We start from the raw sequence: 115,343 nt of genomic DNA on the forward strand, positions 1-115,343 counted from the left end.
TTTCTTCATCTTATAGCTTTTAATGGTATTTTTAGCATACTAGGTACTGAAGAACGGTAAATCTCATTGCTAATCAATTTTTCAATGCACCCTATATCAATTTTCTCATAAAATTTTGAACAACGAAATACATCATTAATTTTGTTACTAATTCTAGTAACAAAATTATGAAACGCATTCTTCTGATTTAATACATACGCACTACTAAATGGCGATCGCACTGTGCCAGTTGCGTAAGTCCTGTTAATGATAAATATAGTAATTCTAATTTTATCTAGCTATTTATACTAAGAATAAAATACTTGTACAGCCATTTTTTAGCTAAGTTATTGTTCAAAAATATGCGGATGATTCCTGTATGTTATTTATTTTTATTTTCCGTTTATTACAGATTAATTATCAATAATGAAATAATTCGTGTAAACCTCAAAAACAGAACAAATCTATCGCTTGTATGTACAACAGAGGAATTTTCTTTGTGGTGATTTGTTGTTTTTGAGGTTCTCCCGAGTCTTGAAATAGTTTCCGAGTCTTCCGGGAAAACAGATTACTTCTTCCTATCATAAAATTCTCTATCATGTAATTTGGCATACTACATAATAGCTATTCTTTTAGCGAGAAGGGAGTAATATGCTTCCATTGCAAACCTACAGCTTCAGATGGTCGGCAGCCTGTGATGAAAAGAAACTCAATGAACGGCGCGTAGTGAGTGTAATAGCGGCTATCTTTAAATGCTTGGATAATGCGTTCACGAAGTGACTCCGAAGGAGTATCGCGCTCCTCCACACTAAACGGATTAATATCCGTCTCCTCGGAATCACCATGTCGTACTTTAATATCGCTCGCCATATCCGCAAACGGATTATCCTCAATTATTTGAGATTTCACAGCCCAATTGCAACAAGCCGAAAACTGAGTCAGTATTTTTTTGGCAGATAACGGACTTCTATTGGCAATTAGCCAATCGCGAATCGCCACAGCTTTATCCAAAGTCTTCACTGGCAGATGCACGTTAATTAGGCGATAAATTTTTTTGTAATCCTTCGCCAAAGTACTCGGAGATAAACTTGAGCGCTTGTATTCGGTATAACTGTCCCACAAATCGACTAATAAAGAAGCGTAACCTTCTGAAGAAGTTTGCTCAGTAGCTTCTATTTCACTTTTTACCGATGATATAAAGATATCTTGCTGTGATTGCGGCTTGTACCGAACCAAAGTGATATCGAAATTGTTGGAGAGTATATCCAACTCAATTTGTTTGGCTTTCATTTCTGCGAGCTTGCGATTGGCTTTGGTATCGGTAAAACCCGTTGATAAATAATGACGTTTACCCCCAAAACTAAAAACGAGCTGTAAACGCTCATTTGAAATTTTGATTTGGACAGTACCCTTACTTGCTTTATGCCTGGATTTTTGGGAACCCACAGGTGACTCCTGGATTTACAAGTGAAGACAAAAAGAAAATGCGATCGCTGGTTTTCTCTATTGCCTTGCTGGACTTGGAATCAGCGCGCTCTGATTTACCCCAACAAATTGTCCAACCTCGCCCAAAAATATCCAACGTGGAGGTAATTTTACACCCAATTCACACCCCTCGAATCGCTGAAACGGGGTTTTTGCTGCATTAAAAAACCCCCAGAAGCGTTAGCTGCTAGGGGTTTGATGTTGTATGCCAGGAACGAGACTTGAACTCGTGACACGAGGATTTTCAGTCACAAGACACGAGGACGTGTAAGTCCTATGGCCTATAGATTGGTACTATAAGCTATCAAAAATTTGCCTAATTCTTGACTAAGGATTGAATTAAAACAGATGAATTTTCTCACTTTTAGCGACCGCTAGCTTTTATCGCTGGCGGTCGCTATTTTATTGATGTTGGTAATCTTTACCTAAAACTTGGTATAAACAGTAATTGAAGTATTATTAATTACCTTTCTTATAATGGCTGAACCAACTTTACAAGAAATATTCGGTACCGGAGCATCTCAAGATTTAGCTTCTCTAACAATTGATAAAACCGACTTAACGGCAGTTGGTTTAACGGCTGACGCTAACAACACGGGGGAGAGTTTGTTAATTGCCGTGTTGCTCAAAGCCCGCGAATACCTCACCCAAGCTAATTACGATGCCAACTTGGATCAAAGCGTACTTGTTGATGATGGTTTACCTAGTTTTTTAAATCGAGGCGTAGACAGTACTCCTTACCGAACCGACCAGCTAACGGTGACTTTGAGCAAGGTTGATACCAATCAAATTATTAATCCAGATGATTATTAAAAATGGGTTGTTTTACAGTTCGCGTATCAATTACTTACCGCCAGAAAGGACGTACAGGCAGCGGAACAACAATTGCTAGAACCAGTGGTTGCCGCGCATCTCCATTCTCTATTGGATTAGATCGCTCTCAAGACGCTTTTTATCTTTACTACAACGGCGGAAAAGAAAAATTAGAAGGTAACTGGCGTAATTATGATCTGCTAGCAAGCAGCATTGTTAGTCAAACTCCTTGTGAGGGATGCGTTGACCCGAACATTTATTACGACTGTATAAATGGGGCTTGTGTCAAAAAAGACAAGTACGGTACGCCAGGAATTTATCAAACAATTGAAGAATGCGAAGTTGTCTGTGGTGAAGGATGCAGCGGCAAGTGTATTGCCAATGCTGACTGGGCAAAGATTCAAGACTTTGCTAGTAAATTAAAAACAAAAAACTGTAATTGAGGACTTGATAATATGGCTTCTGGCACAATTAATAATCTTCAGCAAGCTTTAAATTGTGCTGGAAAGTGCGATTGTTGTGAAAAGTTGCAGCAGCAAATAAACGCCTTAAAAAGTCAAATTAATTCGGTTGATAGTAAAGTAGGGGGACTCGATAGAGATATTAAAAACATTATCCCGCAAGTTAATAATCATGAAAATAGAATTGCTAAAAACGAAAAAGAAATCTCTAAATTTAGCGGTTCTGTTCAAAATAATAAAAGCAATAATTTAAACCGAGATTTACAAAAAATCAAACAACAAGTATCTGCAATTGAACGCTATATTAACGCGCTTGATTTGGCAGGTAAATCTCTTAATAGCCTATTAAAGAATTTTTCTAAACTTTTTTCTGTCTTTAAATAGTATGCCAATTCCTGCAAGCCCCTCCCTCACTCAAACAGTAAATAGTGTTGGGGATATTTTACGAATCCAACGGAATTATTTTGCTAAGTTCAGTAACGGATTAACTAATCTAACCAAGGTAACTAACCTTACTGCAAAAAGGGTTAAGGACGTTGCCAAGGTTGCCGATACGGTCAAAAAAACAGCGGATAATGCTAGCAAGGTTACGGATGCCTTAAAAAAAGGCAATTACAAGCAAGTAAATCCAGGACTAGCGAATGCAATTGGATTTGCATTAAGTCTTGCTTCTATCGGGTTATCATTACTTACTATCAATCAAATTGGAAACCTACAAGAGACACAGTTAAAAATTGATGGCATTCAAAGTAGGGACTTAGGGGATGCCTTTACAAGGGCAATAAATAATACTTTATCTATCAGAAAAATTAGAGAAACATTTGATAAATTCATTCAAAAGTATGAAGAAGAAAAAGGCAGATTATTAAATCAAGTCCAAGACAGCTTTAAAAACTCGGTAGATGCAAGAGAACAATCCGACAAAGCAAAAAAACAAGCTAATGACGCGCTTTATGAGACTCGTGAAGGTAGAAGCAAATTAGATTCAAAGTTATCTAATCTTACTAGCGATTTTAGTCAATTACAAAATGAAATTATTTCTCAAAACGCAGAGTTAGCACGTAAAGTTAATCAAAGTTTCGATGATTCGCGAGAAGCTTATAAAATTGGAAACGACGCTTTATATGAAGTTAGAAATGGTAGAAGCATACTAGAAGGAAAAATATCAAGGCTGGATAATAAAATTGCATCTATCGATCCAAGGGCTAATCTTGCTAATCTATCTAACCAACTCTCTCAAATTAAATCTACAGCTACCAACGCACAAAACACCGCTAATAAAGCTTTGCAATTTAAAGCTCAGCCTGGGCCAGCGGGCAAACCGGGGATAGCGGGTAAACCAGGACTAAACGGACTGCCGGGGATAGCGGGTAAACCAGGAGCAAACGGACTGCCGGGGATAGCGGGTAAGCCAGGAGCAAACGGACTACCGGGGCCAGCGGGTAAGCCAGGAGCAAACGGACTACCAGGGATAGCGGGTAAGCCAGGACTAAACGGACTACCAGGCAAGGATGGTAAAGATGGTAAAGATGGTAAAGACGTGAATCAAGCTCAGTATAACGACTTGCTACAAAGGGTATCTCTAATTCCCCCGTTAATTGCAAGGGTGCCAGGAGACACGGTAAATAAAATGCCAAAACCGCTTACTGGCTCTCAAATTGAGGCGGCTGCAAGTGCGGGTGTATGCCGATCAACAAATCCTGGTGGATGCATGAGTAATGCTTTAGGAAATACCGCTAATACAATTAATCAAAATACTAACAATTGGGGACAAAGTATACTTGATAAATTTAATGCAGGTGCAAACGCCGCTCAGCTTGCACTACTTAAAAAAGTAGATTTAAAGTTAGGTAGTCAAATTACAGGTGGCTTGTCGGGTGCGGTCAAGAATATTTTTGAAAATAAATTAGTCGATCGAGCGCTAGCACTCGCTAACCTTGCCGGGACTTTCCACAACGGCTTGATGCTAAGTAATAACCTTGCTCAAACTCTATTTAGCGCCACTGATAACATACTTAATGCTGTTGGTATAAAAATAAAGGATGAAAAAGGAGCTGAAATTAGTACTAAAGGAGTAGTCGATTCCTTGCTGCTTGGGTTTGCAAATTCGTTGTTTGGAGCCGAGAACGTAACTGCATTAAACGCACAGTTTAAGCGCGCAAATCGCGTTTACCAAAGCGCTGCAAATATGGTTGATAGCGTCCGCTCGATGACAGATTCAGTACGTAATGTTGCTGAATTTACAGCTGAAAACACAGGTAAAATTGGTAACGCTTTAAAAACTTATCAGGTGATTGCTCCAGACGCTTACAAGTGGATGCCTGAACAGGTTAACGCCCAATCAGTTTGGATGCAGCGGTTGCAAAATTTAGAAGAAGCCGCGAGCGGAATTGAAATGGTTACATCTGAGGTTTTATCAATAACTCAAAATGCTAACGAGATAAAAACGCAACTCGACGAATTCAAAAAAGCTACTGAAGAATTGCCACCCAAGCCACGAATCGACAACAAGCCCGTCCTTGATGTCAAAGTAGCTCAAAAAACCGCTTCGACGTTTCCAGCGGTTCCCGAAATCAGTGGTGATGCAGACAAGGAGCCAGACGAATAATGGCTTTACCAGCAGATTTCAACGAGGTAGAAAATCTTACCGATATAGTCAGGCGAGAATTCAATAAAAAAATTCAAGCTTGGTTCAAGAATCAGGCGGATAACGATGTTAGTTCTCCCAAAGCGAGGCTCAAGCATAGCTGTTTAATCAAAGATGATGACCCCATACCCGTAATGACAATGAGAATGTGGTTGTTTGAATTTATTGTGGGACAGGCTCAAGCCTTGCAACCAAACGTAATAATCGCACCAGATTTTACGCGAGTTAGCTTGACTAAATACAGACCGCAAATACAAATGTTTTTCAAGGAATCGGTGACAGCCGCAACTTACGATCCAGATTATCGTCCGGTAACAGGTGAAATTAGTTTCAGGTTGATGGATGAAACGAGCGAATCAATTTCTCGAACCAAAGCCGAACAGTTAGCTTTAAAGATAAAAAACTTATTTACTAACCCATTATTGATTTGGGAGAAAGGGTGGTATTACTCAAGTTATACTGATGTTGATAAAGGATATCGGTTAAAATTACTGAGTAAAAATAACGCCGAATCAAAACGAATTGTGAATAAGATTCTCGATATTCAAGGACACTCATTTGATGAGAATAAATACGCTTTTAATGACCATGACCGAAATTTCCCTGCTGTACCTCCAACCCAAAGAGTGTACGGAAGACAGCGAAAAATGTCTCGCGACAGACCGAGGGCAGACGTAAAATTTCAGCACGCCAAATTATTTGTATTTGGTTTAGCAAATCCCATTAATCTAGTTGACGCTTCTGGATACTTAAGAAGTGTGATACATCGAGTTTAGGTGCAAAAAATATGTGCAGAAACCTTATAAGATTTCCCCCTATTTCTAAGTACTAAAATCTTGTGTTAGAAAAATAATAAGCAAGTTAAGATATTGCAATTAACCGCTTTATAAATTTGAAAAAATGCCCAAACGCTTTAACAATTTAGACGCTGCCCTAAAGTACCTCAACCCCAAAGGTACTGATACCGAATCAACTTCTGAAGCTCCTACCGGGTCGCAGCTGAGATTTTACCAGGATTGGAAATCGGGTAAGCGAGCCGTTGAGTATGGCGATCGTGACGCTGGATCTCGTCCGGGCGACCTTAAGCGAGTGACCGTTAAACCTTTTGCTTTTGCTTCCGCTGATACAACAGAGTATATTGTTGATCTTTCTGCTCGCGCAGAAACAAATATTTCTGCTGCTGGAATAACCGCAGCAGAATTGGGAATAAAAACGGATATCTCTTCCGGTACTAACGTATCTAACTTTCAACCCGCAAAAATAACGGTTGCAGTCGTTGGAACCACTACGACAGCAGGAGAGAGTAAGCTTACGGGTAGAAAATACAGAAAAAGAGCTGCTAGCTCCTACACGTTCCCCTTTGGTCGTACCACAGGTGAAGCGGTCTATTCAGAAGCAAAAGCTGCTCTTTTAGCAAGTGCTCAGGCTGCGAATAGAGTAGTCACCTACCAACCGGAACGTTTTAGATAATGTTTAATGATGCCTTGCGAGTAGGTATCTACATCCCTACTCGCAAACTTTCTTGTGATGAAATCAACTATCTAATCAAGCAAGAAGAAGTATCTAGCTTGGCGCTGGAGCGATTTCTCAGTGCTGAGATATCTTGGAATGACTACCTCGATATTTTAGAAGTTTGTAATGTTGATATAGATGATTATTTAGAAACAAGCGATCAAAACTTTGCTTCAATAATGTGAGCGATTATTTAGCTGACTTAAAAAACGATAACAATTGGCAACAAGTATATACAGATAGTAAAACCGTATTGTATGACGCGGCTGGTGGCTACCGTCCTTTGCCAGTTTTTGAGATACCAATAACTTTCGATAGCCCGCTTTTAATAATACGAACTTTATCTGATGGAGCTAAATTTACTTGGCGATTCAGCGGTGTTTTATCGCAGCGAATCTCAATGTCAAACGTTGCCAGCCCTGTACCAACGGCTGCTTTGAACTATAATCGACTTAGAATAAATCGTAGTTCATTACTTCACTTCCCCCGGTATAATACTGATTACGAATTGATTTTTGAGCCTTACACTTGGATCAAGAATATTAATTTAGCTATCTGGTCATACAGCGGTGTTTTTACAAACGAATTATTCGCCCAAGTAGAAGAAGTACGCGATAACGAACTATCTAGGATTGAGTCAAAAATTGATACGATAATCAACGGTTAAAAATCCCTTTTTAAGATTTTGAGAAGTTTTAATATTGCCGATTTAATTGCGGCTGGTAGCTTGCTACTTACCACTATTAGTGGCATCGTTGCGACTGCCTTTTGGTATGCCAATACCGAAAAACGCAAGTATGGGCTAGAGCGTGACTTTGCACATCTTAGGCGTAATTACGAACAGATTCAGCAGTCATTGAATACAATTTTGGTCGAATTTGATCACCGATTCGATACCGCTGAAAGAGATATTTTAGAGGTCAAATCTGTTTTAAGTAATTTAAAAAAAGAAGGATAGAAAAAATGACTTCAATACTTCAGAAGCTAAGCGTTAGGAGCTTGGTTGTCCTATCTTTGGTTTTTGGTGGCGTAGGACTAGCCGTTATTGATCCAAATTTTCGCCCAAAGTTCGCCGACATAATTAGTTTTGGACTAGGAGGTTATTTTGGACAGTTAAATCCAGCCAGCAAGAACTCAAATAAATAATTTCAATTTTTAATCAATTTAACAAACAAAAGATAACTCATGAAATATGCAATTGACTTAGGTCACAATATTAGTCTTGACGGTGGCGCTGTTGGCATCAAGCGCGAAAATGATTTGATTATGGCAGTTGGGGAAAATGTTATTTACAGGTTACGTAAAGCGGGTCATCAAGTTGCAGAGTGCAAACCAACTTGGGCAAGCTCTGTAAATGATTCACTTCGACGACGGGTTAACACCGCTAATGAAAGTAGAGCGGATGTTGCTATCAGTATTCACTTTAATGCTTTTAACAGGCACGCTCACGGGACAGAAGTCTATGCAATAAGTAGCAGAGGTAAGTCGATCGCTCAAAAAGTAGTAAACGAAATATCTTCACTTGGATTTGCTAATCGCGGCGTAAAAAGTCGTGGGTTTTATTTTCTTCGATATACCTCGATGCCAGCAATTTTGATTGAAGGTTGCTTCTGCGATAGCCAACGAGATATGAATTTGTTTAATGCCGATAAGATGGCAGAAGCTATTGTAAAAGGTTTGTTACAATAGCTTCATGACTTGACGCTTGATATGAAGAATGCACCCACTTTTAGCGGTTACTATTATTAAAGTAATCGCTTTTTTAGTTCAAATTTCTATTGGGGCAATCTTCACACTTTGGATAGGTTCTCATATTATTTGAGCAGCTACCTTGGTCGTGAAATGGACAAAGTGCTGCAACCAATTCGTCATAATCTGGATCGTCTTTGTCATATGCCCAAGTGTTCTCGCACGCAGGGCATTTATGAAATCCAAAATCGTCATTACGAGTAGCTACGGTCAAACATTTAGGACAAAGTTTTTGGTCTAGATTATTTAGCATTTGAGATTTATCTTTTATGCAATTAGTATTACGTTTTAAGCTTGCTACACTGCTACCGCTACAAAGAGTAAGTCTAAAAAACATTGCTACAGAACGGTGCTACAGGGGTTGCAAGGTTTTGTTGCAGTAGCAGTAGCAGATATTTTACAGTAGTCTTATTCCTAAATCATCGTCGGAAATATCTATTTTTTCAAGTTCAAGCAATTCAGTAAAGACATCGTTCAGTTTATGCTCGTCAGTCAATAGACCGAGCCGGCTAAGCATTACATTAAAAGAAATATCCCGCTTATTGTCTTTATAATTTTTGTAATAAAGCCAGTCCTTGCTGTTCTTATTTATTAACCAATATAAAATCTTTTGAGCTTCTTCTGATAGTTTGAATTGCTGTTTTAAAGATTCAATCGATGTTTCATGATTACTATGTTCAGCCGACTTTATGTCTTGGAGGTGCGTCTGCGTGTCCCTATCGTAAGCCGAATAATTTTGTAATTTCTGCATTGAATACCACTGAGTAGTTCCCCCGTAATAAATAGCTCGATCTACTTCGGATTTTTCGATTAAATCAACTATTTCCTCTACATCAAAATTCTTAAATATTCTTGCTTGTTTCCAGTCCGAAATAACTCCTAAATTGGTTTTATGGACTAAAGCAATCTTAGTCAACTGAGATAGTGAAGTGAGATCGGAACCATTCCCACCTGCGTAGGGTGATTGAACCACAAACCAAATATTTTTACCTGTGCTGTCGCCACTTGAAGTAATGCCGACAATGCGGTCATTGAGTAAGTTTGAAGCTTTAGCTGTTTTCAGTTTGGCTCCGATAATCGTTCCTTCATCTACCACAAGTAAACCACCGCTGTTTTCAGCGACGAATGCATCATAATCGTTTAGCGCAGATTCGATAAAAGCAGCTACAGCAGAAGCGCTAGCTGCATCACAATCCAATCTTTTCTCAACAGCTACGACTCCATCAAAATACCCGTATTCCTTGGAGTCGTCTTTTCCGTTGATTAAAAATACTTTACGTTCGCGCCTTGATTGTTGTAACTGACGCAGAAGATTCGCTAAAAGCATTCCTTTCCCGCTACGACCCAAGCCAACGATAAAAAGGTTGGGAATGCGATCGCGAATAATATCTTTAATATCAAAACTTTGATCGCGCTCTTCCCACTTTTCTACTTGGGTGTTCGTGGAGGGATTAATAGGAGAATCAAAAATTACCGCCGGAGTTTCAAGGTCGGGTTTTGGTTCAAAAAGTTCGCCTAATTGTTCTTGGTCTAAAAGCGGCTGATTGCTAGTCCTCAGATAATTTTCAGCGAACGGGGATAACTCCGCTCCAGTACTCTTTACAAACTTTAACTCTTCCGATACAGTTTGCGATCCAAATTGCTTAAGGTAAATTCTAAAATTATCTTCATCTAGTACGAAAGCACTGCATCCGCATTCGCGAACCAATCGTAACCTTTTACCAATATTTTTTGAAGCATCCCAAGCCGACTTGAGACACCATGCAGCTACGACACCACCCAATAGCTCTACGCCGAAAGCAACCCCGACACCACCAATCAGTACTCCTGCAATTATCTTTGCGCTCATACCCGAATTCAACGCTTTGCTTTCGGCTATTAACTCCCAGGCTTCAACGTCTTTGAAGTCGCCTTCTGGATCAAAGTTTGTCATTATTAATTTAGAGTTAAAAAGTTTCTAGAAGCGGGTTGATCTGTTAGGCCTCAACCCGCTTTTTTGATTAGTTCAAATCGGAAATAACTTGAACGATAATTTTACGTAACTTCAGAAGGAATTGAACGGCTCCAACGGTTGTTACTGCTCGTAGAATATTCCCCCAATCAATTTGGGAGAATTGCTGATACTGGACTACATCGAATAATTTCCAAACATTCCCCCCGCCTTGCACCGGAGGAAACACAGTTAAGCAAGCGAAAAAATCTACAACGTAAACGCATACCCCTAGTAGAATCAAGAATCGCAATACTTCCGTACTAAGGCTGTTCCGAAGTTTTTTAGCAAACTTTACCTCCCACGAATCATCTTGAACAGAAGCATAGCTATTGCCAGCTTTTTCAATATTTTTATCTAGGAATCTTTCATGCCCAAGTAATTCCATTGGGATGATTTCTAATATTTGGATGAACGCCCAAAGCAAAAATCCTAAGCCAATATTGATGAATTTCAGCAGCAAGCCAAATATCGCACCTATCACCCAAATATTTAAAATAAAATTGGTAATTTCCGAGTAAGAAATTCCAGAGAAATACCTTGTAGCAATGATTTCATAGGGTTTTACATTGGTCAAAATTATTGAGACAATAATTCCTGTTATCACGAAAACTAGCAGCCGTAGCACTAGGGGTGATTTTTGCGAAGTATTCGGGCTTGGTGGATTCGGGTATTTTTGTACCATCTAATTACCTATGACTGGTTGACTGTATTGCGAACCACGAAAACGATTCAAGCGTTTTTGGACTACATCGCGATCGCCCGTAAACGCCAAATACGAAACCGCACCATTGCGATCGATAACAGCGGTGTTACCGTGAGCATCACAAACAATAGCTCCAGTTGGCAGATATTCGCGGGTAATTTTATCTTTTGGCTTGTCCCCATGCTTTATCCCTGCAAAGTAGTGAGTTTCATTTTTGTACTTGTCACCGACTACTGGAAGACATGATTTGTATCTTTGATTCGCAACAGCAGCTTGACGCTGTTCGTGACTAAGTTGACGTTCCAATTCTTCTGCAATATCTTGCTGTTGTTTTATTTCAGCACGAATTACACTAACTCTGGCTTGATGTTTTCCTAACGACGGGATACTCGCAACGAGTGATGCAAGAATCAAGCCCCCAAACATTACGTTTACAGGCTTTATCCCAACATCAGACAGCAAATTGCTAAACTGTTGGTGTTTTGGTAATTTCATAATTGCTATAGGTGCAACCGCTCGCTTTCATCCAAGCGGTTGCGTTTTTCAAAAGTTATCTACTAGTCCGGCGATTCGGCGTATCACCGGGTCATCTTCTCCGTCATGGTGGCTTGGCGGCTGTTCAAGCGATGGAATATTGAACCGTTCAAGCGGTTTTGGATGCTCAAAGCTAGTCACCTGCCACGTATGCCTTAAGTGGGTTCCGTAGCGAGTTAACATTAAGCCGAAAAGACTTGCAAGGTTACTGCACCCGGTTGTTCTGCATAAGTCATCTGCCAAAGCCTCTACTTCGGGTGATAAAGTTATTCGGGATTGACCCACGCTACAAACTCCTTACTTGATCGATTAGCGCTTGGATCATTCCTTCTTTGTCGCTAGGGTCAAGCTGTTTGATCAAATCGTACTGGAGCCAATGCATCTCAGCACGAATTTCTCCCCCAGAAGCTCTCAGTGATAAGTCTCTCGAAAGTTCTTGGATTAAGTAGAGTTTTTCGCGGACTGTTATCCCTTGAAGGTAGGAACCGTACCTCTCTTGTATGTCATGAAGAAGTCCCTTGTTATTTGGAATGTAATTGGTGTAATAACCAAGTGGTTTGTTCATTGGTAAAATAGTGGTGTTATACGTTTGTGGCTGCTATTGCGAGTAGCAGTCCTTACTCTCTAACTCCCAATGCCCAAGGCCCTACGACGCTACGATTTATGGATTACATTGGGCAAGTCATATTCAATTACTAAGTCTAGGAGTGGCGCGTACTCCTTTTTTTATTCTCAACACCCCACGACGCTACGATTTACGGGTGTTATATTGAATCCGTTGATTTTTTCATGATTACGATCCGAGTTGGGGGAGTGGCGCGTACTTCCCCAACTTTTTTTAGGTATTAACCATACAAGGACGGGCTACTGCTTACTTAGCGGTTTCGCCGTTATTCGGTCACTTGTGGGTGTTCGCTTGGATTGTCTGTATAAGCACTTAAAAACTTTGGAAGATCGTAGAAGTTGATCTTAAACAACTCACACAATTTCAACCATTCTTGGTGTGTTAAAGCCGGTTCATTACCACTTTCCCAACGGCGGATTGTAGATACATCTTTGTTTAGCCAATAGGCTACTTGAGATTGGGTTAATTCGGCAGCCTCCCTCAAAGATTTCAAGGCAGTTTTACGCTCCACTTGATTTGTTTCGTCTTTAGGCATAATATCATATAAGCGCTGAATTTTGCACGCTTAAAAATAAGCTTGCGAAATTCAGCGACTTGGTAAACAACAATTGAGTGGTTGTGCGACATCACAACCGCTCATACCTAAGTGTCTATCGATAAGCGCTTAGGCGAAACAGTACATACTTGTAAGACTGGAAGAATAGAGGTCTGAGGTTGTGGAGGCAAAAAAAAAGAAGCTCCAGGAGCTTCATAAAAAAAAAGTGAGTGTGAATAGTTTGGCTTATAAAGAATAGGAGAAGTTTGTTGAAAACACCTAAATATTGCAAAAGACAAAAATACGAAAACCCTCCGATTACAAAAATCAAAGGGTTAACGCATGGTAGTGGTAGATGTCACTACCAAAACCATGAACTTAATTTTAATCCTTACAGTACTAGGTTTCGCAGTAGGCGCTTGGCTTTTATTGCTAGCCTACGAGGAAACTTACGGACTTCCAGCTTTTCTGTTTTGGGATTTAACCCACATTCTTGCGATAAAACTTCCAAGTTACAACCGAAAGAGAACCAAGTCGTATCGTTCCAAACGTTCGAGTCAATTGGGTTATTGCAACTCCAAAGAATACCACAGATTGCTGGAGCTTGTGCGCTATGACCAAGCAACAGCAACGCGACTCGTTAAATACGCCAAAAACTGTAATCCAGAAAAGTCGGATAAGTGGTGTCTGGAGAAAGCTATTTGGGACCTGGAACGCGATCGGTCCTAAGCTCGGACAACTAACTTTACACTTGCGTTTGTGGAGATGGGCTGCGGTTCATCATCCCGATTTTAAGTGTTTTGAAGCTGGTTTCACCAAAATAGTTTTTATTTCGGTCAGTTATAACCCAGAATTTAGCTTGTTTCTCCAAATACAACTATCGCTAAACAAACCCTCATTTTACGTACTTACTCCTTATCTAGCGGTAGGAGAATTTTGTCGTGTTCATGGGTTGAAACATGAAGTTTTTGATGATGGAATACCTTTTTAAATATGACCAAGAACCCTAACGAATTACTCAAACAAACTTCCTATACCACGGGTGACTTATTAATTAAACTCGTTGATTACATAGAAAAAGAATTCCGAACTGACAGAGTAAGGGCAACCTTTGCAGCAGGAGTTTTAATCGCTTCTTTACCCACAATGATTGAAGAAACCGAAGGTGGGAAAGAAGGAGTGCAAGAGATAATCAATGACTTTGAAAATACTTACAAGAATTATGACAACTAAAATTGGAAAAAAAATAGGATGCGAAGAGGCACCCAAGAATAACACAAAATAGGTTTATTATTAACATGATTGTAGCACAAGATAGAACAGAAAGTGCGATTTGTAAGCCAGAATACATCTCTACAAAGCATTGGGAAGAGTGGGTAAATTCCGGGGTTAAACCATCAATAATTGCGGCTAATATTTATACTGAATTAGATGCAAGAGAACTTGATAAAGCTTTAAATCGAAATACTCATAGGAAATGGAAACACTCAGATAAGCTGGTACCAGCATGGTTGGTGCATGGTGTTAACCCGCTTACAGGAGAAAGAGAATGGCTTGGAATCCAAGCCAAGCCGGACAATCCAGAAATCAAGAATGGTAAAACTCAAAAATATATTGGTACTTGGGATTATGGAGCAGCGCCACTGTTTTTAAAAGTTGATGATTTCGATTATTGGTTAAAAGTAATACAAGATTTAGGAATACCAATAATAATTACAGAAGGTGCTAAAAAAGCTGCGTGCTTATTAAGTAATGGTTATGCTTGTATTAGTATTCCTGGAGTTAGTGCCTGTAGGAAGAAAGGTAAGTTACACAAACTAATAAATCAATTCTGTGGATTCGGCAGAACTTTTTACTTGTGTTTCGACAATGATGTTATTACCAAGCGTCCGGTACAATTAGCCCTTGAGGGATTAGCAAGGGACTTGAGCGCTACAGGTAGCAAAGTAATGGTAATTTCTCTTCCCGAAGGGGATGCTAAGGGAGTTGATGATTATATAGTCACTAACTCGGTAGAAGCATTTGAGAAATTAGTTACTCACGCTCAAACAATTGAGGAGTGGAAAGAAGACAACGATCTATCTTGGAGCGCCAAACAGGAGCAGATCAAAAATCGCAAGAAATCGAAATTAGCAAGAGCTGTAGAAACTATTCAAACTGCGTGGGGTGGGTTTTTAAGGTGGAATGAGCTATCCCAACTCCCCGAGCTTGGATTTGAACAATTAGAAGCCGATGAATTAAGAATCAAAATCGCGCTAGAACTCGATATGGATGTCAGCAAAGATGACTCGGTAACAGCCATCCGAGCATTATCAAAACAACATCGCTATCATCCCATAAGAGAATACTTGCAAGATGTAGCAGAAAGCTACCACGACGTAGACCTAACAATAATCGACAATTTAGCCACCGAACTATTCGGCAACGATTCGCAAATTTGCAACATATATATGAAGCGATTTCTGATCGGGTCGGTAGCGAGAATGATGAGACCCGGAACCAAGATGGACAACGCGGTAATTCTCCACGGTGCTGAAGGAATTAAAAAGTCAACATTTTGGAGTGCGTTATTCGGGGAGGATTGGTTTTCTGATTCGATCGACGACTCCAACGCTAAAGATGAAAAGATGTTGATTCACGAATACTGGTGTCTAGAATGGTCGGAATTTGCGACGGTCTACAAGCATAAAGATATTGAATCATTGAAGAAATTCCTGGCTCAAAGGAATGATTCCTTTCGTAAACCCTACGAACGAACCATCTCAAAACATAAGCGCGGCTGCGTGTTTGTCGGCACCACCAACAATCCCGAAATTTTGCAAGACCCTTCAGGGCGTAACCGTAGATTTTGGATTATCAACGTTAACCAAGAAATTAATATCGCCAAACTAGAAGCAATTCGAGATCAACTTTGGGCTGCTGCTTACTATTGCTGGAAGAAAGGAGATATCCACTACATTGCCGAATATTCGGATGAAGCCAAATTACAAGACAAAGAAAACGAGCAATTTAAAGCGGTTCATCCTTGGCAAGAATTTATTGAGTCATTCCTCATTAACAAAATTCAAACCTACAAAGAAGAAATTTTCGAGGCGTTGGGGATAGAGCCAGGAAGAAGAGAAGCTCGCCACGAACGAACGATCGATCAATGCTTAAAAATATTGGGATGGGAATCAACCAAGGAACGAGGATATGCAGCGAATGGATACCGACCTCGTTTATGGAAAAAAATAATCGCAGAAAAAAATATAAATTTTGAAGGGGGGGTGGATCGAAATGCCCAAGACAACGATATACCAAAGAAAACCTTCGATCCACCCTTCGATCCACCCCTTGATCTAAAAAATAATAATAACTACTCAAAGCCTGTAGTTACAGTCGATCCACCCAACGATCCACCCTTCGATCCACCAAAAACCGGGGTGGATCGAAAAAACGAAGGGCAAGTAACGAATTTCGATCCACCCTTCGATCCACCCCTCGATCCGGATCGAGGGGTGGATCGTTGGGTGGATCGAAAGATTTCGGGCAGGGGAAAAGGTTTCGGGCATTTCGATCCACCCCCCCCTAAAAAAGTTGAAAATAAAAAAGAAGAAAAAAAAGAATTAATTGAGCTTCATCCCAGTTTTGACCAGAATCAAAATAACCTATTAAAAATTTCAGGAATTACTGGTAAGTGGGAAGTGAGCTATCAGCGCGGTCAAACCCACATCCATATAAAATATTTGTCCCCCGATAAAAAGAAGGGGAGGCAATCCGAATTTATTCAGGTAAGGGAGCGGCTAACTTACACGCATTTTCGAGAGAAAGTAGAAGGTGCTATTTGGGAATTAGAAAGGGGGTTGGTAGGCGATCGCCTTTTCCGAGTTGAGGTGATGTCGAACGATATGAATGAACTTAAACCAAAGTTGATTGAGGGATGCACGCTAGTGTCAGTCCCGGACGTGCCAGATAGAACATACTTTACCTTCGCCTCTCCTACAGGAAGAGTTATTACCAAGTTTGGTCTAAATGAATTTGAGCTTATGGAGAGATAGAAACATGAAGGTCACTTGCCAATACTGCAAAAAAGCTCCGATGCAATACGAACAATGCAGAAGCTACGGGGGTAATTTAATTTTTATTTATAAATGCCCAAATTGCGGGGAAGGCTGTATTGCCAAAAAACTAGATTATTCGGGGGCACCGGAAATTAAATGGTTAGTCCCAAAAGCCGAAGACCCTACAACTGAAGATGATTTTGGAGGAGTAAAAGTTGATGGCTACGACATCATCGCGGCTAGTGATGCAACCGATCAAGATGGTAATTCGGTTTACTGGTCATGAGTGCTGAAGAACTTAACGCAATTAACAAACGCTTAGCCGAAGGACTTATGGGAGTAAGGGTTGAGCAATTAGGAAGTAAGCTATATTTACGTGCAACCTTACCCCCAAAGCCGAACTCTGACAAAAGTAGACCGTCCCAACAGCGTATAGCTTTGGGGATAAAAGCGAATAGCAGGGGAGTGAAGCGAGCAGAAGCAGAAGCGTATAAACTCGCGGGGCTGCTAGCTTGTAAAGATTTCGAGTGGGAAATTTATCTGCAAGGTTCCCCTGAATCTCCACTCGTGCGCTACATCAAAGATTTGATTGTAGACTTTGAAAACTTCTACTTTGAAACCCGTCAACGCAACCACAAAACAGTAACTACATGGACTGTGGAATATCTGCGAGTATTTCTCAAACTACCTCAAGATGAACTGCTGACCAAAGAAGCAATACTAAAAGTTGTAACCGCGACTCGACCGGACACTAGAACCCGTAAACGGGTCTGTATGGGGCTGCAATCGCTAGCTGATTTTGCGGGAATTAAAATCAACCTCAAGCCCTACAAAGGAAAATATTCCCCAAAGAAAGCGACACCGCGAGATTTACCGGATGACGCGACCATAGCCAAATATTTTTTTGAGATTGAAAATGAATCGTGGCGTTGGGTATATGGGATGCTGGCAACCTACGGTCTAAGAAACCACGAAGTATTTCGTTTGGATTTCAACGCGATCGAAAAAGGCGACTACATTGTCAACGTGGGGGAGAACTCCAAAACTGGCTCGCGGCGCGTGTGGCCTTGTTATCCAGAATGGTTTGAGCAGTTTGACTTGCAAAACGTAAAGCTACCAAGTGTAAACGTCGATCGCGCGAATGCCGATGTCGGACATGTGGTTACAGTATGGTTTAAACGCCACATTCCCTTTGCCCCATATAACTTGCGTCACTGTTGGGCGGTGCGTACCTTGGAATTTGGACTTGATATTTCCTTGGCTGCTCAACAAATGGGTCATTCCAACCAAGTACACAGCGAACTTTATCACCACTGGATTAGCGAACGCCATCACCAACGGGCATTTGAGTTAATGATGATGAGAGAAAGCCGACCACAGCCCCCTGTTGTTTTGGGACATAAACCAGTAAAATTTTTTCTTGACTAAACTTTGACTAAAGAAAAAGATTAGATGCAAGGAGCTGGTGTAGTCAAAACTAGGGTTATTTGGGGCTGTAAACAATGCCAGGAACGAGACTTGAACTCGTGACACGAGGATTTTCAGTCCTCTGCTCTACCAACTGAGCTATCCCGGCAAACTTATTTGACCTACGATTATGAAATATAGCAAACTTATATTACTTTTGCAATAGTTTCGCCAAAAAAACTATTTATATGGATTTAATTGACAAATTTACCTTCCGGAGAATCTAAAAAAACTACTAACTCTACGACAGCGATACTATTCATCCTAATTCTGGTTAAACTGTCTAATCACCATAAATGTAGTATTGCTAAGCTAAATAAACAATTTACATCACCCCTGCAAATTTGCTGGTAGGTAATTCACAAGAAGAAGGAAACAGCAAGTGAAATTAAAATAACTTTCCCTAAAGCGATATAGTTGTACTATATACTAATAAGACCTATGCTTATGATTGAGTTCAAAGCTAACCCGCATTTGTTGCCGTAGGGTTGATACTTAAAAATATGTTACTACTAAGGAACAAAATAAATGCTGTATAAGTAAATCAGAAAGTTGTATTGAGAGTATTTGTTTAACCGTTCATACTTAATCGCTGTTCTATATAACTAACAAAAGTGCAATCTATTGAAAAACAACCTATCAGTCACGAAAAAGCTCAAAGAATGGCAGCTTTTTTTAGCTTTTTAGGAGATGCTAATCGTTTAAGAATTTTGTCGCTTCTTGCAGAAAAAGAATTTTGTGTTAGTGATTTAGCTACTATCTTAGAAATGAGCGAATCTGCTGTTTCTCACCAACTCCGAAACTTACGAATTATGCGTTTAGTTAGTTATCGCAAGCAAGGTAGGCGAGTGTTTTATCAACTCCACGATAGTCATGTGTTGCATCTTTATCAATCTGTTGCAGAACACATAGATGAAAAAGATGAAATCTTTTAACCCTATTTTATCGAAAAATTATCTAGTTTATTTTTAAAATACGTGGGTTAAGAAAGATTAAAACATTAAAAATATGATTTTCAATATCACTTGATATCTGTTGAGCGCAAAGCCTTATAATCGGATATATTAATCAAATAAAATTTTTACATAAAAAGAAATGTTACTTATTTTCTGAGCGTGGATTAAATAAAAATTAGCGTTATTTTCACCAAGTAAATTTTATCGGTTTGTTAGCGGAGCGTGTCCGATAGGACATAGCCCCCGGATTTATCCGTGGATTATACGAGGTAGTTGCCCCTAGATTTATTTATGGGGAATTAATTACGTTTCTAACAGAAATTATTTCTTGAAATAATAAGTTTTGATGACTACTGGGGCTTTTCGCTAATTTAATCTTAGTCTCATCTGCTCAATGCCAAATTTTAACTGATTTTTTATAATTTGAAAATACTAACATTGCTTAATTATTGCTTTTTAACTATATACAAATATAGTTAGTTCGTGAGCATATTGTTCGATTGCTTTTTAATTTGGTGCAGTAAGTCTAAATAGTCAAGATTTCTAGATTTATTGTGAAAAAACTACTGAATCCTGATATATTATTGAAAATTCTTTTTGATAAAACTGCTTTGATAAAAGTAGGAGTTACCCCGAATAATTATTGTGAAGTGTGAGTGAACATAATGAACAAAGTATTGCAAGCTCTACTAACAAGCCCACTTGTTGGTACAATGATAGTTATCGGTAGCGATGCTATATCAGCACAAACTGTTGTTAGTGTAGAAAGTAAGGAAGAAAAAACAGTTGTAACACCGCTATTTCGAGATGATAATCCTAGTCAGAAAAAGACGATCGCACAAGTGACATCAGTGTCTCAGCTATCCGATGTACAGCCTACTGACTGGGCATTCCAGGCTCTGCAATCTTTGGTAGAACGTTATGGATGTATTGCTGGATATCCGAATCAAACTTATCGCGGTAATCGTGCATTAACTCGATATGAATTCGCTGCTGGTTTAAATGCTTGTTTGGATAGAGTCAACGAATTAATCGCAACAGCTACTGCCGATATTGTTACAAGAGAAGACTTAGCTACACTGCAAAAGCTCCAAGAAGAATTCGGAGCCGAACTTGCTACCTTACGTGGAAGAGTAGATGCGGTAGAAGCACAAACTGCTCAACTAGAAGCGAATCAATTTTCTACAACTTCTAAATTTGAAGGTGAAGTTGTAACGGCAGTGGTTGATGCTTTGGAAGGAGAGACAAACGAAGACAATACAACTTTTGGAGCTAGAGCGCGAATCAACTTTGCTACTAGTTTTACTGGAAAAGACACTTTATACACTCGTATTCAGACTAATAATATTGTAAGTCCTGATATAGGAACACCCGAAGGTAATCTTGCTTTTGGCGAAAGCAGCGATGATGCTAGTACTGATGCTGCTCTTGATGCATTATGGTATAGCTTCCCTCTTACTCCTAAAACTAACGTTATTGCGATCGCGAATGCAGGTGCTGCCGATGACGTTGTAGATACTGTGAACCAATTTGATGGTGATGGAACTTTTGGTGCAATATCCTCTTTTGGTACTCGTAACCCGATTTACTATCAAATGGGTGGTTCCGGATTAGGAATCACTCAAGAATTTGGCGGTAATTTGGCATTGAGTTTGGCTTATTTAGGAGGTTCACCCGCAGATCCTTCTCAAGATAATGGTATATTCAATGGTCCCTATGGTGCGCTTGCACAATTAACCTTTGAACCAAGCGAACGCTTTAAAATTGGTTTGACCTATATAAACGCTTACAATCAGCAACTAGGTACTGGTAGCCAACGTGCCAATCCCATATCTTTCCTTGCAAATGAAAATGTTCCCGATCCTAATAATCCAGGACAAACCGAGTCAGCAGAAGTGCCATTTTCTAACAATTCTTACGGTATACAAGCTTCTTTAGGCATTACCAACAATATCGTCTTAGGAGGTTGGGTTGGATACACAAATGCTAGTAATTTATCCACTCAAGGAGGAAGAATTGACCGTGGAAACCTTGATATATGGAATTGGGCGGTAACTTTAGGGTTTCCAGATTTGGGTAAAAAAGGAAACTTGGCAGGTATTATCGTAGGTATGGAACCGAAGGTAACGGATTCGAGTATTGATGAGATAAATGAAGATAACGATACTTCCTATCATATCGAAGCGTTTTACCAATTTAAGGTAAATGACAACATTGCTATTACCCCTGGAGTTATCTGGTTAACGGCACCAGATCATAACGATAATAACGAAGATGTTGTAATTGGTGCGCTTAGAACTAGTTTTACTTTTTAACGCTTTTCGTAATTGATTGGCGTGTGGGATTTTTTGTCTAAAAAACCGTAAGTAACTTCTTTAATATTTTGCAAAATAATCGATCCGCCTGACGGCGGAAAAAAGTAAAAAAGTAAAAAAGTAAAAGAGCAAAGCGCAAAAGACCAAAAGTATAAAGGGCTACTAAAGAGTCCTCCCAACCCCGCAGACAACACGAAAACCAATACCGTTGCTGCCGTCGTCGCGCGTAGGAGAGTAGCTACGATACGCGGAACGGCAGTAAGCAGGATTGTTGAGCCAGGAACCACCACGCAGGCTTTGAGAACGATTATCATTATCGACTTGATTTTCAGTATCTACCCACGCACTGCCATCTGTTGGCGCACCCTCATAGTTGTCATGCCAATCATCAAGACACCATTCCCAAGCATTCCCATGCATATCGTATAGCCCAAAGGCATTAGCTACATCAAAGCTACCCACGGGTGTTGTTTTCTCGCGATAAATCCCTTTAGGACCTTGACCATAGGAACCCGACCATTTATATTCTTCATTATCCGTACCTCGATAATTAGCTAAATCGGTGGTAATTGTCTCGCCAAAATGAAAAGGTGTGGTGGTTCCTGCTCTACAGGCATATTCCCACTCGGCTTCGCTGGGGAGATGATATTCTCGTCGGGTATGATTTGATAATCTGGCGCAAAATTCAACGGCATCGTACCAAGAAACTTGCTCTACAGGTAAGTTATCTCCTTTAAAGCGTGATGGCTCCGAGTTTAATTCTCTTTCTACTTGAGGTAATTTAGCTACTGCTCGCCACTGGGCTTGAGTTATGGGATATTTACCCATAAAGAAGAATGGAAGCGTTACTTGATGTTGGGGACGTTCTGAGTCACTGCTACCTTCTTCCGTTTCTGGTGCGCCCATTGTAAAAGTACCGTCGGGGATGTAAACCATTTCTAGTTCAATTCCCGAACCTAAGTCTTCGATATAATATTGCCCTGTTCCTTGTTTATATTGAATGACTGCTTTTGTCATTGCTGCCTGCTTTTGATATTTATATGGACATAATTGACATAATTTTAGATACGTTGCCTAAACCTCAATTTTGAAAAAAAATTTTTAACGCTCCGCTCCGCTAACAAACTGTAAAAAAAATAAGAGCAAAGCGCAAAAGAATAAAAGTATAAAGGGTTACTAAAGAATCCTCCCAACGGCACACACCACACGAAAACCAATAACGTCGTAGTAGTCATCGCGCGAAGGGTTGACGCGAGACGCGGAACGGCAATAAGTAGGAAGGCTGTGCCAGGAACCGCCCCGCAAATTTTGATAACGATTATCATTATCGTCTTGATTTTCAGTATCTACCCCCGCACTGCCATCTGTTGACGCACCTTCATAGTTGTCATGCAAATCATCAAGACACCATTCCCAGACATTCCCATGCATATCGTATAGCCCAAAGGCATTAGCTGCGTCAAAGCTACCGACGGGTGTTGTTTTCTCGCGATAAATCCCTTTGGAGTCAGCACCATAAGTAGAGCTAGCTCTATAGTTTGCTAAATCAGATGTAATTGTTTCGCCAAAATGAAAAGGTGTAGTAGTACCAGCGCGACAAGCATATTCCCACTCGGCTTCGCTGGGAAGACGATATTGTTTAACCGTGTCTTGGGAGAGATTATCTTCTACGATGCGGTTAAGGCGATCGCAAAATTCAACTGCATCGTACCAAGAAACTCGTTCTACTGGTAAGTTGTCTCCTTTGAATCTGGATGGTTCTGGTTCTAAGTCCCGATTCACCCGGAGATGCTGCATATTCGCCACTACTCGCCACTGCGCTTGAGTTATGGGATATTTGCCCATAAAGAAGGATGGGACTGTTACTTGGTGTTGTGGGCGTTCTGAGTCCCTGCTACCTTCTTCATCTTTTGGAGCGCCCATTGTAAAGGTACCACCAGGAATCTTTACCATCTCTAGTTCAATTCCATTACCCAAGTCTTCGGTAAAATATTGACTTTGTTGGCGACGGCGATTAATTATTAATTCTGTATTTTTTCTAGAGGTGCCAGATTTTTTCAGTTCAATGGTAGCGACTTCATATTCAAAAGGTTGTAGGTTGATATCAGCAGGTGTTTTAGTTTCTTCTTCTAAAGATATAGCTGCTATTCTAAAATCAAAGGTTTGTAGTGATGGAAATCCTTTGAGTAATTCTAAATGTTCTGTATTAGTTTGAGACTTTTGTTCTAATTGTTCAGCGGAAACAAGATCATTTTCCTTGGTAGTTTGAAAATTCTGCTCCAATTGTTCAGCGAAAGCCGCATAATCTCCACCCAAACGTTTCAAAATCTTTACCGCTACCTCTGCAAACGGTTTCACCTGTTGATTGTCAGCTTCTCCTGGTGCTTTCAACAGCGCTACAAAATCTTGCAAAGACTTACCTAACTGCGCTGCTACATACTGGGAAACTGCATTGAAAATATCTGCTGAATCTTTTACTGGTGAGGATTCAAGCAACATACCCCGTATTTGATCATCCATAAAATCATACTGCACCGTATCTGGTAAGGTATCTGCTGCAATTGGTGTTAAAGGTTTTAACAAGCCTCCCAAAAATACCTCTGCAACATGAACTTGGCGAGATGCGGGTATAATGGTTTCTTGAATTAACCGCACTACAGGTAAATTAATTACTGGTGCTGCTGAGAGTAATCCTGCTAATTTCCGCCCCATTGGTGAAGCTGTCATGCGAAACCGATGTACTCGCTCTGAGGCGTTTACTTTTTGAGGAGTAGTAGTTTGGGGTTGATTGCTGCGATTAGGTTTTTGTGATATTGCTGAAGATAAAACAAACCCGGAAGCTACTGCATCGCTTTTCCCCGTTAGCATCTGACTCCAAGGTAAAGCTGTATCTGGTTCTAATGTGAAAACAGGAATTTTGATGCCGGTATCTAAATTAATATCTTTCCACAATAATAGTTTTTTGATTAATAAATGTTTGTTGGCTACTCCTGGTGTTAAACTTGCCAAATTTACGGAAGCACCCAAACCCAAACCCGTTTTTAACCACAACCAATCGGGTAACATCTGAATAATTGCCATTGGTTGGGTGTTTGTCCAATCTTTTAATACTTGGGTAATAGCACCATTACGCCACATAGCCCCAACGCAATCACTTACGAGTAAAATTAACCGACGACGATTAGGATCTAATATTTCACGGTGGCTGGCAAGACGTTGTTGGGATGCATTTTGACCAATTCCGGGACGAATATAGATTTCTCCGTCTTCGTCGGTAACTAATCCCCAAGCCCGTACATCCCGAAACACGCCATAATGTTCTAGTAATCGTTTTAACTCCCAAATGGTATGTCGCCAAATCAGCATTGATTTACTTTCGTCAACTACCAAAGCCACATCTAACCAAGGCTCTGGTTCAGATTTGAGTATGGGAATACAAATTTTGGTTGCAGCAGTATGCTCTACTGTGGCTGTTTCATCTAATACGGTTTTTCTCCCAGATTCCACCCGACGCATTAAAGGTTTTAACACTTGAGCCAATGTTAAAGGCTCTCGTAGAGAAGGTGCATCTGGTATCCGCAAGGGAAGGGCTTGATTTTTAGATGAGGTTTGAAGTTTTTCTTCAGTTTGTGAAGAAATTTCTGCTGAAGCAGGTTTGGGAGAAGTTTGTTTATTTGTAGAAGTAGGATTTGATTTTTTGGGAGTCTTTGTAGAAGTAGGATTTAATTTTTCTGAAGTGTTTGATTGATTTCCCTGTTGTGGAATTATATCGTTTTGTATATTGCTAATTTCCTGACGTTTCTGAGAAAACCAAATAATATCGGCGATTTCTTCCCCGGTTAATTCTAAATCTGTTCCTAAAGCTGCAATCAGTTGATTAAATTGGTTGTTGGTTGCAGATGATTCATTAGTCATATCGTTTCCGTTAATATCGGAATTGTTTCTATTTTCTCTCTCTTCCTCTTCCTCCTCTGCGCTCTCTGCGTCTCTGCGGTTTTTTTTTAATCATTACTGGTTAAACTTTTTAATAAAATTTCTTTTACCGATTTTTGATCTGCTTCTGATTCTGGACAAACATCGCGAGTTAATAGATAAATTGTATTCAATAATTGGTCTGTTGCGCGTTCGGTATTTTTATCTTTATCTGACAAAAATTCTTTGATTAATTGATTAATTTTCGCTTCAGCATCTTGAAAAAGCTTTTTTTCATCTTGAAAATGAGCTTTGACAATCGCTTTGAGCGCTGATTCCTGGGGATTAGGCATTTTTACCCGTATGCATCGCCGTTTAAAAGCTGGAGGAAAATCTCTTTCTCCATTACTAGTCATTACAATAATTGGGAAAGAATAACACCGTACTCTTCCTTGTTTGATTTCAACATCAATATCTCTATCTTGAGTTTCAACTATAAATTCACCGTTGTCAGCAGAATTATTATTTTCTCCCGATTTAGCTCGTCTGACTAACTCTTGTATCGGGAATTCTCCCTCCTCAAAAATATTTAATAAATCGTTGGGAAGATTAATATCACTTTTATCAATTTCATCAATTAATAAAACCCTTGGTAACACAGAAGGTAAGAAAGCTGTTCCTAAAGCACCTAATGTAATATACTTGCCAATATCCTGCTTTTCGTTTTGCTGAACATCCTGCAATCGTGCTAGTGCATCGTAACGGTAAAGCCCTTCTTGCAAAGTAGAACGAGCAGTAATCGCCCAAGACAATACGGGACCTAAATTCAACTCGTGCGCGATCGCATAAGCCAAAGATGTCTTACCGGAACCAGGTTTACCCGTAACTAATAATGGTCTACGTAAATAAATCGCAGCATTGACAGCATTAATTATATCAATCGCATTATCAGAAATACGGAAATTTTCACCCCTTCTCCTATTGCGATCGTTTTCCTCTGCCAATTTCATTAGCTGATTCCAACGTACTTCCGAACGTTCATCGCTGGGAATATCTTCAATCTTACTAAAACGTCGCCAAGGTGGAGGTTCGAGTTTTTTAAATTTCTCTTCCACGCCTTTTAATTGTTTGCCATTTCCATGAAAAAAGTGCCAATCTGCCATAATTATCCAGTTTCTACATACCTGTTTCTGTCAAAGTTTGATTTTGTAGCATCAAATTAGAAGGTACTCGATGAGGATTATCGCATAAAAATCCTAAACCTAAATGATAATCTAAATAATTTTCTTTCTCTGGTTTTGCATGAGCTTTTCTACGGAATTTGAATACTGATTCAATAGAGGCTGATTCATCTTTAAAAAACTCAATATTTAATAATTCATCAAAATCATCATCTATATTAGGTAAATGACACCTTGTCCACAAACATATTGGCACTCCTCCGATTAAAATCGCATGAAATAATTTTATTTTATTGTTAGTTTCAGGCAAGCAACAAGTAACTTTTACTCCTAACTTTTTTTCATCTTCCAATATGATTTCTATTTCTTCCCAATTACAATCATCAATATTAGGGATATTATGAATTTTAGTTTGTATGTTTTCCTCACAGATCGTATTTTGTTTCCAGTTATCAAATTCCTCCCATCTCTCAATTAATTTATTAAAAGATTCACCATTATCAAAAGTATAACGTTCACGAAGACGTACTAAAAATCTATATTTGATACCAAATTCCTTTTCTTTCTGTTCTGTACCACCAATCGGTACTTTTTTTAAATTTATATTAGTATCTATAATTTCTAAAGGTAAAAATACTTCAACTTTTAGATTATATCTTTGTCGATTCAATAGATATTCTTTAAAATGTTGAGTTTGAGCAATATGAATAAATTTGTCAATTATATTTACAATTTGTGATAAAGAACATTCAATATGAGGAAAATCACTATTTAATTCTAGTTTAATCGGTTCTGTATTAGTATTCTTATCTAAATAATTGAGAATTAATTCAGCTTGCAGATAAAATGTATCAGTACTATTGGGAGTAACTGTAACTAGTAGATAAGAATTAAGAGTAGCAGTAGATGATTTCCTTTCTTCATAGGTTGGTAACTTAATATTTAGTTCCTGGGCTATAATTTCTACCCAGTTATTTAATTTAACTTGGATATTGCTAGATACTCCTTTCTCTTGACTTAAACGCTCGGTAAATTCAATAATACTAGGAATATTTTTATCATTTTTATAATTATTTTCTAAAAATATAGTTTTGAATATAACTAGACTTTTGGGATTGGTTAATTCTGGAAAATTACCGAATATGTCTTGAGACTTTGAAGAATTTTCAAGAGTTTCCTTACATACTCTCTTCAGTATATCTAAATCAATCTCAGTAAACACTAAAAACACATTGTTAAATTGTTCAATTGAAATAGGACAAATATTAAGTTTAATATCTGTAAGATCGAAAAGATTGGGAAATAATTTATATTTTATCTTTTTGAATACTTCATTTTTAGGTCTTTCTTTACACAAAGATTCAATTAACTGTTCTAATTTTCCTCTTGACTCAGCCCATTGAATTAAACTAAAAACAACCTCGGTATAATCTTTACCTCCAGCTACTGCATCTAGATTTACTTCTAATTTCTCACGAGCCATAATCATCAAATCACCTTTGCTTGGATAAGCACTGGTAATAGCTAGGCGTAATTTTCTAAGTTCATCACCGCTTAAATGCATCACTTTTCCTTTGCCATATAGAACTCATTTGACATCTTTTAATGTCTTGAAGTAAAGTGAGCAGCCTCACAGACGAAGAGACAAAGCTTTATTTTTGAGAAAAAATATCTAAACTATCATCTCTATAAAATAATTTTATACACTAGATTCTTTTTCTATAGTATAATTAGAGATATAAATTAAGTATATTCACTATCACGAACCATAAGTAACAAATTTACTTTATTTACAGCTATTTACTAGTATGGCAAGACGGTTAAGAAAAGACCGTAATTAATTGCACTTGCCTTAACACCTTAAAGAAATACTTCTCTAAAAAGAGAAATTTAGGATGTGATACAAAAAAACCAGCTTCCCACAGCTGGTCTGTCATATTACTATTAGTGTTGTCTTCTCAAGTAAAGTCAAACCCAAACTTTCGCGTTCCCAAAACGCCTCGGGTAATCTTTCTTTACAATATTGTAACAGGCAGTACAGAATTTTCCTGGAAATTTATCAAAAAAAGATATTTATATGAAATATTAAGCCAATATCTTTAAAAATAATTCAATATGCATTCCGAATTGCTCGCCATCCACGGACAAAAGGATAAGGAGATGTAAAGACAAGGAGATACAGAAAAAATTTCAACTCCTAACTCCTAACTTTTAACAGATTGCGGTTTTCCCCAGAGTATAGTTTCTTGCTTATAAATAGCAATTCCTGGTTTGGCACCTTTTGGTTTGTAAACGTGTTTTGGTTCGGTATAAATAACTGGTACTTGTTCGCTTTGACGAGCGCGACTGTAATATGCGGTTAGATTGGCGGTAAATTGTAAATCATTCTCTTCCGCTACTGCACCGGGTTCTAACCTTAATAGTACGTGACTTCCGGGAATTTCTTGAGCGTGAAACCATAAGTCATAATCTCCAGCAACTTTAAAAGTTAACTGGTCATTTTGACGGTTGTTGCGTCCAATTAATACTTCAAAACCGCTTGGTGTTTGGTGACGATAAAAGTTTGTAGTCGCTTCGTTAGAACTACGTCTGCGGTATTCCGAGTCTTCCAAGTATTTTTGTGCAATCAATTCTTCGCGGATTTCTTCTAAAGCCTCTAAATCTTCAGCCTCAAGGTAGTTGTCAATTTGAGAAATTGCTGCATCAACTTGCTCTAAATATTCGATTTCAGCATTCACTTCTGCAAGTAAAGGTTCTACCGCTGTACGGGCACGTTTGAGTTTTTGATGCTGTTTATAAAGTTTTTGGGCGTTTTGTACGGCGTTTTTATCGGGTTGTAATTTAATTTTGACTGGTTCATTTGTCTCGAAATCAGCCAAAGTAATTTCTTCCATCCCCGGTTCCCATTCTTGTAGATAAGCCATTAGCAAATCGGCTTGGGTACGATATTCATCCGATTGTTCTGACTGCTGCAAGCGTTTTTCAAAGGTTTGGGATTTGGTACGTAATTTTCCTAAAATATTACTCAGTTTCTGACTAAGTTGATGCTTTAGCTGAGCAAATATCTGTTGATTAAACTTATCAGTATAATAGCGGTTAAGTAACTCTTGAATATCCTGCGCTTTTTCAACTACACCCCAGCCAAGTACGGTATAACCAGTTTCAGTCCAACCTGCTTGAAATTTTTTTTCTTGCAAAGCTTTAAGCCATTCATGCCATTGCTTAAATAATGTTTGCCATTCTTTAGATGTAAGTTTATCGGTTGTACTTTCCGTACTCAAATTTGCAGCTTTTAGCATTGATTGTACTAAAGCGGGAGAAACACCACGATAGTTTTTAGGCAGTTGACTCTTGATTGCTCCAGGTATCAGGCTTACTCTTTCGTACCAATCTTGTTGTGATTCATCCAAACTTGGAATAGCGGTAGTAAGCTTTGGTGGTTGTTCGTAAACTTGTCCAGTTAAAATCGGACGAACGCTTGATTTTTTATCGCTAATTTGACGACCAGCGGTAATAATTATATCGTTAGCATCAGTAAGAATCACGTTGCTATACTTGCCCATGATTTCTACATACAGGTGATATAAAGCCTGCTCTCCCGGACGAGGAGCGAACTGTAAATCTACGGCACGTTCCCAAGGAGCAACTGTCTCAATTGAAACCAAAGCTAAACCACCTAACTGGTGAACCAATTGTTGAGAAAAAGTAAATGTATCTGGCGATCGCGGTGGTGGGGAACCGATATGAATGCGAGCAGCTTGGGGATGCCAGGAAACTTCGAGCCAACCCCGACTTTTGAGAGTACGAAGTGCAATTGCAATAGTATAGCGATCGCGCTGATAAACTTGTTCTAAGCGTGACGGCAACCAGTTAGCACGGATATCGCTGCAAACTGCACTCAAAGTAGTATAGTCAAATGTTTGCACAGCGATTGTTGTTATAAGAGCATTGATGTTCGTTAGTATAGCTCGATTAAAACAGTAGATGCACGTCTTTAGATATAAATATATCCAAGACGTGCATTTGTGAAATTAACTTTCTTACTTAAGGAAGACGAGAAAAAAGTTTTTAATTAATCAAGGCGATGCAACTTTATTAAATATTAGATATAAATATAAATCTAAATGAAATAATAATATAGTTGATGCACTTGTTTTTTCTTAAATCTCTTCATCTTTTTTGTTCTTTTTACTTAATCCTAAACCAGTCATTCCAGTTACGAATATTGCGCCGATTGTACCGGGTTCGGGTACGCTGGTTGGTGTAGGAGAATTACCAACTTTGATTTGAAAAGCAAGGTTGGAACGCATCGGATTATTACCAGTCCAACTCATTGATGTTTTACCAGTAAGTGTAAACGGAGATGAAATATCTTTGAGTTGTAAGTAGTCTACGTCTTTGCTTTCACCACCCAAAGATGACAAACTTCCTATACTTTCACCGTTAAAAACTAAGTCTTTAAGCGTTACAAAATTATTAGAGTTATTCCCTTTATTTTCTTTTGCAAAAGTACGAAGGAAAATACTGTTTGCTGAACCGTTAAAGTCCTCACTACTTAAGGTTTTACCGTCTAGTTCGTATGTGACTTTATTTCCATCGTACATTAAGCTGAAATCGTATACGCTACCATTTCCCCAATTAAATTGTTCTTCTGTTGAAACTTTAGCACCGTCTACTACATCGCCATTAATTTTTAATTCTTTCTCTCCGGCACCTCCGCGATCGCCAATTCTTCCTTCAGCAACAAATAACTCAGTAAATTCTTTCTGATTAATTAAAGACTTAAAATCATCATCGTCAAAATTAGCGTTATTAACTAAAGTCATAGCTTGGGCAGAGTTTGGTGCAATTAAGAACCCAAGAGCAGTGATGCTTAAAGCAAACAGTGAATTACGTGCGTTGATTTTATTTGTTAAATTAAACATTTTATTCATTCCAAAAAGTAATTTTTTAAGTTTATTTAGCGAATTTATGTTATTAGGAATAAAGCTTGAAACTATAACATAAATTTTCTCTAAATACAGCCGTACAAAATCTTATCAATTACTAAAATTAATCCAAAGTATTCACTAAAACTTCCGGAATTGTATATTTCCTTCCGTACAAGTAAACAACATTTATTTGAAAGTAACTGTTGAAGCTTTCGGTTGCTTATGTATCTAGTTAAAACCTTTCCAAACAACAATGTCGATCAAAAAGTCTGTCTTTTATCGAAACTTTTTGTTCGGATTAAGTATTTTCGGTTTCTCATGGAAAACACTTAGAAATAGATTATAAAAATACTTATTCTTTTCAAAAAACCAGTAATTCAAGTTGATTAAGAGTATAAATACGTAGAAGAAAAAAAATATAAAATTTGCAAGTTCTATTATTTTCATATATTGAACCATTATCTGTAAAAGCCAGGGAGTTTAAAATTTTGTTCGAGGCCTACTCCCTGATTTCTATTCTCTTCTTTAGGCTACTTCTGAAAAGATCCAAAATTACTGATAATGGGCAATCGGCAATAACAACCTTGTAATAAGAATTCACCCTCTTTAATAAAAATTAAATTTAATTAGGGTAAATTTCCCGGTGGCAATTACCGATTCCCCATTATTTATGTGTTATTAATATTAACTATTGACTACCATAGGCTGCTTCACAGATTGCGGCGATAACTTTTTGTAGAGTTCGCCTAATTGCATTGCAACCCCATCCCAACTAAATTTATTTTCAACGCGCTTTCTCGCAGCTTGACCTAACTCTTCGCCCCATTGAGCATCCAGCAAAATTCGGTCAATAGCATTCGCAAAAGCTGGAACATCCTGCGGTGGTGCCAACAAACCAGTTTCTTCATTAACAACAGTAAACTGAAGTCCGCCAACATCGCTCGCAACTACTGGTGTAAAGCTCGCCATTGCTTCGATAGCTACCAGCCCAAAAGGTTCGTAATGACTCGGAACAACGCAAACGTCAGCAGCACCATAGTAAAATGGTAAATCTTCTTGGCTGATACGACCCGGAAATTCTGTCATCTGAGTCATTCCTAATTCCGCGACGATTTTCTTTATTCGCTCGCATTCATCACCATCGCTATGTCCGGGGCGACTGCCACCACAAATCATTAACTTGAAGTCTTCCCTACCAAATAATTTAGATTGTCCTACTGCACGTACCAAGGTTTCAATACCTTTACGTTGGTCAAAACGTCCTACGTACAGTACAAGCTTAGTTTCGGAATTAATTCCCAATTCGTTTCTTGCTGTTTTTCGGTCAACACAACCAAAGCGTTCAATATCTGTACCGCAAGGAATTACATCTATATATCCTTTTGTCGAAACAAGAGTACGCATATGTTCTTGTTCTTGCGGCGAAGTTGCAACAATTCTTTGTGCCGTTTCTAATATCTGTTTTTCTGTTATCAAACGGGTACTAGCAACTAAAGGAACTGTTTTTACAGTATTGTATTTAACTGCTCCTAATGAATGATATGTATGTACTATATGGCTTCCTTGTTTTTGCCTCAACTGCATACCAACCCAGCTAGAAAGCCAGTAATTAGTATGAATTAAAGAATATATGGTTTCGTTATCTTGCTGAAATTTGAGAAAATTATCTACAAATTCTGGCAAATGTTCAAAAAGATTGTCTCGCGGCACAAAATCAACATTACCTGCTTTCAAACGAATTGTTCGACAATTTGGAGAATGCCAAACAATATCTTCCTGCTCAACATCTACTTTACGGGTAAACATATCAACTTGCCATCCAAGTTCAGCTAATGCTTCCCCTACATGACGAACGTAAACGTTCTGCCCTCCGGCTTCTTCCTTACCTATTTCAATCGCTGGATCGCCGTGGACGGAAATCAAGGCGATGCGTTGCTCTGTTGCAAGGTTCATAGTTTATTGGCTAATAATGTGTTTGACTTCTTAGGAGCGCGTCAACCCCTAATACTAAAATCTTTGTAAATGTTCATGTAATCTTTATTTTAATTTAAGATGTGAATTTTTTTTACTTATTTGCAATTTCCTTTACTCTTGTAAGTTCAGTAATAATATGGATTCACACAATGCTATAAACACTATACTTGTGTTTCCTAACACCTCTGATATTACTTACTTAAACGGCTAATTATTGCCATATATCTATGGCTTAAAGTATTATTTATGACTGCATTAGTTCTATACCTTGAACTTCAAAACAGCATTACTTTAAATAATAATATCATTGTTTTAAGTATAAACACTTAAATAAGTAGATTTCAGTTAAAACAGTAAATCGATACTCATTAGTTTTTTAGAGACACCAAACCATAACAGCTATATAAAAATATGTATTTTAATATACTTAATATATATTTACTGTAAAAATTGTACTTAGGTCGCTACTTTTTCAAAAGCTGTCAGAACGTTTTTTCTTGGTTAATGTATTTAATACTACATCTAAAATAGCTATAAAATATGTATAGTATAGGATTTATTTATGGTTAGCGCTTTATCTGAGGCAATACTGTCACCGATTCCAGACATAACTGTGCTAGCTATATGAGCGTTAATAATTCTTTGAAAGCAAAAAATATTACAATTCAATTGATATCTATCATCAAACCAAGAACTTACAAGCTGTAGAAGATATTTAGATCGTAAATTTGAAAATTTTATTTTCTTGAAGAGATATTGAGAAAAACTACCGCGCACGATTTTTAGCGAGCAGTTGCGGAAAGTCCTTCGCTAAGATAAATCCCTGGCAATAGCTGGGATTGAAAATTAATTCATATTTTTTGTGGTTTATAAAGATATGGTGCTTATCGATTAAAAGCGCATCAAAATAGCTCGCTCGCAAGCAACTACTATAAATAAAAAGAAAGCTTGACAAGCCCAACCTGCCTTCCTCGGTGGGCTAGTTCAAACTTCTAAGTTCACAAACTAATTGGTAGTCTGTGCGGCAAGCATTTCCTTTAACTTCTCTAACTCTGTAGCCCAACGAGGATCTGGAGAAACCCCATCTGACGAAGAACTGCTTGAACTGCTGCTATCTTTAGAACCACTGCCGCGACGAGATTTTTTCTTACTCTTACTAATTCCAGTAGTGGCAGAACCACTAACAGCAGCTGGAGTTGGTGTTGATGCTTTAGAAGGCTGCATCCCTTCTTCTCCTTCCTCACTACTCTTAGTGCGAGGTAATGCTTTCTCCAGCTTAATAGGAGATTCTTTGAACATTTGACCATTATATTTTTCAATAATTTGGTCGGCTTGTTCGTCGTTGTTCACAGTCATAAAACCAAAGCCGCGACATTTGCCTGTCTTACGATCTTTGATTAATTTGGTCGTAATACTGCTACCTTCTTCAGCAAAAACAGCTTGCAATTCTGATTTATCTATTTCTTCTTTTGGCAAATTGCCTATGTATAGGCGAATGGACATGAAAGATCCTCCAATATGGTTAGATGTTTAGCAACGGGTTTAAAACAAAAACTTGGGTTTATGGATGACGGACATATGTTATTTACTAACATTGCCGCGAACCATCTTTTTACTCCAAACTGTTAATCTTTACAATACAGTTTTTCGCAATCGCGATTTTTTTATGCGAAATTACACGCTTGAACATACAAACACGTTAATCACAAAAATTCTAAATTCTGCATTATCTTCTTGCAAAACAAAACTTATTCAATGCTCTTTTATTATGAAGATTTAAACACCATTTTCTACAATATCACGCTATTCTTAGCACAGCTAGTTCAGCACAGACATTTCTGGCTCAGTCATTAATGCATAGTAACATAAAATACATTTTTTTCGTAAAGCAAGCCCTTTCAAGAAATAAAAACCAGTCAACGGTTGGTTGATTTCCTACTGTGTTGGAAGGACGAAAGGGAGATACAGTAGCGCAAACAGCCTCATACATTAATTAAGCCTATAGCTTTCTCGTTTGAGCTAAAAGTTCTTAGTGTTAATAAATATAACATTTTTGTCGAGATTTCGCAATTTTTATTTACAAAAGTATTTTAGAATCAGTGATTCGATCAACCTGTTAAAACAATATAGGCTCCCCAAGCAAAAGCTGCGACTGTCAAAATGGTAGACCAAATTGGATGAGGGCTGTTGACTAATTTGCCACTTTGAGTTTTTAAAGTTTGAATATCCACCCAAGGCGTTGCACCTCGTCGCAACCAGCCAGTGACGGAAACTGTTTTACCGATAAAGTCTTGAGGATTAACAGATTGTCCCAACCAGGAGACATGATGTAATTTCACCAAAATATTTCCAACTTGAATAATTAAGTCTTGTGCTAAATAGTTGCTGCTACCACGATGACCTAATAATTTTCCTGAAAGTTCAACCGGGGTACTATCTATAGGTAAGGCTGTGGGATTTGTTAATAACTCGGCTATTGACTCGGACTTTTGGACATTTTTAGTTTCAATATTGGCAAATAAAGAATTCATTCTAATTAAAATACCAATACTAAAACCGATAAGCATAAAACCTGTAACGAATTGCCAATCGTCGTATATCCATTTGAGGTTAATTAAATTTAGCGCAAATAATGCCTGCCAAGCCAACCGGAAAAGTAATGCTGATGCAGCACCAGCTAAAATGCCCAAGTAAGGAGCAATTTGTAATAAGAATGACTCGCGTTTTACCTTCAATGACTGCTGGTTTTCGAGGTATACTTCAGGCTCTACGTGCCAGTAGCGAGCAAGTTTACATAATTTTTGCAAACGTGTCCCCATCAAAGGATGGCTGTTAGTAGCTGTGAACCATTGACGATAGGGATTAAGATAATCCCACATTAGCAACGATTCAAAGGTGGTATTTGCAGCGATACTACCTAACCATAAACTTTGTTCGTGACCAACTGGTATTAATAGATTTAAACTTTCTAACTGCCAAGGTGTTTGTTTTTTCTTGGCTATATCGGAGGCAGTCGCAATGGCAATTTTGAGTAAACCACGAATCAATGCGTTAGGGTTTCCAGTTACTTCCGCACCAATTTTATCGCTTAAGAAAACTCGGTTTCTTGATAACCACAAACCTGTTGCGGTAAGCAAATACCAAATTCCATAAATGCCATTAGCAATTATTCCTACAACTGTACCTCCAATTCGGTTGGATATATTATCACCTAGTTGGGAAATCAGTTGATATAGTTTATAAATCGGAATTGTTACCGACAGCATTACAGACATAACTGCACAATTTACGCGACCGATTTGACCTAATTGAGAGGCTATTATTGCCGCGATTTCATCATCTTCAAGTTGCTCTAAAAGTCCCTGACTAACTATAATACGAGCGGTACGGGGTAAATGACCAACTGTAAATGCCACTGGTGCTGCGAGCGGTAAAATCCCTAATTTTGGTAAGCTCCAGCCTCGCGGTTGACAGTAGCGTTGCAGTACCCGTACTGATTCGTGAGAATATGTCTTTAAAGTTTCTCTACTTAATTCTTTTTTCTCGTAAAATTTACATAGCAGCCAATCGAGTAACCACGGTGAAACAGCTAGGATTACGAGAAATATACCCAGCACTAAGTAAGTCGGGTCATTGTATAAAAACTGTATTGGTTCTAAAAATGGTAGCGCAACTAAAATATTGTTAATTAATTGCATTACTAGCTGTAATAGTGCCCGTACTATCCAAAATAAAGCAACAAAGGTTCCAATCCCCAGCAATGGCAAGCGAATAGACTTTGTAAACTTTGGTTTTGGCAGGGGTTGCCATACCTTTGCCCTTCCTCCCAAACGCCAATGAATATTAGAGTTAATATTTGGAATTTGGGAATTTGCTTTAGAATTTGACGAAGAATTTGCTTGGGAAACAGGTACTATTTCACCACCACGAGGTTTTTTTTTCGTTTGCACGGGGGGTTCTTTCACAGTCGAAGTATTTGCTTTTGAATTTGAAAATAATGGTGGAGGTGGAGGTGGAGGTGGGGTACGAGTAGGAGTGGTAATGCTGGGGAATTCAGATTCTAATTTTTCTATTCGATCTATTTCATCTTCTGGCGATTCAAAAGCAACAAATCCTGTTGAGTACGGCTTCTTATTTTTATAAGTAGGATACTTTTTTTTCAGTTGTTTCAAAGAGTTTTCTGCCCACTGTTGAACTTGAGAATTACTGCTTTTCTCCAGAGATTCACACACCGCGATCGCCATTTCAATTTCGCCGCTGCGGGAGTACGCGACTACTAAGCCAACCTGGGCTTGTAAGCTTTCATTGGTATCATCATCCCTAGCTGCAACATCTTCTAAGATGATTTTTGCCGTGCGGTAATCTTCTTTTTTGAGGGCAGCTAAACCGTCTTTCAAAGATGATTTGGAGTGTGAAGACATAAATATTCTTTCACTAAACGTATTTAAAAATAGGTTGATATTTGTGTGGTGCAAATATAGCCTATTATTGGCAAACGGGCTATAAAGCCCGCTATCAAAGGTTTTATGGATAATACTGGTTGTGGTATATCGCTTACGAAGTTGAAGTTGTTCCGGATACGGGAGCTATGGCATTTAACTTTAACTCCGGATGATCTTGCTTTAATTGATTGGTGTTCCATTCATTGCGGAATAATAATACAGGTCGTCCCATACTATCTTTCATAGTGGTAGTGTTGAACAAACGTCCCACCTTTTCCAAAGCTTCCCAACCACCTTCTACCCAACGGGCTACGCTGTAAGGTAAATATTCCAAACGAGTTTCTACACCATACTCGTTTTCCAAACGATACTGCACAACTTCAAGCTGTAACTGACCAACTGCTGCCAAAATTGGATCGCGTTTTGATTCATCCACAGAGTACATAATTTGTACCGCTCCTTCTTCGCGCAATTCCGTTACACCTTTTTGAAACTGCTTAAATTTTGAAGGATTGGGATTTCTCAAAATGGCAAACAACTCCGGTGAAAAATAAGGGATACCCTCATATTCTAATTTTTTACCAGTGTAAATTGTATCGCCAATTGCAAAAACACCGGGATTATTTAAACCAATAATATCCCCCGGATAAGCTTCATCAATAGATTCGCGTTCTTGAGCAAAGAGTTTTTGCGGACGAGATAAACGCACGTTTTTACCTGTACGAGCGTGATTAACTGTCATATCTTTTTCAAAACGACCCGTACATACGCGGATAAAAGCAACGCGATCGCGATGTTTGGGGTCCATATTCGCTTGCAGCTTGAATACAAAACCGGAAAAGTCTGGATAAGTAGGGGGGACTTCGCCTAAACTGCTGGAATGAGAACCGGGTTTGAGGGCATATTTGAGAAAATTCTTCAGAAATAACTCTACGCCGAAATTAGTCATGGCCGATCCAAAAAACACCGGAGTCATTTTGCCTTGGTGTATCAAATCCATGTCTAATTCGGGGCCGACTCCATCCAACAATTCCAAATCGTCTTTGAGTTGATGATAAAGCTCTTGTTCCAAAACTTCTTCAATTTTGGCATCGCCCAAATCAACTATCGTATTTGCCGCTTCTTTGCTTCCGTGGGCGCTTCTTTCAAACAAATGGATTTTTTGCTCTTGACGATCAAATACACCTTTAAAGCGATCGCCCATGCCGATCGGCCAGTTTACCGCATAAGTTTGTAAATTTAATTCTTGCTCAATTTCGTCTAAAAGTTCTAAGGGTTCTCTTCCGGGACGATCTAGTTTATTTATGAAAGTAAAAATTGGAATACCCCGCATTTTACAAACTTCAAATAATTTTCGCGTCTGGGGTTCCAAACCTTTGGCTACGTCAATCAACATGACTGCATTATCGGCAGCGCTGAGAGTTCGATATGTGTCTTCACTAAAGTCTTGGTGCCCAGGAGTATCTAATAAATTTATTTGACAATTTTTGTACTCGAACTGCAACACTGTTGATGTAATAGAAATACCTCTTTGCTGTTCCATTGCCATCCAGTCAGAAGTTGCTTTACGCTGTGCCCGTCTAGCTTTTACAGAACCCGCTTCGTGAATGGCACCCCCGTACAGCAGTAGTTTTTCAGTCAGAGTAGTTTTACCAGCATCCGGGTGAGAAATAATGGCAAAATTGCGACGACGTTCAACTTCTTCGTAAATTTCCTTCTCAAGTTCAGTTGACATAAGGTATTTGTTTGGTTGTATTCTATCTAAAATAATTGTTTTTCAATTTAGCAGAAGTCTTTTAATCTTAAGACAACTCCACCAGGTAATCGGTTCGTTATATAATTCGGACATCTCAACATCAGGGGAGGAGAAAATGTACGACACCGACAGCAGAAAGCTTTTATCAGCACTGTGTCACGGAGCGATTTTTTTAAACTTCATAGTGGTGCCTATTGCCATTCCTATTGTGATATTTTTTATAACTCAAGATCCAGTTGTAAAAGATAATGCCAAAGAAGCTCTAATTTTCTACTTGAACGTTTGGCTGTGTGGAATAATTATCGGAGTGCTGGTTTCGGTTACTTTCGGCTTGCTTTGGCCTCTAGTACCTGCATGGTTTGTTGTCCATTGGGGACTTACCATTTGGGCGCTTTCCCACGTTTTAGGAGATTCAGAGAAACCTTTTCGCTATCCCTTCATTTTTAGAGTGATTTAGCATTTATTATCCAGCAGACGCTTGATACGATCGCAAGTAACTTTTTTACTTTAAGTTAGCTTAAAAGCCTGAAAGACTCACAGCTTTACTTTTTTCACCTTGTTTTCTGCGAGATACTCCTGGTTCAGCGAAGCAACCAGGGGAGGGATAGCAGGTCAAAGTTGATCCTTCGATGGGGTTAACTTTGAGTGTTTCCGAGTTGACAACACAATTAAACCCGTGTTTCGCTGTATCAATCGGACTTTTTTAGCAGTGCATTGCCCTAATCTTTTCCAGTCACAATCACTTACTGAAACTAATTTTTCTGTGTCTCCACTAACCCAACCGAAAAATGTTTTCTTCCCTTGGATAGCTTTAACAAAATCCCCTTTTCTGAATCCGTGACGGGTTGTAGTTCCGCCATATTTACGTCTATTTCCACCCTTGGAAGGAACCATTAAATGTAGTTGTCTGCGGCTAACTGGAGGACGACGTAAAATTGTAAATTGTGATTTAGTAATAGCTACATTACCGACCCAATTAGCACCATGAGCTTTTGTTCCTTCCCAAGCTTGATATTTAACAAACTCCGAACAAGCAAGCCTTACAGCGTCAACTGCGTGAGTCTCAGGGATTTGCAAAGACTTCCACCGATTTTCTTTGTGCAACCTCAGGTATTTACGAAGATTAGATGTTTCCCATCCTTTTCTCAATTTCACCTGCGCTCTATTTGATAACCTGTTAATCTGATATCTTTGCCCAACCATAACAGGGCTGAAACTAGCACTCCCCCTCGCTTCTACTTCTTCAATAACAATTGTTTTTACTGGGTAGATTTCACACAATAAAGTAATTGTTCGGTATTCCAAATCTTTATTTGCTCGAATACTTGGAGGAAGTTTAGAGTTGCGACGATTATCAAACCTAGATTGACGATGGCTACGTTTATTGAAAGATAATTTTCGATTAATCCGTCTACCACGTCTACCACGCCGCATCATAGACCGTTGTTCCATTCGGTCTTTAACTGTTTTGAATGGTAAAACTAAATGCAACATTTGCATCGTGGTTTTTTGGGATTGAACTGCCAAACCAGAAAACATTTTTCCGGGGTCTAAGCCAACTGCAATTTGTTGAACTTTAATATCAGATGGTTTAGTTAACAACTGAACATAAAAAATACCTAATTTGTTGAATTTACCTATTGCTTTACTTTCTTTAATCCAACGCCTAGCACGGCTAGCCTTTGTTGGCATTAATGGTGTATTGTCAGCATTAATAACAGGTACTCGCATAAAGAGATAATCCTTCGAGTATAGTTTTAGTCCCCTCGCCCAACTAATCCAAAATGTCTTGTCTTTAAACAACGACTGAACAAACAGTCTTGCAGATAATCCAAACTGGGGAAGTATTTGGAAGTGCGTATCAGGATTAGTCTAAGCGGGCTAGTCAAACACGTAAAGTTTGTTCTTTACAAGCCCCATCCCTCGGAGCGGGTGGGGTTATTGACTTGTGCTACTCACACATCTTCATTTTTTTCAAAAGTCCGTTTCAGTTAACTACAAATTGCAATGCTCAATAATACCAAGCTTTTCAATGTTGCAAAAATCTTCTTTTGTCGAGCATTTATCCTCGCAATAGCTGAAAATTAAATTCTTAACGCTACATCATCTTTTGCATAAATCCGCTAGCCACACCGCCGAATGCTACTAGATAAAGTACAAGTCTATATTTTATCGATTTTGCAATCCAGGCATTCGGCGGTTGTGGTACCGGCATACCCCAGAGCGAAAATAAATTTCAACTTGTCGAGAATCTGCTGTATTTCATCATAATATTAAAAAATGTGAAAAATAATTGACAAAATTATTAAGTATCTAGCTTAAATTTGATTAACTAATATTTTCATGTGGATAGTTATTAAGCTTTTTTAGGATATATGTACAGCTAGTTGTAAAATACAAAATTGCCCCACATCTTCGCAGACAGTAGGGCATAGGAAAGTTAAGCGCTGTTCGCAGTTTGTCCTTTCAAAGTCCAATTTTGCTTGCAGTTTGTGACGCTTTTGATTTTGTCTGTAAAAGTTTTTCTTACTGTTTAAAAAAATTATGTTTCCTACCCATCGTCCCCGCCGTCTGCGTAGCCATTCACAATTGCGTCGGATGGTACGCGAAACCGTATTGACTACAAACGATTTGATTTATCCTTTGTTTGCCGTACCGGGTGAAGGTATTGCTAAAGAAGTAAAATCAATGCCGGGAGTTTTTCAACTTTCTGTTGACAAAATTGTCGAGGAAGCAAAGGAAGTTTACGATTTGGGAATTCCCGGTGTTATTTTATTTGGTATTCCCGAAGATAAAGATATAGAAGCCACAGGTGCTTGGCATGATTGCGGTATCGTCCAAAAAGCTTCTACCGCTATCAAAGAAGCAGTACCAGATTTAATTGTAATTGCCGACACTTGCTTGTGCGAATATACCAGTCACGGTCACTGCGGTTATTTAGAAGTAGGCGATTTAAGTGGTAGAGTTTTGAACGACCCCACCTTAGAATTGCTTAAGAAAACAGCAGTATCCCAAGCTAAAGCCGGTGCTGATATCATTGCTCCTTCGGGAATGATGGATGGTTTTGTGCAAGCTATTCGTGAAGGTTTGGATGAAGCTGGTTTTCAAGATACGCCAATTATGTCCTACGCTGCTAAATATGCTTCTGCTTACTACGGGCCATTCCGCGATGCAGCCGATTCATCACCACAATTTGGCGATCGCCGAACTTATCAGATGGATCCGGGCAACTCCCGTGAAGCAATCAAAGAAATCGAATTAGATATTGCAGAAGGGGCTGATATGCTAATGGTCAAACCTGCTTTGTCGTACATGGATATAATTTGGCGTGTCAAACAAGCTTGTAATCTGCCAGTCGCGGCTTACAACGTTTCCGGCGAGTATTCCATGATTAAAGCCGCAGCCCTGAATGGCTGGATTGACGAAGAACGAGTTGTACTTGAAACCTTAACCAGCTTTAAGCGTGCCGGTGCCGACTTGATTTTAACTTACCACGCTAAAGATGCAGCGCGATGGCTCTAACAAATAGAACGAAGCACAAAGATTAATCGCATATTGCACAATCTTCTACACAAACATCTCGACGTAAAATTTTGCGTCGAGAAATTAATAATTATAAATAGGGAACGGGGAATAGAAGATAGAAAATAGGCAGTAGGGAAATAGATAAAAACTATTTTTGCGTTTATTTTTATTATTACTGATATCTTGCAACATTCTCAAGAAGCCCCAATTTCACGGAAATAAATTTCAGGGCTACATATAAAAAGTAGGTTAGAACGTACTAAAAACCTTGCCTAGTCTGATTTATCAGACTTTGTTTTTAAGAGAGGGGAATTTATTCCAAGGCGGTTGCCCTCAAATGGTGCAAGAAGTCAGTTATTATCTAAAGTTTTTCAAATACAACTTAAAAAAATATCAATACTATTACTGTATTTTTCACATCTATCTTTTTGTAGAGATTAATTAGAAGAAAAACTGTAGAAGTTAGTAAAAGATTGATTACAGTATGGTTAGATTGCTATGCGGGTATGCAAAGTCCTATACAATAATATAGTTAACAAATAATTTTCAGTTGGCTTTTTTTGTCAATTGATTTAATAAATCAAATTAATGAGTTTTGAAAAGGGAGCATTGAGATATGGATATGCAAGTCCTGAGAGAACGTGCGGGACTCAGCCGTGCAGAGGTTGCGTTCAGGCTTGCAATTAGTGAAACGAGCGTTCGCAACTGGGAAGCAGGGCGAACCGAACCAACCATGACACCGAAAAAATACTGGGATGCCTTGCGCCTGTTCAAATGTACGCCAGAAGAGTTAGCTGGAGCAAGCGAAAAATCAATTAATCAAAGGCACAAGCGTAAACCAGGAAGACCAAGAAGATTTCCGGAAAATAGCGATTACGATCGAGCTTCTGGAACAAGCTTAACTCAAGCAACTTCTGAAGATTCAACGGTTTCTTCTAATCGCTAAACTTCCAATTTTACAAAGAAAATTTTTCTCTAAAATTCTTTGTAAAAGAAATAATTCAGAAGTTGACTCGATCGCTTAATGTTGCTGTCTTTTGAGCGACAAACAAACAAGTGCGTTCAGCTATGCTGGCTTTATCGCAGTTTTAAATTATCTCCAGAGTTGTAGTTCTATCGGTAAACTATCGGTAAACTATAACGCTGGAGTTTTTTGATCTTTGTCACAATTGGGCAAAATTTTTTAGCGATTATTGATTAGTATTATAAACTACTAAATTTATTATTTAGAAGCATAGATAACAGTAGTATTTATACTTGAAGAAAGCAAATAAAACTGTTAAACCTGCATTATACAACCGGGTACTTTCATCTTCTGCTGAAGAAACAATATATAATTCAGTACGATGCAGCGATTCTTATCAGCTTTTCTAAAAAGTTAGGTAATCTTGCATAAATCATGCTGTGTTTACCGTATTTTTCACAGAGACGCGATAAAATTCTAAGACGATATTCCTCTTTTTTTGAACTAATGGCAGAAACACTATTTTTTAATGCTTTGCGGGAAGCCACTGATGAAGAAATGGCGCGAGATAAAACCGTGATGGTACTTGGTGAAGATGTGGGACATTATGGTGGTTCCTACAAAGTAACTAAAGACTTATACAAAAAATATGGCGAATTAAGAGTTTTAGATACACCCATTGCCGAAAACAGCTTTACAGGAATGGCGATCGGTGCTGCAATGACCGGGTTAAGACCGATAATTGAAGGCATGAATATGGGCTTTTTGCTGTTAGCCTTTAACCAGATATCAAATAATGCCGGAATGTTGCGTTACACTTCTGGCGGTAACTTTAAAATACCTTTAGTAATTCGCGGCCCCGGTGGAGTTGGAAGACAGCTAGGTGCAGAACATTCTCAGCGTCTAGAAGCTTACTTCCAAGCTGTACCAGGACTAAAAATAGTTGCTTGTTCCACACCTTACAACGCTAAAGGTTTATTAAAATCAGCTATTCGCGACGATAATCCGGTATTATTCTTTGAACACGTACTGCTTTATAACTTAAAAGAAGATTTACCTGAAGAAGAATACCTGGTGCCATTAGATAAAGCAGAAGTTGTGCGAAGCGGTAAAGATGTCACAATTATTACTTACTCGCGGATGCGCCATCACGTGATGCAAGCCGTAAAGACATTAGAAAAATCAGGTTTTGACCCAGAAGTTATCGATTTAATTTCTTTAAAACCTTTAGACTTTGATACCATCGGTGAATCCATACGCAAAACCCACAGAGTAATTATTGTAGAAGAATGCATGAGAACTGGAGGGGTAGCAGCAGAAATTATCGCTTCAATCAACGAACGCTTATTTGATGAATTGGATGCGCCAGTATTGCGACTTTCTTCTCAAGACATTCCCACACCTTACAACGGTAACTTGGAAAGATTAACAATTGTTCAACCAGAGCAAATTGTTGAAGCAGTAGAAAAAATGGTTGCTGCAAAAGTTTAAAGTTTAAAGGTTAAAGGTTGGGAGTTAGGAGTTAGGAGTTAGGAGTTAGGAGTTAGGAGTGAGTAGAGAGTAGTAATTCTTTTCCTTGTCTCCTTGTCTCCCCATCTCCCCATCTCCCCATCTCCCCCTCTCCCCCCTCTAACAATTCCCAATTGCTAATGCATAAAAATAATAACTGTTCGCTCATAACCGATAAAGAAGCGCTATTATAGCGTTTGTCGCGCTTTTTGGGGATGGTATGCAAAAACAGCGATTGTTTTTAGCTTTAATTTTTGTTTTAGTAATTGCCGCAGTGACGGTAATTGCTACTATTAAGGTGCCTTTAGGGCTAGATTTAAAAGGAGGTTCGCAACTAACTATTCAGGTTAAAACGACTCCTGAAATCAAGCAGATAGGCGAACGTGAATTGGAAGCGGTGCAAACGGTTCTCGGTAATCGAGTTAACGGACTCGGTGTTTCCGAACCTTTAATTCAAACTGTTGGAAACGATAAAATTTCAGTTCAGTTACCTGGAGTTAGCGATCCAGAACAAGCCGAACGGGTTTTAGGTGGTACGGCACAATTAGAGTTTAAGACTCAAAAGCCGGAAACGGAAGCTCAACTTTTTGCTTTAAGAGCTAATCGCGAACAACTCAGAGCCACACAAGCAGAGTTACTTGCTGCTGAAGAAAAAGATGCTGGTGCAATTGAGAAAAATCAACAAGAATTAAAAACGAATCAAGAGGCAATTTCTGAATTATATGCAAGTTTAGAAACGCCGCTAACAGGTAAATATTTAACTAATGCAAACGCTTTAAGCCCCCAACAAGGTGGGCGTGGTTGGAGTGCGGGACTTGAATTCGATCAAAAAGGTGGCGAGCTATTTGCCGAGTTGACCAAAAACCTTGCAGGTACTGGACGCAGTATTGGTATTTTTCTTGATAATGAATTAATTAGCGCCGCTTCTGTAGGACCTCAATTTGCGAACACGGGAATTACTGGTGGTAATGCTGTAATTGAAGGAGACTTTACAGCTCAAGAAGCTCAAGATTTAGCAGTGCAGTTGCGCGGTGGTTCTCTACCAGTACCGATAGAAATTGTCGAGAATCGTACAGTCGGTGCCACATTAGGAAGAGACAGTATTAACCGCAGTGTTTACGCTGGTGTTGGTGGCTTAATTTTAGTATTAATATTTATGGTGGTTTACTACAGACTACCCGGAATTATTGCTAATATCGCGCTGTTAATTTATGCTCTTTTGACTTGGGCTTGTTTCGCTTTACTTGGCGTAACTTTAACTTTACCGGGTATTGCCGGTTTTATTCTCAGTATTGGTATGGCGGTTGATGCTAACGTACTGATTTTTGAGCGCACCCGCGAAGAATTACGAGCAGGTAAATCGCTGTATCGCTCTGTGGAATCTGGTTTTTACCGAGCATGGTCTAGTATTTTAGATAGTAATGTCACTACACTGATTGCCTGTGCAGCGCTGTTTCAGTTTGGATTTGGCTTAGTCAAAGGCTTTGCCGTAACTTTGGCTGTAGGGGTAGCAGTTAGTATGTTTACAGCAGTAACTTGTAGCCGCACGTTAATGTTTTTAGCAATCAGAATTGATTCATTACGTAAGCCAGAACTTTTCTGTCCTAACCTGCCAACATCAATAAATAAAGCAGGGGTAGCCAGATGAAAATAAGTGTTAATAAATCGCGAACTTTATGGTGGAGTATTTCCGGTGCTATCATCTTAGCTGGCATCATCTCTATGCTGGTATCTTGGCAGCAGATTGGCGCACCGCTTCGTCCCAGTTTAGATTTTATCGGTGGTACGCGATTGCAGTTTGAACGAGACTGCACGTTACCAAATAACTGCGATCGACCAATTGATATCAATACAGTCCGAGAAGTTGTAGAATCTCAGGAATTAGCCGATAGCAGCATCCAGCTTATTGCTGACGGAGAAACTGGTGAAAACAATGGCGTATTAATTCGTACAAAAACTTTAGATGTAGATAAGCGCACCCAGTTACAAACTGCTTTAACTGAAAAGATTGGTACTTTTGACCCAAAAAAAAGTCAGATTGATACTGTAGGCCCTACTTTAGGAAGGCAATTATTTAACAGTGGAATAACTTCTTTGATTGTCGCTTTTGCTGGTATTGTAATTTACCTGTCTTTCAGGTTTCAGAAAGACTACGCAGTATTTGCGATTATCGCGACTTTTCACGATATCTTAATGACAACGGGGATTTTCTCGATATTTGGATTATTATTCGGTTTAGAAATTGATAGCTTATTTATTGTCGCTTTACTTACCATCACGGGTTTCTCAGTTAACGATACCGTAGTAATTTACGATAGAATTCGCGAAACTCTCAAAGTAAACCCCAATCGTCCCATAGTTGAAGTTGTAGACGATGCGGTAAATCAAACCTTAGCGCGATCGATAAATACCACGCTCACAACTTTACTGTCATTAATTGCTATCTTCCTATTTGGTGGGGAAACACTTAAGAATTTTGCTCTAGCGTTAATTCTTGGTTTCGTCGCCGGAGCATATTCCAGTATTTTTATTGCCAGCACGCTTCTAGCTTGGTGGCGCTCTCGACAAGAAAAATCAAACCCTCCTGCTGGAGACAGCGAACAGTTAACAGTTAACAGTTAACAGTTAACAGTTAACTGTTATGAGTGAGGAGTGAGGAGTAAGTAAGGTTAAAGGTTAAAGGTTAAAGTTTAAATTCTCCTTGTCCCCTTGTCCCCTTGTCTCCCGCTCTCCCCCCTCTTTCCCCTCCCCCCTCTCCCCATCTCTTTCATGGCTCAAGTAGAACAACCATCGTCTGATTCATCTTTTAATCAGCAGGTGCAAAGATTGCATCGGCTGACGGTTTACGGTAGATGGCTGTTAGCTGGATTTTTATGGGTGACTATAGCACCTTTGTGCTTGTGGGAATTGCGTGAAGATATTAAGTTATTGCAGCAATATTTTACCTGGGCTTCGGTGCGATATGGTCTATTTTTCAGCCCTTTTGCTGCCATTGGACTCAGTTTATGTGTAGGTATGACTGCTAGTGTTTTAGTTTGGCAAAGTCGTAATATATTATTTGGTTTGCCAGCCTCAGAAAAACAGCGTTTGGAAAAGCAAGTTTATCGCATTCGTCAGCAAGGTTCTTCTCATCCTTTGTGGAAATGGGTTTGCAAATAGTTTTAAAATTAAGTTTTGCTATTAATTATTGATATGTTAACTTTTAATTAGTTGTATTGAGAAAGTATAAGTTTTGTGTTTTAAAATTAAGTCTTACATTAATAGAAAAATACGGTGTTCTAGTTTTTTATATCTCAAACTCCCCGATTCTTTGACGCTGCGTAAGTAAGATTTATGCTGGTGTAACTTCGATTAATATAATTTTTAGGTGGTTACAATAAATGAATAATTCTCAGATTTTATTTAGCGATGCAAAATCGAAAATTGATGTAGAGCAATTACAAAAACTATTTACTTTGGGCGCTTTTTGGGCTACAGAGCGCAATATAGAAGATTTAACGGAAGCGATAAAAAATAGCGAACCAGTAATTGCTGTGTGGAATAAACAGCAACTAATCGGTTTTGCTAGAGCAACAAGTGACGGTGTTTATCGTGCTACGATTTGGGATGTTGTAATTCATCCAGACTTTCGCGGAACTGGGTTGGGTAGTAAATTAGTCGAAACGGTTTTGAGTCATCCGAGGATGAATAAGGTTGAACGTGTCTATTTGATGACTACTCACCAACAAAAATTTTACGAAAAGATTGGCTTTGAGCAGAATATTTCCACCACAATGGTGATATATAATAATCCGAAAAATCTAACAAATCTAGATACTCTTAGTGCTGTAACTCAGCTAACTGAGTTCCTAGAGGGATAGAAATTTGCAGCCTGGAAAGATGTTCGTCTCTATCATCCGGATAGGAAACAATTTCGAGTTTTCCTTTCATTACTTCAAGTAAAGTTTGATTTAGCAATAGCTTCATTCCTGCTTGGAGTTGCTCGATCTCTTCTTCGTCCATCTTTTTATCGCCTTCCCACTTAATCAAATCTACGGGTTCGTTAGAAGGAATAGCTTCGCGGGGTACATCCAGCCAAATCAAAGCAATATTATTCTTATGATCAGCCTTGGTGGAAATAGTTATTGTACCTTCTTCCATTCGAGAAACAGCAGTATCTATCAAGGTGACTAATATTTGTTTTAACCAGCGCCAATCTGCACAAACATAAATTTCCTCGTTTGGTTGTAATATCTTAAACGGGTAATTACGATTTTCAGCAAGCATATAAGTTAATTCATGTACTTCCTCTAAAATTTTATTTAATGGGTAAGACTGAATATCTAACTTACTATTGCCATGTTCGGCTCTGGCAATATGAAGAATTTCATCAATAAGATTTAATAACTGTAAAGCTCGTTCGTGAGCTTGCCCGATAAATTCACGTTCTTCTTCTGGATTTTCACATAAATCCGATAAAATTAATTGATGCAGCCCAATTAAACCATTAAGTGGCGATCGCAATACATGAGTAGTCCGAGCTAGAAATCCGGCTTTAAACTGACTCATTTCCCGTGCCATATGGTAAGCCAGTTCAACTTCTCTCATTCGTTGAGATAGCTCTAACACATCTTGTTTATTTTCTAGTTCTGGCGGGGTAAATTCCGATTTATTAGAAGTCTTTGAGTTTAGCAAAAACTTGTAAATGCCTATTCCTGATGCTAATCCAGCGGCAAAATATACCCAGTTATTCCAATCCATAATTTTTTGCTAAATAAGAAGTTCTTAATTGATTACAAGGGTACGATATTCGATGACCTATTATTTATAAATACTGAAATAATACAGCAAAATTATCTCAAGACAGCAAAAAAACTCAGTACGCTTTCTACTCCCTCTCTCAATAAATATTCTGCCAACTAACGGGATTTTTATATTCAAATATTCAAATATTCAAATATCCAAATTAATTGCCCCTTGCCGTAAAATCTGCCATTTTTTACCATCCCACTTAGCAACAGTCGAAGGAATACCTATAGCAGGCGTTTTACTATCATATGCTGTTGTCGCCAAAGTTAGTATATTTGGAAACTCTGTTTCAATTTCCGCGATGGTTTGCAAAGGAGGTTTTCCAGACAAATTAGCGCTAGTAGTGGCAAGCGGACCTGTTTGAGATAAAATACTGCGAGCAATATCGCTTCGAGGAACTCTAACACCAATTGTAGTAGGGTCATTAGGGTTCATGCATGACGGCACTTTCTCAGATGCAGGCAATACTAAAGTTAGCGCTCCACCCCAGTATTTTTCAGCCACGCGCTGCCAAATTTCAAACTCTTCTTGACTACCTTTGACAAAATCCCATATTTGCTCAGAGTCAGCCGCCATAAGTATTAGCGGCTTATTCATACTGCGCTGTTTTACTGTAAAAATTAATTCTGCATTTTTCGGTAAAGCCGCCAGTGCGGGAACAGTATCTGTAGGAAAGCTAATTACTTTACCACTTCTAGCTTTCGCTACCAACTCAGCAATAGAAACCTGTGTCATTTGTCAGTTATCAGTTATTAGTGACCAGTTATCAGTTAATAATTTTATATTTATAACTCTTAACTCATAACTCCTAACTCTCTACTCCCTACTCCCTACTCTTATAAGCAAGGGCAAAACGTTCAATTCCAGCTAAATCGTGGTGAATTTCAATTTTGCTGTAGCTACCGTTATTATGCAGCATTTGAGTTACTTTATCTGCTTGTCCTGCCATCATTTCAACCAACCATATTCCACCAGGTTTTAAATAGTTTGATGAAACTTCTATCAAATGGCGGATGCATTCTAAACCGTCGCGGCCACCATCTAAGGCTAAATGCGGTTCGTGCTTATATACTTCCGGTTGCAGTTCGGGTAAGGTATTCGTAGGAATATAAGGTGGATTGGATACCATGCCGCTAAATTCGCCTTTAAGAAAATTTAACGGTTCCCACCAAAAACCTTGATAGAATTTAATGCGATCGCCTAAATTGTAATTATCGGCGTTTAACCGAGCAATAGAAAGGGCTTCGGAAGAACGATCTACAGCATGAATTTTTGCTTGACTAAAAGCCTTGGCTAGTCCTAAAGCGATGATTCCGCTACCAGTACCCAAATCAGCCCAATTTCCTTGCTGCATTGTTGAGTTGTCAGCGGTTGCGGAAGCAGCTAAGTCAATTAAAAATTCGGTTTCCGGTCTGGGAATTAAAACTGAGGGTGAAACTTTAATATTAAAATGTCGCCAGGTCGTAGTTTTTGCAATGTACTGCACTGGAAGACTTTCGTTGAGTCTTTGTTGCCACAGTTTTGATAATTCTTCTAAGGGTAACTTTAGCTGGATTTGAGACTTTTCTTTAAAAGAACCAATACGCAGCGCTAAAGAGTCCAGCCCAGCTATTTCCTGCAACAGCCAATCTACTTCACTAGAAGAAACATTAACGGATAGAGCAGCCGATATCGCAGTATCTCGCCATTCGGAAAGTTTTTCGCCAGATACTTGTAGCTGCTGCTTATCCGCCATGTCTTAATTAAAAATTAGAATTGAGGTGTAAATAAATGTACTATTTTTTCTTTGCGGGTGCCGAGCTAGGGGCGCTTTGCTTGGGAAGATTCTGAATATATTGCCTAGCTTCTGGATTTGGGAAAAAGACTACTCTATCGAGCCAAGGGTCGTTTTTCTCTTGCAAAGTATTTAGTATCCCGTCTACGTCTACCACCTGAATATCAGCTTTGGGAAATTTCGGCTTTACTTGGTTTAGCAGATTCTGAGCGTCTTGCATACTAAAGAACACCGGAACTACTTCCTGTTCGGCTTTCTGATCTCCTAATTTAATTGGTACGTAGCTTTTGTCTGGTGCAAATCTAACCAGATAAGTAGGTACGCTTGTAAACTGCTTTACTTGTTGACCGCTTTTTTTCAATAAGTCCATAGCAGCCTTAATTTCCTTATCAACGGGTTTAAAGGCAAATAATAAGCGGTTGGGTTCGTTTTTGGTTTTCTGTACTTGCTGGAAAATGACTCCTAAAGGTACCGGAGTGACTTGTAGGCTTTTCACCATCTGAGTCATTTTAGGATCTTTATCTTTTACTTTCTGTAAGTCGCTGATAAAGGCTTGAGCTTCTTGTTTGCTCATATAAACGCCAGTTACAGAACCCGTAGTTTTCTTACCGTTTTGTTCCGGTAGAGGACGACTTAAGGGTAAACCTTGTGGATTGGTAATCAACCATACTGGTATATTATCAAGCTTGCTTTTAATTTGTTGTTCTGATAATGCGATTACTGGGGCAATTCCGCTCGTGACAGTTGCTAGCAGAGTACTCCCCACTATAGCCAACGTTGTTCCCCAGCGAACTAATGATTTCATGACTTCTCCACTTCTTCGGTACTTCAGTAAATTCGAGTCAAGTCAGTTTAGCAATTTAACTGACTTTATCAGTTATAGTCTCTTCAAGAGTTTTTTTGACTATGTTATTTATTGCATCTAAGCCAAGTTGTATTCAATATTATTGATTGATAACAAGGCATAATACTGATTACTGACATTTTTCTTCAGAAAAGGCAAAACCAAAGAGGCGAGCTTCTCAAAGATATCAAATGCCATTCTATTGCTTTTTCTTAAATAATGTTGACGCTTAGGAAAATAAAATCGTTCCATCTAAAATCCTATTAACTAGTTCTTTTTTACACTCTTGCTTAAGTACGGATTTTGTAGTATTAGGGAACCTTTTACTTGTGTTAACCAAAGATATAATATGATTCCAATCGCAAAACTTATGGTCTATTTACAAATAAATATTAGTATTTGAATGATATTCATTACTCATCATATACTTAATATTCTCAAGGAATAATATTCGATATTTTGATTTTTAAATAGTTGCCATAAAAAAAACTTTAGAAACTCTAATCACTCTAAAGTAATCCTTGACAATAATTTTGCGATAAATATCAAAATCGGGATGACAGGATTCGAACCTGCGACATCCTGCTCCCAAAGCAGGCGCGCTACCAAGCTGCGCTACATCCCGAAAAACTTAACCTTTAAATGGCAATATTCATATCATATCACATTTAGTCTCCTGATGGCAAATAAACATTAGGGACTGTTGTCTAATTTGCTTACAAACGGCAATTTGTAATAGTGATTCCGCGCCATAGTGGCGCGGATTTTTGCGTATGATTACAAATAAGTTTAGACTTACCCTCACCTCCATTGCAGGTTGGTGTGGAGGTAGGATTCTGACGATTAAACCTTAAAATAAGTAAATTTTTTAACCCAAATCGTTTAGGAGCGGATTAGTGAGGATACCAAAACATTCCTTTAATGCCTTCTGGATCGGACATAAAACCCAGATTCTGATAAAAGTCTACAACATGGGGGTCTGCAAACAGAGTCACGTTGCTAATATCTTCACTTCTAAGTTTTTTGAGTACGTATTTCATTAATGCCTTACCCATTCCTTTCCCTTGAACGTCTGGGTGAACAACTACATCCCAAATAGTGGCATTGAAGGCATGATCTGAGGTCGCACGGGCAAAACCAACGAGTCTTCTTCTATTTCCTCGTACTTGCCACATAGTGGCTACGAGAAAACTATGCTCGATGGCTTTCTTTACTTTTCTTAAAGGACGACGCGACCAACCTACAGCGTCACAAAGTTCTTCTAACTCATATAGGTCTATATCTCGCTCCGTACTAAAAACTATGCGATCGCCACCACGATTAGAGCTGTCTCCATTAGAAGTAGCGGTATGTTCTTCAAGTCCATGAGTCGTTTTAGTTGTCACGACTCCATCGTTAGTATTAAACCAAGTTTTCCAAAAACCCATGCCAGCCTGGTTCGGGTAGTATAACTGAAGACGGTTTACACGCTTATCGTAGCGAACTTTCTCAAAAAATCTACACCAACCAACTTTCGTTAATTTTTAGAGATTCCATAGACAAAGCCACCGTTGAATAAACGTGTTTAACATCAATTATTTTCAACTTTAGCATCTTGTTGACAGACAGGACGGAAAAAATTAACTAAAAGCTATGCCCAAGGTAAAAAACAATTCTATACAACACTGGCTTAAAATTTTGAGGGACGGCAATATCGTTTCGATCAATTTCCCGCTCAAGACAATTACCGTCGCCGAAAATATACCGTTCAAACGATGTCGCCTTACTGGGCAATCTATACATCGGTAGAACCGGAATATTTGTCAAATATCGAGACGTTTTATTTCTCGCATCTTCCGTTCAAGTATCAATCACAACAAGCTGCGTCTTACCTTTTAAAATGGCTTCTGGTTTAAAAACATCAACACTGGATTTACTCAAACGCTTTAATAAGTCGTTTCCCCAGTTTTACGAGCAATTTGTCAGCAGTGAGATTCAACTGCAAAATTTGCGCCTAGCATATCGCCTTTATAAAACCAGACGTGCCGTTATCGAGTTAAAACCCGAAGGTGGTAAAAGTGCCTTGCATTTCGCCTACCGCAATCAGTCTTTTCTCCTCAGCGATATTTTTGGAGTGCTAGCGGCTTATGGACTGACAATTCACAGTTTAAGTTTGTACGGACAAATTAAACCACCAATGTTAGTTTTCATGAAACTAATTGTTTCTCGCGGTAGCAAAGCTCTTTCGGAGAAAACAGCAGAAAACGCCTGCCGTGCAATTCGCGAAGCTTTGGGAGGACGCTTCGAGGTAGAAGAAATGCTAGCAGTCGAATTTAACCTCGATGCTGGTTTAGAAAAAGTAGAAACCGAGTTTTATGTAGATCCGGTATTTCATTTACCAGCTTTAGTTATTGAAGCTGATAACCAACCCGGATTATTCTATAAAGTTATGTACGCTATGTGGCTTGAGGATTTGCTTGTAGTAAATGCGAACTTACTAGTTTGGCGAGGACGTACTCGTTTGATTCTTTATTTATTAGGACCTAATGAAAGCTTAATTCCCGAATATTTAGGTCACAAAATTGCCGAAAGCGTGCGGGGGAGATTTCTCGGTGGATGAATATCTTTGTATATAAAACTATAAAAAATGCGAACCTGTAGCTGTAAAAATTAAACTAGATATAGCTAGGTGCCTAATCCAATCTTTTATAATACTTGCCTCCGCACAAAACTCCTGGAGCCGATCGCCCTTTGATGCTGCAAACATTCAATCGGGAGTTTTTTAGTTTTTTTCGTAAACAAAGCTGTTTTATCGAAGAATGTCCTTAAAGGTACGTGCTATGAGATCGGCAACTATCGAAATCTTCGGCGTTCCCCACGCATACGAACTACGTGGTCCCAAAACAACAGAATACACCTTAGTATTTATTCACGGTTGGTTAAATAGCCGTGAATATTGGCAACCCGCCATCGAACGCTTACAGCCAGATATGAAATGCCTCTCATATGACTTGCGGGGTTTTGGGGAATCTCAACTCAAACAAAAAACTGATATAGCTAGCGATATGCCTATCTCATCTAGCTTCGCTAATCGCACTTCTTCAGATTTAACTGTTACGGAGCGCAAGACTTCTGATAATCCCTTTGATTCTTTTTACACACCAGCCGCCTACGTAGAGGATTTAGTAATGCTGCTGCAACAGTTGAATTTAGATAATGTTTGGTTGATCGGTCACTCCCTTGGTGGCACCATAGCTTTATGGGCAGCGGCTCGAATGCATCAAGAAGTCAAAGGGGTAATCTGTATCAATTCCGGTGGTGGAATTTATCTTAAAGAATCCTTTGAAAAATTTCGTACCGCAGGACAGCGTTTTTTACAATTTCGTCCCAAATGGTTATCTCAAGTACCTTTAATTGACTTACTGTTTGCCAGAAATTCTGTAGCGCGTCCCTTAGAACCTCATTGGGCACGTCAGCGGATCGTGGATTTTTTAGTAGCCGATCCCCAAGCTGCTTTAGGAACGCTACTAGACTCTACAACAGAAGAAGCAATAAATTATTTACCTCAATTAGTATCTCAACTTAAACAGCCAGTATATTTCTTAGCTGGTGCCGAAGATAAAGTCATGGAACCAAAGTACGTTCGTCACTTAGCTAGTTTTCATCCTTTGTTCAAAGACTGCGGTGACAACGTAATCGAAATCCCCAACTGCGGACACTTAGCAATGTTAGAACAGCCAGATATTGTCGCCGAACGTATTCGCTCTATTATCAATTAAATTTAGGGGCATTGGGCATTGGGCATTGGGCATTGGACATGGGGAGAATTTCAACCTTTGACTTTAACCCTTAATCTAAAATCTAAAATCTAAAATCTAAAATCTAAAATTTTTAGAACTCCTAACTCCTAACTCCTAACTCCTAACTAATACAGTTCCATAACCCGATTCAACCCTAATCTTGATTCAACGCCAAGGTTCAAGGAAGAAGTATGTCCCCTCGAAAGATGATCTGCGGCACAACAACCTATCATGGCGGCGTTATCGGTACAAAATTTTAAAGCAGGGAATAACACTCGCAGGTTATGAGTTTGTGCAGCGGCTTGTAAATGCTCTCTCAAAGCGCTATTAGCTGCGACTCCACCACCTACGGTAATAGTATCCAAGCCATAATCTAAAGCGCAATTTATAGCTCTTTTAGTCAATGCTCTGGCTACGGTATTCTGAAAGCTGGCTGCTACATCTGCTACTGGTACTACAGGATTATCTTTCTCTAACTGCTGTACCAGTCGCAATACTGCTGTCTTTAACCCGCTAAAACTAGCATCATAGGGATGATAGCCACCGCTCTGTAAAGATACTCTTCCTTCTGGTAATTTGAAAGCGCTAGAATTTCCTTTTTGGGCTAATCTATCGATTATTGGGCCACCGGGATATCCCAGCTTTAACAACCGCGCTACTTTGTCAAATGCTTCTCCTGCTGCGTCATCGCGGGTGGTTCCAAGGCTTTCATAGATTCCGCAATCTTTAACGTGAATTAAGCTCGTATGTCCCCCCGAAACTAACAAACTTAGAAATGGAGTCTTAAGACTTGGTTCGGTTAAATAATTAGCGTAAATATGACCTTCGAGGTGGTGAACTCCTAAAAATGGTAAGGAATGTACCATACACAGAGTTTTTGCGGCAGTTAATCCTACTAACAATGCCCCTACCAATCCAGGGGCGCAAGTTGCGGCTACACCATCAATTCCGCTCCAATCTAATTGCGCTTGTTCTAAAGCTTGGGCTACGCATTGATTTATCGTTTCCAGATGCATTCGGGAGGCGACTTCTGGTACTACCCCACCGTAGTTTGTATGCACCGAAATTTGCGAAGCAACAATGTTGCTAAGAACTTTACGATTATTAACAATTGCTACGGCAGTTTCATCGCAGCTAGTTTCTATCGCTAAAACAGTTGGCATCTATCAAGTTTCTATGAATAAAAATTTTGTTGTAGAAGCTTTAACTTTTATTTACTTCAACTTTACTCAGTTTACGCATCAAGAGTATGATCGCTTCTTAGTAAGACAAATTTAACTTTGTACGAGCCGCTTCGTTTTGTACAAACAATTTTTGTTTCGTAATAAAGGGAAACAATTTCATGCGACGCTTGTTTGCTCTAATTTTAACTGTTTGTTTGGCGTTTAATTTCGCCCCACCAGCTTTTGCTCTAGGTGCCGATCTAGTACAATGCAGCGAATCTCCTGCTTTTCAACAACGTGCAGCAGATGCCCGCAACACAACTTCCGATCCCAATTCCGGAGAAAACCGTTTTGAACGTTATTCTCAGGCATTGTGCGGTCCAGAGGGCCTACCTCATTTGATTGTTGATGGTCGTTTAAGCCGTGCTGGTGACTTTCTAATTCCGAGCATTTTATTTCTTTATATGGCTGGCTGGATTGGTTGGGTAGGACGTGCCTACCTCATAGCCGTTAGACAAGAAAAAGATGCTGAAATGAAGGAAGTAATTATCGACGTACCTACAGCATTACCACTAATGCTTTCTGGTTTTGCTTGGCCCGCAGCAGCAATCAAAGAATTCCTTTCGGGTGAATTGACTGCAAAAGATGAAGAAATTCCAATTTCTCCTCGCTAGTAGCAATTGTTAGTTAAGAGAATTTGAGTTAAGGGACCCTAGCTATAAAAAGACAAGCTAATTATTAATTATTGTTAACTAATAGTTGATTTATTGGCTGTCTTTATTAGTTGTCTTTTAAAGAACTTTTCTTAATTATACAGGGGCGTAAATCTACTCATCTAAAATCCATTAAAGCTCATTATTTGGGAGTAAAATCCATGCAGCAGAATGATTTATTGAAGTATCTTTCTCTCGCACCAGTCCTACTGTTTGGCTGGTTAATATTTACTGCGATTTTGTTGATCGTATTCAACTACATTTTTCCCGACTTATTGTTCCATCCACTACCGTAAGAATGTCTCTATAAAAAATGGGGCTGTCTTGCTGTATCTGGTTATTGGAGCCAAATTTGGACAAAACTTTACTATTAAACTAGAAGGCTTTGTCAAAAGAATGCCCTATTTTTTATTGGTTCTCGGCTTTATTGGGTATACAAGAGATTTTTTAAAGTTGGCGGTTCCCAAGTAACTTATAACTCTGAAGAAACTCTTACTTTATGTAGGAATAATTTGCGATCGTACTCGCTTTTGCTCTAAGAGGGTAGAAGCGAGTTTTGTATATATTTATGTTTATTTATGTTTATTTATGTTTATTAACTTTTCTAAAAATTACTGTTAAAAATCTCCTCCAGATACAATTATTAATATGGAGAAAAATATCAAGTTATTTGAGAGGTAAAAATAAAATATGTCAAATATCGCCCAAGCAGCAGATGCATCCAAAAATAAATCTAGCGACCCTAGAAATCAGGAAGTTGTTTTTGCAGCGGAAGGTAATCCGCAGCTAGGCAACCTAGAAACGCCAATAAATTCTTCTCCCCTAAGCAAGTGGTTTATTAGAAATTTGCCTGCTTATCGTCCCGATCACACTCCGTTCAGACGTGGATTAGAAGTTGGTATGGCTCATGGCTACTTCTTATTTGGCCCATTCGCTAAATTGGGACCGCTGCGTAATGCACCACCCGCTAACTTGGCTGGGTTACTTTCCACAATCGGCTTGGTTGTAATTCTCACTGCTTGCTTATCTTTGTATGCAAATAGCAACCCACCTAAACCAGTTGCCACTGTTACCGTCCCCAATCCCCCTAGTGCTTTTAACACCACCGAAGGTTGGAACAACTTTGCTAGTGCTTTTCTAATTGGCGGTATTGGTGGTGGGGTGACAGCTTACTTCTTAACCAGTAACCTGGGGTTTATCCAAGGTTTATTCGGTTGATATTGAATTATTCCCATACCTGGTTTAACAACTAGGTGTCAAAAATGGTAAAGGCGAAAGGACACAAACAAAGACTCAGATGGTCTTAGTTGGTGTCCTTTATTTATTATTTATGCTATATACGCGGCATTAAAATAATTCCCCATCTGAAAAGATTGCTACTTCAATGTCATGAATGGCCGTTTCTAAGTCGTCATTTACGATTTGAAGGTCGAACTCATCAGCAGAGTCAATTTCTTCTTTAGCACGCTTTAGACGGCGGGATATAGCGTCTTCTGTATCCTTTTTCCTACCGCGTATCCGTTTCTCTAATTCATTAAATGAAGGTGGAAGTATAAAAATACTTAACAGTTCGGGAAATGCCGCGCGAATTTGTCGTGCGCCTTCCAACTCAATTTCAAGCAATACAGACTTTCCAGACTCCATCAAGTTAATTGCTGGCTTGCGAGGAGTGCCGTATAGATTACCGGCAAATTCAGCCCATTCTAAAAATTCACCTTCTTCAATTAACTGCTGGAATTTACTGCGACTAATAAAATAGTAGTCCTTGCCGTCCACTTCCCCCAGACGAGGAGGACGGGTAGTGGCAGATATCGAGTAATTGAGTTCGGGATGACGCGAAAGAAGTAATCGCATTAGAGTGCCTTTTCCGACACCACTAGGACCTATTAAAACAATGAGTTTCCCCGGAGACAGTAATTTGTTAGTAGTAGCACCACTTTTGGTCGATAACACTTGCATCATCCGCTTTCTCTGTGAATCATTTATATACATTATTCACTAGTCAGCAGCCATTTGTTAGTTTGGCAAATGACTATTAACTAGCGAGGCTTGTAACATGAACGACTTTTTAAATCGCTTAATTCACATGGTACAAAAAAATGTATACATTCACCTAAGTAGAGATATTGGTTCCGAGATGGAACCCATACCACTTTTAGTTATCTACAACATGATGCTCGCGGGAAATAACGAAACGATTCGCTACCGTTTCTGGCTGGATAGCCGAAAGGATAACGTGACTCGAATCAGTGATAATAACAGCCCTTGTCCGACGACCGTAAGTTGCATCAATCAGCTGACCTCTATCTCGCGCATCGGTAATTATTCGCTTGATTGGGGCTGATTCTGGACTGACAATTGCAACTACTCGGTTGGCAGAAACAATATTGCCGAAACCGATGTTGATTAACTGAATGTCCATAAAAAAACTGCTATGTAAATGTGTGTGAGGATAAGATACGATTAATCATGCCTTAAAAAGCAACTGTTTTCCATGTTATCCCCAAAAAATAGCACTTACAACGCGCTAATTGGTAATTGCTTTTGTTTTTATTTACAACAGTACTTTTTTTCTTAATTTAGTGCCGCTTTTTCATTCAAAATATTCCTTAAGATATACATATAAATTACCCGAAACAAGGTATTATAGGATTCCCTATAAAATGTGAAGTTTCGATATTATCCGATTCTTCATACCCAGTTTCACTACCCCTACTCACTTTCTACTTCTTAGAGATAGCTGCCTTCATCGGTTTAAACAGTTCTATGATGGCAGTTTACGTAAATTAATAATAATGTTTTTTAGCTTACAATCTCAAAAATCAATATTTACTTATTTTTAATAATCAATGTTCCTAATGGTTACTTAAAAGAATTCTTATACATAGTTTTCTTTAACAGAGCTATTATTTAATATTTACTTAACCATATTGTTCTATAGCAAGTTATTAATCCATACCAGAGCAGTAAAGATTTTAAGTTATAAATAATATCTTTATAAAATGATTCGAGCCTCAAAACTGCCATTTTTAACCTGGGAGATATAGAGTTATTTCCGGAAATTTATTAATCTGGTTATTTGGCGCGAGCAGTTTCTCCTAGTAGTTGACCACATTAATTTTGCTGAGTCATAGAGTTTGTAGTAAGGGCTTTAGCCTTTAATCAGAGGAGGCGCATTTCTCACTACGAACCTTTCACCGGAGGTGCGGCTCATCAAAACTAATCAAATTGAATAGGTTTTCTGTCGCGGGGGCGTTTTATTCATAAAAAAGTACAAGCTAGAAGCCTGTACTATCCGTATTTTTACAAAATTTAATAAACTTATAGCATCTAAGCAATAGCTACAAACATTAGAAATTACAAACACAAGCTTAATTTGATGCAGTATTTCTTATCTGCCGCCATTTTTGACGTAAACTGTTCAGATTTTGGCTGTTACCCCCGTAACGCCAACTTACATAAGCCTGAGAAATTTCTTCTATGACTTCTACGGTTTCAGGTGAATGATGTCCATGAGAGATCCGAGCATATTCTAAAGGTGTTTGCGCTGGATGCTTAATCAAACCTTTTTGATTAGTCCACTGAAGCATTTGTTGATAAAGTCTTTCCATCGGCTGCAATTTACCCAACAATTGTCGGTAGCGCCATTTTCGCCATCTATCCCAACCCAGCCAACCGAACAAGGAAATTGCTGTTAATAAGGTTAATCCGCTTAATATCCCGAAAATACCTTGGGAGAATAACGAGAAAACCCACGATATAAATCTCAAAATAGCGCCAAATATTTTTCCAAATACACCGTTGAGAAAGCCGGTAACAGGAGAGGGAAGCCAACCCGCAATCCAATTCCAAAATTGTCTTAAAGCTGGGAAAGTTTGAGTTTCTTCTATTGATGGAGGAATCAAAGGATGATTGGGTATCGGATCGAAAGCAAACCAACCATATTTAGGAAAGTATACTTCTGTCATCGCGTAAGCGTCGGTGTTACGGACTTCGTACATTCCTGTAAATAGATTAAAACTTCCCGGAGCAAACCCTGCGACTAACCGCGATGGAATACCGATAGAGCGCAACATTACCGTTAGTACGGTAGAAAACTGATCGGGTAGCCCTCCTTTGTTTTTTAATAAGAAAGCTTCTACCAAGTCTTCTTTCTCATCTAACAATGGTGCTTCAAAAGGATTTTGCGGTACCGTGTAGTTTTGTTTTAAATATTGAGCTATGTATAAAGCTTTTTCATAAGGTGATGAAAGATTTTTCTCAGTTTTACCTACCCGTTGTCGGTTGTAACCAGCCAGAATTTCTTCGGTAAGCTGTTTAACTTTGTCGTTGATTTCCGAAGGAACCTGTAAATAATAATTTTTTATACTAGTAGGATATTTATTCCCAACCTTCGCTAACAAAGTGCGATCGCGATAGGGAACTTCAGATAATACGGTGTAGGTTAAACCTTCTGATAAACCAACTGGCGCTCGCAAACCACCTTCTGTATCTACAGCTATCATTGGTGTGGGAAAATAAATTTCCTTGGGATATGACATAGCTGGAATTAAGTTAGGCAATTCCGATACTAAAGTGTAAGTTTGTACTACTTCTTTAGTTTTACCAATAATTAAAGGTCGGTCGAGAAAAGTTTGATAAGAAAAAGGCGAACGTTTGAGGCGCTTTACTTCATCGTTGCGAGAAATTTCCCATCCCTTGCCCGTATAACGATCAAATGCTAAAACTCGCCAGAAACCTTCTGCTTGAGAACGTACCCGCATCACCAATTTGGGTTTCATTTCTCCGCGCAAGTTCTGGTTAATTTTGGTATTAAATCCGTAATAAAAGCTATCGTCTACTTTTTGCTCGCCGTTGGAACCTTTGGAAGTTCCGTCGCGATTGCTACCACCTTCACCGTTATTATTACCGGAGCGTACATAGCCAGGATTAACAATTTTACGTCCGGTAAAGTCGCCTTTTACGTCAATAGGCGAACTAACCGGGAATGTCCGTAAGCCATAACCCGCAACTCTAGGTAAAACCGCAAAAATTGCCAACCCTATAGCTAATATGATTGAAAAATTAACAAATAAGAATTTTAAATTAAAAACTGTAGTCTCTTTCTTTTCCGATCGTTGTTTTTTAACTGTTAGCGGCTCTAAACCCAAACGCGAACGATAGTCCAATACCAGAGTAGGTAAAGCAAAAGCTAAAAATAGCAGCAACACTGGTGCAAAAGCTAAAGTTTGACTCAGTGTTGCTGCAACACCCAATAAAATTAATCCGATTACAATCGAATACCCCAAATCTTTACGTCGAGGCATATCAAAACTATGCAGCACCTGAAGTTGAATCAGTAATTCTGCTAATAAAAGCCGGGTATCGTTCAATTCACCGAACAATCGCCCGAAAAACGCACCCAACGCCAATAACATTCCGATGGCGATACAGAATTTTGCTGCCACATTCTTGTGATCGCGACGGTAATAACTCCAACTACCCCCGACAATACTTAAAGGAACTGCCCAAAAACTAAACGTAGCGTTTGCAGCTACATCTGTCGCCACAATTCCTATAATTACCAAAGCGCTAACTAGCACCCTAAAAGTAATTGAATCTTCTACTTCCATTGGCGGCGAATCCTGAATTTTTTGCCGCCAATACCCTATATGTAGACCCCTGAACCTATTCATTCCTAAAAATTTCAAATGCTTAATTATCCCGCTTTGTCATCTTTTATTTGTACGCGCTAAACTTTGATCAGGAATAATCCCTATGAAAGCAAGGCGTAATTATTAGACAGTTAATGTAGACGCTCGGGGCTGTCTCAAAGGTTAAACAAAGGTTCAGTTTCATTACTACCCCTAAACCTATTCTTATTCATCATTTTTTATTAACCGAGGAGAGCATATAAGCAATAGCTAACAGCCAGCGGTTAAAAAACATTTGCGATCATTTGGACGAATCTGTCGGAACGATCGCAAATTTTAGCGGTTGAGTATCCATATCTTGTAACTCAACTGCCAATGTATAAGTAGCCCCTTTCACAACTGAATTCAACTCTAAATTAACAATCCCTGAAGTTGGAGTTGCAACTGCACTTGTTGTCTCTCCTTCAAGTTTCAAATTACCTTTTTGAGGTAATTGTGCTTCTACGATCAGTTTTTCGGCATCTTGATCGTATTTTACTCTCAGAGTAACGGTACCCACATCAGTTAGCCATTGCTTTTCAACTACCTCTTGAGCAGCATCTACAGTTAAAGTTAGATTTTCTAACAACTGTTTCGCAGCCAACAATGACAATGCCATTTGTTGACGTGGTTGTAAATCTGAGAAACTACCTTCTAGCGTTGTGCTTTTTTCTAAAGTGTCGGCAGAACGGTATGGACTTCTCAATACCATTCCAGCTAAGTCATTGAGTGCCTGCGGCTCGCTAGGAAATAAGCTTTCTACCGCTCCAACAAGTTTGGCACCCAAAGGCATGGGGAATGTAAGTAATTCTTGACACCTTGCCAATAATTGCTGGAAAATTTTCTCCGGCATCGGAATTGGCAAACTCATCTTAGCTTGTTGTGCTGCCCATCCCCAGGCAGGAACCCAAGCAATAGATGGGGAGTCAACATAATCGGGATAATCTACTAATTGTGATTCCCAAGGGAATAACGGTGGATTATCTTGAATTTGATTTTGTAAGCGACGTTTAAGAACGGCTTGGAAACGTGTTTGCACAGCAGGAATTTCTCCCAATTGAAAATGTTTTAGCATATCTTCCGACTCAGAAGCACCGCTTGTGGAAGCAGTGTTTGTAGAATCGGTTTTAGCCCCGTTAATTTCCTCACTTTCGACCAAAAAATCCTCCTCGGTTGAAGCATCTTCTGCTAGCAACCAAGCGAGTAATTGGTTCTGTAAGGATTCTGTGTCACTATTCATGAGTAGATGCACTCGATCCGGACATAAAAGAGTTACGAATATCCCAAGCAAGTTCTAGAACTTTAAACCACCTTTTTTGCAGTTGCGCCATAGATAAACCTAACGTTTTGGCAATATGAGCATCAGCTTCACCTTGTTGTTTCAGTTCTAATAAACAACGTTGTTTGTCGTCAAGCTTTTCTATATAAATTTGCCACTGGTATTCAGTCAAACCTAAATTGGTATGCAAGTCAGCTTCCAACCATTCGTGAACCAATTCCCAGCGATGCAACAAGGCAAACCGAATCAGATGATATTTGAAACGTTGCTGCAAATAATCTCTCTGACGGGGGGTTAAATCTAAAATTGATTCAATTTCTTGAGCGGATAAATCTTTCAAACGTAAAGCAAAGTAATCGGCGCAGTCTCCTTGCTGTCGTTCCTCCAGATAGCTCATTAATTCGTTAATGACTACAGAACGTAAGGTTTCCTCAGTTGGTTCCGGCTCCGGTTGAGATGCCATTGCCGATCTTAGCTGCTGTACGGCTGGATCTTCCCAAGAACCATCCCCGTCATTGCTGCTACCTTCTGCGGCTCTTTCTATATCAACGCAGGTTTCTGGAGGTTGCTGTTGAGAAAAAGTTTGTGCCCGCAGAATGATTAATTGCTGCTGCCTTCCCGGTAAAGGTATGCGTCTTTTTGCATAGCGTTCGGTAAACGCCATGTACTCTGCTAATTCTAGAAGAGTCTGAGGACGATAAGTCGGTTCAAGTTTATTTTCTCGTCGACAAGCATTCAGCGCTTCTAAATAAAAATTTTGCAGAAAATCTTCAATTACGCTTAACCGCCCTTGATAGCTGAGTTGTCTCTTTGGCGGATTAATGTAACGATAGATAACTGCGCTTAAAGTGCTGTGTAGCTCTATTCGACCCCGGTTTGAACCGAATTGGTAGTATCTCATGCACTGAGTTAGCCGGTGTCTAGCTAGAGCGATCGCCGAGCTTTTAATATCTCCAGAAGCTTGAATACGTTTGCTCTCATTGCAAATCCGCATGACTTCGGCAGCAATTCGTGTTGCCACTTCATGGCAATTAGCTTCCGAAGCTTTAGTATTCGATTTAAGTTCTCCGAATAGGAGTTTAAATATCGCCTCCACGCCGATAGACTTTTCTCCCTGAATAGTTGTGGTCGCGGCTAATTTCATAGTCTACTTGTTTAAAAGACCGATTGATTATATAAACAAACGTTACAACCTATATTGTCTGGGACTGCCGGTTGATTCGGCTGTGCGTTGAAACGCCGATGCCAATTGAGCCGATCCCAACTGCTCCCATCAATATGTCGTTATATATTATTCCCATTATGCTCGCTCACTTGCTAATCGCATTTCATAGAAGTTATAGCTAATGCCCACCAACTATTAATAGGTAATTATGGATTTACAAGCACAAATTCAATTTTTGATTGACAATGCACCCCAAGATGGTATTACACCTCAACTAGTTGCTGCAATTGCTCCGGCACTTATTCAAATTGCTCAAAAATTGCGCCGAACTCAATATTACATACTCCAAAACCCTTCTGGTGACTGGGTTTTAACAACATTAAACCTCAAGAGCAATCCGCAATTACAAAAACAAGTAATATACGCTTATCCTACGTTACAAGATGTCAGTACTACCTCTGGTGTTGGGTTTGACCCTCAAATGATAGCTGCCCCAATTGGAGTTATTGAAATTTTGTTCCAGATAGTAGCCTTACAACCCGTAGATAGTATAATTTTTTTTGATACTCCTGGTACTACAGCCAATGGTGTGGAAATTCCACGTTCGCAGGTTAACAGTATTATTGAAAGCTCGCTACAACAAAATAGTCGCAGATCGGATGTTCCTCCGGACATTGCTTAAATAATCCAGGAAATAGAGATTTATATAGTTAAAACATATACCCATTAGTATTGCCAAATTATGCTTTGAGGTAGGAATTCTAAGTTAAGGATTTATTACAAAACAAATCAACTCTGAGTACGTCGGCCCCTACCTTTTGACGGAGGGGATAAATATAAATCAACAAAAATGTAACTAATGAACCATGATTAAAAAATATTGAGCTGATATTTCAATATTTTTCAATATTTTTTAATTTAAGCGGCTGAGTACATAATCTGCCATATCGATTAAAGTTTGACGAGTTGGTGAAGATGGTAATTGACTCATATGCTCGACTGCTAGTTTCGCGTGGTAAGCTGCTAAATCGCGAGAACGTTGAATTCCTTTACTATCTTCTACTAGTGCAAGAGCTTTTTCTAAATCTCCGGCTTGTTCAAATTCTTCCTCGATCAAGGTTTTCAGTTCCGGTTTTTCTTCCAGAGCATATATCACGGGTGCTGTAAGATGCCCGTCTTTAAGATCGGAACTAGCAGGCTTACCTAATGTATCCGCAGAACTAGTGAAATCGAAAATATCATCAACTATTTGAAAGGCTAATCCAAGATTACGCCCATATTCATACAAGTTTTCGGCTGTTTCTGGAGAAACTTCGCTGAGTATTCCAGCAGCTTTGGAACTATTGGCAAATAATGTAGCAGTTTTGTAGTAAGTCTTTTGCAGATAAGTATCCATCGAAATATCGACATCAAAACTATTCACCGCTTGCAGAATTTCCCCGGTAGCCAAGTCCATAATTACTTGTGAAAGCAATTTCACTACATCTAAATTATCTAAATTGGCCAAATACCAGGAGGCTTGAGCAAACAAGAAATCTCCGGCTAATACTGCTACTCGATTGCCAAACAAACTATGAACTGTATCAACGCCACGCCTAGTTTCTGATTCATCTACGACATCATCATGGACTAGAGAAGCCGTATGAATCATTTCTGTAATTTCAGCTAAGCGTCGGTGACGGGGCGTAATATCGTCGTGCATTGTTGCTCTTGATACAAGTAAGACAATTGCAGGTCTAATACGCTTCCCTCCAGCTCCGAAGAGATGCTCTGCGGCGAGACTAAGGATGGGATGGTCGTTACCAACTAACTGTTTGAGGTTATCTGCCAATATATGCAGGTCTGCTTCCACAGGGGAAAACAAGGAGGTGGCTGAGGTCATGAATGGGCGGACTCTGACTTTGGTTACGAAAGTTTACATATCCTATACCCATTTTAAGATAAGCCCGTGCCTTTTCTCAAAGCATTCTACAAATGTTGCGATTGATACAAACCTTAATATCCCTACTTATAGATAATTATTTGCTCTGTAAAGCACTGTATTTTCGATTCAAGCTTCCTTAATAAATTGAGGAATTCTTACGGAAGATAGTTAAAAATTTAGTATTTTAATATATCTATAAGCATCTGTTTCTTTAAAAACAGCGGTTAAAATTTACATTTCGTTACATTGCGAACAATTTTTTGTTTGTATTCGTCGATCTTTTCTTCCTTATGTCTTCACCTTAGCTGAATACTAGTCTGAGCAAAGAGGAATATTCTATGTTCAGAGCGAGCCAAAAATATTTAATCAAACTTAACACAAATATTTATACTTTATATATCTAAGTGTATCCACTAATGTAGCCTATTCGGTTGGTGCAACTAAATTATTTTCATTTGAATAATTTTTGCAGAGAAAAGCTCTTATTAACAAAAATTTAATCTTTCACGATATGACTACAAGTATCTTTGAGAACAGAGTGAAAACAGGTTAAGTTCATCATATATGACTGATAACACTATCCGGACATAGGGAGAATAACTAAGTAAATTAGATTATCTCAAAAATTTAAAATTAAATCATAAAATACCTGCACTTCTTATAGTTCTTATGTTACTGTTATATATAGGGATTTCAAATACTTAAAAATATTCACTCAGAAAAAGTAAGTCGCTGCTTTATTCGCGTTCGTACTTGTACTGATGATAGTGAGTTTAAATAAGTCGAAGCTCAAACTAAGGGGATGATTCGTGAGTAAATCTACGAATTAATAAATTCCCCAAATAATAGCTACGTGCTGTCCTGCCATGTATATATTGGCGCATCTTGAAGACTCATTTTAGAGTACCCAAGGTTGGGTTGTTGTACGTTCAGCCGGAAGCACTGCATGACGCAGTTGGAATGCAGGTTAGGTAGATTGCATAGCGACTATTTTTTGGCGATCGCTGGCATAACCTGCAAAAACTAATTACGTATAAATAAATCGGAGAGTATTTATACTCTACCGAAATTTTTTAATACAAAAGCTGTAGTAATAAGCTATATAGCTTCAATTGTTGTATTTGTATTCAGCGCAACTTGTTTGCTTTTAAGCGTGTAATTGAAAATAATACTTGTCGGGGAAGTATACTTATGATGATATTTGTTCTAGCTTCTAGTTATTTGTTTGGTGTATATGTATTTTTGGCGATCGCCAAGAAAGCGATTAACAATACTGCGACAACAGGAATTTCTTCGCAAAATATTGGAGATTATTCTTCCGATTTGTCCATCAATACTTTTGAATGAAGCCTTTCGTAACATTAAATTTTAATTTTGGTTGAATTTATTTTGAGTACAGCACACTACCCGGCGTAGTGTGCTGTATTAGATTTAATAGCTAATTAAGCCACCATTCTCTTGTGAAAGATGGTTAAAATCTAGATGCTGCAAATTTACCGATTCAACGATTGGAGTGCAGCCGAGCCATTTAATTGAAGACTGAGCAAATTGTTGTGGACTTCCGCTCACAGCAAACCGAGTTGGTAAAGGTGGGTAAGTATTTCTTAAGCCTAACAAATCTAGTTCTTGGGCACAAGCTTCAACAACACTCTTTCCTGGATCTACTAATTCTACAGATTCACCAAGCAGCGATCGCAATAATGCTGACAGGTGTGGATAATGAGTACAGCCATAGACTAAAGTATCAATTTCCTGTTTTAATAAAGGTTCGAGATAGGAACGCGCTACTTCAAAGGTATAGGAATCATCAATGCGGTTTTGTTCGATAAGAGGAACAAATTCCGGACAACCAACTTGCCAGACTTGGGCATTGCTATTAATTTCTTGGATAGCCAATTTATAAGCATTGCTTTTAGCTGTTGCTGGTGTAGCAATCACGCCGATACGTTTTCCGGCTTTCACGGCTGTTACTGCACCCGGTAGGATAAGTCCAAGTATAGGCACCTTAAATTCGGAACGTACTGTTTCTAATGCTAAAGCCGAACTGGTGCTGCAAGCCATAATCACCATTTTCACGCCTTGACTTTCCATCCAGAAGATAATTTCTCGGGTAAATTGGATAATTTCTTCTTGGGAACGAATACCGTAAGGTAGCCTAGCTGTATCGGCAAAGTAAATTATTGATTCATTGGGGAGTTGTTCGTAAATTTGGCGCAGTACCGTTAAACCACCCACGCCACTATCAAATACACCTATAGGGGCACGTTGGGGTTGTTGTTCGGATAAATGGTAAAGATTGCCTTCAAAGATAGAAGATGAAAACACAGGCAAATTTTGATATCTAATTTTGAATTTGGAACAGACGATTTAGAAGAAACTTCAAGATTTGAACTACTAAATCCGACATGAAAGAGAATTTTACATCTTAACTTTGCCGCTTCTAAAATTTTTACGATATTTTTTACTGAAACGTAGGTACTCTTAAATACTATTGACTACATAACAAGGATTAAATTTGTATTTCTACCAAGAAATAATTAAGAATTGAAAAAAGAAAAAAAATAGCCCTATCTCAGTAAATATACTAGGACACGGCTATTATAACGTTCAAACTTTTCACTTATCTGCTTCTGATGTAGCTGAGAATACCATTGGCAATTCCCTGTGCCATTTGCTCTCGATATTGTGGAGAAGATAGTTTTGCTGCATCTTCCCGTCCGGTAACATAACCTGTTTCCACAAGAATTGCAGGCATAGAGGTTTTTCTGAGTACGTAAAATCTGGCTTTTCGTACTCCTCGATCTTTAACGCTGACAGAATTTAAGATACCGCTACGGACACTTCGGGCAAGGTTATAACCACTACTGTAATAGTAAACTTCTAAACCGCTGACATCCGGACGACTCAAACCAACAGAATTAGCGTGAATGCTGACAAATAAATCGGCATTTCCTTGCTCTGCCATATCTACCCGTCCTTGAAGACTGACGAAGTAGTCGGAATTGCGACTAAGTACTGCTTGCACTCCGTTTTGCTGCAAAATTTGTCCAACTCTGATACTAATAGGTAAAATAACGTCTTTTTCTCGCAATCCACCGATACCAATTGCACCTGGATCTTTACCACCATGTCCGGGGTCAATAATTACTGAAACTCTACCGCTAGGAACTCGCGATCGCCCTATAGATGGCTGGTTAGTCCGGGGAAGAGTCATTATCGGACGACGAGTTGAAGGCGTAGGAATCGTTGGAGATATGGGTGGTAAACCCCTAGAATTAGTAGGAGGTAGAACTCTACGACTCCGTTGTAATTCTAAAGATAAAAGTTGATTACTAAGTTGATTAAGTTCGCCGATTTCCACTCCGGAAGCGGGTTGAACAAAGATAGCAACTTTGTCCGATTCAATTTGCTGCAATTTGACTCGTAAAATGGGGCTGCTAGCGTTAAATTTAGGACCTTTAACTTTAGGAGCCAATTTGGCATTATTAACGGTGATGCGATACAAACCGGATTTTCTGTCCCAACCACCATTAGCTTCGAGATTTTGATTTCCTCTGATTAGTAATTGAGTACCAGTAGGGGCTAATTCTACAGATTCAATTGTTGCTACTTGATTTATCTGTGTTCGGACTGCTGGAACGGGAAAAGAATCCGATTTACTATTGTCACTTGAATCTGAACTACTGTCGCTACTGGAATTACTAGAACTACTACCTCTGGATAACAAAGCGCTCAGACGATTGGGTAGAACTATTAAACCATCGTTACCACTGGTGGCGGCTCGCCAATCGGGAGCATTTTTATCTACCTGCAAAGTCATGCGAAGAACTGGGGATTTACCATCAACTTGGGTAAATTGAACTCGGCTAACCGAGTGCTTGTTAACCGATATCTCCTGTTGAACTGCCGAACTTAAAGCTGCATCTGAAATATCTACGTTAATTTCCTTGCGATCGCGACTGCGATTCACTTTAATTTTGGGTTTCGATCCGCTAGTACGCAGGTAAAATCCGTCTCCGGTAACTTGCAAGCTTTCGATTTTTGTTGCTGCATTTGAGTTTGTAGCAGCTATTGAAAGCGGTGATGTGGTGTTAGATGTTGGGGTAATTACACTGTAAATACTTCTAGCAGAAACAGCGTTTGTTTCGGGTTTTGGCGAAGGTAGCTGTACCGTCCAATTGCTGGGAGTTATCCCGATAAATTTGACTTGAGCGGGGTCAAGAGTATAGCCTTGATTCATTTCGACAACTATACGAGCTGTTTGTGGATCGAACTGTCCGACACGAAGAGAACGAATCGCACCACCGCTTACGGGTTCCGTCAACTGGGGTCGCCCAAATGTCGTTCCTGGTAAATCAATGACTAAACGAGTCGGATTAAAGATTAATTGTGCTTGGGGTTGAACCGCACCATCGGTTTGAAATTCCAGTTTGTTTTGATCGGCATTAAAACGCCAGGAAGACAGTTTAGCGCCGTGAGCGGGCGACGATAGCATTAGTACAGAAACAAAAGTAGTACCAGATACTAACCAGTTAATTTTCACAGCGTTTTCTCCTAATCGGTATTTTATTGATAACTATTAATGTGTAAAAGTGTTAGTGCTTTATGCTTGAATATTTAACAACCGGGGGAGCCGAAGACAATTTTGTGAACGACTATACCGCAAGCATTGTAGCGAATAATTTATCTTCAACAAAGATATTGTTAATCGCATTAACCTTAGCATGAAGCTTTTCCTATAATCTGCCTCAAAGACATCATTAGCCACGTTTTTTAGCATTTGATTATACCAACATCCGGCGGAGTTAAAGTTCAACTTAGCAGTCAAATCCAATATTTATACTAATGATGTGTCATTTGAATGTTCGGAGTGGTATCGATCGGAAATTGAATTATTTTAAACGTGTTTATTGCTTTCATCTCAGAATTACGATCGATAGATTTATGTTTAAATAGTTCTAAGGTGGCTTGACTTTAATCCTGAATTAAGGCTATAGAGTTTCAATATGCGCCTGAAATTTGACAATGCTACAGAAGCTCCCCCGATCGTACTTTTGAGAAAAAATGTTCCCCAATTTACAAAAAATAATATTGATGTTAACGACCCATAGGTTTGAGATTTTATTAGATTTTATTAGATTTTAGAATAAACTTCGAACGAATGGTTGATGACCAAGATAATTCCGGCATTATCTAATTGTACAAGCATCGGCTTGCCTTCTGTGGGTGACTTCGTTTACGGTCGATCAATAATTATTCTTGCCTATTGGTTTTAAGGAGAAAAAAGCTATTGCCATAGCTGCATCCTGTTGGGTAAAACTGAATTCGACCGCACAATGAAAGCTTATCTAGACAAAAGCAGACGACTTCTTTATTGAAGTTTCAATCTTCGTTACCTCTCAACTTTGTCGATAAGTTTATTGAAGATAAATTTAGCAAGCTTTTTTTAACTTTCGGGAGATTTTTAAGAATGAAATACTTAAACTAATCGTAAATGTTGCCGTAAATTATATATGAAATAAATTTCATAAGCAGTATTCTTTTTTTAGCTTGAGTCAGAGCAGAAAATATGGGATTATATAAATACAGATACAAGTACAGATAAAATACAAACCCGATCTAGCATATCTTCAGCGGTAGAGGCTTAAAATAGCACTTGAATAATTTGGGTTTAGACCTACATAAAATTATCGCAACCTGCAATATTTTATTAAAGGCAACTTAATAAATGCCAATCCTAAGATAAGTCCGGGCCTGCTCATTTAAAAATGGGAGAATCATTGCTCGCTTCCGAACAATAATTCCCCCATAATAACCGCTCTTTTTGATTTAGGATGACAATTTATGATGAGTAAATTCACCCAAGTTTACTCATTACTCGTAATTCATTTATATATTTTTACCTACGTTTCAGATACCGGAGAATACCATCAGCAATTCCTTCTGCCATTTGATTTCGGTACGAAGTTTGGCTTAAGTTAGCCGCATCCTCTCTACCCGTTACATAACCAGTTTCTACTAAAATTGCTGGCATAGAAGTTTTGCGAAGTACGTAAAATCTAGCTTTTCGTATTCCTCGGTCTTTAATTTTTACCTTTTGAGTAATGCTTCTACGAACTGTATCGGCGAGTCCTTTACCGCTGTTGTAATAATAAACTTCCAAACCGTTAATATCGGGACGACTTAAACCCATAGAATTGGCATGAATGCTGACAAATAGATCGGCATCGTCTCTGTCAGACATCACGACTCGTCCCTGTAAGCTGACAAAATAGTCACTATTGCGGGTGAGTACTGCATTGACTCCATTTTTTCGCAGTATTTCAGCTACTTTTTGGCTGATGGGTAAAATTACATCTTTTTCTCTCAGTCCACCAATACCAATTGCACCTGGATCTTTACCACCATGTCCCGGATCAATCATAACTAGTACTTGTCCAGTAGGAGCCGGTTTTGGTTTTGGCGCTGGATCTGGCTTCGGCTTGGCAGGAGCGGGTACAGGTACAGGTCTAGGTTTGGAACCAGCAATGGGATTTGGTTGTGGAATCGGAGGTAAAACAACTGGGGGCTTGACTGCATTACTACGCTGCAAATCTAAAGATAATTTATCTCCTCGAACATCAAGTCTTCCAAAAGTTATCTGCGATGCTGGCAGAATGTAGATCGCAACAGTATTTGCATCTTCCTGTCGCATACGTACCCGCAACACCGAACTGTTGGGTTTAAAATCCGGGCCTTTGACAGAGGGTGCTAAGCGAGCATTAGGAATCAGGATGCGGTACATTGCACTAGTTTTATCCCAACCACTGGTGCTTCCAGATAAAGATTTGTTCGCTTTAACAACTAATTTCTTACCGTTGTCGTCCAATTCAACGGAATTAATTTCAGCTCGTGACTTACTAATTGATGCAACTGGCGGCGGAGCAGATATTGGTTGATTTACAGATGGGCTGGGATTGCTGCTTACAGGGGAGTTGCTAACCGGGCCATTCGGTAGCAAAACTACACCGCCAAAACTGCTGATAGAGCTTCGCCAATTAGGGCTATTTTCATTGACTCGCAAAGTAATACGAGCAGTTGTTGAGTTTAATTGCTTAAATTCAACTCCCTTTACGCCAAAACGATTCATGGGAAATTCGTTTCGCGGTAAGCTTGAGGAAAATGTCGCTCCAGAAATATCTACTTCGATCAATTCTTTGCTACTGCGGTTAACTCTTACCCCAGATGGTTTACCGCCACTTGTACGCACAAAAAAGCCGTCACCCGTCGGAAGTACTCTTTCAATTTGAGCCGTTCCTTGAGCAGTTTTGATTACCGTTTGATTGCTGGCTACGGTATTGCTGGCTACGGTATTGCTGGTTCGGATTACGCTGTAGATAGATTTTTCCTCAACTTCTGCCTTCTCAAGTTGCGGTTGCGGTAATTTTACCTTCCAACGACTGGGACTTATTCCTTCAAATTTGATTTGATTTGGATCTAATGTATAGCCAGGGCTTAATTCAACCACCATACGTGTAGTTTCGGGGTCGAATTGACCGATACGGACACTACGAATAGCACCACCTACAGGTTTTTTAAGCTGCGAACGACCGAATTCAACTCCCGGTAAATCAATTACCACCCGAGTCGGACCAAAAATTAGTTGTGCCTTTGGTTGTACGGCAGCATCAGTATTAAATTCTAGGCTGTTTTGATTAGCGTCAAAATCCCAAGATTCTAGTTTTGCTGCATCCGCAGGCGACGATAACAGGGAGACAGTTAAAAAAGTCCCAGGTATTAACCAGTGTAGTTTCAAGGTGCTTTCTCCTAAGTCGCATTTTGATAGAGCGGTTATAGCTAAAAAGTTTCAGTTCTTGCTATATTCATCTAAGCCAGAACTTTGATTAAAGATAAATTGGTTATCAGTGGTGCTTGCCACGGAAGACAATTTTTTACTAATATACGCCCACAACAGAAAATGCTTCTTAAAAAAGACGCAATTAGCTGTTGGCAAGAAATTCTAGCATGAGAAATAATTCTTGTATGTTGTTGTGGCGATAGAATTCTACGTATGAGATAGAGCATAATAATCACACCCACGAAGAGATTACCAGAATTAACTATTGCAGTTAATACTAGTTAAAGCACTCATAAGGGTAAATAGTATTTGTGAAATGCGGTTTACTGAAGCGGTAATTTATGCACGCCCGTTAGAATTATCAGCTTTAAAATCGTATGGTGAGATGCAGGAATTGAATAAATATTCCGCTCAGCTGATGCAGACAAATTCTAAAAAACTCCTGCAAAAAGGGACGGAGATTTTAATAAAGAAGTTTCCCTTGGTATAATAAGTTATCCAGCATCAATACTTTTATGATTCGTTTGCTGAAGTGAAAATGCTTAGTTGAACTATAGCCAATGAAATTTTACTTATATCTGGCACAATTTTAAGTTATAAGATTTACAGTTATTGAAATCGCAGCCAAGTTGGAGATTCCTTAATTGTTGTTTATCGAAACATTGTCGGGTAAAACAAGACGGCATCCATAGCAATTGACGATGCTTGGAACCAAAAATTAACCGATTTACGCTCAATTAGGCGAGAAAGGTTCCTAGGTCGTCTAGGCAGAGCCTTCATGTCGCTTTTTTAAGGGAACCTCAGCCTTGTAGCTGCAAGAGAAAGGAATTTTATCGTAATACAGAGAGTATAGGAATTAATGCTTTTAAACAGTAATCCCACTTCAAAAACGTTAAAACCTGTGATAACTTTACCTATGATCGCAACTCGAATCAGGAAAGTTGTCATAATTAAATGAGTAAGCGTTAAGCGTTCGCCTTACGGCGAACGCTTAACGCCGATGATAAAAATTAGCTTTAACAAAGAGCCATTTCTAGCAAGTGCTGCCAGTGTTGGGGTAAAACTGGAACTATTGATAGTCTTGGTAAACGTATTAATTCAAATCCGGCAAATTTTTCGTCTTGCTTAATTTGCGCCAAAGTAATAGACTGTGGCAATTTCCGCACTGCCCGTATGTCTATAACTAATCTTTTAACATCAGTTAATTTGGGGTCTGGATATGCAATACTGGCAACTTGTGCAACTCCCACAATTCTGCGCTCTTTACCAGTGTGATAAATAAATACTTCTTCTCCCGTTCGCATTGTACGCATATTTTTTAGAGCAAGAGCATTTTTAACTCCATCCCATACCGCAGTATTTTCTGTTTCTAAGTCGGTATAAGAATACTCGTTTGGTTCGGTTTTTAGCAACCAATTCATATAGCAATCCGATGAAGATTAATAGAACAATTTCTTGAAATAGGAAATAGGGAACAATCTAATTTGTTATTTACATCTAGAAGATAGGCGATCGCCGCACTACCTTGTGAGGCATTCTGGTTCAGGTGCGGTTTACGCGCTTCCCCTACTCCCTTTTCACGATTACGATTTGGCTACGGCAACATACTTGTATATAGCGTTTACGGCGGCAACTGAAGTACAGCGATTACCTCACCCCGATAAAGAATAAGCTTTATCTCCCCTCTCCTGATTTATGGAGAGGGGTTGGGGGTGAGGTTTTGAGATATACCTCAATAGAGTGAGAAATGCTATATTTCACAATTAACAATTTGTAATTAAATCAAATAATAAATCTTTTTCTGTACGGGCTACGATTTTATTTTTTCAAATTTATTTTTTTAAAACCGATTGATAAAACAGGAACATTCAAATTAAGTAAATACTCTAGAAGAAAGATCGCAATAAAATAATTTAATTAGGAGTGAAAATATAATGAATAAAACAAAATTATTCGGTACTAAATCTCAGAATTACAATCATAATTATAAAAGATTATGGAAAGCTCTACCTATAGCATTGTTAATCGGCGTTGCTTCCGTTCAACCTGGTTGGGCAGAAGAGAAAATAATGTTACGAACATTAACAGTTACCGGACAAGGTACAGAAACAATTCCGACAAGTTTGTCTGAAGTAAGTTTGGGAGTGCAGGTTCAAGGTAAAGCACCTTTAGCCGTACAGGAAGAAGTTGCTCGCAAGTCTAATGCTGTAGTAACGCTACTCAAGTCACGGAATGTAGAGAAATTAGAAACTACCGGCATTCGACTTAATCCAACCTACAGTTATAAAGATAATATACAGAAAATTGAGGGTTACGAAGCTACAAATATTGTAAGTTTTCGCGTTACTACCGACCTAGCAGGCAAATTATTGGATGAAGCGGTAAAAGCTGGCGCAACCCAAATTAACAGCGTCAGTTTTGTCGCTACCGATGAAGAAATTAATAAAGCACGACAACAAGCACTCAAAGAAGCTACTCAAGACGCTCAAACACAAGCCAAGGCAGTTTTTTCTAGCCTGGGTTTAAACTCAAAAGAAATAGTTCAAATTAAAGTTAATAATGCTTCCATGCCGGAACCAGTTTTGTATCGCAGCTCGGTTCCCGCCGCAGCAATGGCAGAAGCTGCACCTACTCCCGTAGTTGGTGGAGAACAAGAAGTGGGAGCATCTGTTACTTTGCTAATTAGTTATTAGTTGTTGATTGTTAGTTGGAGCGTGGTTAGTGGTTAGTGGTTAGTGGTTATTAAAATCAATCACAATTAACTTGTGACGTTAGTGGGAGCGAGGGAGACGTAGCACTGCTACGACTCTACAACCCATCAGAACAAATGAAAAGGAGTACAACTAACTACTAACTACTAACCACTAACTTCTAATTAAAATTCTCCAGGATCGTTATTGATCATTTCAGCTTCAGAATCTCTCTTTGAACCTAATAACTGTAGGTCCTCTACATTAATAACTGGCGATGAACGAAGTACCCCTGTAGAGCGATCGTTCCAGCTATCGAGCTTTAAAGAACCTCTGACGGCAATTTGTTTACCTTTACGCACGTAGCTATTGGCAATCTCTGCCGTTTTTCCCCATAGCTCCAAGTTAAACCAATCAGGTCCACTGTCTTTTCTACGACGGTCAACTGCTAGTGTTAATCTACACTTAACATTACCCGAATCAAAATACTTCATGTCGGGGTCAGTACCTACACGACCGACAAGATGGACAACATTTATACTCATATGCTTTTGTTTTAGTACTGATGTACTTTGAGATTTGATTAATATAATAGCCGATTACAACACATTTGACGTAGTGTTAAATAATTGACAACGAAAAATATCAAATTAATGATAGAAATAACTATGCTTAAATTGCAAAAGTATACTGATAACTTTACCGAGACTAAGAATATAAAATTCAAAGGGACCCGAACATGGTAAGGATTCGGAAAAGATATATCAAAACTTAATCTGTTTTACTAGACTCAGGTCAAAAATAATAATAGAATCCAGCACGATTCGGTCCGCACGGACGTTGTAAAAAGTAACGAGAATAGGGGGCGTAATAGCGCGTGGGTCTTTTCAGTAAGTTTTCCTTGTCGCGGGATATGGGTATCGATCTAGGTACTGCCAACACTCTCGTTTACGTTTCTGGTAAAGGCATTGTACTTCAAGAGCCGTCAGTTGTTGCCATCGATCAAAACGAAAAGGTAGCGCTGGCTGTGGGAGAAGATGCTAAGAAAATGCTCGGTAGGACTCCTGGAAATGTAATCGCATTGCGTCCTTTACGCGATGGTGTTATTGCTGACTTTGATACTGCTGAGTTGATGCTGAAGAGTTTTATTCAGCGCGTAAACGAAGGCAAATCTTTAGTTTTACCCAGGATTGTAATTGGTATCCCCAGCGGCGTGACTGGGGTTGAAAGAAGGGCTGTAATGGATGCTGCTTCTCAAGCAGGGGCTAGAGAAGTTTATTTAATCGATGAACCTGTAGCAGCAGCCATTGGGGCGGGACTGCCAGTAGCTGAGCCTACTGGTAACATGATTATTGATATCGGTGGTGGTACCACTGAAGTTGCAGTATTGAGTCTTCAAGGTACTGTACTGAGCGAATCGGTACGTATTGCTGGGGATGAATTAACCGAATCAATCGTCGGGTATATGAAGAAAGTTCATAACCTGGTAATTGGGGAACGGACAGCAGAAGATATCAAGATTCGTATCGGTTCTGCCTATCCTACTCATGATGATGAAGAAGCATTCATGGAAGTTCGAGGCTTGCATCTGCTTTCTGGTTTGCCAAGAACTGTAACAATTAAAGGACCAGAAATCCGTGAAAGTATGGCCGAACCGCTTTCAGTTATTATTGAAGCAGTGAAGCGGACTTTAGAGCGTACACCTCCTGAATTGGCAGCAGATATTATTGATCGGGGGATTATGCTTGCTGGTGGTGGTGCTTTGCTCAAGGGTATAGATACTTTAATTAGTCATGAAACGGGGATTGTAACGCACATTGCCGCCGATCCTTTAAGCTGTGTGGTTTTGGGTACTGGCCGCGTGTTAGAAAATTTCAAGCAGTTGGAACGAGTATTCAGCGGACGTTCTCGAAATATGTAGGTTCTGCAACGTTTATGTAAGATATTGGGTTCTACATAGAATCCAATGTCTTTATATTAAAAATATTAAGAATATTAAGAAAACTATCTGTTATACAAAGGTTTATATGTTTACTGCACGTCGTTGGTGGGAGCGTTTGGGGTTACAGTTTGGGCTATTGGCTTTGGTAGTTGGTGGTGCTTTGGCAATTCGACAAACTCACGGTGAAGTTTTAGTTGAGTTTTACGATGGTATTGCTCGTCCGTTTGAAGTATTCCAAAGCCAACCCGATCGCGAACAGTATCTCAAGGATGCTAAGGTACAGGAACTGCAAGCTCGGATAGTTGAATTAGAAAACCAAAATAAGAATATCAAGGCTTTATTAAAGTATGTAGAAAAAGAGCCAAAAGATGCACCTACAATTCCGGCTCGCGTGGTTGCACGTAGTGCAGACAATTGGTGGCAACAGGTGACTTTGAATCGCGGTAGCCTTGTAGGGATTGAGAAAGGTTACATAGTCAAGGCTGAAGGTGGTTTGGTTGGGCTGATAGATCGCGTAACTCCTAATACTAGCCGCGTTTTATTAATCAGCGATATGAATTCACAAGTAGGTGTAAATATCAGCCGCACTGGAGCTAAAGGTATTTTACGAGGAGATGGCTCTTCTGAGGCAGTATTGGAATTCTATGAGAAAGTACCAAACGTGAAACCTGGAGACGTGGTTTCGACATCAACTTACAGTTCCAAGTTTCCTTCAGGTGTACCTATAGGAAAAATCAAATCATTAGATTTAAAGAGACTTCCCGCATCAGTAGCGACAATAGAACTTTTTCCGCCGATTCGTTCTCTTGACTGGGTAACGGTTAATCCCAAGCCAGCAAATCCGGCACCCGAAAAAGATACACAAAAGTAATTTAACTAAAAAATGTAGGGATTTTGACAACGGATGCATTTATGCAGTGATTGGAGATTTTAGATTGAACTGCGAATCCAACTTCAGAACAAGGTAAATTTAAAATTATAGAATCGTAAATCATTAATCCCTTCATCCCTTTTTAAAATTCACCTTTATGTACGGTTGAACGCGATCGCCTCTCCGACTCTAAAAGAGAAGAATACTTAATCTAAAATCTGAAATTTCAGCAGGCAGCAAGGCTACAAGGAAATGAAAATTCCCAAATTCCGGGAGAGAGAGAGGAAGAAACAAACGAACGGATTACCTCCATCTCGACTCAAGAAACCGAAGAATAACCAAACAAGCGGACTACCCCCATCCCGAAAACCAAAAAGAGCGAAGAAGAGCATCAAACCTCTTTCTCGCTGGCATCCCCGCGTTCTTCAAATGACCGATTGGGGAATTATTGCCGCATCTGTATTACTATGTTTATTTCTGCTACCAAATCGCTTTCCCGGCATGGAATTATTGGGAATTGGAGCTAACTGGCTATTAATTTGGGTTGTCGCTTGGAGTGTCAAGCGTTCTGCTTTTCAAGGTGCTTTCGCTGGTATCGTTTTAGGTTTGCTTCAAGATGCCATGACATCAACTCAGCCAACTCATGCTATAGGTTTGGGCATTGTGGGTTTTTTAATCGGTTTATTTCAGAAACAGCGTTTCATCCAAGAAGATTTTATTTCTATTGCCTTAATCGTCTTCGTGATGGCTATGCTATCGGATACGATTTTTGCTTTGCAGTTGATTGCAGCGGGTACTGCTAGCTCAGATGTGATTTGGGCATATTACAAAAAGGTGACTTTAGCTTCCGCGATTCTCAGCAGTCTTTGGGCACCCGTGGTTTATTATCCTTTAAATCGTTGGTGGCAACAGTTGAAGTTGGCCGAACAATCATCTTAGGAGTTAGGAGTTAGGAGTTGGGAGTTAGGAGAGACTAAAGAGTAGTAAATTAATTATTCTTCTCCCCATCCCCCCATCCCCTATCTCCCCCGCATGAGGAAGGAATTAAAAGCGACGTAGAGCTGCAATTCCTTCCTGTTTATTTTTTTGGAAATTAATTTTATTGGAATTTAATGTGCTGGCTCTGGCAATATGGATGCAAGCAGTTAAATAAACTGGAGTTGTGGTATTTCTGACTATATCGAGTTTATGTCAATTCTTTTTGTCGAATTGATCCGAAACTTTTTCAATTATCTATAGAATTGATTCTATTTAGGCAAAAATACTCACATAAGTTCCCTTTTATTATGAACAATTCTCCTGCCAACCATAGTGCAGATAAATTAATATCTAATATCCAGAAGGAAAAAGTGAAAATGGTCGGAAGCGATTTTGACAGAACCATGATGCAGCGCTGCTTGGAACTGGCTCGTCGTGGTTTGGGACGTACTTCACCAAATCCGATGGTAGGAGCGGTAATTGTCAAAGATGGTGAAATTATCGGGGAAGGTTTTCATCCTCGCGCTGGAGAACCTCATGCGGAAGTTTTTGCCCTTAAAGCTGCGGGAGAAAATGCCCGTGGAGCTACGATTTACGTGAGTTTAGAACCTTGCAACCATCACGGACGTACCCCCCCCTGCTCGGAGGCTGTGGTAGCCGCAGGATTAGCAAAAGCTGTAGTGGGTATGGTAGATCCAAATCCATTAGTTGCAGGAGGTGGAATTAAGCGTCTGCAAGAAGCTGGAATAGAAGTAGTTTCGGGAGTAGAAGAAGCAGCTTGTCGTAAGTTAAATGAAGGATTTATTTATCGGATTCTTTATAAAAAACCTTTGGGTATTTTGAAATACGCTATGACCTTAGATGGTAAGATTGCTACTACAACTGGTCATAGTGCTTGGGTAACAAATGAAGATGCCCGCAGTGCAGTTAGAGAATTACGTGCCCGATGTGATGCTGTTGTAGTCGGTGGAAACACAGTACGTAAAGATAATCCTCGTTTAACTTCTCGTCTGGCAGGAGCGCACAATCCCCTAAGAGTAGTTATGAGTCGCACTTTAAACTTACCTACAGAAGCACATTTGTGGGAAACTCAAGAATCACCCACGCTTGTACTCACAGAATCTGGAGCTAACCCAAATTTACAAGAATATTTACAAAAACAAGGCGTAAAAGTGGTGGAATTATCACCACTTACACCCGAAACAGCAATGGCTTATCTATATGACTTGGGTTTTTGTAACGTGTTGTGGGAATGTGGAGGAATTCTAGCCGCAAGTGCGATCGCTTCTCGAGCAGTACAAAAAGTATTAGCATTTATAGCCCCAAAAATTATTGGTGGGAGTAATGCTCCCACACCAGTAGGAGATTTAGGTTTAACCACAATGACTCAAGCGCTGGCTTTGGAACGTGTAGAGATGAGAATTGTAGGTTCTGATTGTTTGGTGGAAGGATATTTACCGTAAGGAATAATCGCTAATTTTTGCGCTTTTTGTAGCGTGCGTTGTTTGTCAAAAGCTATATTCCCTTGCTTTTGATCGAGAAGCGATGATATTTGAACAAATTGTCGATCAATTGAACGTTGATTGTAAATTGTATTGGCGTTCATGAGCTATATCGCGGATCAGAGGAAGTCGGGATTGAATGTAATCGCCAAGAAAATCGGCTTCGTGACAATCTAGCGATGCTTGGTTTTTTGTTTGTTTTACCAACAACTGAACCAAGCTTGCATCATCCATTTGTAACAACGTCTTGGTTTGAGTTTTTTCGACTACAGACCAAACTTGACGCATAATCTTAGGAGTCATAGACCTCTATTTGATGAAAATTTGATTGGATGTTTTTAGGATACACAATTTAAACAGCAACGTCCGGTATTAAGGGACATCAAGACACAAGTGTTATAAAAAACTTAATATATTGAGTTATTACTTGATATATTTTAAGAATTTACGATTCTATAGGGCAATTTTAGAACGAAAAATGAGATTTTAGACAAACTTTTTAATTCATAATTCGTTTTTCGTTGTTAATAATACGAATTAACCGAAAATAAGTTTACAACTTTTATTAATCTATTTTAGATTGGTTGATTTCACAAAAATATACTCAAAACTGAGTATGTACTATCATTTTATATTAAACATTTGTAAACAAAGAACAATTAAGTTTTTTCAAACTGCGATTATTGTGAAGTTATTGCTAAAGGACAGTCCAAGAGCTAGTTACGTTAAGAATATTTATATTTTGCCTGCAATACACAGAATTTAACTGATTCATTAGTTAATAAATAAATTTGATAAAGAAAAATATTTGATAGAATGACTAAATCATTTATAAAAATTAAGAAGCCTATGCGAGCAATACCAAATTTATTAAAGTGTTGAATAATAACAATTCGTAATTGTATCGAATGATTATTGTTTTTGACATTGCGGACAATAATAATATCGTCTTCCGCCTGTAGTATCTTTAATAATAGAAGTGCTGCAAATATAGCAAGGTTTCGATTCGCGTCCAAATACCCAATGCCGGTATTCTTGCCGCTTGTATCCCTTTGCTTTCAATTCGGCAGCTATTTCAAGATTATTAGTAATACCTTTAGTTTGATAAGATTGTTTGGGAATAGTAAGCGCCGCTTCAGCGAGTTTTTGTAGTTGTTTTTGGTTGCAATCTATGGGACGTAAAGTAGGATGAACTTTTGCAACAAATAAAACTTCGCTGCGTAAATAATTACCGTTACCCGCGAGAAAACTTTGGTCTAAAAGTAAGGTAGCAAAGCGTTTTTTATAAAACTTTTTATCTTGTAATCTATTAATTACTTGTTCTAAATTAAGTGTTTGATCTAAAATATCAGGGCCAAGACGATTAAGAAAGGGATGAAGCGCTAATTCGTCTTTATCTAAAACTTCGATATCGGAAGCACTATATAATAAAGCTGAATTTTGATGATTGTGAATTGCTAAACGTAGCTGACGATTAGTTTTAGGATAATCGTAAGCTTGACGCACCATCCATTTACCGTAAAGTTGATTGTGACTGTAAATGGTAAGTTCGTTATCCAAGCGAATCAACATCGCTTTTCCTTTAGTATCTACGGTTGTGATGCGATGGTTTTTTAATTGCGATTCGTAGGGTTTTAAACGTTCAAATGCAAAGAATATTTCTTCTACAGGGGAGTGAGTTACAGTAGCTTTGATTTTATCGGCTGCTTGTTTGATTTCTGGTCTTTCTGGCATGGAATTTTAGTAAGTTAGCGTTTATATCGTCCCTGGGAAACCTCACCCCCAGCCCCTCTCCTTATTAAGGAGAGGGGAGTTAATAGAATTATTATTATCAACTAATTCGATAAATTCTTTTAAAATTTTTGGATATTTTTCCCCTGCTACATATGGGAAATTATTATGTTTAGCATCTTCAATCCATAAGGAGAGTTTTGGTGAAGGTGCTTGCTGGAATAATTGTTCGCTGTGATAAAAAGGGACTATTTCATCAAGTTTTCCATGCATTATTAATACCGGACATTTTACTTTGGAAATTTTTGATAAATTGGGGAATTTATCGAAAGGTAAGATTTTTATAGGTACTTTAACTTTAAATATAGAAGTAAAGGTGCTTTCGGTAATTAAGCCAGCAACTGGTTTTCTTGCAGCTAAATCGATTGCCGAACCTCCTCCAACGGAACTTCCAAAAGCTATGATTTGTTGGGGTGGTATGTTTAATTCTTGGGTTAAATAATTGTAAGCCGTATCAATGTCTTTATAAGCATTTGTTTCTGATGGTTTCCCTTCGCTAGTTCCATAACCGCGATAATCGTAAGCAAAGACACTAAAACCAATACTTTTTAATTGTTTTAATCTAGGTTGAATAGTACCTAAATCAGATCCATTTCCATGAGCAAAAAGGATTGTGTATTTTGCGTTGGGGTTTAATAGGTGAATTGCGGAAAGTTTGGTTCCATCTTCACTGGTAAGTTTGATTATTTCATTTGTGTCTTGATAGGTGGAAGGTGGGGGAAGGAAAATTAATTTTTCTACTTGGAAGTAGATGATGATAGCGAAGGTTAGGTAGATAAGAATTAGGGTTGTTATCATTCTTTTGAGAAAGTTGAATATTGAAAAGGTTTTTGAATTTTGGGTTGGCATTTAAGATTAAGTAAATATTTTCTAAGCATATATATTTATAGACAAAAAACTGGGAATATTAATTAAAACGAAGAAGCTGTAAATAAAAATCTACCATGAATAACTTTATTCAGAAAATTAAGCTATTTTATTCTCAAAATTATACAGAAGTTTATGACGAAGGAGAATTAATTGATGCGAAATCCCTTTACCCTTCTCAAACTTGGGATTTTGAAGTTAGCGGATTGGAAGAATGTAGTGAAGAAGAGGCATATTTTGAACAATGCGGGTATAGTTTAAAAACTCAGTTCAACCTTGAAGATGTTCATATATTTGTTAATGAGATGAATTTAGATTTTAAACCAACTTATCCAGAAAATTTTGTTAAATCTTATCGTTTTTATAGTCAAAATGTGGGTGAAGAAGATTTTGGTTCTGTATGGAATTTTATAGTTACTATTGATAGACAAAGAATCTTCACTACTCGCGTAACTACAGATGGTGATGATGGATGGCTAGAAACATTTGATGCTGGAGGTAATAACCTTGGTGCAGCACGTACTAGTTGTAATAAAATTGCCTGGCGTTCGTTGGATTGGATTCGGGATAATTTTCCAGCTTTTCCACCAGAAATTGATTGGAAATTGAGAAAGCGTAATTAATAATTTGGTTCTTCAGCACTTGGTATGCTAACTAAATAATCGTAAAAAGGCAGAAGGCAGCTTTGCTGTAGGCAGAAGGGAAAAAAACGATTTTAGGAAGAAATCAAGTAAATAATAGTCAAAGTCTTTGCATAGTAAGTCTTGCAGCGATTTCTTGCTCATAATTTAGCATACTATGTAATGAAGAGCCAATAATTTAAAATTCAAGCAACCCCATATCCCGTATAGGCACGCTTATATGGTGGCTGTAAACCCAACACAATATCTTCTTTTTCAACTCCCAAATATAAAAGCTCTTGCGCTAAATCTACATCAGTCATATTCTGCTGAATCCAGATTTTGCCATCTTTAATATCAAAATGCATCATGCTATGATAAACCCGGCTTAGACCATTCCAACCAACATACATCAACTGATAATGGTCGTGTATTGTATCAAAAATCAATTCTTTTTCGACATCTTCATTCTTTGGTTTTGAGCTACCGTGTTTAGTTAAAATACTTTGAATTGATTGGCGAAAATGCTCTAGGTTTACCATTATATTATTTCCCCCTCTCCCTTAACAAGGAGAGGGGTTAGGGGTGAGGTTTTCCCTTTGAATTCTAACAGATAACCTAACCCCTCAACTCTCTCACCTTCATTGCAATACTTTCTAAAACACCATCTAAATTCTCATACACATCATTATTTGTAAATCTGATAAATTTAATTCCTAACGATTCAATATACATTTGTCTTTCTCTATCATATTCAGCAGCACCTTCTTTAAAATGGCTTTCACCATCAATTTCTATAGCTAGCTTTAATATAGGGCTGTAAAAATCAATAACAAATTTATCTACACTATATTGTCTGCGAAATTTACAATCTTCTATTTGTCTATTTCTTATTTTGTCCCAAATTATTTGTTCTGCTTTTACTATATTTTGACGTAGCGATCGCCGTTTTTCTTTTTCGGAGTTTTTGTTATAAACTTTGGTCATTTTGATAATTAAGCTTAATATCAATACCTTTGTATTTTTATTAGGTTAATCATACAAATATATTTTTAGCATCCGTTGAATTACTTTATCCTTTAACCCTAAATTACCTCACCCCCAGCCCCTCTCCTTATTAAGGAGAGGGGAGTTTGATTACCTCACCCCCAGCCCCAACCCTTTATCAAGCAGAGGGGAGTTTGAGTTTAAGCGCTAAAGTATTTAGCTACGGGATGATATGTAATTATCGCCGTTGTACTTTGTTCGGGATAAATCTGCTCGCTTTCGTCCATAAACAAGTTAATTCTGTCAGTTTTCAACAAGTCCAATTGCTTATATTGATCTGGAATATTCGGACAAGCTGGGTATCCAAAGCTATACCGCGAGCCGCGATATCTTTGCGCTAACATATCACGAATGTTATCTGGATCTTCTGCTGCAAAGCCTAGTTCGCAGCGGATTCGGGCGTGCGTCCACTCAGCTAAAGCTTCTGCCATTTGTACGGCTATTCCGTGGAAGTACAGATAATCTGTGTACTCATTGTTGGAGAATAGCTTTTGAGCAAATTCAGTGGCAATTTCACCCACTGTTACCGCTTGCATGGGGAAGACATCAATAATTCCTGTTTCTTTGGGTGCAAAGAAGTCTGCTATACACAGACGACGCATCGATCTTTGACGGGGAAATTCAAATTCGGTAACTTTTTCGGAATGGTTTTCGGGGTTATATATATGTAAAGTGTTTCCTTCTGCTTGAGTAGGAAAATAACCGTAAATTACCTGTGGATGCAACAAGTTTTCTTCTACTACCCGTTTTTTCCAGGTTTCTAGAATTGGATATACTTCTTCTTCTAAGAAAGCCTGATATTCTTCTTTTGTCTGGTCTTTGGGTTTTCTAAATTGCCATTGTCCAGCGATTAAGGCTTGTAAATCCAAGTACCAAAATAATTCTTCAAGGGGAATATCATCTCCTTGTAATAATTTGGTTCCCCAGAATGGTGGTGTAGGACGTTCGGTGTCTATTTCGACTGCTTCGGAACGTTTGGTATCGATTACTTTTGGTTCTTCGGGTTTTTCTTTGGCAGCTTTTTCTTCTGCTGCTTTATGTCCGTTTCCGTTTTGAGTTTGAGAAGGTTCTGCTTCTGCAAATTCACCTAAGAAACCCTTGAAATCATCCCAATTATTCCCAGTTTTAGCTGGCATTAATTTTTCCATGAAATTCAAGTCGGAAAATGCATCTTTACCGTAAATTACTTTACCTTGATAAGCATTTTGGCAATCGTCATAAACAAATTTGGGGGTTAAAGCTGCACCACCTAAAATTACGGGAACGGTAATTCCTTTTTCGTTGAAGGTTTGTAGATTATCTTTCATAAACGCCGTTGATTTCACCAACAAACCACTCATGGCGATACAGTCGGGTTTATGTTTTTCGTAGGCTTGGATAATGTTTTCTACTGGTTGTTTAATTCCCAGGTTAACTACCCGATAGCCGTTGTTGGACAAAATAATGTCTACTAAGTTTTTACCAATGTCGTGAACATCGCCTTTTACGGTAGCAATAACAAAGGTTCCTTTGGCGTTGTCTACTCCTTCCGATTTTTCCATGTGCGGTTCTAAAAATGCCACCGCTGCTTTCATGGTTTCTGCTGACTGCAATACGAAAGGTAGCTGCATTTGTCCGGAGCCGAACAATTCACCGACTACTTTCATGCCATCTAATAAGTAGATGTTGACAATATCCAACGGCGGATATTTTTCCATTGCTTCTTTCAAAGCATCTTCTAAACCAATTCTTTCGCCGTCGATAACGTGCTGTTTTAACCGTTCTTCAATTGGTAAACTAACGTCAACGCCTTTATCGCGTTTGGCGCTAACCCCTTCAAACATCGTCGTTAATTCGCCCAAGGGGTCATAAACGCAGATATCGCCGTCAAATTTACGGTTGTCGTAAATTAAGTCAAGGCAGATTTTCTGGTGTTCTGGTTCAATTTTAGAAAGCGGTAAAATCTTGCTGGCACTAACAATAGCCGCATCCATCCCGGCTTGCATTGCTTCGTGCAGAAACATCGAGTTTAAAACTATCCGCGCTGCGGGATTTAAACCGAAGGAAACGTTGGAAACACCCAATACAACGTGACATCCCGGTAATTCTTGACGAATGCGACTGATGGATTCGATAGTCGCTTTACCGTTGGCTCTATCTTCTTCAATTCCGGTAGAAATCGGTAGCGCTAGACTATCAAAAAAGATTTCATGGGCGGGGATACCGTATTCCAAAGCTTGACGATAAGCACGTTGAGCAATTTCAAATTTCTTGTCTGCCGTTCGCGCCATCCCATCTTCATCGATGGTACCAATTACCACACCAGCGCCGTAAGTTTTCGCCAATTCCAACACTTTCAAAAAGCGCTCTTCGCCGTCTTCGTAGTTGGTGGAATTTAACAAACACTTACCGCCAGCAACTTTTAAACCCGCCTCCATTTTTTCCCATTCGGTGGAGTCAAGCACCAAAGGCAAAGTAATATTATTCACCAAACGCGAAACCAACTCGTGCATATCACGCACGCCATCGCGTCCTACATAATCAACGTTGACATCAAGAACGTGTGCGCCTTCTTTAACCTGCGATCGCCCTAATGACACCAATCCGTCCCAGTCTTCATCATTCAACATGGTACGGCACTTCTTAGAACCGCTGGCGTTGAGTCTTTCGCCAATAATCAAGAAGGAATTATCTTGATCGTATGGTTGAGTACCGTAAATCGAAGCCGCAGCCGGTTCAGTTTGCGGTTCCCTGACTTTTGGTGTCAAGTCTTTAGCAATTTCTGCCAAAGCTTCAATATGACCTGGACGTGTCCCACAGCAACCCCCAATTACTTGGACACCTAAGTCTTCGATGAAATGCATTAAGTGCATTTTTAATTCCATCGGCGTAAGCTTATAATGCGCTTGTCCGCCAACGTTTTCTGGTAAACCCGCATTGGGTACGCAGGAAACAATAAATGGTGAATGTTCCGACAAATACTTGATGTGCGGCTTCATCAAATCTGGCCCGGTAGCGCAATTTAACCCCAAAATATCAATTTTGTAAGGTTCTAAAATTGTCACTACAGCAGCGATTTCCGTACCTACGAGCATGGTACCCATAGTTTCCATAGTTACAGAAACCATCAGAGCGCGCCTTTCTCCTTTCTTCGCGAAAACTTCTTCAATGGCATTCAGCGCTGCTTTAATTTGCAACACATCCTGACAAGTTTCCACGATGAATAAATCAACTCCACCATCCCACAACGCTTCTGCTTGTTCCACATAAGCATTTTTCAAGGTGTCAAAGTCAATATGTCCCAAAGTTGGTAGCTTTGTACCAGGTCCCATCGAACCACCCACAAACCGGGGTTTTTCGGGTGTCGAAAATTCCGCAGCGACTTTTTTCGCTAATTCCGCAGCAGTTTTATTGAGGTAATAAGCTTGGTCTGCTAAGTCATATTCGGCAAGTACAATTGACGTACCACCGAAAGTATCCGTTTCAATTACATCCGCACCAGCAGCCAAGAAACCACGGTGAACAGTTGCTACAGCTTCCGGTTTGGTGTGAACGAGATATTCGTTACAACCTTCGTATTCCGCACCACCAAAGTCTTCAGCGGTGAGTTCCTGTACCTGTAAATTGGTTCCCATCGCACCATCAAACACCACAACAGGGCGTTTGGGGCTTTGGAGATGTTGCAAAAATGAGTTAGCCATAAAATTCAAAAAAATTTAGGTTAGCCTTAATTTATTATTTTCCCGGATTTCTAGACTTTAGGAACGATTAAATTACATTTGGATTACATTTATGATCGTAAAAGATTACGTCAATCAAGATGAGGGGTTTGTCCGTTCAAGTACTGAGGAAGTTAGAGGCAATTTGCTCGAAGCCTTGAAAACAGTAGTTTTAGCGGGAAAGCGTATCGTTTTACAGCAAGCTGGGAAAGATGTTGCGGCGATAATCCCCGTTAAGGAATTTGAACGTCTGGAATATTTGGAACACGAATTAGTTCCTCCGATCTGGGAACCCTACGAGGAAGAATATTATGATGATGATGGGGGAATCCACTGTGTTTTGGTTGATGAGATGGAAGCGGAGTTTGATGAGATTATTACTGAGGTAACGGTATACAATGAACTTTTTGGCTTGTTACCACCGCAACGTTTATCGGGTAAAGAATTTGATACTTTTGCACCCGTGGCAATTTTAATGAATATTGAGAAGTTCTGGGTGTCGGAATATTGGATTGGTGAGAAAGATAGGTTGAAAGCCTTTCATTGAAAGGTATAAGAGAGGATTAGTATCTTTTGCGGTAATATCGCAATGATAAAAAACCTTACTAGACGCAGAGGGCGCAGAGGAAAAAAAGATAAAGAGAGATAATTTTTTATAAGTTTAAATATACTGATAATTAATTTAACTTGGTTAAATTCTTTTGTGTAATTTCGTCTGCTGGGAATAAGGTTTCAATGCGTAATTCCTGTAACATAATGTCCTGGGGTGTACCGAGAGTGGCTATTGCCGAAAAAAAGTTAAAATTTAATCCGTCTTTGAAAAAGTTGACGGTTAATAATGGTAGTTGCCAACTTTGAGAATTTGAAAGTTTCCACAGTTGTGGAACATCTGGATATGTCATGAATTCTTGATAAAGCTGCCTGGGTTGTTGGCTTTTATCGTTTGTTATTACTTCTCGATAAACTCTTTTAATTAAATGGCTGGCTGTTTCTTCCCAATTAGCGACAAATGGTTTTAAACCTTGGGGATGTAACATCAATCGCATCAAATTGATTTTCCCGTCGATGTAGAAATTGTCTTGTAAATCTTCTGAATCAATCAACCAGTTGATTAACCGCTGCGAAACCGGATTAGTTTTAATTAAATTCCAATATCTATCCATTATCAATATGGGTAAATGTGTTTGAGAAAGCAAGATAAAATCTAAAGCTTTGCGAATGGGTTCAAATTCTGGTGAAGATAAATCGCTTTCGGAATAAATCGGTGCAAATCCGGCTGTTGTGAGCATAACATTTTGTTCCCGTAAAGGAATATCTAGCACGGTAGCAAGCTGCAATATCATTTCCTGACTGGGATTTGCTCTACCTGATTCTAGAAAACTAATGTGTCTTTGAGATACATCGCTGGCTAAAGCTAAATCAAGTTGGCTGAATTTTCGCAGTTTTCTGTGGTGTTTCAGCAGATTTCCGAAGGTTGTTTGTTGGTTTGAGATAGATTGCATTTTTACTGACATCTTTATTACCTCAAAGGTAATTGTAACTCTGGGATACAGCAATCATAATCAAAACAACAACGATGATTGTTGAATTTGAATCGGAGAATAAAAGTCATGTCTAATGCAACTTATCAAAATCAAGAATCTGCATCTGGTAAATTATTTTCAGCTAAATCGCTTTATTTACTGCTAGTAATTATTGGAATTATTGTACCTTGGAGTTTCCTGTTACAATTCACTATGCAAAATAGTTTTTCAATTGAATTATTAATTCAGAAGGGATTTACTAATTATGCTGCGGCTGCATTTGGAACCGATTTGGTGATTAGTGCATTAGTGTTTTTATGCTTTACATTTTTTGAATTGAAGCGACTAGGTTTATCTCGTAGCAGATTGTTGATTTATATTATAGCGACTGTTGGAATTGGTTTAAGTTGTGGATTACCGTTGTTTTTATATTTCCGGGAAGGTGTTTTGGAAGGTAAGGATTAGTTTTTTCTCAGCATCATAAACCGCCTTGGAATAAATTCCCAGGCTCATATATTAAGTCTGATAAATCAGACTAGGTAAACTTTTTAGGTTATTGCAGTACTTTTTGTCTTATATCATTATCAACATCACCAAGCAATGTAATTCCCCATTTCATCGCGAAAGTCTTCTAAAGACAACTGGGCAAGAATTTCAGTCTACTTAAGTAGACTTTGTATATGAGCCTTGAAATTAATTTCAAGGTGGGAATAGAGCGATTATGATTTCGGGGTGCAATATGTTAATTAAAATAAATTTATTATCTGATGAAAAACTTAATTTTCTATTTAGGCTTTGCCACAATCATCACTCACGAACTTTATGCAATGACGCAATCAGAATGGAAGCTTTTGTTTGTGTTGCGAAGCTTACCAGAAGAAACCGCATCATTGACTTTTGTTATTCTTCATATACCACTAATTGCAGCGCTGTTGTGGTTAACAAATAATCAATCTCAAACTATTAAAAATCGGTCGCGGATTGCACTTACAGTATTTTTAATAATTCATAGCGGACTTCATAAGTTATTGGAAAATAATCCAAATTATACCTTTAATTCGCCTCTTTCTTTAGCTTTGATTTATGGTGGTGGTTTGCTTGGATTACTTTATTTGATTCTGGTTTTTATGTCTTGGCAAAGTGTGTCTAATAATTTGGAATAATTTGAGAAATGAGTGAAAAACTCCGCGTTTCCTCTGCGTTTACCTTCGCGTTGCTCTGCGTTAAAAAATATGATTATAATCCACCACAATTAATGAATGGTGCGTTACGCTGCGCGATAACACACCCTACAATCTAAAATCCAAAATTGGTTCACTTCCCAAAACTATAAATCTTCTGGGTTTCTAATTTATCGCTGAGTGAAGAAGGTAGCTGACTTAATTCAAAAGCTTGTCTATCTAATTTTACCTGTAGCTTACTTAAAGGATCTACTCCAGGTGAAATCAGAAATTCTAACTTTTGCACGTAAGGTAATTCAACAAGTTTATCGAGGATGTTAGTAACAGCCTCTACGTAAGGATGACCTTTTTCTTTATACCAGTCCTCAGCAGCAACGTTGGCTTGGTCTAAACCTAAGTGTACCGTTAAAGATGGTTCGGTAAATAAAGCTAAACCCAAAGGACGGGTTTCTTCTTGCAACAATAAATCATAGTCTTTTGCTAAATGCCGTATCTTTTCTAAACGTTCGTAACGTTGAGTTATCGACAAAGGTTCGTCTTTCCAGTGCAGCGAAGCGGTTACTAAATAAGTCTGCAACAACATATGACCTAGCTTTTTGGCTTTTGTTGCTAGGTAATGACTGTTGTAATCGTTGGCTTCAATTAATAAAGGTACGCGATCGACAACTTCTAAGCCGTAACCTTTTAATCCAGCAATTTTACGAGGATTGTTGGTAATTAAACGTATATTATGCACGTTTAAATCCATCAGCATTTGCGCTCCCATACCGTAGTCGCGCAAGTCGGCAGGAAATCCCAAACGTTCGTTTGCTTCTACGGTATCAAGCCCCATATCTTGCAAAGAATAGGCTTTTAATTTGTTAATTAATCCAATACCGCGTCCTTCTTGACGTAGGTATACAACTACACCTTCTCCTGCATTATCAATCATTTTCAAGGCTGCTTGTAACTGCATTCTACAGTCGCAGCGCAAGGAACCTAAAGCATCTCCGGTAAGACATTCGGAATGTACCCGCACCATTACAGATTTATCGCCAAATGTCTCTGGATCGCCTTTGACAATTGCAACGTGTTCTTTATTATCTAAAGTGTGACGGTAAGCGTAAATTTTGAAATTTCCGAACTGTGTAGGTAAATCGGCAACAGTTTCGCGTTTAATTATTCTGTCGTAGCGCAGACGGTAGCTAATTAAATCCGCTATGCTAATAATTTTCATTTTATGACGCTTGGCATACTCGATTAATTCGGGTAGCCGTGCCATCGAACCGTTAGGGTTTTGGATTTCGCAAATTACCCCAGCCGGATATAAACCGGCTAATCGAGATAAATCTACAGCAGCTTCTGTGTGTCCCGCTCGTTTAAGTACGCCTCCCTTTCTAGCGCGAATTGGAAAAATATGACCGGGGCGGCGTAAATCTTCCGGCTTGGTATGGGGGTTAAGCGCTACTTGAATCGTGCGAGCGCGATCTTCGGCGGAAATTCCTGTAGTAACGCCTAGTTCTGGCCCTGCGTCAATGCTGACAGTGAAAGCAGTTTGATTAGTATCCGTGATGTTTTTCACCATCAAAGGTAAATCTAATTCATCAAGGCGATCGCCAGTCATTGCCAAACAAATCAAACCTCGCGCTTCCACTGCCATGAGGTTGATTGTATCTGGTGTTGCGAACTGGGCGGCACAAATCAAATCGCCTTCATTTTCTCGATTTTCATCATCTACCACCACCACACAGCGACCAGCTTTCAAGTCAGCCAATGCGGTATCAATCGAATCAAATTTAAATACTTGGGTTAAATCGGTAGTAACCGGGGTGGTTTCCCCACCTTGCGGAGAGTGCGTTTCGATATTATGCTGCGACACAGAGAATTTCTCGAAGAGCGAACGTTAATTTTTTTTAATAAATCTTATCTTATATTGTAGCTCTTTTGTGAAACACCGAAGCATAGTAACAATGATTCGATAACATAGCAGAAGTGTCTACAACGCTCATAATGTTACGAATACTTAATTACATAACATTTTAAGCGCAATTGGCTCCTTAAACTTAGCCGTTTCACGGTTAAACGCGGAGTTATTGCATAAAAAGAAAAATCATTGGATAGGAATTTTTAAACATGGGCAATTTTAGGCGCGTACCCGTGGGAATTATTGGCGCGTCAGGATATGGTGGAGTTCAGTTGGTGCGGTTGCTGCTGAATCATCCAGAATTAGAACTAGTTTATTTAGGCGGCGAAAGTAGTGCGGGAAAATCTTTTAGCGATATTTATCCTCACTTAGCCCACGTCGTAAACCTCAAAGTTGAAGCAGTAAAACCAGAAGTAATTGCACGCCGCTGCGAAGTCGTTTTTTTATCGCTACCCAACGGATTAGCTTGCGAAATTGCCCCAAAACTGCTCGAATACGGATGTAAAGTCCTCGATTTGTCAGCAGATTATCGATTTAGCAACTTGAAAACTTATAGTAATTGGTACGGCAAACAGCGTCAAGACATAGAAACTGCCAACACAGCCATTTACGGACTACCAGAACTTTATCGCGATCGCATTTCCGACACTCAATTAGTAGGCTGCCCCGGTTCATATCCCACAGCCAGTTTGCTAGCACTTTCACCCCTCCTCAAACAAGGATTAATCGTACCAGAAAGCGCCATTATCGACGGCAAAGGCGGCACCTCAACCAGCGGAAGACAACCCGAAACTCATCTATTGCTATCCGAAGCAGACAACACCGTCGGAGCATTCAACGTAGCTCGTCATCGTCACACCCCAGAAATAGAGCAGATTTGCAGCGATTTAGCAGGACATGAACTCACCGTCCAGTTTACGGCACACCTCATACCAATGGTGCGCGGAATTTTAGCAACAGTATACGCAACATTGCGCGACCCCGGATTAGTACGAGACGACTTGATTACTATATATAAAGCCTTTTATCGTCACTCTTCTTGGGTCAAAATTTGCGAACCAGGAATTTATCCCCAAACTAAGTGGACTCACGGGAGTAATTTATGCTATCTGGGTATAGAAGTTGACCCGCGAACGCGCCGCGTGATTGTGATGTCAGCAATTGATAATTTAATTAAAGGGCAGAGCGGACAAGCAATCCAGTGCTTGAACATCATGATGGGCTGGGATGAAATGCTTGGGTTGCCGAAGTTGGGGTTTTATCCGTAATAAAGTTAGAAGTTAGGAGTTAGGAGTTAATAATTAATTTACTTGTTTGCCCCGAAGATATTGCCCTCTCCCAAGCTTGGGAGAGGGGTTAGGGGAGGCGGGGTGAGGGAAAGTAATTTGTAGGTTGGGTTAGACACGAAAATCAATTTAATTTGTAATGCGAATTGATGTTTTCGTGTCGTAACCCAACATCATGGTTGTGGATAAACCAGCTGTACTTTATTTTTAATTCTTTTTAATACCTCAATTCCCGATTCCCAATTCCCCAAATTATAAATGTTGGGTTACGGCGAAAAAGATAAATTTATCGTTGAAAATCATAATTCATCGTGCCCCTAACCCAACCTACGACTTGTTTGCCCCGAAGATATTGCCCTCTCCCAAGCTTGGGAGAGGGGTTAGGAGGCGGGGTGAGGGAAAGTAATTTGTAGGTTGGGTTAGACACGAACAAAAATTGAAGAAGGAAACGCAAATCTATATTCTCGTGTCGTAACCCAACATCATGGTTGTGGATAAACCAGCTTTACTTTATTTTTAATTCTTTTTAATACCTCAATTCCCAATTCCCAATTCCCCAAATCATCAATGTTAGGTTACGGCGAAAAAGATAAATTTATCGTTGAAAATCATAATTCATCGTGCGCCTAACCCAATCTACAAAGAAACCCGGCTTTCCAAAAAACCAGGTTTCTAAAACTCCTAACTCCTAACTCCTAACTTTCTACTTAGGTCCCATTCCTACGGTACCTGCATAAACGGCAGCGTCTCCTAACTCATCTTCAATTCTCAACAACCGATTATATTTAGCAACACGTTCGCTACGACACAAGGAACCTGTTTTAATTTGTCCGGCTCTTGTAGCTACTGCTAAATCGGCAATTGTGGTGTCTTCGGTTTCGCCGGAGCGGTGGCTGATTACGGAGCGAAAACCGTTACGAGTTGCTAAATCGATGGTTTGCAAGGTTTCAGTCAAAGAACCAATTTGATTGAGTTTAATCAAAATGGAGTTAGCTGATTTTTGCTCGATACCTTTTTGCAAGCGTTCGGCGTTGGTAACAAATAAGTCATCGCCAACTAACTGGACTTTAGAACCCAATTTTTCGGTGAGTAACTGCCAACTTTCCCAGTCTTCTTCGTGCAAACCATCTTCAATTGAGATGATGGGATATTCATCTACAAGTTGTGCCATGTAATCAATGAATTCTGCCGGAGAATGAGGTTTACCGTCGTAAACGTATTGTCCATCTTTGTAAAATTCGCTGGCTGCCACATCTAAAGCTAAAGCAACTTGTTCTCCTGGCTTGTAACCAGCTTTTTCAATTGCAGCAACTAATAACTTTAAAGCTACTTCGTTAGATTCCAAGTTGGGAGCAAAACCACCTTCGTCACCAACTCCTGTTAATACTCCTTTCTCATCCAAAACTTGGCTCAAGGTAGCGAACACTTCGGCACCCCAGCGCAATGCTTCGCGGAAGGAAGGTGCGCCGATGGGAACAATCATGAATTCTTGGAAATCAACGTTATTTGCAGCGTGTGCGCCACCGTTAATTACGTTCATCAACGGTACGGGCAATAAATTCGCTAAAGGGCCACCTAAATAACGGTATAGGGGAAGTCCCAAAGTTTCAGCACTTGCCTTTGCAGCAGCTAAGGAGATACCTAAAATCGCATTAGCACCCAAATTAGACTTATTCTGAGAACCATCGAGGTCAATCATGGTTTTATCAAGCTGTTCTTGGTTGAGAGCATCCATATCTAACAGCTTGGGAGCCAAAGTTTCATTGACGTTTTGCACCGCTTTGAGAACACCTTTACCGCCATAACGGCTTTTGTCGCCATCGCGCAACTCGTGAGCTTCAAAAGTACCTGTAGAAGCGCCACTGGGAACCTGCGCCAATCCCACCACGCCGTTTACCAAATGTACTTCAGCTTCAATAGTAGGTCTACCGCGTGAATCAAGAATCTCGCGAGCAACAATCGCTTCGATAGAAGTATCCATCATCTGTTCAGTTCCTTTGTATGAATGAGTTATAACTACTTTGTGTGAAATTAGGAGTCGTAACTCCCACCGTTAGAATAGAGGTTTACGCCACTATAGAATAGATGTTTACGCGACTATATAAGCGGAGATTTGAGATTAGTTAAGAGTTAGAAGTGAGGAGTTAAGAGTTAAGAGTTGGAAGTTGGGAATTTTTAATGCAGCAAGATTTACGTGTTTTTTCTTGTCTTCCGATCTTGTTGAATTGAATTTCTAATGATTTTATCTTGATCGAGTCAGAAACAAAAGAATTATCCCAAAGTCAAGAATTATACTTAATACTGTAGGTGTGATGGAGTTGAGCGTGAAGCAGTCTTTCAAGCAAATAATTTGTTCTCCAAAGCTGTTAGCGGCTTTAGTTGGCTATGGAATTTTCAGCCAGCTTTGTCTTCCCTCAGAAGCAGCTTTTACAGGAAAAGGGGACAAGGAGACAAGGGGACAAGGGGACAAGGAGAATATTAATTTAATTGCTACCCCCTCTACCCTCTCTCCCCCCTCTCTACTCTCCCAATCAACCTCGGTAGACGAACTATCCGATGTAAAACCAACTGATTGGGCTTATCAAGCTTTGAAGTCTTTGATCGAAAAATATGACCTAAAGCTGGGTTTACCAGATGGGACTTTTAGGGGAAATCGCGCTGTTACTCGTTATGAGTTTGCTGCACTGTTAGCTGCTACTTTGGATAAGGTGGAAGATGCTATTGCTGGTTCTGTTGGTAACGCGAATATTCTGCAAGATAGAATAACTTTGCAACGTTTGCAAAAAGAATACAGTCAAGCTTTGCAGGATTTACGAACCCGCGTAAATGATATAGAATCTCGTTCTTCGGAGTTACAAGCGAATCAGTTTTCTACTACTACTAAGTTAAAAGGACAGCAAATTGTTGGTTTAACGGATGGTAGAAACGCTAATTTTACGGTGGTTTCTCGAACTAGATTGACTTTTGAAACTAGTTTTAGTCAAAAAGATTTGCTGATTACTCAGTTGGAATCTGGTAACAATGGTGGTGATGCTGTTGGTTTAGCTCAAAAGGAAGATGCTAATTTACTGGGAAGCGATGGTATTTTTGCCAATGCTGGGGGACTGGATTTTACTGACGTGGAAGATGATGTTAAACTCAGGCGTTTGCATTATACTTTACGCCCTTCGTCGGATTTTGCGGTAACTGTAGGAGCGAAAATGTCACCGCGAGATTTTATCGACGGTAATCGCTATGCTAATAATGAAGCTACTGATTTTAGTTCGGGAATTTTTCTAAATAATCCTTTGATTGTCCAAAATCGCATCGATCGCAATGGTGGTGCTGGGGCTGCTGTTGTTTGGAAACCTAAAAATAGTAAACTGGCTTTTCGTTCGCTTTATATTGCTGGGGATGCCGATTCTAACTTGGATGATAAAGGTTTTTTCGGCGACCCACATCAAGCCAGCGCTGAATTAGAATATACTTTTAGCGATAAACTAACTTTAAAACTGCAATATACAAATGCTGAAATTGACGACACCGATATTAATGCTTATGGCGTAAATGCCGAATATGCCCTCAACCGCAATACGGGAATTTTTGGTCGTTTGGGAATCGGTGATTATCAAGGATTTAATACTGCTGTAAATCAAAATTTAGATTTAAAACCCGTTAGCTGGACATTAGGTGTTGGTTTGCGTAACATTGGCATTCCCGGTACCATTGCCGGTGTCGCAATTGGACAACCTTTTGTTACCGATGGTGTGGGAAACGCTACTCAAACTAACTTCGAGACATTTTATAATTTACGATTAAGCGATAATCTCAGCTTTACTCCCGTAATTTCTTTAGTAATTAACCCCGACAACGACAGCGATCGAGGTACTATTTGGCAAACTACGTTAAGGTCAACGTTTTCGTTTTAAATTATGAATGCTTAGTGGTTAGTAGTTAGTGGTTAGTGGTTATAAACTATCAACTATCAACTTTCACCGTAAGGTGTTCGCGTAGGGTAGGCTGTGGATCATCAACTAACAACTATCAACTATCAATCTTTATAAAATCTAAAATCTAAAATTCTTAATATGCAGCCTACAGATCCAGATAAATTTACTGATAAAGCCTGGGAAGCAATTGTTAAATCTCAGGATATTGTCCGTGCTTACAATCAACAGCAGTTAGATGTAGAACATTTGATGCTGGCTCTTTTGGAACAAGATAATGGGCTGGCTCATAAGGTTCTAAGTCGCGCTGGGGTAGAGATTGAGCAGTTACAGCAGATGCTTGAAGATTTTACTCGCCGTCAGCCGAAGGTCGGTAGAAGCGACCAATTATACCTGGGCAAAGGTCTTGATCGGATGCTTGATGGTGCCCAAGATGCTAAGGATAGTATGAATGATGCTTACATTAGTGTGGAGCATCTTTTGGTGGCTTTTGCTGAAGAGGAACGTATTGGTAGAAAAATATTTAGAAGTTTAAATGCTACTAGTGAAGATTTAGAAACTGCGATTAAAAATGTGCGGGGTAAACAAAAGGTAACTGACCAAAATCCCGAATCTCGCTATGAAGCTTTAGAAAAATTTGGTAGAGATTTAACCGAGCAAGCAAAAGCTGGTAAACTTGACCCCGTAATTGGACGAGATGATGAAATTCGCCGCGTGATTCAGGTGTTATCTCGTCGAAGTAAAAATAATCCCGTATTAATTGGCGAACCTGGAGTTGGAAAAACGGCGATCGCCGAAGCTTTGGCTCAACGAATTATTAATGGTGATGTTCCGGAGTCGCTGAAGAACCGGCAAATCATTGGTTTGGATATGGGTAGTTTGATTGCTGGCGCTAAATATCGCGGTGAGTTTGAAGATAGATTAAAAGCTGTTCTCCGCGAAGTTACTGAGTCCGCCGGTCAAATAGTTTTGTTTATTGATGAGCTACATACGGTAGTAGGTGCCGGTTCGGGACAGCAAGGTTCGATGGATGCCGGTAATTTACTCAAGCCGATGTTAGCTCGCGGTGAATTGCGCTGTATTGGTGCTACAACTTTGGATGAATACCGGAAGTATATTGAAAAAGATCCGGCTTTGGAAAGACGTTTTCAACAGGTTTTAGTTACCCAACCCAGCGTAGAAAATACGATTTCTATTTTGCGGGGACTTAAGGAACGTTATGAAGTTCACCACAACGTGAAAATTTCCGATTCGGCTTTAGTTGCAGCCGCTACACTGTCAGCACGTTACATTTCCGACCGTTTTTTACCAGATAAAGCCATTGATTTAGTAGATGAAGCAGCAGCGCAGTTGAAAATGGAAATTACTTCCAAACCTGCGGAATTAGAAAATATTGAACGGCGGTTGATGCAGCTTGAAATGGAAAAGCTGTCTTTAGCGGGGGAAGAAAAAGCCACATTACAGACACAGCAGCGCTTAGGGCTAATCGAGCAGGAAATTGACGATTTGACGGGAAGACAAGAAGAATTTAACGCCCAGTGGCAGGGTGAAAAGCACGTATTAGAAGAAATCAGCGCCTTGAAGCAAGAAGAAGAGAAGCTGAGAGTGCAAATTGAGCAAGCCGAACGTGCTTACGACCTTAACACGGCAGCGCAACTGAAGTATGGGAAATTAGAAGGAGTACAGCGCGATCGCGAAGTTAAGGAAGCCAAACTTTTAGAAGTTCAAAGTAAAGGCGTAAGTTTGCTCAGAGAGCAGGTGACGGAAGACGATATTGCCGAAATTGTGGCGAAATGGACGGGAATTCCCATAAATAGCCTGTTAGAGTCGGAAAGACAAAAGTTATTGCAGTTAGAAGATCATCTTCATAAGCGAGTTATCGGACAAGATGAAGCAGTATCGGCAGTTTCTGCCGCGATTCGTCGCGCTCGTGCGGGAATGAAAGATCCACAACGCCCTATTGGTTCGTTTTTATTCATGGGACCTACGGGTGTTGGTAAAACAGAATTGGCGCGGGCTTTAGCAAAATTCATGTTCGATTCCGAAGACGCTATGGTGCGTTTGGATATGTCGGAATACATGGAAAAGCATTCTGTATCCCGTTTAGTAGGAGCGCCACCGGGTTACGTTGGTTTTGAAGAAGGCGGTCAACTTTCCGAAGCAGTGCGCCGTCGTCCTTATTCGGTGATATTGCTCGACGAAGTAGAAAAAGCTCATCCAGATGTATTTAATATATTGCTGCAAGTTTTAGATGACGGTAGAATTACTGATTCTCAAGGAAGGCTTGTAGACTTTCGTAACAGCGTCATTGTGATGACGAGTAATATCGGTAGCGAACATATTTTAGATATATCCGGCGATGATTCGCAGTACGAAAAAATGCGGAATAGAGTTATGCAAACATTGCGAAAACACTTCCGCCCCGAATTCGTCAACCGCATCGACGATTTAATTATTTTCCATGCTTTAGGTAGAAAGCAAATGGGAGATATTGCTCGCATTCAGCTAAAACGGGTAGAAACCCTATTATCAGATCAAAAAATCTCTGTAGAAATCACCTCAGCAGCCTGCGAGAAACTAGTAGAAATTGGTTACGATCCAATGTATGGCGCTCGTCCAATTAAGCGAGCAATTCAGCGAGAAATCGAAAACCCCCTTGCCACCAAGATTTTAGAAAACACCTTCATAGCCGGTGACACAATCGTAATTGACAGAGGTAAAACCGGGTTAACCTTTAGCAAAAAAGCCGTTGTCAAAGTATCGGCAGCTACAACTACCGTGCAATTGGTGGAATCGGCGGAAGGGTAACGTGGTTAAATCATAGGGTTCGTAGTTGCGCTTCAGCGCCTCTTGTCGGAAGCTAGTACAGCGCAACTATGAACATCTTTTTATTCGTAATTTTTTAGCCCCACTCTTCGCCTCGTGAGGGCTTCCAAGATTTAGGTTTTACAAATATCATCCAACCTGTGAGTTTTTACACCGAACTGGGAATAATAATCTCGGTAAGCTATAGAAACTACTTTTAAACATGAATACAGCTGTAAACTTAACCGTTGCTATCCCCACTTACAACGGAGAAAATCGTTTACTCAGGGTATTGGATAAATTAAAAGAACAGGTAAATACAGAACATATCAATTGGGAAGTTCTTGTAGTTGACAATAACAGCATAGACGGTACCGCAAAAATTGTTCAAGAGTATCAAGAAAATTGGCTGCAAAACGTACCTTTAAAATATTGTTTTGAACGGGAACAAGGTATATCTTTTGCCAGACAGCGGGCTATGAATGAAGCAAAAGGTGAATTAGTTGGTTTTATTGATGATGATAATTTACCGTTTGCAAATTGGGTGAATTCAGCTTGTAAATTTGCTCAAGAACATCCCAAAGCTGGTGCTTTTAGCAGTAAAATTCACGGTATTTTTGAAACCAATCCTCCGGAAGAACTTAAGGATATTACTTTTTATTTAGCTTTAGTCGATCGCGGTTCGGAACCTTTGATCTATGAGCCTCGCAAAAAAGGACTTCCCCCTGGTGCGGGATTAGTGGTACGTCGGGATGTTTGGAAGAAATACGTTCCAGCGAAATTGTTATTAATCGGTAGAACTAAAAAACGCTGGATGCCTACCGGACAAGATGCTGAAGCATTATTATATATTCATAGAGCCGGATGGGAAATTTGGTATAACCCCGAGATGGAAATTGAACATATAATTCCATCATCGCGATTAGATGAAAAATATCTCCGAGGCTTAATGCGAATTATTGGTTTAGGACGCTTCCATTTAAGAATGTTAATGCTTGATTGGTGGCAAAGACCTTTTGCTTTTTGTGCTTATTTAATAAACGATTTTCGTAAAATTGCATTGCATTTTCTTCGTTATAGAAAAGTTTTAGATCGGGATATTGCTGCTGCTTGTGAAATGGAACGGTTGTTAGCAACTTTAATTAGTCCTTTTTATTTATGGCGAATACGAATCTCTAATTTCACGAAATTATACTGAGGTTATTTATAGAAATGCAAGTTTAGCATATCAATTATTATCATCAATATAATTGATATGTTCAAAAATTTTATATCCGTAATTATACCGGCGTATAATGCAGATAAAACAATTCAAGAAACTATTGAATCAATCTTAAATCAAACTTTTACTAATTTTGAATTAATTATTATCAATGCAGATTCTACAGACAAAACACTTTCAATAATTTCTCAAATCAAAGATGAGAGAATTAAAGTTTTTTCTTATCCTAAAGCTAATGTAGCAGTCAATAGAAATCGCGGATTCAAGCACGCAACTGGTGATTATATTACTTTTTTAGATGCCGATGATTTATGGACAACTGATAAATTAGCAGCACAATATACAGCCTTACAATCAAATTACCAAGCTGGAATTACTTATAGCTGGACAAATTGTATAGATGAAAATGGGAAGTTTCTTCGTAAAACTTCTCACGTTAATTGGAACGGAGATGTTTATTCTAAATTCTTATTAGATGATTTTATCGGTAACGGTTCTAACGTGATGATTCGTAAAGATATTTTGATAGAAGTTGGTGGTTTTGATGAATTATTAACTAACGCTCAAGATACAGATATGTGGTTGAAATTATCAGCCATAACTAACTTTATTTGCGTACCTCAAGTACAAATATTATATCGAATTCAACAACAGTCCATGTCATCGAATGTAATAGGACTGGAAAAATCAAATTTAGAAGTTATTCAACGTGCTTTTAATCGTGAAAAAGCCAAGTCATTACAACATCTTAAACCTATCGCAATCGGAAACCTTTATAAATATCTTTGCTATAAAGTTCTCGCAGCACCACCAGGAAAACAGCAAAGTGTGGTTGCGGCTAGATTTTTATTTACTGCGATTAAAACAGATATAAGTCTTTTATTTAAACCAATAATTTTTAAAGCTATTTTGAAACTGATAGCAATGGTAATTTTACCTCCTAATTGGGCAAGTACGGTATTTGACAAGCTGCCTCGCTTATCAAATACCAGTACTTTCTTAGGATACGAAAAAACAACTTAATCTTAGCTCGTAGTAGCGCTTCAGCGCCTCATGAACGAGAAATTGAATGCACTCATTTAGCTGTGTCGCGACAATTAAAATAGTTTGCTAGGCTATGATAAAAAACTTGATCTTAGTTCGTAGTAGCGCTTTAGCGCCTCATTTTATCATCTTAGGAGGAAAAAAAATAATGCACTATTTGCTGTATCGCGACACTAAAAATACTGCTGAGATGAAGCGCTGAAGCGCAACTACGAACCTTAAGAAATAAAGGAATTCGATAAAATGTCTATTTCCGTAATAGTCCCCGTATTCAACGGAGAAAAAACTATTGAAGAAACAATCAATTCAATATTAAATCAAACCTTTCAAAATATAGAAATAATTATAATTAATGATGGTTCTACAGATGCAACTTTAGAAACTATCAAAAATATATCCGATTCCCGCATCAAAGTATTTTCGTATCCAAATGCTGGTTTATCCGCAAGTCGCAATCGAGGAATAGATCGTGCGAAGGGGGAATATATTTCTTTTATAGATGCCGATGATTTATGGACACCTGATAAACTTGAATTGCAATGGCAAGCTTTACAGTCAAATCAAGAGGCTGCTGTTGCTTATAGCTGGACTGATTATATTGATGAATCGAGTAAATTTATTAAATCGGGTAGAAGAATAAAAGCTAACGGTGATGTTTTTAGCAAACTTCTAATAACTAACTTTATAGAAAATGGTTCTAACCCTTTAATTTGCAAAAAAGCTTTAGAAATTGGTAGTTTTGATGAATCACTTCCCGCAGCAGAAGATAAAGATATGTGGTTGCGTCTTGCGGCTAATTACGAATTTGTTTGTGTAGAAAAACCACAAATTTTATATCGAATATCAACAACTTCAATGTCTACCAATCTGAAAAGACAAGAAGCTGCATCTTTAAAAGTAATTGAATGTGCTTTCAGTTATCCCAAAGCCGAGAAATTACAGCATTTGAAAAAACAAAGTCTTTCACATTTATATCAATATCTGACTTTTAAAGCGATTGAAGCACCACCCAAACAAACTCAAACTCTTACTGCGGTTTATTTTTGGTGGAATTGGATTAAAAATAATCCTGCGATCGCGAAAAATCAACGAGTGATAATAATTGCAGCAGTGAAAATTCTCTTTCCCCAACTGTTTCGGCGAGTCAGTCAGTTGAAAAAAGCAGCTGTAATAAGTAATTAACTAGTAACTCCGCAGATTCAGATCCCCCCAACCCCCCTTTTTAAGGGGGGCTTTTCGTATGGTAGGGAAATCCGCATCACCTTTATAGGGCAAACAATCCAGCAAATCAAGTGCAATTTATTCGTCCAGCATTTAAAATCCAGATTGATAATAACCCTGCTTACCTTGTCAGGTAAAGTGGGGTGTTAGGGTTTTATTACCCAAATAATCATTAGAATATTCGTATTTGCTGCGATTAAATTATGTTAGAACAAGGTACCATCAGTATCCATACTGAGAATATTTTCCCGATTATCAAAAAGTCTCTTTACTCAGATCATCAAATCTTTTTACGGGAACTTGTATCAAACGCCGTTGATGCTATCCAAAAGCTGCAAATGGTAGCTCGCTCTGGGGAATTCTCCGGCGAAACCGGCGAGCCGGAAATTGTACTTGCTGTAGATAAGGATAAGAAAACTCTTTCTATTACCGATAATGGCATCGGTATGACTGTAGAGGAAGTTAAGAAGTATATCAACCAGGTTGCTTTCTCTAGCGCTGAAGAATTCGTTCAGAAATACCAAGGTGAATCCGATCGTCCAATTATCGGTCATTTTGGACTCGGTTTCTACTCTTCCTTCATGGTGGCGAAGCACGTTGAAATCGATACTTTATCTTACAAAGAAGGCGCGGAGCCAGTTCACTGGAGTTGCGATGGTTCCCCAAAATTCACTTTAGAAGAATCATCTCGCACAACTCGCGGTACTACTATTACTCTTCACCTCATGGAAGAGGAAGAAGAATTTGTCGAAGAAGCACGAGTCAAGAATCTTGTCAAGACTTACTGCGACTTTATGCCGGTACCCATCAAACTTGACGATGAGGTATTAAATCGACAAAAAGCACCGTGGCGTGAATCTGCCAGTAATTTGACAAAAGAAGATTACATGGAGTTTTACCGCTACCTGTATCCTTTCGAGGAAGAACCTTTGTTATGGGTACATTTGAATACCGATTATCCCTTCATCATCAACGGTATTCTTTACTTTCCTAAGTTAAAACCCGATGTTGACGTTAGCAAAGGACAAACCAAACTATTTTGCAACCAAGTATTTGTTAGCGACAACTGCGAAGAAATCATTCCTCAATTTTTATTACCAATGCGGGGTGTAATCGATAGTACCGACATTCCCCTGAACGTATCCCGTAGTGCATTACAAGGCGATCGCACAGTCAAAAGAATCGGCGATTACGTTGCTAAGAAAGTCGGCGACAGGCTCAAACAACTGTACCGCGACGACCGCGAGCAGTATATTTATGCCTGGAAGGATTTAGCAACCTTCGTTAAATTCGGGGTTATGAACGATGAAAAGTTCCAAAAGCAAGTTGAAGATATCGTAGTTTTCCGTACAAGCAAAGATTCGGAAAATACTGGAGCGGCAACAGAAGTAGCAGAAACTCCAGCAGTAGAAGTACAGTCCCAGGAAGGGGACGCTTGGCAAGATGTTACTCCTGATAGTGAGGGAGAAAATGCCGAAACTGCGAAAAAAGCTAACTTGCCCTACGTAACCATCAAAGAGTATTTAGAGCGCAACAAAGAAAGTCACGAAAACCGCGTCTTTTACTGTACCGATGCAGCATCACAAGCAGCTTACGTAGAATTACATAAGAATCAAGGCTTAGAAGTCTTATATTTAGACTCCTTCATCGACACCCACTTTATCAACTTCCTCGAACGCGAATACAACGAAGTCAAATTCACTCGCGTAGACTCCGACTTAGATAACACCCTGCTAGATAAAGATAAATCCAGCGAAATAGTAGATCCAACAACCAATAAAACCAGAGCAGACACAATCAAAGAAATCTTTGAAAAAGCCCTCAACAAACCCAAACTCAACATTCGTACAGAAGCTTTAAAATCCGACAACCCCCAAGGAACACCACCAGCAATGGTGCTTTTACCAGAAATACTGCGTCGCTTGCGAGAAATGAACGCCATGATGCAGCAGCAAAACGTAGAATTTCCTGAAGAACACGTATTATTAGTTAATACAGCCCATCCACTGATCCAAAACCTGGAAAATCTCAACCAAGGTAGTATCATTCAAGATGGCGGACAATCCCCCAACGGCGAATTAGTAAACTCAATTTGTCAACACGTTTACGACTTAGCCCTAATGTCCCAAAAAGGCTTCGACGCAGACGGAATGAAATCCTTCGTAGAGCGTTCTAACGAAGTACTTACTAAGCTGACACAACAAGCAGCGAAATAGGGAATTGGTAATTGGGAATTGGTAATTGGTAATTGGGCACGGGGAATATAGCAGTTTTCAGTTGGATAGAACACCGTCTTAACCTCACCCCGCCTACGGCACCCCTCTCCTTATTAAGGAGAGGGGAAGGGGGTGAGGTTCCCGAAGTGTATTGCACTTAAACGAAAAGCCCTATAGTTATGAGTTAGGAGTTGGGAAGTTGAAATTTCCCCTTGTCCCCTTGTCTCCCCATCTCCCCATCTCCCTACTCCCTACTCCCTACTCCCTTCCCACACGACTTATTCAGAAATCAAGCTGAATTCTTATAAAATAGAAAATTACGTTAAAAAATAGGAGATTCTTCAATATGGCGCGTAGATGTCAACTGACTGGAAAAAAAGCGAATAACGGTTATGCGGTTTCTCACTCTCACCGTCGTACAAAGAAACTTCAGCAAGCTAACCTGCAAAGCAAGCGGGTTTGGTGGGCTGAAGGTAATCGCTGGGTGAGACTGAAGATTTCTACTAAAGCAATCAAAACTTTGGAAAAGAAAGGTTTGGATGCAATGGCTAAAGAAGCTGGAATCAATCTCAATCGTATGTAAATTTGAATTACTTACAAAAAGCCCCCCTTTTAGAAAGGGGGGGTGGGGGGATCGAGGGGGTTTGGAACACTACTTTTCTCCTTTCAATTGCATAAGTTTTCACAAATTGGGATTACAGATAATTCAAATATTGCCTTTCCAATCCATCAAGATATTAAGCCCACCAATTTTATATATGTGGGCTTTGTTTTTTATATTTATTTTTGTAGATTCTTGTAGGGTGTGTGACTAAGCTGTTGACTTTGATAAAGTTTATCCCTTTTTCTTTCATACCCCCATCCCTCACCCCGCCCTTACGGGCACCCCTCTCCCAAGCTTGGGAGAGGGGAAGGGGGAGAGGGCATTGTCTTAAGCACCAACAAATTTTTTGCCTGATTTTTTACGCCTAAAAAAGTACAGAATCAACACCCTAGTGTGTGACGCTTTTATAAATTTTCGATGTGGTTATAAGGCTTGTAGCGTCACGCACCATCTGACTTGCACCAATTTCAATTAGCCCTCACAATCGCCTTGGAATAAATTAAGCGGCTAATATTAATATACAAAGTACGTTAAAACTCACATCTAGCACCATTCTCAACACCGCCTTGGAATAAATTCCCAGGCTTATATATAAAGTCTGATAAATCAGACTGGGTAAAGCTTTTGAGGTGATTTTAGTGCGTTTTAACGTACTTTGTATATCAGCCTTGAAATTGATTCCAAGGCGGGTGTTTGCGCTTAACGACAATGGCACAAGTTATCAATTTCATAAGTTCTTTTCTCCCCCCTCTTCCCCGTCTCCACAATATTTTTTCTCTGGCTGATAACTTTACCGTTCCAAGTGGGTACTATAACTTTAGTCGGCTAATCGCAACTTCATAAAGTTGTGTTGAGCTAACACTAAATACTGTAAAAAATCCGCAAAAATCCTATGAAGCTATGGCTTTATTTTTATACGTCGGCTATAAATTAAATAATTCAGATAATACTTTTTTTGACCGGATAAACATAAAAAATTTACAAAATCTAAATAGCACTTTTGTTTGATTTATGAAACTTTATGATCTTGTCGGCTGTCAACCAAAAATTATTTAGGTTGGCAATGTTTCTATATCATCTTTTTTCAATAAGTCCTTACAGTAACTATTTTGTTAATGCAATGGAGAGTAATTAAAATCCTCATATTTGCCTAATAGAATGATAGGCATATTTAACAAGTTTAAAACTAATTTCATTTAAAAACTCGCATTAAAAATCTTGATAGGAAAGTAGCTATGTCGAAAAATCGTAAGTTAGTCAGGGCAATTCAAAACTTTTACCAACGGTTTCAACCTAAGTCTCCATCTACTGTTAAGGAACAAAGTTTATGGCTTTTACGAAGTTTCATAGTTACTAAAAAGCGACCGGAGTGGGTTAATGCTGGTTTTGTTTTACCAACGGTGGCGATGGTTTCGCTGGTAGTTGTGTTGCTGACGATCGCAATTTTGTTTAGGTCGTTTGAGCGTTCTAAGAATGCGAGTAATGTCAGGGTGAATCAGGCAGTTTTGAATGCTGCGACTCCGGCTATTGATAGGGCTAGGGCGAAGATTGATAGATTATTTAATGACCCTAGATTACCTCGTTCGACTCCTAATGATTTTTCGCTTAAGCAAATTATTTCAGATAAAGTTAGTGAATTTACCTTTGGTGATGAGACGCAGTTAACGCTTTTTGATGATGTTAATGGAGATGGTACCCCTCAAATAAATACATCAAACTATGCTGATGATGAAAATCTAAAAACTGCTTGGAAATATCCAGTTGATACTGATAATAACGGTAAATTTGATAGCTACACATTATATAGTATTCAGTTCAGAAACCCTCCTCAAACGAATGGAAACCCAACCAGAGCAAGAAGCCCTTTAGAAGCTAGAACGCCTCCTATGAACGAAACTAGAGGCGGTGGGGCTTGCGATCGCGGTAATAATACTAGCGCCCAATTAGTTGGTACTCAAGGTTGGTATCAAAATGGTGATGTTCTTAAAAGAAGTCTTTTTGTCTATACAACTACCATACCAATTACTGATACAGCAGGTCTCAATACAACCGATACAAGTCAAAAGCTATATGAAACCTTCAAAGGCAATAAAGGCTTTGCAGCTTTAGAGTATCAGCAAGACAGAGAACGTCGTTCATTAACTAATAATGCCGTAGTATATGATGATGATTTAGAAATTTCTCCTGGTGGTGGAATTAATTTAAACGGGCGGATTATGACTAATTCTAATTTGCTTACTGCAAGAAGATCGGATACAGGTCCTATACGATTTTTCTTAGTTAGCAGTCCGGATTCTTGTTACTTTAATGAAAGAAACAGCAAAATTGTAGTTGGAGGCAATGTTGCAAATGCTCGTGCTTCCGAAACTAGCGACAAAGATCCTGTAAAAGTAGATTTATTTAGCCAAATGACTGCTAGTCCTACCGCTAGTCCAGCACAAGAAGAGATTAAAGGTAGTAGTAAATCTATTAATGAAAATGGAGGGAACCTAGTTGCTTATAACAGTAGAGCTTATGAAAAGCGAATTCAACTTCTAGTTGATGCGGCAGCAGCACTTCCTAAGAGTTCTCTTCCTACAGAATTGGAAAAGGAGCTTGATGAGCGAATAGCTCAGGCTAAAGATGCTACGGTTGAGAAAAAAGCATTATTAAGAAGTTACTTTAGAAAGCGTACTCGGCGCGTTCCTTATGCCGAAGTGAGTTTTGCAAATTCTGATGATGATACGGAAGTTTTTGGTAGTTACAACGCATCCAATGTATTAGGAGGCACTAGTGGCGACTCGATGCGACCGCCAGAAGAGTGGGTTTTCCCATTCGATCCTGATGATGGTAAAGAAGAAGGTGGATATGCCGAACTACCTTTAAAATCAGGAACAAGCGGCAAAATTAATCTGCCAGCTAAAAAAACTGATTTTCCAGAGCCGCAAGGTGCAGAAACATTACTTGGAGATAGAGTTTTAGTCGGTAACAACCTACCGCAAATGTGGTGGGATGGGAACAAGTTTGTCAGTCAAGAACAAGCTGGTCAGGAAATTCAAGGAAAGGTATGGGATGATGGCGGTACGCGCAAACGCTTTCCTCAAATATCTCAGTTAGACGACCTTGGAGCAACAGGTCGCGATCAATTCTGGGAAGAAAGCGCAGCAATATATCCAGCAGATGCTTTAGATGTAGTTGGTGGGTTGCGTGTAGTCACGGGTGCAGGTATTTATTTACCTAATGATTACGCTAGCGATAGCAGTTTTACCAATACTCAAAAGATTGTTTGGCCAGATAGTATGCCAATGGGTGTTACCGAGTCAATATTAAGTACAGGACTTGACCCCACTATCAAAGGTCTACCTCATGACCAAACACCTTACCTACAAATGCGAGCTACGGCGGTTTATCATTTCCAAAGCAGTCATTACAATCCAAAAACTGCAAGCACCAATCCGCAAACACCCATCGCCTGCGTGAG

96 protein-coding genes and 2 tRNA genes (1 of these 98 running past the window's edge) are annotated in these 115,343 nt (G+C 39.1%); 51 read left to right on the forward strand and 47 right to left on the reverse strand.

Going from position 1 to position 115,343, the window contains the following annotated elements; genetic code table 11:
* Positions 1 to 603 precede the first annotated feature (603 nt).
* Complete coding sequence (locus ACM03V_RS17325; RefSeq protein ID WP_414622044.1) at positions 604 to 1,425, reverse strand: Arm DNA-binding domain-containing protein; 822 nt, start codon at positions 1,423 to 1,425, stop codon at positions 604 to 606.
* Positions 1,426 to 1,941: 516 nt separating this feature from the next.
* Here ACM03V_RS17325 and ACM03V_RS17330 point away from each other — a divergent pair.
* The 10 genes from ACM03V_RS17330 to ACM03V_RS17375 all read left to right on the forward strand — a co-directional run bounded on the left by ACM03V_RS17330 (position 1,942) and on the right by ACM03V_RS17375 (position 8,586).
* The gene (locus ACM03V_RS17330) at positions 1,942 to 2,277 is read left to right on the forward strand and encodes a hypothetical protein (RefSeq protein WP_414622045.1); all 336 of its coding nucleotides are present in this window, start codon (positions 1,942 to 1,944) and stop codon (positions 2,275 to 2,277) included.
* A 2-nt stretch (positions 2,278 to 2,279) separates the two neighbouring features.
* Positions 2,280 to 2,720: a hypothetical protein gene (locus tag ACM03V_RS17335; protein ID WP_414622046.1), complete on the forward strand. Its 441-nt coding sequence runs from the start codon at positions 2,280 to 2,282 to the stop codon at positions 2,718 to 2,720.
* Between the two features lie 84 nt (positions 2,721 to 2,804).
* Complete coding sequence (locus tag ACM03V_RS17340) at positions 2,805 to 3,122, forward strand: hypothetical protein (protein WP_414622047.1); 318 nt, start codon at positions 2,805 to 2,807, stop codon at positions 3,120 to 3,122.
* Between the two features lies 1 nt (position 3,123).
* The gene (locus ACM03V_RS17345; RefSeq protein WP_414622048.1) at positions 3,124 to 5,346 is read left to right on the forward strand and encodes a hypothetical protein; all 2,223 of its coding nucleotides are present in this window, start codon (positions 3,124 to 3,126) and stop codon (positions 5,344 to 5,346) included.
* Positions 5,346 to 6,161: a hypothetical protein gene (locus ACM03V_RS17350; protein ID WP_414622049.1), complete on the forward strand. Its 816-nt coding sequence runs from the start codon at positions 5,346 to 5,348 to the stop codon at positions 6,159 to 6,161. Before ACM03V_RS17345 ends, ACM03V_RS17350 begins: the two co-directional genes overlap by 1 nt.
* Positions 6,162 to 6,285: 124 nt before the next feature.
* The gene (locus tag ACM03V_RS17355; protein ID WP_414622050.1) at positions 6,286 to 6,855 is read left to right on the forward strand and encodes a hypothetical protein; all 570 of its coding nucleotides are present in this window, start codon (positions 6,286 to 6,288) and stop codon (positions 6,853 to 6,855) included.
* On the forward strand, positions 6,855 to 7,082 hold the full coding sequence (locus tag ACM03V_RS17360) for a hypothetical protein (RefSeq protein ID WP_414622051.1): 228 nt from the start codon (positions 6,855 to 6,857) through the stop codon (positions 7,080 to 7,082). The genes ACM03V_RS17355 and ACM03V_RS17360 overlap by 1 nt, the downstream gene beginning before the upstream one ends.
* Positions 7,079 to 7,564 (forward strand): hypothetical protein, encoded by a 486-nt coding sequence (locus ACM03V_RS17365; RefSeq protein ID WP_414622052.1) that lies wholly within the window; start codon positions 7,079 to 7,081, stop codon positions 7,562 to 7,564. Before ACM03V_RS17360 ends, ACM03V_RS17365 begins: the two co-directional genes overlap by 4 nt.
* An 18-nt stretch (positions 7,565 to 7,582) precedes the next feature.
* On the forward strand, positions 7,583 to 7,855 hold the full coding sequence (locus ACM03V_RS17370) for a hypothetical protein (protein WP_414622053.1): 273 nt from the start codon (positions 7,583 to 7,585) through the stop codon (positions 7,853 to 7,855).
* Between the two features lie 227 nt (positions 7,856 to 8,082).
* Positions 8,083 to 8,586, forward strand: coding sequence for an N-acetylmuramoyl-L-alanine amidase (locus ACM03V_RS17375; RefSeq protein WP_414622054.1), 504 nt, complete (start codon positions 8,083 to 8,085; stop codon positions 8,584 to 8,586).
* Between the two features lie 73 nt (positions 8,587 to 8,659).
* On the opposite strand, the gene ACM03V_RS17380 is transcribed toward ACM03V_RS17375, so the two are convergent.
* From ACM03V_RS17380 to ACM03V_RS17410, 7 genes are all read right to left on the reverse strand, one after another.
* A complete protein-coding gene (locus tag ACM03V_RS17380) occupies positions 8,660 to 8,983 on the reverse strand; it encodes a hypothetical protein (protein ID WP_414622055.1) in 324 nt (107 codons plus the stop codon).
* A gap of 60 nt (positions 8,984 to 9,043) precedes the next feature.
* A complete protein-coding gene (locus ACM03V_RS17385; RefSeq protein WP_414622056.1) occupies positions 9,044 to 10,579 on the reverse strand; it encodes a hypothetical protein in 1,536 nt (511 codons plus the stop codon).
* 67 nt (positions 10,580 to 10,646) lie between these two features.
* Positions 10,647 to 11,321 (reverse strand): hypothetical protein, encoded by a 675-nt coding sequence (locus ACM03V_RS17390; protein WP_414622057.1) that lies wholly within the window; start codon positions 11,319 to 11,321, stop codon positions 10,647 to 10,649.
* Positions 11,322 to 11,837, reverse strand: a complete 516-nt coding sequence (locus ACM03V_RS17395; protein ID WP_414622058.1) for a hypothetical protein — start codon at positions 11,835 to 11,837, stop codon at positions 11,322 to 11,324.
* Positions 11,838 to 11,885: 48 nt separating this feature from the next.
* The gene (locus tag ACM03V_RS17400) at positions 11,886 to 12,161 is read right to left on the reverse strand and encodes a hypothetical protein (RefSeq protein ID WP_414622059.1); all 276 of its coding nucleotides are present in this window, start codon (positions 12,159 to 12,161) and stop codon (positions 11,886 to 11,888) included.
* A gap of 1 nt (position 12,162) precedes the next feature.
* Positions 12,163 to 12,441, reverse strand: coding sequence for a hypothetical protein (locus tag ACM03V_RS17405; protein ID WP_414622060.1), 279 nt, complete (start codon positions 12,439 to 12,441; stop codon positions 12,163 to 12,165).
* 325 nt (positions 12,442 to 12,766) lie between these two features.
* Positions 12,767 to 13,036, reverse strand: coding sequence for a helix-turn-helix transcriptional regulator (locus tag ACM03V_RS17410; RefSeq protein WP_414622061.1), 270 nt, complete (start codon positions 13,034 to 13,036; stop codon positions 12,767 to 12,769).
* A 269-nt stretch (positions 13,037 to 13,305) separates the two neighbouring features.
* Here ACM03V_RS17410 and ACM03V_RS17415 point away from each other — a divergent pair, with 269 nt between their 5' ends.
* The 6 genes from ACM03V_RS17415 (at position 13,306) to ACM03V_RS17440 (ending at position 18,504) form a co-directional block, all read left to right on the forward strand.
* The gene (locus tag ACM03V_RS17415) at positions 13,306 to 13,653 is read left to right on the forward strand and encodes a hypothetical protein (protein ID WP_414622062.1); all 348 of its coding nucleotides are present in this window, start codon (positions 13,306 to 13,308) and stop codon (positions 13,651 to 13,653) included.
* Positions 13,650 to 14,027 carry a hypothetical protein gene (locus ACM03V_RS17420; protein ID WP_414622063.1) on the forward strand — a complete coding sequence of 126 codons (378 nt, stop codon included), beginning with the start codon at positions 13,650 to 13,652 and terminating at the stop codon, positions 14,025 to 14,027. Before ACM03V_RS17415 ends, ACM03V_RS17420 begins: the two co-directional genes overlap by 4 nt.
* Before the next feature lie 2 nt (positions 14,028 to 14,029).
* Positions 14,030 to 14,269 carry a hypothetical protein gene (locus tag ACM03V_RS17425; protein ID WP_414622064.1) on the forward strand — a complete coding sequence of 80 codons (240 nt, stop codon included), beginning with the start codon at positions 14,030 to 14,032 and terminating at the stop codon, positions 14,267 to 14,269.
* Positions 14,270 to 14,334: 65 nt separating this feature from the next.
* Positions 14,335 to 17,073 carry a VapE domain-containing protein gene (locus ACM03V_RS17430; protein WP_414622065.1) on the forward strand — a complete coding sequence of 913 codons (2,739 nt, stop codon included), beginning with the start codon at positions 14,335 to 14,337 and terminating at the stop codon, positions 17,071 to 17,073.
* 40 nt (positions 17,074 to 17,113) lie between these two features.
* Entirely contained in the window at positions 17,114 to 17,362 is a 249-nt protein-coding gene (locus tag ACM03V_RS17435; RefSeq protein WP_414622066.1) for a hypothetical protein, read from the forward strand.
* On the forward strand, positions 17,359 to 18,504 hold the full coding sequence (locus tag ACM03V_RS17440) for a site-specific integrase (protein ID WP_414622067.1): 1,146 nt from the start codon (positions 17,359 to 17,361) through the stop codon (positions 18,502 to 18,504). The genes ACM03V_RS17435 and ACM03V_RS17440 overlap by 4 nt, the downstream gene beginning before the upstream one ends.
* A gap of 75 nt (positions 18,505 to 18,579) precedes the next feature.
* Here the strand turns inward: ACM03V_RS17440 and ACM03V_RS17445 are convergent.
* Positions 18,580 to 18,652: transfer RNA gene (locus ACM03V_RS17445), tRNA-Phe, on the reverse strand.
* Between the two features lie 553 nt (positions 18,653 to 19,205).
* Here ACM03V_RS17445 and ACM03V_RS17450 point away from each other — a divergent pair.
* Together ACM03V_RS17450 and ACM03V_RS17455 are read left to right on the forward strand one after the other, a co-directional pair.
* A complete protein-coding gene (locus tag ACM03V_RS17450; protein WP_414622142.1) occupies positions 19,206 to 19,478 on the forward strand; it encodes an ArsR/SmtB family transcription factor in 273 nt (90 codons plus the stop codon).
* A 686-nt stretch (positions 19,479 to 20,164) separates the two neighbouring features.
* Positions 20,165 to 21,814 carry an iron uptake porin gene (locus ACM03V_RS17455; protein WP_414622068.1) on the forward strand — a complete coding sequence of 550 codons (1,650 nt, stop codon included), beginning with the start codon at positions 20,165 to 20,167 and terminating at the stop codon, positions 21,812 to 21,814.
* A gap of 162 nt (positions 21,815 to 21,976) precedes the next feature.
* On the opposite strand, the gene ACM03V_RS17460 is transcribed toward ACM03V_RS17455, so the two are convergent.
* From ACM03V_RS17460 to ACM03V_RS17505, 10 genes are all read right to left on the reverse strand, one after another.
* A complete protein-coding gene (locus ACM03V_RS17460; protein WP_414622069.1) occupies positions 21,977 to 22,831 on the reverse strand; it encodes a formylglycine-generating enzyme family protein in 855 nt (284 codons plus the stop codon).
* Positions 22,832 to 22,990: 159 nt separating this feature from the next.
* Positions 22,991 to 25,729, reverse strand: coding sequence for an SAV_2336 N-terminal domain-related protein (locus ACM03V_RS17465; RefSeq protein ID WP_414622070.1), 2,739 nt, complete (start codon positions 25,727 to 25,729; stop codon positions 22,991 to 22,993).
* An 86-nt stretch (positions 25,730 to 25,815) separates the two neighbouring features.
* A complete protein-coding gene (locus tag ACM03V_RS17470; RefSeq protein WP_414622071.1) occupies positions 25,816 to 26,889 on the reverse strand; it encodes an AAA family ATPase in 1,074 nt (357 codons plus the stop codon).
* Positions 26,890 to 26,902: 13 nt separating this feature from the next.
* Positions 26,903 to 28,471: an effector-associated domain EAD1-containing protein gene (locus ACM03V_RS17475; protein ID WP_414622072.1), complete on the reverse strand. Its 1,569-nt coding sequence runs from the start codon at positions 28,469 to 28,471 to the stop codon at positions 26,903 to 26,905.
* Between the two features lie 640 nt (positions 28,472 to 29,111).
* A complete protein-coding gene (locus ACM03V_RS17480) occupies positions 29,112 to 30,833 on the reverse strand; it encodes an NFACT family protein (RefSeq protein ID WP_414622073.1) in 1,722 nt (573 codons plus the stop codon).
* Between the two features lie 234 nt (positions 30,834 to 31,067).
* Entirely contained in the window at positions 31,068 to 31,832 is a 765-nt protein-coding gene (locus ACM03V_RS17485; RefSeq protein ID WP_414622074.1) for a choice-of-anchor W domain-containing protein, read from the reverse strand.
* Between the two features lie 690 nt (positions 31,833 to 32,522).
* Positions 32,523 to 33,791 carry a glycosyltransferase family 4 protein gene (locus ACM03V_RS17490; protein WP_414622075.1) on the reverse strand — a complete coding sequence of 423 codons (1,269 nt, stop codon included), beginning with the start codon at positions 33,789 to 33,791 and terminating at the stop codon, positions 32,523 to 32,525.
* A 1,026-nt stretch (positions 33,792 to 34,817) separates the two neighbouring features.
* Positions 34,818 to 35,315: an RNA recognition motif domain-containing protein gene (locus ACM03V_RS17495; protein ID WP_414622076.1), complete on the reverse strand. Its 498-nt coding sequence runs from the start codon at positions 35,313 to 35,315 to the stop codon at positions 34,818 to 34,820.
* 605 nt (positions 35,316 to 35,920) lie between these two features.
* Positions 35,921 to 38,233 (reverse strand): M48 family metalloprotease, encoded by a 2,313-nt coding sequence (locus tag ACM03V_RS17500; RefSeq protein ID WP_414622077.1) that lies wholly within the window; start codon positions 38,231 to 38,233, stop codon positions 35,921 to 35,923.
* A gap of 133 nt (positions 38,234 to 38,366) precedes the next feature.
* Complete coding sequence (locus ACM03V_RS17505) at positions 38,367 to 39,989, reverse strand: peptide chain release factor 3 (protein ID WP_414622078.1); 1,623 nt, start codon at positions 39,987 to 39,989, stop codon at positions 38,367 to 38,369.
* A gap of 136 nt (positions 39,990 to 40,125) precedes the next feature.
* Here ACM03V_RS17505 and ACM03V_RS17510 point away from each other — a divergent pair, with 136 nt between their 5' ends.
* Positions 40,126 to 40,467, forward strand: coding sequence for a DUF4870 domain-containing protein (locus ACM03V_RS17510; protein WP_414622079.1), 342 nt, complete (start codon positions 40,126 to 40,128; stop codon positions 40,465 to 40,467).
* A 155-nt stretch (positions 40,468 to 40,622) separates the two neighbouring features.
* On the opposite strand, the gene ACM03V_RS17515 is transcribed toward ACM03V_RS17510, so the two are convergent.
* Positions 40,623 to 41,741 (reverse strand): RRXRR domain-containing protein, encoded by a 1,119-nt coding sequence (locus tag ACM03V_RS17515; RefSeq protein WP_414622080.1) that lies wholly within the window; start codon positions 41,739 to 41,741, stop codon positions 40,623 to 40,625.
* 813 nt (positions 41,742 to 42,554) lie between these two features.
* Here ACM03V_RS17515 and hemB point away from each other — a divergent pair.
* The 7 genes from hemB to ACM03V_RS17550 all read left to right on the forward strand — a co-directional run bounded on the left by hemB (position 42,555) and on the right by ACM03V_RS17550 (position 49,868).
* A complete protein-coding gene (gene hemB, locus ACM03V_RS17520) occupies positions 42,555 to 43,532 on the forward strand; it encodes a porphobilinogen synthase (protein WP_414622081.1) in 978 nt (325 codons plus the stop codon).
* 619 nt (positions 43,533 to 44,151) lie between these two features.
* Positions 44,152 to 44,481: a helix-turn-helix domain-containing protein gene (locus ACM03V_RS17525; RefSeq protein WP_414622082.1), complete on the forward strand. Its 330-nt coding sequence runs from the start codon at positions 44,152 to 44,154 to the stop codon at positions 44,479 to 44,481.
* A gap of 525 nt (positions 44,482 to 45,006) precedes the next feature.
* The gene (locus ACM03V_RS17530) at positions 45,007 to 45,990 is read left to right on the forward strand and encodes an alpha-ketoacid dehydrogenase subunit beta (protein ID WP_414622083.1); all 984 of its coding nucleotides are present in this window, start codon (positions 45,007 to 45,009) and stop codon (positions 45,988 to 45,990) included.
* Positions 45,991 to 46,228: 238 nt separating this feature from the next.
* Entirely contained in the window at positions 46,229 to 47,656 is a 1,428-nt protein-coding gene (gene secD, locus ACM03V_RS17535; RefSeq protein ID WP_414622084.1) for a protein translocase subunit SecD, read from the forward strand.
* Entirely contained in the window at positions 47,653 to 48,630 is a 978-nt protein-coding gene (gene secF, locus ACM03V_RS17540) for a protein translocase subunit SecF (protein ID WP_414622085.1), read from the forward strand. Before secD ends, secF begins: the two co-directional genes overlap by 4 nt.
* Before the next feature lie 147 nt (positions 48,631 to 48,777).
* Positions 48,778 to 49,167, forward strand: a complete 390-nt coding sequence (locus ACM03V_RS17545) for a hypothetical protein (RefSeq protein WP_414622086.1) — start codon at positions 48,778 to 48,780, stop codon at positions 49,165 to 49,167.
* Between the two features lie 221 nt (positions 49,168 to 49,388).
* Positions 49,389 to 49,868 carry a GNAT family N-acetyltransferase gene (locus ACM03V_RS17550; RefSeq protein WP_414622087.1) on the forward strand — a complete coding sequence of 160 codons (480 nt, stop codon included), beginning with the start codon at positions 49,389 to 49,391 and terminating at the stop codon, positions 49,866 to 49,868.
* Here ACM03V_RS17550 and ACM03V_RS17555 read toward each other — a convergent pair.
* The 6 genes from ACM03V_RS17555 to ACM03V_RS17580 all read right to left on the reverse strand — a co-directional run bounded on the left by ACM03V_RS17555 (position 49,828) and on the right by ACM03V_RS17580 (position 54,841).
* Positions 49,828 to 50,748 carry a sensor histidine kinase gene (locus ACM03V_RS17555; RefSeq protein ID WP_414622088.1) on the reverse strand — a complete coding sequence of 307 codons (921 nt, stop codon included), beginning with the start codon at positions 50,746 to 50,748 and terminating at the stop codon, positions 49,828 to 49,830. The two genes, ACM03V_RS17550 and ACM03V_RS17555, sit on opposite strands and share 41 nt — an antisense overlap.
* Positions 50,749 to 50,940: 192 nt before the next feature.
* Positions 50,941 to 51,531, reverse strand: coding sequence for an L-threonylcarbamoyladenylate synthase (locus ACM03V_RS17560; RefSeq protein ID WP_414622089.1), 591 nt, complete (start codon positions 51,529 to 51,531; stop codon positions 50,941 to 50,943).
* Positions 51,532 to 51,619: 88 nt separating this feature from the next.
* Complete coding sequence (gene prmC, locus ACM03V_RS17565; RefSeq protein ID WP_414622090.1) at positions 51,620 to 52,531, reverse strand: peptide chain release factor N(5)-glutamine methyltransferase; 912 nt, start codon at positions 52,529 to 52,531, stop codon at positions 51,620 to 51,622.
* A 40-nt stretch (positions 52,532 to 52,571) separates the two neighbouring features.
* Entirely contained in the window at positions 52,572 to 53,375 is an 804-nt protein-coding gene (locus tag ACM03V_RS17570; RefSeq protein WP_414622091.1) for a Tic22 family protein, read from the reverse strand.
* A gap of 590 nt (positions 53,376 to 53,965) precedes the next feature.
* A tRNA-Pro gene (locus ACM03V_RS17575) sits at positions 53,966 to 54,039 on the reverse strand.
* Between the two features lie 268 nt (positions 54,040 to 54,307).
* Positions 54,308 to 54,841 carry a GNAT family N-acetyltransferase gene (locus ACM03V_RS17580; RefSeq protein WP_414622092.1) on the reverse strand — a complete coding sequence of 178 codons (534 nt, stop codon included), beginning with the start codon at positions 54,839 to 54,841 and terminating at the stop codon, positions 54,308 to 54,310.
* A 452-nt stretch (positions 54,842 to 55,293) separates the two neighbouring features.
* On the opposite strand from ACM03V_RS17580, the gene ACM03V_RS17585 reads away from it, so the two are divergent.
* Together ACM03V_RS17585 and ACM03V_RS17590 are read left to right on the forward strand one after the other, a co-directional pair.
* Complete coding sequence (locus ACM03V_RS17585) at positions 55,294 to 56,013, forward strand: hypothetical protein (protein ID WP_414622093.1); 720 nt, start codon at positions 55,294 to 55,296, stop codon at positions 56,011 to 56,013.
* 220 nt (positions 56,014 to 56,233) lie between these two features.
* Complete coding sequence (locus tag ACM03V_RS17590) at positions 56,234 to 57,172, forward strand: alpha/beta fold hydrolase (RefSeq protein WP_414622094.1); 939 nt, start codon at positions 56,234 to 56,236, stop codon at positions 57,170 to 57,172.
* Positions 57,173 to 57,318: 146 nt separating this feature from the next.
* On the opposite strand, the gene tsaD is transcribed toward ACM03V_RS17590, so the two are convergent.
* Positions 57,319 to 58,356, reverse strand: a complete 1,038-nt coding sequence (tsaD, locus tag ACM03V_RS17595) for a tRNA (adenosine(37)-N6)-threonylcarbamoyltransferase complex transferase subunit TsaD (protein ID WP_414622095.1) — start codon at positions 58,354 to 58,356, stop codon at positions 57,319 to 57,321.
* Positions 58,357 to 58,535: 179 nt separating this feature from the next.
* Between tsaD and ACM03V_RS17600 the strand changes: the two genes are divergently transcribed.
* The 3 genes from ACM03V_RS17600 (at position 58,536) to ACM03V_RS17610 (ending at position 60,287) form a co-directional block, all read left to right on the forward strand.
* Positions 58,536 to 59,030, forward strand: a complete 495-nt coding sequence (locus ACM03V_RS17600; RefSeq protein ID WP_414622096.1) for a Photosystem I reaction center subunit III — start codon at positions 58,536 to 58,538, stop codon at positions 59,028 to 59,030.
* Between the two features lie 200 nt (positions 59,031 to 59,230).
* On the forward strand, positions 59,231 to 59,365 hold the full coding sequence (locus ACM03V_RS17605; RefSeq protein ID WP_323241087.1) for a Photosystem I reaction center subunit IX: 135 nt from the start codon (positions 59,231 to 59,233) through the stop codon (positions 59,363 to 59,365).
* A 403-nt stretch (positions 59,366 to 59,768) separates the two neighbouring features.
* Positions 59,769 to 60,287: a photosystem I reaction center subunit XI gene (locus ACM03V_RS17610; RefSeq protein ID WP_414622143.1), complete on the forward strand. Its 519-nt coding sequence runs from the start codon at positions 59,769 to 59,771 to the stop codon at positions 60,285 to 60,287.
* A gap of 129 nt (positions 60,288 to 60,416) precedes the next feature.
* Here the strand turns inward: ACM03V_RS17610 and gmk are convergent, their stop codons facing one another.
* The 5 genes from gmk to hetZ form a co-directional block, all read right to left on the reverse strand.
* Entirely contained in the window at positions 60,417 to 61,031 is a 615-nt protein-coding gene (gene gmk, locus ACM03V_RS17615; RefSeq protein ID WP_414622097.1) for a guanylate kinase, read from the reverse strand.
* Between the two features lie 193 nt (positions 61,032 to 61,224).
* Positions 61,225 to 61,491 carry an extracellular matrix/biofilm regulator RemA gene (gene remA / locus ACM03V_RS17620; protein WP_015117729.1) on the reverse strand — a complete coding sequence of 89 codons (267 nt, stop codon included), beginning with the start codon at positions 61,489 to 61,491 and terminating at the stop codon, positions 61,225 to 61,227.
* A gap of 949 nt (positions 61,492 to 62,440) precedes the next feature.
* Complete coding sequence (locus tag ACM03V_RS17625) at positions 62,441 to 64,744, reverse strand: DUF3488 and DUF4129 domain-containing transglutaminase family protein (protein WP_414622098.1); 2,304 nt, start codon at positions 64,742 to 64,744, stop codon at positions 62,441 to 62,443.
* A 259-nt stretch (positions 64,745 to 65,003) separates the two neighbouring features.
* A complete protein-coding gene (locus ACM03V_RS17630; protein WP_414622099.1) occupies positions 65,004 to 65,981 on the reverse strand; it encodes a PatU in 978 nt (325 codons plus the stop codon).
* Positions 65,974 to 67,164 carry a heterocyst differentiation protein HetZ gene (hetZ, locus tag ACM03V_RS17635; protein WP_414622100.1) on the reverse strand — a complete coding sequence of 397 codons (1,191 nt, stop codon included), beginning with the start codon at positions 67,162 to 67,164 and terminating at the stop codon, positions 65,974 to 65,976. Before hetZ ends, ACM03V_RS17630 begins: the two co-directional genes overlap by 8 nt.
* Before the next feature lie 229 nt (positions 67,165 to 67,393).
* Between hetZ and ACM03V_RS17640 the strand changes: the two genes are divergently transcribed.
* Positions 67,394 to 67,867 (forward strand): hypothetical protein, encoded by a 474-nt coding sequence (locus ACM03V_RS17640; RefSeq protein ID WP_414622101.1) that lies wholly within the window; start codon positions 67,394 to 67,396, stop codon positions 67,865 to 67,867.
* Between the two features lie 231 nt (positions 67,868 to 68,098).
* On the opposite strand, the gene sds is transcribed toward ACM03V_RS17640, so the two are convergent.
* A complete protein-coding gene (gene sds, locus ACM03V_RS17645; RefSeq protein ID WP_414622102.1) occupies positions 68,099 to 69,067 on the reverse strand; it encodes a solanesyl diphosphate synthase in 969 nt (322 codons plus the stop codon).
* A gap of 1,233 nt (positions 69,068 to 70,300) precedes the next feature.
* Between sds and ACM03V_RS17650 the strand changes: the two genes are divergently transcribed.
* Positions 70,301 to 70,456, forward strand: coding sequence for a hypothetical protein (locus tag ACM03V_RS17650; protein ID WP_414622103.1), 156 nt, complete (start codon positions 70,301 to 70,303; stop codon positions 70,454 to 70,456).
* An 84-nt stretch (positions 70,457 to 70,540) separates the two neighbouring features.
* On the opposite strand, the gene murI is transcribed toward ACM03V_RS17650, so the two are convergent.
* From murI to ACM03V_RS17670, 4 genes are all read right to left on the reverse strand, one after another.
* Positions 70,541 to 71,434, reverse strand: coding sequence for a glutamate racemase (murI, locus tag ACM03V_RS17655; RefSeq protein ID WP_414622104.1), 894 nt, complete (start codon positions 71,432 to 71,434; stop codon positions 70,541 to 70,543).
* 295 nt (positions 71,435 to 71,729) lie between these two features.
* A complete protein-coding gene (locus tag ACM03V_RS17660) occupies positions 71,730 to 73,652 on the reverse strand; it encodes an N-acetylmuramoyl-L-alanine amidase (protein WP_414622105.1) in 1,923 nt (640 codons plus the stop codon).
* A gap of 1,356 nt (positions 73,653 to 75,008) precedes the next feature.
* Entirely contained in the window at positions 75,009 to 76,904 is a 1,896-nt protein-coding gene (locus tag ACM03V_RS17665) for an N-acetylmuramoyl-L-alanine amidase (protein WP_414622106.1), read from the reverse strand.
* Positions 76,905 to 77,962: 1,058 nt separating this feature from the next.
* Complete coding sequence (locus ACM03V_RS17670) at positions 77,963 to 78,367, reverse strand: EVE domain-containing protein (RefSeq protein WP_414622107.1); 405 nt, start codon at positions 78,365 to 78,367, stop codon at positions 77,963 to 77,965.
* A 513-nt stretch (positions 78,368 to 78,880) separates the two neighbouring features.
* On the opposite strand from ACM03V_RS17670, the gene ACM03V_RS17675 reads away from it, so the two are divergent.
* The gene (locus ACM03V_RS17675; protein ID WP_414622108.1) at positions 78,881 to 79,639 is read left to right on the forward strand and encodes an SIMPL domain-containing protein; all 759 of its coding nucleotides are present in this window, start codon (positions 78,881 to 78,883) and stop codon (positions 79,637 to 79,639) included.
* 182 nt (positions 79,640 to 79,821) lie between these two features.
* On the opposite strand, the gene ACM03V_RS17680 is transcribed toward ACM03V_RS17675, so the two are convergent.
* Entirely contained in the window at positions 79,822 to 80,181 is a 360-nt protein-coding gene (locus ACM03V_RS17680) for a single-stranded DNA-binding protein (RefSeq protein ID WP_414622109.1), read from the reverse strand.
* Positions 80,182 to 80,549: 368 nt separating this feature from the next.
* Here ACM03V_RS17680 and ACM03V_RS17685 point away from each other — a divergent pair, with 368 nt between their 5' ends.
* From ACM03V_RS17685 to ribD, 4 genes are all read left to right on the forward strand, one after another.
* Positions 80,550 to 81,557: a rod shape-determining protein gene (locus ACM03V_RS17685; protein WP_414622110.1), complete on the forward strand. Its 1,008-nt coding sequence runs from the start codon at positions 80,550 to 80,552 to the stop codon at positions 81,555 to 81,557.
* 106 nt (positions 81,558 to 81,663) lie between these two features.
* Positions 81,664 to 82,449 carry a rod shape-determining protein MreC gene (gene mreC / locus ACM03V_RS17690; protein ID WP_414622111.1) on the forward strand — a complete coding sequence of 262 codons (786 nt, stop codon included), beginning with the start codon at positions 81,664 to 81,666 and terminating at the stop codon, positions 82,447 to 82,449.
* 252 nt (positions 82,450 to 82,701) lie between these two features.
* A complete protein-coding gene (gene mreD, locus ACM03V_RS17695; protein ID WP_414622112.1) occupies positions 82,702 to 83,388 on the forward strand; it encodes a rod shape-determining protein MreD in 687 nt (228 codons plus the stop codon).
* A 416-nt stretch (positions 83,389 to 83,804) separates the two neighbouring features.
* Positions 83,805 to 84,890 carry a bifunctional diaminohydroxyphosphoribosylaminopyrimidine deaminase/5-amino-6-(5-phosphoribosylamino)uracil reductase RibD gene (ribD, locus tag ACM03V_RS17700; RefSeq protein ID WP_414622144.1) on the forward strand — a complete coding sequence of 362 codons (1,086 nt, stop codon included), beginning with the start codon at positions 83,805 to 83,807 and terminating at the stop codon, positions 84,888 to 84,890.
* A gap of 105 nt (positions 84,891 to 84,995) precedes the next feature.
* On the opposite strand, the gene ACM03V_RS17705 is transcribed toward ribD, so the two are convergent.
* The 3 genes from ACM03V_RS17705 to ACM03V_RS17715 all read right to left on the reverse strand — a co-directional run bounded on the left by ACM03V_RS17705 (position 84,996) and on the right by ACM03V_RS17715 (position 87,518).
* Positions 84,996 to 85,232 carry a hypothetical protein gene (locus ACM03V_RS17705; protein ID WP_414622113.1) on the reverse strand — a complete coding sequence of 79 codons (237 nt, stop codon included), beginning with the start codon at positions 85,230 to 85,232 and terminating at the stop codon, positions 84,996 to 84,998.
* A 609-nt stretch (positions 85,233 to 85,841) separates the two neighbouring features.
* Positions 85,842 to 86,663 carry an endonuclease VIII gene (nei, locus tag ACM03V_RS17710; RefSeq protein ID WP_414622114.1) on the reverse strand — a complete coding sequence of 274 codons (822 nt, stop codon included), beginning with the start codon at positions 86,661 to 86,663 and terminating at the stop codon, positions 85,842 to 85,844.
* Positions 86,664 to 86,705: 42 nt separating this feature from the next.
* Positions 86,706 to 87,518 (reverse strand): alpha/beta hydrolase, encoded by an 813-nt coding sequence (locus tag ACM03V_RS17715; protein ID WP_414622115.1) that lies wholly within the window; start codon positions 87,516 to 87,518, stop codon positions 86,706 to 86,708.
* A gap of 146 nt (positions 87,519 to 87,664) precedes the next feature.
* On the opposite strand from ACM03V_RS17715, the gene ACM03V_RS17720 reads away from it, so the two are divergent.
* Complete coding sequence (locus ACM03V_RS17720; protein WP_414622116.1) at positions 87,665 to 88,210, forward strand: hypothetical protein; 546 nt, start codon at positions 87,665 to 87,667, stop codon at positions 88,208 to 88,210.
* A 203-nt stretch (positions 88,211 to 88,413) separates the two neighbouring features.
* Here the strand turns inward: ACM03V_RS17720 and ACM03V_RS17725 are convergent, their stop codons facing one another.
* The 3 genes from ACM03V_RS17725 to metH all read right to left on the reverse strand — a co-directional run bounded on the left by ACM03V_RS17725 (position 88,414) and on the right by metH (position 92,934).
* The gene (locus ACM03V_RS17725; protein WP_414622117.1) at positions 88,414 to 88,749 is read right to left on the reverse strand and encodes a XisI protein; all 336 of its coding nucleotides are present in this window, start codon (positions 88,747 to 88,749) and stop codon (positions 88,414 to 88,416) included.
* 76 nt (positions 88,750 to 88,825) lie between these two features.
* A complete protein-coding gene (locus tag ACM03V_RS17730) occupies positions 88,826 to 89,194 on the reverse strand; it encodes an endonuclease domain-containing protein (RefSeq protein ID WP_414622118.1) in 369 nt (122 codons plus the stop codon).
* A gap of 200 nt (positions 89,195 to 89,394) precedes the next feature.
* Positions 89,395 to 92,934, reverse strand: a complete 3,540-nt coding sequence (metH, locus tag ACM03V_RS17735; RefSeq protein WP_414622119.1) for a methionine synthase — start codon at positions 92,932 to 92,934, stop codon at positions 89,395 to 89,397.
* A gap of 91 nt (positions 92,935 to 93,025) precedes the next feature.
* Here metH and ACM03V_RS17740 point away from each other — a divergent pair, with 91 nt between their 5' ends.
* Complete coding sequence (locus ACM03V_RS17740; RefSeq protein ID WP_414622120.1) at positions 93,026 to 93,499, forward strand: type II toxin-antitoxin system Phd/YefM family antitoxin; 474 nt, start codon at positions 93,026 to 93,028, stop codon at positions 93,497 to 93,499.
* 130 nt (positions 93,500 to 93,629) lie between these two features.
* On the opposite strand, the gene ACM03V_RS17745 is transcribed toward ACM03V_RS17740, so the two are convergent.
* A complete protein-coding gene (locus tag ACM03V_RS17745) occupies positions 93,630 to 94,466 on the reverse strand; it encodes a helix-turn-helix domain-containing protein (RefSeq protein ID WP_414622121.1) in 837 nt (278 codons plus the stop codon).
* A gap of 96 nt (positions 94,467 to 94,562) precedes the next feature.
* Between ACM03V_RS17745 and ACM03V_RS17750 the strand changes: the two genes are divergently transcribed.
* The gene (locus tag ACM03V_RS17750; RefSeq protein WP_414622122.1) at positions 94,563 to 94,940 is read left to right on the forward strand and encodes a DUF2834 domain-containing protein; all 378 of its coding nucleotides are present in this window, start codon (positions 94,563 to 94,565) and stop codon (positions 94,938 to 94,940) included.
* Positions 94,941 to 95,242: 302 nt separating this feature from the next.
* A complete protein-coding gene (locus ACM03V_RS17755) occupies positions 95,243 to 95,638 on the forward strand; it encodes a DUF6713 family protein (RefSeq protein ID WP_414622123.1) in 396 nt (131 codons plus the stop codon).
* 151 nt (positions 95,639 to 95,789) lie between these two features.
* Here ACM03V_RS17755 and ribBA read toward each other — a convergent pair whose 3' ends face one another.
* Positions 95,790 to 97,514, reverse strand: a complete 1,725-nt coding sequence (gene ribBA / locus ACM03V_RS17760; RefSeq protein ID WP_414622124.1) for a bifunctional 3,4-dihydroxy-2-butanone-4-phosphate synthase/GTP cyclohydrolase II — start codon at positions 97,512 to 97,514, stop codon at positions 95,790 to 95,792.
* 254 nt (positions 97,515 to 97,768) lie between these two features.
* Here ribBA and argC point away from each other — a divergent pair, with 254 nt between their 5' ends.
* Entirely contained in the window at positions 97,769 to 98,827 is a 1,059-nt protein-coding gene (argC, locus tag ACM03V_RS17765) for an N-acetyl-gamma-glutamyl-phosphate reductase (RefSeq protein WP_414622125.1), read from the forward strand.
* Between the two features lie 721 nt (positions 98,828 to 99,548).
* Here the strand turns inward: argC and eno are convergent.
* Positions 99,549 to 100,829, reverse strand: a complete 1,281-nt coding sequence (gene eno, locus ACM03V_RS17770) for a phosphopyruvate hydratase (RefSeq protein WP_414622126.1) — start codon at positions 100,827 to 100,829, stop codon at positions 99,549 to 99,551.
* Positions 100,830 to 101,157: 328 nt separating this feature from the next.
* Here eno and ACM03V_RS17775 point away from each other — a divergent pair, with 328 nt between their 5' ends.
* The 8 genes from ACM03V_RS17775 to hpsA all read left to right on the forward strand — a co-directional run.
* Positions 101,158 to 102,753, forward strand: coding sequence for an iron uptake porin (locus ACM03V_RS17775; RefSeq protein ID WP_414622145.1), 1,596 nt, complete (start codon positions 101,158 to 101,160; stop codon positions 102,751 to 102,753).
* Positions 102,754 to 102,912: 159 nt separating this feature from the next.
* On the forward strand, positions 102,913 to 105,579 hold the full coding sequence (clpB, locus tag ACM03V_RS17780; protein WP_414622127.1) for an ATP-dependent chaperone ClpB: 2,667 nt from the start codon (positions 102,913 to 102,915) through the stop codon (positions 105,577 to 105,579).
* 220 nt (positions 105,580 to 105,799) lie between these two features.
* A complete protein-coding gene (gene hpsE / locus ACM03V_RS17785; RefSeq protein WP_414622128.1) occupies positions 105,800 to 106,774 on the forward strand; it encodes a hormogonium polysaccharide biosynthesis glycosyltransferase HpsE in 975 nt (324 codons plus the stop codon).
* 57 nt (positions 106,775 to 106,831) lie between these two features.
* Positions 106,832 to 107,821 (forward strand): glycosyltransferase, encoded by a 990-nt coding sequence (locus ACM03V_RS17790; protein WP_414622129.1) that lies wholly within the window; start codon positions 106,832 to 106,834, stop codon positions 107,819 to 107,821.
* Between the two features lie 264 nt (positions 107,822 to 108,085).
* Positions 108,086 to 109,024 (forward strand): glycosyltransferase, encoded by a 939-nt coding sequence (locus tag ACM03V_RS17795; protein ID WP_414622130.1) that lies wholly within the window; start codon positions 108,086 to 108,088, stop codon positions 109,022 to 109,024.
* A 242-nt stretch (positions 109,025 to 109,266) separates the two neighbouring features.
* The gene (htpG, locus tag ACM03V_RS17800; protein WP_414622131.1) at positions 109,267 to 111,279 is read left to right on the forward strand and encodes a molecular chaperone HtpG; all 2,013 of its coding nucleotides are present in this window, start codon (positions 109,267 to 109,269) and stop codon (positions 111,277 to 111,279) included.
* Between the two features lie 346 nt (positions 111,280 to 111,625).
* Positions 111,626 to 111,862, forward strand: coding sequence for a 50S ribosomal protein L28 (gene rpmB, locus ACM03V_RS17805; RefSeq protein WP_414622132.1), 237 nt, complete (start codon positions 111,626 to 111,628; stop codon positions 111,860 to 111,862).
* A gap of 1,256 nt (positions 111,863 to 113,118) precedes the next feature.
* Positions 113,119 to 115,343, forward strand: partial view of a hormogonium polysaccharide biosynthesis protein HpsA gene (gene hpsA / locus ACM03V_RS17810; protein WP_414622133.1) — the 5' portion only. It continues 2,791 nt past the right edge of the window; only the first 2,225 of its 5,016 coding nucleotides appear in the window; it begins with the start codon at positions 113,119 to 113,121; its stop codon lies off the right edge, out of view.

Source organism: Calothrix sp. CCY 0018, from assembly GCF_963920925.1.
Lineage (GTDB): Bacteria > Cyanobacteriota > Cyanobacteriia > Cyanobacteriales > Nostocaceae > Rivularia.

Coding starts and splice junctions, on each gene's coding strand:
- ACM03V_RS17330 (WP_414622045.1), top strand. CDS start 1,942: ATGGCTGAACCAACTTTACAAGAAATATTCGGTACCGGAGCATCTCAA.
- ACM03V_RS17335 (WP_414622046.1), top strand. CDS start 2,280: ATGGGTTGTTTTACAGTTCGCGTATCAATTACTTACCGCCAGAAAGGA.
- ACM03V_RS17345 (WP_414622048.1), top strand. CDS start 3,124: ATGCCAATTCCTGCAAGCCCCTCCCTCACTCAAACAGTAAATAGTGTT.
- ACM03V_RS17350 (WP_414622049.1), top strand. CDS start 5,346: ATGGCTTTACCAGCAGATTTCAACGAGGTAGAAAATCTTACCGATATA.
- ACM03V_RS17355 (WP_414622050.1), top strand. CDS start 6,286: ATGCCCAAACGCTTTAACAATTTAGACGCTGCCCTAAAGTACCTCAAC.
- ACM03V_RS17360 (WP_414622051.1), top strand. CDS start 6,855: ATGTTTAATGATGCCTTGCGAGTAGGTATCTACATCCCTACTCGCAAA.
- ACM03V_RS17375 (WP_414622054.1), top strand. CDS start 8,083: ATGAAATATGCAATTGACTTAGGTCACAATATTAGTCTTGACGGTGGC.
- ACM03V_RS17380 (WP_414622055.1), bottom strand. CDS start 8,983: ATGTTTTTTAGACTTACTCTTTGTAGCGGTAGCAGTGTAGCAAGCTTA.
- ACM03V_RS17385 (WP_414622056.1), bottom strand. CDS start 10,579: ATGACAAACTTTGATCCAGAAGGCGACTTCAAAGACGTTGAAGCCTGG.
- ACM03V_RS17390 (WP_414622057.1), bottom strand. CDS start 11,321: ATGGTACAAAAATACCCGAATCCACCAAGCCCGAATACTTCGCAAAAA.
- ACM03V_RS17395 (WP_414622058.1), bottom strand. CDS start 11,837: ATGAAATTACCAAAACACCAACAGTTTAGCAATTTGCTGTCTGATGTT.
- ACM03V_RS17405 (WP_414622060.1), bottom strand. CDS start 12,441: ATGAACAAACCACTTGGTTATTACACCAATTACATTCCAAATAACAAG.
- ACM03V_RS17410 (WP_414622061.1), bottom strand. CDS start 13,036: ATGCCTAAAGACGAAACAAATCAAGTGGAGCGTAAAACTGCCTTGAAA.
- ACM03V_RS17420 (WP_414622063.1), top strand. CDS start 13,650: ATGACCAAGCAACAGCAACGCGACTCGTTAAATACGCCAAAAACTGTA.
- ACM03V_RS17425 (WP_414622064.1), top strand. CDS start 14,030: ATGACCAAGAACCCTAACGAATTACTCAAACAAACTTCCTATACCACG.
- ACM03V_RS17430 (WP_414622065.1), top strand. CDS start 14,335: ATGATTGTAGCACAAGATAGAACAGAAAGTGCGATTTGTAAGCCAGAA.
- ACM03V_RS17435 (WP_414622066.1), top strand. CDS start 17,114: ATGCAATACGAACAATGCAGAAGCTACGGGGGTAATTTAATTTTTATT.
- ACM03V_RS17440 (WP_414622067.1), top strand. CDS start 17,359: ATGAGTGCTGAAGAACTTAACGCAATTAACAAACGCTTAGCCGAAGGA.
- ACM03V_RS17450 (WP_414622142.1), top strand. CDS start 19,206: ATGGCAGCTTTTTTTAGCTTTTTAGGAGATGCTAATCGTTTAAGAATT.
- ACM03V_RS17455 (WP_414622068.1), top strand. CDS start 20,165: ATGAACAAAGTATTGCAAGCTCTACTAACAAGCCCACTTGTTGGTACA.
- ACM03V_RS17460 (WP_414622069.1), bottom strand. CDS start 22,831: ATGACAAAAGCAGTCATTCAATATAAACAAGGAACAGGGCAATATTAT.
- ACM03V_RS17465 (WP_414622070.1), bottom strand. CDS start 25,729: ATGACTAATGAATCATCTGCAACCAACAACCAATTTAATCAACTGATT.
- ACM03V_RS17470 (WP_414622071.1), bottom strand. CDS start 26,889: ATGGCAGATTGGCACTTTTTTCATGGAAATGGCAAACAATTAAAAGGC.
- ACM03V_RS17475 (WP_414622072.1), bottom strand. CDS start 28,471: ATGCATTTAAGCGGTGATGAACTTAGAAAATTACGCCTAGCTATTACC.
- ACM03V_RS17485 (WP_414622074.1), bottom strand. CDS start 31,832: ATGTTTAATTTAACAAATAAAATCAACGCACGTAATTCACTGTTTGCT.
- ACM03V_RS17490 (WP_414622075.1), bottom strand. CDS start 33,791: ATGAACCTTGCAACAGAGCAACGCATCGCCTTGATTTCCGTCCACGGC.
- ACM03V_RS17495 (WP_414622076.1), bottom strand. CDS start 35,315: ATGTCCATTCGCCTATACATAGGCAATTTGCCAAAAGAAGAAATAGAT.
- ACM03V_RS17500 (WP_414622077.1), bottom strand. CDS start 38,233: ATGTCTTCACACTCCAAATCATCTTTGAAAGACGGTTTAGCTGCCCTC.
- ACM03V_RS17505 (WP_414622078.1), bottom strand. CDS start 39,989: ATGTCAACTGAACTTGAGAAGGAAATTTACGAAGAAGTTGAACGTCGT.
- ACM03V_RS17510 (WP_414622079.1), top strand. CDS start 40,126: ATGTACGACACCGACAGCAGAAAGCTTTTATCAGCACTGTGTCACGGA.
- ACM03V_RS17515 (WP_414622080.1), bottom strand. CDS start 41,741: ATGCGAGTACCTGTTATTAATGCTGACAATACACCATTAATGCCAACA.
- hemB (WP_414622081.1), top strand. CDS start 42,555: ATGTTTCCTACCCATCGTCCCCGCCGTCTGCGTAGCCATTCACAATTG.
- ACM03V_RS17525 (WP_414622082.1), top strand. CDS start 44,152: ATGGATATGCAAGTCCTGAGAGAACGTGCGGGACTCAGCCGTGCAGAG.
- ACM03V_RS17530 (WP_414622083.1), top strand. CDS start 45,007: ATGGCAGAAACACTATTTTTTAATGCTTTGCGGGAAGCCACTGATGAA.
- secD (WP_414622084.1), top strand. CDS start 46,229: ATGCAAAAACAGCGATTGTTTTTAGCTTTAATTTTTGTTTTAGTAATT.
- secF (WP_414622085.1), top strand. CDS start 47,653: ATGAAAATAAGTGTTAATAAATCGCGAACTTTATGGTGGAGTATTTCC.
- ACM03V_RS17545 (WP_414622086.1), top strand. CDS start 48,778: ATGGCTCAAGTAGAACAACCATCGTCTGATTCATCTTTTAATCAGCAG.
- ACM03V_RS17550 (WP_414622087.1), top strand. CDS start 49,389: ATGAATAATTCTCAGATTTTATTTAGCGATGCAAAATCGAAAATTGAT.
- ACM03V_RS17555 (WP_414622088.1), bottom strand. CDS start 50,748: ATGGATTGGAATAACTGGGTATATTTTGCCGCTGGATTAGCATCAGGA.
- ACM03V_RS17560 (WP_414622089.1), bottom strand. CDS start 51,531: ATGACACAGGTTTCTATTGCTGAGTTGGTAGCGAAAGCTAGAAGTGGT.
- prmC (WP_414622090.1), bottom strand. CDS start 52,531: ATGGCGGATAAGCAGCAGCTACAAGTATCTGGCGAAAAACTTTCCGAA.
- ACM03V_RS17570 (WP_414622091.1), bottom strand. CDS start 53,375: ATGAAATCATTAGTTCGCTGGGGAACAACGTTGGCTATAGTGGGGAGT.
- ACM03V_RS17580 (WP_414622092.1), bottom strand. CDS start 54,841: ATGGGTTTTTGGAAAACTTGGTTTAATACTAACGATGGAGTCGTGACA.
- ACM03V_RS17585 (WP_414622093.1), top strand. CDS start 55,294: ATGGCTTCTGGTTTAAAAACATCAACACTGGATTTACTCAAACGCTTT.
- ACM03V_RS17590 (WP_414622094.1), top strand. CDS start 56,234: ATGAGATCGGCAACTATCGAAATCTTCGGCGTTCCCCACGCATACGAA.
- tsaD (WP_414622095.1), bottom strand. CDS start 58,356: ATGCCAACTGTTTTAGCGATAGAAACTAGCTGCGATGAAACTGCCGTA.
- ACM03V_RS17600 (WP_414622096.1), top strand. CDS start 58,536: ATGCGACGCTTGTTTGCTCTAATTTTAACTGTTTGTTTGGCGTTTAAT.
- ACM03V_RS17605 (WP_323241087.1), top strand. CDS start 59,231: ATGCAGCAGAATGATTTATTGAAGTATCTTTCTCTCGCACCAGTCCTA.
- gmk (WP_414622097.1), bottom strand. CDS start 61,031: ATGATGCAAGTGTTATCGACCAAAAGTGGTGCTACTACTAACAAATTA.
- remA (WP_015117729.1), bottom strand. CDS start 61,491: ATGGACATTCAGTTAATCAACATCGGTTTCGGCAATATTGTTTCTGCC.
- ACM03V_RS17625 (WP_414622098.1), bottom strand. CDS start 64,744: ATGAATAGGTTCAGGGGTCTACATATAGGGTATTGGCGGCAAAAAATT.
- ACM03V_RS17630 (WP_414622099.1), bottom strand. CDS start 65,981: ATGAATAGTGACACAGAATCCTTACAGAACCAATTACTCGCTTGGTTG.
- hetZ (WP_414622100.1), bottom strand. CDS start 67,164: ATGAAATTAGCCGCGACCACAACTATTCAGGGAGAAAAGTCTATCGGC.
- ACM03V_RS17640 (WP_414622101.1), top strand. CDS start 67,394: ATGGATTTACAAGCACAAATTCAATTTTTGATTGACAATGCACCCCAA.
- sds (WP_414622102.1), bottom strand. CDS start 69,067: ATGACCTCAGCCACCTCCTTGTTTTCCCCTGTGGAAGCAGACCTGCAT.
- ACM03V_RS17650 (WP_414622103.1), top strand. CDS start 70,301: ATGATGATATTTGTTCTAGCTTCTAGTTATTTGTTTGGTGTATATGTA.
- ACM03V_RS17670 (WP_414622107.1), bottom strand. CDS start 78,367: ATGAATTGGTTGCTAAAAACCGAACCAAACGAGTATTCTTATACCGAC.
- ACM03V_RS17675 (WP_414622108.1), top strand. CDS start 78,881: ATGAATAAAACAAAATTATTCGGTACTAAATCTCAGAATTACAATCAT.
- ACM03V_RS17680 (WP_414622109.1), bottom strand. CDS start 80,181: ATGAGTATAAATGTTGTCCATCTTGTCGGTCGTGTAGGTACTGACCCC.
- ACM03V_RS17685 (WP_414622110.1), top strand. CDS start 80,550: ATGGGTATCGATCTAGGTACTGCCAACACTCTCGTTTACGTTTCTGGT.
- mreC (WP_414622111.1), top strand. CDS start 81,664: ATGTTTACTGCACGTCGTTGGTGGGAGCGTTTGGGGTTACAGTTTGGG.
- mreD (WP_414622112.1), top strand. CDS start 82,702: ATGAAAATTCCCAAATTCCGGGAGAGAGAGAGGAAGAAACAAACGAAC.
- ribD (WP_414622144.1), top strand. CDS start 83,805: ATGGTCGGAAGCGATTTTGACAGAACCATGATGCAGCGCTGCTTGGAA.
- ACM03V_RS17705 (WP_414622113.1), bottom strand. CDS start 85,232: ATGACTCCTAAGATTATGCGTCAAGTTTGGTCTGTAGTCGAAAAAACT.
- nei (WP_414622114.1), bottom strand. CDS start 86,663: ATGCCAGAAAGACCAGAAATCAAACAAGCAGCCGATAAAATCAAAGCT.
- ACM03V_RS17715 (WP_414622115.1), bottom strand. CDS start 87,518: ATGATAACAACCCTAATTCTTATCTACCTAACCTTCGCTATCATCATC.
- ACM03V_RS17720 (WP_414622116.1), top strand. CDS start 87,665: ATGAATAACTTTATTCAGAAAATTAAGCTATTTTATTCTCAAAATTAT.
- ACM03V_RS17725 (WP_414622117.1), bottom strand. CDS start 88,749: ATGGTAAACCTAGAGCATTTTCGCCAATCAATTCAAAGTATTTTAACT.
- ACM03V_RS17730 (WP_414622118.1), bottom strand. CDS start 89,194: ATGACCAAAGTTTATAACAAAAACTCCGAAAAAGAAAAACGGCGATCG.
- metH (WP_414622119.1), bottom strand. CDS start 92,934: ATGGCTAACTCATTTTTGCAACATCTCCAAAGCCCCAAACGCCCTGTT.
- ACM03V_RS17740 (WP_414622120.1), top strand. CDS start 93,026: ATGATCGTAAAAGATTACGTCAATCAAGATGAGGGGTTTGTCCGTTCA.
- ACM03V_RS17745 (WP_414622121.1), bottom strand. CDS start 94,466: ATGTCAGTAAAAATGCAATCTATCTCAAACCAACAAACAACCTTCGGA.
- ACM03V_RS17750 (WP_414622122.1), top strand. CDS start 94,563: ATGTCTAATGCAACTTATCAAAATCAAGAATCTGCATCTGGTAAATTA.
- ACM03V_RS17755 (WP_414622123.1), top strand. CDS start 95,243: ATGAAAAACTTAATTTTCTATTTAGGCTTTGCCACAATCATCACTCAC.
- argC (WP_414622125.1), top strand. CDS start 97,769: ATGGGCAATTTTAGGCGCGTACCCGTGGGAATTATTGGCGCGTCAGGA.
- eno (WP_414622126.1), bottom strand. CDS start 100,829: ATGATGGATACTTCTATCGAAGCGATTGTTGCTCGCGAGATTCTTGAT.
- ACM03V_RS17775 (WP_414622145.1), top strand. CDS start 101,158: ATGGAGTTGAGCGTGAAGCAGTCTTTCAAGCAAATAATTTGTTCTCCA.
- clpB (WP_414622127.1), top strand. CDS start 102,913: ATGCAGCCTACAGATCCAGATAAATTTACTGATAAAGCCTGGGAAGCA.
- hpsE (WP_414622128.1), top strand. CDS start 105,800: ATGAATACAGCTGTAAACTTAACCGTTGCTATCCCCACTTACAACGGA.
- ACM03V_RS17790 (WP_414622129.1), top strand. CDS start 106,832: ATGTTCAAAAATTTTATATCCGTAATTATACCGGCGTATAATGCAGAT.
- ACM03V_RS17795 (WP_414622130.1), top strand. CDS start 108,086: ATGTCTATTTCCGTAATAGTCCCCGTATTCAACGGAGAAAAAACTATT.
- htpG (WP_414622131.1), top strand. CDS start 109,267: ATGTTAGAACAAGGTACCATCAGTATCCATACTGAGAATATTTTCCCG.
- rpmB (WP_414622132.1), top strand. CDS start 111,626: ATGGCGCGTAGATGTCAACTGACTGGAAAAAAAGCGAATAACGGTTAT.